We start from the raw sequence: 115,343 nt of genomic DNA, 5'->3' as shown, positions 1-115,343 counted from the left end.
TCGGCACCATGAACGCCTCCACCTGGGACATGGCGGGCGCGTACGCCACGCTCGACAACCACGGCCGGAAGGTCACCCCGCACATCGTCAAGGCCGCCGAGCACCGCGACCGCACCGTGACCCCCGAGAAGCCCAAGCGGCAGCAGGCCATCAGCCGCGCCTCGGCCGACACCGTGACCGAGGCGCTCACCGGGGTCGTCGACGCCGGGTCCGGCAGCGCTGCCAACACCCCCGCCTACGACGCGGCGGGCAAGACCGGCACCTCCGAGGACAACAAGTCGGCCTGGTTCGCCGGGTACACCCCGGAACTGACCACGGTCGTGGCCCTCTTCGGCGAGGGCGACGGCGGCCGCAAGCAGGTCTCCCTCACCGGTACGGCCAACTCCGGCCGCGCCAGCGGCGGCGGCTTCCCCGCCAGGATCTGGGCCGACTACACGCTGGGCGCCCTCGGCGGCGGGTCCGACAAGACGTTCGACCTTCAGGGCGTGGAGCGCGGCGAGGTGCCCGCACCGCCGACGCCCTCCGGCTCGCCCTCCGGGGAGCCCACCCGGACCCAGGAGCCGACCCCGTCGGACACGCCCTCCGAGACGCCGAGCGAGACGCCCACCGAGACCCCGTCGACGACGCCGCCCCCGTCCAGCAGCAGCAGCCCGCCGGTCTCCCCGCCCGTCACCAAGAGCCCGGAGCTGCCGCCCGAGCCCGGGGAGGACGACGGCCAGCCGGGTGAACGGCCCGGAGGCAACGGACTTCTCGGGCAGTGAGGCCATGACGGCATGAGTGCGGGGCGGGCCTCAGTGCCCGCCCCGCACTCATGCTCTCCCGCCGCCCCGGACAGGGCGCCTATTGCCCCCGGGGCGCCATCTCGAACCAGACGACCTTGCCCGTCGACAGACGCGTCGCCCCCCACCGCCGGGCCAGCCGGTTCACCAGGAACAGCCCCCGCCCGCCCTCGTCCGTCTCCCGCGCCCGGCGCTGCCGGGGCAGCTGCGGGGAGTCGTCGCCGACCTCGCAGCGCAGGATGTCGGTCCGCAGCAGCCGCAGCGTCACCGGCCGCTCCGCATAGCGCACGGCATTGGTGACGACCTCGCTGACCAGCAGCTCGACCTCGTCGGCCAGGTCGTCCATGCCCCAGCGGCTCAGCGCCCGCCGGGCCAGCCGGCGGGCCCGGCCCGGAGCCGCGTCCTCCGGTTCCAGATACCAGTACGCCACGTCGCTCGGCGCGATCCCGTCGAAACGGGCGGCGAGCAGCGCGATGTCGTCGTCCCGGTCACCCGGGCCCAGCATGTCCAGCACGTCGTCGCACAGGGCCTCCAGCGGCGGCGCGTGGTCCGGCCCGGTGAGCTGCGCGGTCGCCGCCAGGCGCTCCCGCAGCTGTTCGATGCCCGTCCACACGTCCCGCAGCCGCGACTCCACCAGACCATCGGTGTAGAGGAGCAGGGTGGCGCCGGCCGGGGCGTCCAGCTCGACGGCCTCGAAGTCGACGCCGCCCACCCCGATCGGGGCGCCCGGCGGCACCACCAGCACCTCGGCCCGCCCGCCCAGGTGCAGCAGCACGGGCGGCGGGTGCCCGGCGTTGGCGATGGTGATGCGGTGCGCGACCGGGTCGTACACCGCGTACAGGCAGGTCGCCATCCGGTCGCTGCCCAGGCGTTGCGCCTGCTCGTCCAGATGGTGCAGCACCTCCTGCGGCGGCAGGTCCAGCTGCGCCAGCGTCTGTGCCGTCGTCCGCAGCTGCCCCATGATCGCCGCCGAGGTCATGGAGTGGCCCATCACATCGCCGACGACCAGCGCGACCCGGCTGCCGGGGAGCGGGATCGCGTCGTACCAGTCGCCGCCGACCCGGGCCGTCTCCGCCGCCGGGAGGTAGCGCGAGGCGAGCCGGACTCCGGTGGGCTGGGGGAGCGAGTCGGGCAGCATCGTGCGCTGGAGCTCGTCGGCGATGTACGCCTCGCGCCCGTACAGCACGGCCTTGTCGATGCCGAGCGCGGTGTGCGTCGCCAGCTGCGCCGCGACCAGCAGGTCACTGGCCTCGAACGGGGCCCGCTCGGTGCCGCGTACGAAGACCGCGGCCCCGATGACCCGGCGCCGGCCGCGCAGCGGGGCGAGGATCGCCCGGTGCCCGGTGGGAACGCTCCGCCCGGGGCCGAGCAGCTCGGGCAGCGCGGCGCGCGCCGCCGCGGAGTCGCCGAAGACCGGCCGCACCCCCCGCAGCACCTCGGCCAGCGCGCCGCCCGGCGGCACCTCGCACAGCTCGGCGGCGGGCATCAGGTCGGCCTGCGGGTCCAGGATCAGCGGACGCAGCCGTTCCGTCTCCGGGCCCGCCTCGCCGCCCTCCTCGCCGGCGGCGCGCAGCCGGTCGCTGCGCCGCAGCCGCAGGACGAAGGGGCTCACCGGGCGCTCGTCGCCCACCGGGAGCGGATCGCGCAGATAGACCAGGATCGCGTCGGAGAAGGTCGGCACGCTGGCCCGGCACAGACCGAGGACGATCTCGTCCAGGTCTATGCCCCGGGCGATGCGCCGGGTGGCCGCTCCGACGAAGCGCAGCCGGTCGCCCTCGCGGCGGGTGGCGGCCTGCGCGTCCGCGACGGCCGCCGCCGCGGCACCCGGGTTCGGCGCGGCGGCCGGAGCCGGGACCGCGGCCGCGGCGGCGGCCGCCGCGGCGTCCTGTTGCCGGGGGCGGGTGCGCTCCTGCTGCCGGGCCGCGAGCGGCTGCCGGCCTTCGTGGGAGGTGGGATGCTCCGTCACGCGTGGGATTCCGTCCGTCCGGGCCGGTTGTATGAGGCAGTCGCCTCGTGGGGCGCTACTGTGCCCCGGCAAGCGCGGGAAGAACAACGGCTGTCACCGGATGCCCCCGATGAAGGGGCCGAAACCGAGCGCCGCGTAGATGGCCGACAGACGATCCCTCCGGCGGGCGCGGCGAGAGGGCGGCGGACAGCATGCACGTCTCCACCCCCTCGTGGTGGCTCCCGCGACCGAACGGATTCGTCCGGGTCCGTGGCCCGTCCCTCCGCACGACCGGTGTGGCGACTTGTGGTCAGTTCCGGTGTGGTTCCCGCTGGTTGCGGCGATCAGCCCTCCGTGCGCCCGGACCTGCCGACCGGACCGCCCGAAGGGTTCTCCCAGGGTCTCACGACGGCATACGCGCAGGGGTGCGGTCCCAGTCATCCGGCAGCGGCGGCACCTGCCACCGCGGATCGGGCCGCCAGTGCTCCCAGCCGTCCCGGAACGGCGACCCCCACCCGGTGATCACCTCGACCGCCGCCAGGCCCGCCTCCCGGACCCGCCGTGCGGTCTCCCGGTCCATCAGGCCGACGTGCTGCGCCTGGGCGAACTCGTCCTCGTCGAGCCATTTCCAGCTCCGGTCGGGGTTCACGGAGATGTCGAGAAAGTGATCCTCGGAATCCACCCCTCCGGACCACCGGGTCCGGGGCTCCTCCAGGTTCACGTACCAGTTGCGGAACATCCAGCCCCGGTCCCAGAACAGCCACACCGACCACGGGTCCCCGGGCGCGGCCAGCTTCAGCACCCCGGAGCCGAACCAGGTCGAGCGGGCCGTGGTGCGCGGTGCGGTGTAGCGAGTGGCCAGCGGCTCGGCGTGCACCTGGGTGCCGTCGGCCAGCACGGGCCGCACGCATTCGGTGCCGGGCGCCATCCAGACGGCGAGCAGTTCTTCGGTGTCCTGGACGACGGTCACCGGACGGCAGATGTGCACGGGCGGGGCGCCGGCCGTCCGGTGGGCCCGGCCGTTGTCGCGGTAGCGCCAGAGGATCCGGTCCCCCGGCGCCCAGCGTGTGCGCTCTCCCGTATCTGTCATATTTTCCTCCTGTGTGGATACCTCGTGCCTTGGCTCGGGGAGGAAGCACAGCTCCTGCGGAGCGGGGCAGCGGGCGAAGGTTTCGCCCGCTGGGGCCCGGCGTAAGGTCGCGAAGGTTCATGCCCGGATCGCCGACCGCAGGCGGGATCACCTGCACAAGCTGACCACTCGGCTCGTTCGTGAGAACCAAACGATCGTGATCGAGGATCTGACCGTACGCAACATGGTCCAGAACCATTGCCTGGTCCGCGCCGTCTCGGACGCGGCGTGGACCACGCTGCGCGGCATGCTGGAGTACAAGTGCGCCTGGTACGGAAGGGACCTGGTCACCATCGACCGCTGGTTCCCCTCCTCCAAGCTGTGCTCCGCCTGCGGAACCTTGCAGAGCAAGCTGCCGCTGAATGTCCGCACATGGACGTGCGCGTGCGGGGTCACTCACGACCGTGACGTGAACGCCGCGAAGAACGTGCTGGCCGAGGGGCTCTCGGTGACAGTCTGTGGAGCCGGTGTAAGACCTCAACGGAGCACTCCGGGCGGGCAGTCGGCGACGAAGCAGAAAACCCCACGGCGCGAGCCGTAGGACTCCCCCTCCATCCAGGAGGGGGAGGATGTCAAGGAGAGATCTTACGGAGAGGCCGCAGCGCTCCCACCGGCCCGCTGCGACTCAGGTCACCGGTCCCGATCCGGCCGGTGGCCCTGAGGCGTCACGGGGCTCCCGGGCATCACCGGGAGCCCCCACGCGTCACCGGGCGCCGGGCGGCGCGCTCACGGACGCGTCATCCGCAGCACGTCCAGCGCCGCGTCGAGCTGCTCCAGCGTCAGGTCGCCGCGCTCGACGTAGCCCGAGGCCAGGACCGTCTCGCGGATCGTGGTCCCGTCCTTGAGGGACTTCTTGGCGACCTTCGCCGCCTCCTCGTAGCCGATGTACTTGTTGAGGGGGGTCACCACGGACGGCGAGGACTCGGCGTAGGCGCGGGCCCGCTCCACGTCGGCGGTGATGCCGTCGACCGTGCGGTCCGCGAGCAGCCGGGAGGCGCCTGCCAGCAGCCGTACGGACTCCAGCAGGTTCTTCGCGATGACCGGGAGCATCACGTTCAGCTCGAAGTTGCCGGCCGCACCGGCCGTGGCGACCGTCGCGTCATTGCCGGTGACCTGGGCAGCGACCATCAGGACCGCCTCCGGGATCACCGGATTGACCTTGCCCGGCATGATCGACGAGCCGGGCTGGAGGTCGGGCAGCGCGATCTCGGCGAGACCGGTGCGCGGGCCCGACGCCATCCACCGCAGGTCGTTGCAGATCTTCGTCAGGGAGACGGCGATGGTCCGCAGCTGGCCCGAGGTCTCCACGAGCCCGTCCCGCGCGCCCTGCGCCTCGAAGTGGTCGCGGGCCTCGGTCAGCGGCAGCCCGGTGGCGTCCGCCACCTCGGCGATCACGGCCGCGGAGAAGCCGGGCGGGGTGTTGATGCCGGTGCCCACCGCCGTGCCGCCCAGGGGCAGTTCGGCGAGCCGCGGCAGGGAGGCGCGCAGCCGCTCCACGCCGTAGCGGATCTGTGCCGCGTAGCCGCCGAACTCCTGGCCGAGGGTGACGGGGGTGGCGTCCATCAGATGCGTACGGCCGGACTTCACGACCTCCGCGAATTCGGCCGATTTCCGCCCCAGGGATTCCGCCAGGTGATCCAGGGCGGGGATCAGGTCGGCGGTGACGGCGGCGGTGGCCGCGATGTGGATGGAGGACGGGAAGACGTCGTTGGACGACTGGGAGGCGTTCACATGGTCGTTGGGGTGGACCTCGCGGCCGAGGCGCTCGGTGGCGAGGGTGGCGATCACCTCGTTGGTGTTCATGTTCGACGAGGTGCCCGAACCCGTCTGGAACACGTCGACGGGGAAGTGCTCGTCCCAGCGGCCCGAGGCGACCTCGGCGGCGGCCTCCCGGATCGCGGCGGCGATGTCCGGATCCAGCACCTCCAGTTCGGCGTTGACCTTGGCCGCCGCGCCCTTGATCCGGGCCAGCGCCTCGATGTGCGCCCGCTCCAGCCGCTGCCCGGAGACGGGGAAGTTCTCCACGGCCCGCTGGGTCTGGGCGCGCCACTTGGCGTCCGCGGGGACCCTCACCTCGCCCATCGAGTCGTGCTCGATCCGGAACCCCGTGTCATCCGTCGTGTCGGCCATGGTGTTTAAACCTCCTGAAAAAGATGAGTACTTCTCTTGTTCTACGTATTCCCAAGTCGCCTACCGGCCAGTAAATACCGTGGGTAACCACTTACCGGGAGGCGCAATGAGGCGCACCAGCACCAGACTTCGAGGGCTCCGAAGCCTTCGCCTGCTCCGCTGCACGGTCGCGGCCACCGTCGCTCTCGCGGCGGCCGTCGGCGGTATGGCCGCCGCCGGACCCGCGGGCGCGACGGAGCCGGGTACCAGCTCTATCGCATCCACCCCTCTCCCGCCCGCACTGGAGGCCGTCCGGGCCGCCGAAGCCACCCAGCTCTACGGGAGCCCCGCCGAGCGGCCGCTCGGCGACCGCAAGACCGGGCTGATCTCGCTCGGCGACAGCGAGATCTCCGGCGAGGGCGTCGGCACCTACGACCCCGGCACCAACGGTCCCGACAACTGGTGCCACCGCTCACCGGACGCCGCCATCCACCGCACGGGCATCGCGGCGGACGTCACGTACAACGTCTCCTGCTCCGGCGCCCATACCGGGAACATCGAAATCGGCGGAGACAAGCAGTACGCCGACGAGCTCGTGCAGAGCGACAGCCTCGCGATCAAGGCCCGCAACACCCGGATCAAGATGATCGTCCTGGTCGCCGGGGCAAACGACGACCTCCAGTTCGGCCCGGTCATGACCGACTGCGTGGTGCGCTACATCAGCCTCCAGGGCCCCTGCGAGCCGAAGTACGCGGGCGGCTGGCAGGCCCGGGTGGACGCCCTGGTCCCCAAGGTCGAGCAGACCGTTCGCGACCTGCGCACCGTCATGACGGACGCCGGGTACGCGAACAGCGACTACAAGCTCGTCCTGATGGGCTACCCGAGCCCGATCGGCCCGGACTTCCGTGACAACCCGAAGTTCCCCGGCAAACTGATCTGCGGCGGACTCGGCTACGACTCCGACACCGTCTGGGGCCGCAACACCGCCGTGCCCGCCTTCCAGGCCGGCATGCGCGAGGCGGCCGCCGCCACCGGGGCCACCTACCTCGACAACTCCCGGCTCTTCCACGGGCACGAGGTCTGCACCGAGAGCCCCTGGGCCCGCGGCCTCTACATCGACCTGAGCAAGCCGGGCCTGCCCGACGAGAACTCGGTCCGGCAGTCCTTCCACCCCAACGCCGCCGGCCACCGGGCCTTCGCCGCCTGCCTCACCCAGCTGTACGACTCCGGGCTGCGCGAGGCGAGCTGCGCCGACCCGGCGAGCACCGGCAGTCCCGTCCTGACCGGCGCGGCCTGGGACGACCTGTTCACCCCGCTGAAGAACGAGGCCACCGGCTCCTGTGTGGACGTGCCCGCCTCGGTCACCCGCAACGGCACCGAGATCGGCGGCTGGGACTGCCACGGCGGGCGCAACCAGAACTGGTGGTACGACGCCGGTACGCAGACCGCCCGCACCGCGCTGAGCCACGACCGCTGCCTGGACGTCCCGGGCGCGAAGTACGACGCCGGCGCCACGCTCGTCGTGTGGGACTGCTCGGGCGCGGCCAACCAGACGTTCGTCCGGCAGGCGGGCACCGTCCGCCCGGCCGCCGCGACCGGCCTGTGCCTGACCCTGGCGGGGGCCAAGGACCCGCTCAGGCTCCAGACCTGCGACGGCAGCGCGCAGCAGCGCTTCGTGTAGCGAGGCGCGGACCGGGGGCGGCCGCCGCCGTGCGGCCGCCCCCTCCTCACGCCTCCCGGGCCAGCGCCTCGGACAGCGCGCCCAGCGTCGGCGTCAGATACAGCTGACGCAGCGGCACGCCGGGCAGCCCGCGCTCCCGGGCGAGCGTGCCGATCCGAATCGCGTACAGCGAATTGCCGCCCAGGTCCCAGAAGTCGTCGTCCTGGCCGATCTCCTCGACCCCGAGCACCTCGCGCCAGATGGCGGCGAGAACGGCGGCCGGCCCGGCTCCGGGGGCGGTGGCCCGGGCTGCCGGGGCGGGTTCCGGGGCCGCCGCCGCTCCTCGGGCGCGGCGGGCTCCCGGCGCGGGCAGCCGGTCCGGGTCCAGCTTGCCGTTCGCGGTGAGCGGGAGGGCCGGCAGCACGGTCACCGTCGCGGGCACCATGTGCGGGGGCAGCAGCCGGGCGGCCCGCCGCCGTACGGCCCCGGGGTCCTCGTCCGCCCCCGGGGCCGGGACCACGTAGGCGTCGATCCGCGCGGCCGCCGCGTCCCCGCCGCCGGCGCCGGTCACGGTGACCGCCGCGGCCGACACCGCCGGGTCCTCCAGGAGCACGTGCCGGATCTCGCCCGGCTCGATCCGGAAGCCCCGCACCTTCACCTGATCATCGATCCGGCCCAGGTGCTCCAGGGTCCCGTCGGGCAGCAGCCGCCCCAGGTCGCCGCTGCGGTAGAGCCGCCCGGCCGGGTCCAGGGGGTCCGGAAGGAAACGTTCGGCGGTCAGGGCGGGCCGGTTCAGATAGCCGAGCGCCACCCCCGCCCCGCCCACATGGATCTCCCCGGGCGCACCCGGCGGAACCGGCCGGCCGCGCGCGTCCAGCACCCGGACCGACCAGCCCGGCAGGGGCCGCCCCACCGACCGGGACCCGGCGAGCGCCTCCCGGCGCGTCACCGTCGCCGCCGTGACATGGACCGTGGTCTCGGTGATCCCGTACATGTTCACCAGGCGGCACCGGTCCTCCGGATGCCGGTCGAACCAGTCCAGCAGCGGACGGGCGTCCAGCGGCTCGCCGCCCAGCACCACCAGGCGCGGGGCCGGTGCTTCGTGCGCGTTCCGGTCCACCGCCGCGAGCTGGGTGAACGCCGACGGGGTCTGGCTCAGCACGCTCACCCGCTCCCGCACCAGCAGGGCGTGGAAGTCCTCCGGCGAGCGCGTGGTCCAGTGGTCCACGACCACCAGCCGCCCGCCCGTCAGCAGCGCGCCCCAGATCTCCCACACCGAGAAGTCGAAGGCCGCCGAGTGGAAGCACGTCCACGTGTCGTCGGGGGAGAGGCCGAAGTCGTCGCGGACGGCGTCGACCAGGGCCGTGACATTGGCGTGCGGGACGAGGACCCCCTTGGGGCGGCCGGTCGAGCCCGAGGTGTGGATGACGTACGCGGGCGCGGTGGCCGCGCCCGGCCGGGCGGCGGGGCGGGGCGGGTGGCCGACGAGGGCGGCCGGGTCCCGGACCGTCAGCCGGACCCCCGCGTCCCGTGCGGTGCGCTCGCGCCGGTCCGCCGGATGCTCCGGATCCAGCGGTACGTACGCCGCGTCCGCCTTGAGCACGGCGAGCATTGCCGCCACCAGGTCGGCCGAGCGGGGCAGGCAGAGGCCCACGAGGTCACCGGCACGCACGCCGTGGGCGTACAGCCCGTCCGCCAACGTCGCGGCACGGGCGTCGAGTTCGGCGTACGAGAGGGTGGTGGAGCCCGCGGTGAGTGCGGGGGCGTCCGGGCGGGCGGCGGCCCGGGCCGCGAAGACCTCGTCGATGCGGAGGGGAGCCGGGGCGTTGCGCCGCGGCCCGGCGGCCGGCCGCCCGGCGGACTCCGCGTCGCTCAGCGGATCCAGCGCGGCGAGGAGCGTGCCGGGCGGGAGTCGCCGCAACTGCCGCCGCACACACTCGACATGGCGCGCCGGTACGGGAATCGAGTCCGGGCCCGCCGGCAGCGTGGCCGGCACGTCCCCGTCGCCCGCCGCCAGCCGCAGCGCGGGCGGTTCGTCGCCCTCGGCCGGGGCGGCCGGCTCGGTGGCGAGCAGGTCCGCGACCGTACGGCCGGGTGACAGGTCCGCGGTGAAGACCGCGTACCCGTCGAGCGCCCCCAGCGCGTACGGCGGCCGGTCCCGGGCAGGTGCGGGGACGGCGACGCGCACCGCGAGAGCGCCCTCGTACCGGCCGACGGTGACCGCGAGCGCCGAGGCGAGGCGCCGGGTCTCCTCGTCGGGGCGGAGGTCCGGCGGGAGCGGCCCGGCGAGCGGCGTCACCGCGTCCGGGGGCAACTCGCCCCGCAGGACCCGGGCGACGATCCGCAGCGAGCGGGCGTCCAGGGCGGTGCCGTCGGCGGTCAGGACCAGGTCGGGGCCGGGGGCCGTGTCGAGGCCGGAGGCGGGCCCGGGGCCGGCCCCCGCGCCGTCCGCGTACCGCAGCAGCACCGCGCGCAGCCGGTGACCGGGGGCGACCGGGCGGCGGGCCTCGGCCGCGCGCCGGCGGGCGGCGGCGTCCGATCCGGCCGGCGCGGGCACGGACTGCGTCCACAGCCGGGGGTGGCGGTCCCCGGGCCACCACAACTCCGCCGCCCTCGCGAGGGCGGCGGCGAGCGCGGCGTCGGCGGCGTCCGGCGGCAGGCGGACCGTCAGGGCGTGATGGGCAGGCGGCACGTACACAACTCCTCGTCCACGGAAGGAAAACGGCTGATACGGGCTGTCAGCGGGCGGAGAAACCGCCGTCCACGGTGACCACGCTGCCGGTCACCTGCCGGGACTCGTCCGAGGCCAGCCAGAGCACCGCGTTCGCCACGTCCTCCGGCTCCACCAGCGCGTTCATCGGCTGATCCCGGACGAAGGCCGCCTCGTGCTCCGCGACCGGCACCTCCAGCGAGCGGGCGATCTCCGCCAGCATCCGGCCCTCCATCGCCGCGTCGTCCCGCACCGAGCCCGGGCACACGGCGTTGACCCGGACCTTGCGGGGCGCGTAGTCCAAGGCCACCGCCTTCGTCAGGCCGACCAGCCCGTGCTTGGCCGCGACGTACCCCGCGAAGTGCCGGTAACCCACCAGGCCCGCCGTCGAGGCGATGTTGACGATCGAACCGGATCCCTGAGCCGCCATCCGGCCGCCCACCGCGCGGATCGCCCGCCATGCGCCGCCCAGGTCCACATCGATCATCAGTTGCCACTCGGCCTCGGTGATCTCGTGTGCCGGGCGTCCCGAAGGCGCGGCGATGCCCGCGTTGTTGACCAGCACGTCGATCCGCCCGAACCGCTCCTCGGCCGCCTCCGCCGCCGCCTCCAGCGCCGCCAGGTCCCGGACGTCCGCCTGCCGCGTCAGCACGGCGGACCCGGCCTCGCGGCAGAGCCGCCCGGTGTGCGCGAGCTGCGAGGCCGAACCGAGCGGATACGGCACCCCGGGCACGGCGCCCGCCACGTCCAGCAGCACCAGGTCCGCACCCTCACGGGCCAGGGCCAGCGCGCACGCCCGGCCGAGACCGCGCGCCGCGCCCGTGATCAGCGCCGTCCGCCCGGCGAGCCGGGCCCCGCCTCCGGCCGCGGGCCCCGCGCCACCGCCCGGCACGGGCCCCGCGCCGCTCCCGGCCGTCACCGGCCCCTCGCCGCGCGCACCTCTGCCGCCACCAGCTCCAGCAGTTCGCCCGGCCGCTCGGTGAGGTACATGTGGCCGCCGGCCGGCTCGGCCACCGTCAGCTTCCCGGTCGTCGCCCGGCCCCACTCGGCCGCCTCCGCCGCCCCGACCAGGGAGTCCTCCCGCCCCCGGACGGAGATGACCGGGGTGCCCAACGGCCGGTCCGTGGACGGGACATACGTCTCGTGGAGCCGGACGTCCGCCCGGAGCACCGGCAGCAGCAGCTCCCGCATCTCCGGGTCCGCCAGTGCCGGATGGTCGTACCCGGCGAACGCCCGGACCCGGGCGGCGAACTCCTCGTCCGGCAGCCCGTCCGCCCGGTCCGTGCGGGGAGTCCAGGGACCGGGCGCGCCGCTGACGACGAGCGTCTCCACGCGCAACGCACCGCCCGACCGATCGATCAGGTGCGCCAGTTCGTAGGCGAGCACCGCGCCCATGCTGTGCCCGAACAGCGTGACCGGGCCGCCGCCCCCCGCCCCGCCGAGAGCCGCCGTCACCTGCGCGTACGCGTCGTCGACGGCCGGGGCCGCCGAGGTGTACGGCGGCTCGGGGAACCGCTTCTCCCGGCCCGGGAGGGACACCGGGAGAATCCGCATCCCCTCCGGGGCCAGCCCCTGCCAGGGTGTGAAGAAGGACGGGCCCGCCCCGGCGAAGGGCAGGCAGATGAGGACGGTCTCTTCGTCGGCCACGGTCGTTCCTGTTCTCTGGAGTCCTGCTGTTTCCCCGGGGCCGGCGCGGACGCCCGGAGTTCGGTCAGTCCCCGACCATGATCGTGGTGAGGACGGCCGCGAGATAGCCCGGGTCGCGCACCCCGCACAGCTCGCGCGCCGAGTGCATCGACAGGCCCGGCACCCCGACGTCCACCGTGGTGACGCCGAGCCGGGCCGCCGTGAGCGGGCCGATCGACGTCCCGCAGGGCATCGCGTTGTTGGAGACGAACGGCTGCCAGGGGGCCCCGGCCCGCTCGGCCGCCGCCGTGAAGACCGCGATGCCGGTGGAGTCGGTGGCGTACCGCTGGTTGACGTTCACCTTGACCGTCGGACCGCCGTTGGGGAGCGGGCGGTGGTCGGGGTCGTGCCGCTCCGCGTAGTTGGGGTGCACCGCGTGCGCCATGTCGGCGGAGACGCAGAACGCGCCCGCCAGCGCCCGCGACCAGTCCTCGTCGCCGCCGCCGCGCGCCGACACGGACCGGGAGAGGACCCGCTCCAGCAGCGGGCTCTGGGCGCCCGTCTCGGAACCGCTGCCGACCTCCTCGTGGTCGAAGGCGGCCAGCACCGGCACGAAGGAGGGTTGCGCGGCCCCCGTCGCCGCGTCGACCAGCGCGGTCACCCCGGCGTGCACCGAGACCTGGTTGTCGAGCCGGGACGCCACCACGAACTCCCGGTCCACGCCCAGGTATCCCGGCGGCTGGACGTCGTGCAGCATCAGGTCCCAGCCCAGCACGTCCGCCGGGTCCTCATCGGCGGCCGACGCGACCAGGCGCAGCAGCTCACCCTCGCGCGGGTCGCCCAGCGCCCAGACCGGTGCGATGTGCCGCTGCCGGTCCAGGGCCACGCCCTCGTTCACCGAACGATCCAGGTGAATGGCCAACTGCGGGACTCGCAGCAACGGTTCGTCGATCTGGACCAGGCGGGTGCGGGGCGCGCCGGCGGGGCCGCGCAGGGCGAGGCGGCCGGAGATGCCCAGGTCCCGGTCGAGCCAGGTGTTCAGCGGGACCCCGCCGTAGATCTCCACTCCGAGCTGCCGCCAGCCCGAGGAGCCGGTGTCCGGTGCGGGTTTGACCCGCAGGTTCGGGGAGTCGGTGTGGGTGCCGACGATCCGGAACGGGGTGTGGGCGGGCGCGCCCTCGGGGACGTACCAGGCGATCAGCGCGCCGGCGCGGCTGACGAAGCAGCCGCCGGTCGCACCCGTCCAGTCGTCCGTGCCGCGCAGTTCGCGGAACCCGGCCTTCTCCAGACGCTGGGCCGCACTGGCCACCACGTGGTAGGGGGAAGGGCTGGCGGAGATGAAGGAGAGCAGGTCGTCGGTGTGGCTGCGGTGGGGGGCCGGAGTCATACGGCGTCCGCCTTTCCGGTGTTCGGCAGTGGCTGCGAGGGTGACGGTCCGCCGGGCTGGTCGGGCCCGGCGCTGGCGTCCCCGGCGGAGCCTGCGGGGTCTTGGCCCGAGTGTTCCGCCGGGGGGCGTTCCCCGAGGAGTTCTCGCACCGGCCGGTCGGGCCGGGCGCAGAACTCCGCGAGCAGGTCGGTGTACGACGAGAGAAGGTCGTGGGCGGTCGTGTGGTCCCACAGGTCGGTGGAGAATTCCAGGAACGTTCGATAACCCTTCGCGGGGTCCCGGCGCGGCGCAAGCCCGAAGCACAGCTCGGTGCGGGAAAGCGGCGGTGCCAGATCGGCCACCTCGACCCGGAGCCCGGGGATCTCGATGTCCGTGTCGACGGAGTTCTGGAACGCCAGGACGTGCGGCACCCGGTCCGGGACGCTGACAGCGCCCGCGTCCCGCATCGCCCGCATGATGCGCGCGGTCGGCAGCACGTGCGCCATGGCACCGAGCGCACCCGCACCCGTACGGACCGCCAGCTCCGCGCAGGTCTCGTCGAGATTGGCTGAATCCAGTCGTACGCGGACCATGACCGCGGTGGACGTCATCGCCACGAGCGACTCCGAAGCGGTGCCCTCGCGGTTGGCGTACGGCACGCTGAGCAAGATGTCCGGTTCCCCCGAGAGCCGGGTCAGGAACACGCCGAGGGCCGCCGCCGCGACCGCGAACGGGGTGGTGCCCCGGGCGGCCGCCAGCTCCTCCACCGCCGCCCGCACCGCGCCCGTCGCCACGCCGCGCACCGTGTCGCCGTGCCCGCTCAGCTTGCCCGGACGCGGGCGGTCCGTCGGTACGGGCACGGCGGCCGGCGCCCCGTCCAGGTAGCGGGCGCAGAAGGCGGCCCGCTCCGCCTCGGTGCCGGGGTCGTGGTGCTCCCGCTGCCACCGGGCGTACCCGGGGGCCTGCATCGCCGGCTCGGGCAGGCCGTGCGGGACGCCCGCGGCGGCGGCCGTGTACAGCGCCGCGATCTCCGCCAGCAGGACGGACAGCGACCAGCCGTCGGCGCAGACGTGGTGCAGGACGAACATCAGCTCCCAGCGGTCCTCCTCGACCCGCAGCAGCCGTACCCGGGGCAGCAGGGGCCGCCCCAGGTCGAAGGGGGCGGCCGCGTCCGCCCGGCACAGGGCGTCCGCCCGGGGGCGCCGCTCACCGGCCGGCAGCCCGGTCAGGTCCTCCACCGGCAGGGCCACCGGCTCCGCCGCCAGCACCTCCTGCCACCACGGCCCGTCCGGCGCGCCCTCCTGCGTGAACCGGGTGCGCAGTCCGTCGTGCCGGGCGATCACCTCGGACACGGCGGACCGCAGGGCGGAGGGGTCCAGCGCCCCGGTGAACGTGATCCGCGTCGGCACGTTCCACACGGCGGGTTCCGGCAGGGCGTGGTGCCCGGCGATCATCCGGGCCTGCTGGTCGCTGACGGGGGCGCGGTCGACGACGTCCGGAGCCGCCGCACCGTCCTCTGCCGGGGCCACGGGGGTGTCTTCCGGCGGGGCAGCCGCGCCGTCTTCCGCCGGGGCCGCGAGGGCGTCCTCTGCCGGGGCCCCGGGGACGTCTTCCGGCGGGCCGCCCGTCAGCTGCTCGGTCATGGCCCGCAGCGTCGCGTCGGCGAAGAAGTCCGCCAGCGGGTAGTCGGTGCCGAGGGCGTCCCGGACCCGGTTCACCAGCCGTATCGCGCCGATGGAATTGCCGCCCAGGTCGAAGAAGTTGCCGTCCGCGGGGAAGCCGCGCAGGCCGAGGACGGACTCCCAGACCTCGCGCAGGAGCACGGCGGCGGGGGCCGCCCCGCCGTCCGGCCCCGCCCCGCCGGCGCTGCCGGCCGCGTCAGCCGGGCCGGTCACCTCCGCCGCGTCAGCCGGGCCGGTCACCTCCGCCGCGGCGAGCGGGCCCGCTCCGGCGCCCGCCTTCGGGTCCGCGCCGGCCGCGCCCTCCGGCTCCGGGGCGGTCATCGCCTCCAGTCGCGCGTCCAGGTCCGCGAGGAACCCCTCCGCCGTCGCCGCGTCGAACAGGTCCGCGTCGTAGCGCAGCCGCAGCCGCAGGCTCCCGTCCCGGCCGAGGGTGGCCATCAGCGCCAGCTCCAGCGGTGCCGACTCCGTCCCGGCCGCCACCCCCTCCGCGCGCAGCCCCGGCAGGTCGATTCCGGCCAGCGCCGCACGGTCCAGATCGACCGAAACGGTCACCAGCGGGCGCGGACTGCCCGGGTCCGGATGGACGGCGGCCAGCAGTGCGTCCAGGTCCACCCCGCTGTGCTCCTCCGCCGCGAACAGCGCCCGGCCGGTGGCCCGTACGGCCTCCCGCGCCGGGGTCGCGTCCGTGGCGGACAACGGCAGCGGCAGCAGCGCCACATGGAAGCCGACCGTGTCCGCCGTCGCGGGCGGCCGCCGGCCGAACGTCGTGCCCAGCAGGAACGCGTCCTGCCCCGACCGCCGCCGCAGCACGAGCTGCCAGGCCGTGCACAGCGTGGCGAACAGGGTCACGCCCTGCCGCCCGCTCCACTCCCGCAGCACGTCCGCCCGCTCCCGGCCCACGGTCCGGGCCACCGCCCCGCCGCGCCCCGCCACCCGGCGGCCGCGCGGCCGGTCCGTCGGCAGGGCCGGCACGAGTGGCCTCTCGCCCAGCAGCTCCCGCCACCAGGCCAGGTCCGCCGGGTCGTACGAGGGCTCGGGGGCCCCGACGGTCGTCCCGGCGGGTCGCTCGAAGACCGGCGGGCGCCCGGCGCGGGCCGCCGTGTACAGCTCCCGCAGGTCCCCGGCGATCAGCGCGGCCGAGTGCGCGTCCGTGATGATGTGGTGCATGCCGAGGACCAGGACGTGGTCGTCCTCGGCCAGCCGGAGCAGCCGGGGCGTGAACAGCGGTCCGGTGGCCAGGTCGTAGGCCCGGCCGCTCTCCTCGGCGAGCAGTGCCCCGATCGCCCGCTCGGCGTCCCGGCCCCGGGCGTCGGTCACCGTCAACGGCGTGCCGGGCCCGCTCCGGACCACCTGGACGACACCTGCCTCCTCCTCGGCCCGGAACACCGTCCGGAGTCCCGCGTGCCGCTCGACCAGACCGGCCACGGCGGCCCGCAGCGCCTCCACGTCCAGCGGCCCGCGCAGCCGTACGGCCTGGGTCTCGTTGTACGCCGCCGGGTTCTCCAGCAACTGGGCGGCCAGCCACAGCCGCCGCTGCGCCGCGGTGGCGGGCGCGACGGTGTCCTGAACCCGGGCGTCCCGCTCCCGCTCCTGTCCCCGCTCCCGTGTCCGGCGGCGCAGCAGGTCCAGGCGCTCCAGCCCCGACCGCAGCCGCTCCCGGTCCATCCCGAAGTCGACCAGCGCGGCGATCTCGTCCACCCCCGCCACGCGCAGCGCGTCGACGAACGGGGCGACGCTCGTCGGCGTGCCGATCAGCGCCCGCTGGTCGCAGTAGCGGTCGTAGGCCCGCCGGAACAGGTAGTCAAGGTCCTCCTCGCTCGCCGCCGCCACGTCCTCACGCCGCTGCCCGGACGCCGTGGCCGCCGAGCGCATCAGCAGCGAGGACCGCAGATACCGCACCATCGGCTCCAGCGCCTCGGCCCGCGCGGTGGCGTGGTCGTCGCCGAGGTACGTGTGCACCAGCACCGTCACCCGCCCGGCCGCCGGGTCCATCCCGCACTCCGCACGCGTACGCCGGAAGTGCGCGATGTTCGCGGCCAGCTCGTCCACCGTCTGGCTCATCAGGTTGGTGACGACGCCCAGCCCGCGCCGGGCCGCCTCCTCGTACGACGCCCGCTGCCCGGACGTGGCGAGGAAGAACGGCGGCTCCTCCTGCACCGGGCGCGGGCGGACCCGGATCTCCGTCTCCGCGCCCTCGCCCGTGCGCCGCCGCACCGCATCCCCGCGCCACAGCCGGCGCACCTCGTCCAGGTGGTCGAAGGCGATCCGCCGCCGGTCCGCGAACCGGTCCGGGTGCAGGGCGAAGTCCCGGGCGTGCCAGCCGGTGGCGCAGCCGATGCCGACCCGGCCGCGCGAGAGGTTGTCGACCACCGACCACTCCTCGGCGACGCGCACCGGGTCGTGCAGCGGCAGGACGACCGAGCCCGCGTTGATCCGGACGCGTTCGGTCTCCCGGGCCACGGCGGCGGCGAGGACGGCGGGGTTCGGGAAGATCCCGCCGAAGGAGTCGAAGTGCCGCTCGGGCAGCCAGACGGAGGAGAAGCCGTGCTGGTCGGCGAAGCGCGCGGTCTCCAGGACGGTGTCGTACGCCTCCGGGACGCCGGCTTCGGTGCTCTGCGGGTAGTCGCCGAAGAAGTAGACGCCGAAGTCGGGGGCCGGGCGCGGGGGTTCGGCCCGCACACGGGCCGCGGGGCGGGCGGACCGGGGGAAGAACCCGCCCTCGCGCAGTTCCCGCAGCGAGCCCTCCACCGCTTTCGCGACCCGGTCCACGTCCTCCTCCGTGTGGGCGGTGGAGAGGTAGAAGCTGCGCCACTCCCACACGTACACGCCGCGCAGTTGGAGATGGTGGTACAGCAACTCCAGGTCGGCACGGTGCCTGAACCGGAACATCGACCCGAAGTGGGCCAGCTCCAGGGGGAACTCCTCGTCCCGGAAGAACGCGTTGAGCCGGTCGGCGAGCGCCTGCGTGCGGGCGTTCAGCCCGCTCTGGAGGCCGGGGCCCCGCTCGGTGAGGTGGGTGAGCACCGCGCGGGCCGCCGCCATCGACAGCGGGTGCTGCATGTAGGTGCCGCCGATGAACGTGGTCTCGCGCGAGGGGCCGCCGGGCTCCCCGTACCGCCAGAACCCGCCGTCCACCCCGTCGAGGAGGTCCGCCCGCCCCGCCACCGCGCCGATCGGGAAGCCGGCCCCGAGCGCTTTGCCGTACGTGGCGAGGTCCGGGACCACCCCGAAGTGCTCCTGCGCGCCGCGCGGGTGAGGCCGGAGCCCCGTCAGCATCTCGTCGAAAAGCAGCACGATGCCCCGGCGTGCGGTGAGTTCGCGCAGCGAGCGGACGAACTCCACCGGCCGCAGACCGGGGTTGCGGCACTGCACGGGCTCGACGAGCACGGCCGCGATGCCGTCCCCGAGAGCGTCGATCGTCTCCAGAGCCTCCTGGGCGCCGTACTCCAGCACGATCAGCTCCGCCACCGCGCTGGCCGGAATGCCCCGGGAGACGGGCACGGCGTGCTGACCGGGACCGCCGGGGCGGCCGAGGACGGAGTCGATGTGCCCGTGGTACGAGCCCCGGAACATGACGACCTTGTCCCGCCCGGTAGCGGCACGCGCCAGCCGGATCGCCGTCGAGTTCGCCTCCGTGCCGGACGAGGCGAAGGCGACCCGCTCCATGCCGGTCAGCGAGGCGAGCAGGACCGCCGCCTCTCCGGCGTCGGGGGACCGGGGGCCGAAGCGCAGCCCGTCGGAGAGGTGGCGGCGCACGGCGTCGGTGACGGGCTCCGCCTCGTGGCCCAGGAGCAGTGCGCCGAAGCCCATGGTGATGTCGGTGTAGACGTTGCCGTCCACGTCGGTGAGCCGGGAGCCGTGCGCCGAGCGGGCCGCGAGGGGGTAGAGCATCTCCTTGGTGGCGTCCCGGAACCCCACGACGGCACGGCTGTCGGCGAGCACCGGACGGTGCCGCTGAGCGAGCTCCTTGGAGGTGCGGGTGCGCTCGGTGAACCGCCGGATCAGGGAGGCGGTGTGGGCCCGCTGGGCCTCGTCGGCCCCCGCCCCGGCCATGCCGCCCGCCGCGTCGACCACGAGCCGGGGCCCGTGGCCGGAGGGGGGCCCGGGCGCCTCGGTCACCGGTGCGGCCGGGGCCGTCGCGCGGGCTGCCGTGAGCTGGGCGGTGAGGTCGCGCGACAGCTTCGCCGCCCTGGCCACGGCGGCGTCGGTACCGGTGGCGGCGCCCGCGGCGGTCCGCGTGCCGGCCGTGCCGCCCGGGCCCGCCGGACCGCTCCCCGCGCTCATCGCGCGTCCGTTCCGGTGCGGGAGGTCAGCAGTGCGACGGCCTCGGAGAGCTGGGTGACCATCGCGGCCTGGGTCTCGGCCAGTTGGCGCAGCTGCTCGGACAGGGCGGCGACCTCGGCCCGGGTGGCGTAAACCGGCCGGCCCCCGACGGGCGCGGGCGCGGAGGCGGCCACGGGTGCGGGCTCGGAGGCGGGCGCGGGCGGCGGCTCCACGGTTTCCGCTCCGGCCCCGCGCCCGGCTATCAGCGCGGCCGTCAGCCGGGGCGTGCCGGCCTCCTCCAGGATCTCCCGCATGCTGAGCTCCGTGCCGAACTCGGCCTCCAGTTGCCGGACCATCCCGATCAGCTGGAGCGAGTCCGCGCCGAGGCCGACGAAGGTGCGGTCGGCGGCGACCTCGTCGGGCCGGTGGCCGAGATGGCGCGCGGCCAGTTCGAGCACCCTGTCCAGTACGGCCTGTTCGGTCATGCGGTCCTCCGTGGAGCGTGGGAACGGGTCGGCGGCACCGCCGGGCGGGGCGGACGGCTCCGCGCTGGGTGTGAGCGGTACCGAAGGGGTGTACGGGGCCGGGCCCCGCCAGTACGAGCGGCGCTGGAAGGGGTACGTCGGAAGCCGGACGCGCCGGCCGCCGCAGCCGTCGAGCAGCGCGGCCCAGTCCACCCCCGCTCCCGCGCAGTGCAGCGCGGCCACGGCCCGCTCCCACTGACGGGCCGGTACGCAGACCGCGTCCGGCAGCGACCGGCGGACCATGCCCGTCAGCACGGCGGACGGGCCCAGCTCCAGCAGCAGCGGGGACCCGGACAGCCGGTCCAGGACGGCGGCGAAGTCGGCCGTGCGCCGGGCCTGCGCGACGAGGTACCCGGCGTCCGGCCGCCACCCGGCGGGCCGGACCGTGCCGTCGATGCCGTCGACGAACTCCGTGCGCAGAGGCCGGAACTCCTCCTTGTCGGCCAGCACCCGGAACTCCTCCAGGGCGGGGTCCAGCAGTGCCGTGTGGAACGCTCGGTCCACCGCCAGCACCTCGTACGCCTCACCCCGCGCCGCGAGCAGCGCCCGTGCCGCGTCCACCGCCTCCGGCGGGCCGGCCAGCACGTGGTGCGCGGTCCCGTTGACCACCGCGAGCTCCAGCCCGGCGACGGCGGCCAGCAGCTCCCGCACCCGGCCCCGGGGGACGAACGCGGAGACCATCGCGCCCGGGGCCGCCCGCTCCCGCATCAGCCGCCCGCGCCCGCACACCAGCCGCATCGCGTCCTCGGTGTCCAGCGCCCCGGCCACGCACAGCGCCGCGTACGCGCCGACGCTGTGCCCGGCGACCCGGGCCGGGACGATGCCGAGCCGTTCCCACAGCCGGGCCTGGGCGACCTGGAGGGCGAACAGGGCGGGCTGTGCGAAGGAGGTGTCCCACCGCTCGGGGCCCTGTCCGCCGACGATCCGGTCCAGGAAGTCGTCCCGCCCGGACTCCTCCGCGTACACCCGGGCGCAGTCCTCCAGGACCTCGGCCACCACCGGGAAGCGCGCGGCGAGTTCCGCGCCCATGCCCGGGTGCCCGCCGCCCTGCCCGCTGAACAGGAACACCGGCCCCGGGCCCGGGGCGCCGTCGACGACTCCGGTCGTGTACGCCTCACCGGCCGGAGCCCCCGACAGGAAGGCGTCGAGACCGGCCACCGGGTCGGCGGCGGTGACGACCAGCCGGTGCGGCAGGAGCCGCCGCCCCAGCGCGGTGGTGGTCAGCAGATCGGCGCGGGAGGGGGCGGGGCCGGCCCCGCCCGCCAGGCGGTCCCGCAGGGAGATCGCGTACGCCCGCAGCGCCTCGGCGTCCGCCGCCGACAGCGGCAGCAGCGCGGGCACGGGGGCGCCGGGGGACGGCGACACCGTGTCCGGGGCCTCCGGCGCCTGTTCCAGAATCACATGTGCGTTCGTACCGCCCATGCCGATGGAGTGCACACCGGCGCGCCGAACCCCCGCCAGCGGCCAGCCGGTCGCCCGCACCGGCAGCACGAACGGACTCTCGTCCACCCCCAGCGCCGGGTTGGGCCGGGAGAAGTTCACCAGCGGCGGGACCACCCCGTGCCGCAGCACCTCGACGGCCTTGATGAGCCCCGCGAGCCCCGCCGCGCTGTCCAGGTGGCCGATGGCCGGCTTCGTCGAGCCGAGCGCGCAGAACCCGGTCCGGTCGGTGTGGGCCCGGAACGCCTCGGTCAGCGCGGCGAACTCGATCGGGTCGCCCTTCAGCGTGCCCGTGCCGTGCGCCTCCACATAGCCGATCGTCGCCGCGTCCACGTCCGCCGCGCGCAGGGCCCCGAGCACCGCGTCCCGCTGTCCGTTGACCCCGGGGGCGGCGAAACCGCCGCTCCGCGCACCGCCGTTGGCCGCCTTGTCCGAGCCGTCGTTGGTGACCGCCGAACCCAGCACCACCGCGTGCACGGTGTCGCCGTCGGCCAGTGCCCGCCGCAGCGGTTTGAGGAGGACGGCGGCGGCCCCGTTCCCGCCGACCGTGCCGTCCGCCCCCGCGTCGAAGGCCCGGACCGTGCCGGTGGGGGAGAGGGTGGAGCCCTTCACCGGGACCTGGCCGGTCACCTGCGGCAGGTGCAGGGCCGCCGAACCCACCAGCATCAGGTCCGCGTCCCCGGCGCGCAGCGCCTGGCAGGCCAGGTGCACCGAGACCAGCGCGCTGGAGCAGGCCGTCGAAACGGTCAGCGCCGGACCCGTCAGACCGAGCCGGAAGGCGGCCCGGGTGGCGGTGAAGTCGGGGTAGTTGCCGACCTGCGCCTGCTTGGCGGTCATCCAGTCGCCCGAACCGGCCTCCGCCGCCAGGTTCTCCGCCAGATAACTGTGCAGCGAGTACAGGCGGTAGCCGGAACTGCCGTACACCCCGATCCGCACGGAGCCGCCGTCGCCGCCCGCGTACCCCCCGTCCTCCAGAGCGTGGAAGCAGCACTCCAGGAACAACCGCTGCTGCGGGTCGGTGAGTTCGGCCTCCCGCCCGCTCATCCCGAAGAACCCGGCGTCGAAGCCGTCCACGTCCGCCAGCGGCGCGCTCGCCCCGCCGAAGCCCGGCCTCCCGTACTCCGGCGCCGGGACCCCCGCCGCGGCGAACTCGGCCCGGGTGAAGCGGTGTACACGGCTCGTTCCCGCCCGGATGTCGCGCCAGTACGCCTCGGGGGTGTCAGCCCCGGGAAACCTCAGCGCCGTCCCGATCACCGCGATCCGGTCGTCCCTCAACGGCTTCTTCCTTTCGCAGCCCCGCACGCCCCGCACGCTCCGCCCGCCGCAGCCCCGCCACCCTCAGCAGGAACACCACGGCGACGACGATGGCGGCGCCGTGGGACCAGCCCACCACGGCCGGCGGGGAGAACCGGTCGAGGGCCGCCGCCACCAGGATCATGCCGACGCCGAAACCGAGGTTCTCGAAAGTGGCCGAAAGTCCGAAGGCGTGACCGCGCAAGGTGGCCGGAAGTGTCTGGAGATGCGACGTGTACGCGACCTCGGTGAGGCCGTCCGCGGCTCCCGCGATCAGCGCGATCACCGCCGTCACGGCCAGCGGCAGACCGGCGAACGCCGCGATGAACGCCGCCGACATCACCACCGTGCCGTAGCCGAACCCGAGCGCCCCCACCGAGCGTCCGGTGCGCCGCGCGTACCGCTGGATCACCTGCTGGGCCCCGATGTTGCCGAGCGCCCACACACACCAGAACGCGCTGACGAACACCGCGGGATTCGACGCGTCCAGCGAGGTGGAGTAGATCGGCAGCGCCGCGTTGTGGGACGAGGAACCGAACGCGTCCACCCCGCGCAGGGCCACCATCAGCCCCAGGCCGGGCGCGGCGGCGAGCGCGAGGAAGGCCGCGGGCCGCCACCGCCGCCCGCCCTGGTCCGCCTGGGCGCCGTCCTGCCGCGCGGAGGCGTCCTTCCCGTCGGCCGCGGCCCCGGTGGAGGCGCTGCCCGCTCCCTTGCCGCCCGCGATCGGCAGCAGGGCCACCGTCACCGCGCAGACCGCGAACGTCGCCATGTCGACCAGGAAGGCGGCGGTGTACCCGACGAGGGACACCACCACGCCCGCCGAGGCGAACCCCGCCACCATGGCCAGGGAACGACCGGTGATCGACAGCGAGTTGGCCCAGGCCCTGCGGTCCTCGCCGACCATCTCCGGGATCGAGCTGCGCAGCGCCACCATGAACAGCGTCCCGCACGCGCCGATCACCACCGAGACGGTCATCAGCGCCCCGGTCACCCATCCGTCCGGAGCCAGGACGAGCACCAGCATCACGGCGGCCTGTCCGACGTTCGCCCACAGCATGATGCTCTTCGCGCTGAGACGGGCGAGCAGCCCGCCCACGACGAGACCGGCGACGAATCCGGAGGCGAGCCGCACCGCCATGAACAGCCCCATGGCCAGCGCCCGTCCCGTCGTCTCGTAGACGAAGAGATTGAGCGCCACCATATTCAGGAATGTGCCGTAGGAAGACACCGCGTATCCGGCGACAAGGAGTCGGAATCGGCGCGTCGCCACCGCGGTGTCCCGGGCCTCGCGGGCCTCACTGTCCGCGTCGTTCGCCTTCGGCCCGTCCGCGCTGTCGATTCCAGATGTCACCCGGACATACTCGTCCAGCGCGGACGCCGGACGGGGGACTCCCGATTGCACAAAGGTAATCTGCATCCTTGTGAAGGACGATCATTCCCCCTCACCGGTATGTGATTGCCGTGAATCACCCTCGGACCGGTCGATACCGGAACAACCCTGCGAGGCGGCGCTCGCGGCCTATCGCCGTGCGCTGACGGAGGGCAGCCTCCCGGCCGCCGCCGCGCCACCCTGCCTGCGGTCCCTGCACCTGGTGGTGACCGACCGGGAGTCGCCCGGCCGCCTCATCCCCGTACCGCCGGAGACCGCCTCATTCGCCGCCCTCGCCCCGATCGAGGAGGCGATCCTGGAGCAGCGCCGCACCCTGCGCTCCGCCCGCGCCACCCTCGCCGCCTTCGAGGGCCTCTACGCCGAGATGCACCGCCAGGAACGTCCCGCCCTCACCCGGCTCTCCGGCGAGGCCGTCATCAACAAGGCCCTGGACGCCGGGGTCAGCGGCTGCCGTGCCGAGGTCCGCACCGCCCACCCGGGCGGCGGACGCCCGGCCCACGTCCTGGAGCAGTCGCTCCCGCGCGACCTGGGCAACCTGCGCCGGGGCATCCGGCAGCGCACCCTCTACCAGCACACCGTCCGCTCGGACCGCACCACGCTCGCCTACATCGAGCAGGTGACCGCCGAGGGGGCCGAGATCAGAACGCTGGCCGAGGTCGCGGACCGGTTCATCGTCTTCGACCGGGACCTCGCCCTCATCCCGTTCTCGGACGAGCCGTATTCCGCCCTGCGCGTCCAGCACCCGTCCCTGGTCCGCTTCCTGGCCCGCCACTTCGACGAGGCGTGGACCCGCGCGGTCCCCGTCCGCCCCGAACGCGCGCCGCTGCGCACCCCCGTCGTCACCTCCGACCTCCAGCGCGCCATCCTCCAGGCCGTCGTCAACGGCGAGACCGACGCCGCCATCGCCCGCCGGATCGGCATGAGCCGCCGCAGCGTCGCCGAGCACATGCGCAAGGTGTCCGAGCAACTGGGCAGCAACAGCCGCGCGCAGCTGGGCTATCTGGTCGCGACGTCGGGCCTGCTGGACGGCTGAGACGCGGCAGGGGCCTGCCGGGCGGGCAGGCCCCCTGCGTACGCGTACGGGCCCGCCCCCTTCGTACGGGTCACGCGGCGCGGGCCGGCCGAGACCCCGGCCTCTTCGTACGGGTCACGCGGTGCGGGCCGGCCGTGAGATCCGGCCTCTTCGTACGCCGGTGCGGCCGGATGCGGTCAGCCGAGGCCCGGCCCGCGTACCGGGATGCTGGTGAACGTCGGAGCCGGGGCGGGCTCGGTGAAGAAGTCGTTGCCCTTGTCGTCGACGACGATGAACGCGGGGAAGTCCTCGACCTCGATGCGCCAGACCGCCTCCATGCCGAGCTCCTCGTACTCGACGACCTCGACCTTCTTGATGCAGTCCTGTGCGAGCCGGGCCGCCGGGCCGCCGATCGAGCCGAGGTAGAAGCCGCCGTGCGCGTCGCAGGCGTCGGTGACCTGCTTGCTGCGGTTGCCCTTGGCGAGCATCACCTTGGAGCCGCCCGCCGCCTGGAACTGCTCCACGTAAGAGTCCATCCGGCCGGCCGTCGTCGGACCGAAGGAACCGGAGGCGTATCCCTCGGGCGTCTTCGCCGGGCCCGCGTAGTACACCGGGTGGTCCTTCAGGTACTGCGGCATCTCCTCGCCGGCGTCCAGGCGCTCCTTGATCTTGGCGTGCGCGATGTCGCGCGCCACGACCAGCGGGCCGGTCAGCGAGAGCCGGGTCTTGACCGGGTACTTGGTCAGTTCGGCCAGCACCTCGTCCATCGGCCGGTTGAGGTCGATCTCCACGACGTCCCCGCCGGCCTCGTCGAGGTGCTCGTCGGTGGTGTCGGGCAGGAAGCGCGCCGGGTCCTTCTCCAGCTGCTCCAGGAAGACGCCCTCGGCGGTGATCTTCGCGGTGGCCTGGCGGTCCGCCGAGCAGGACACGGCGATGGCGACGGGCAGCGAGGCCCCGTGCCGGGGCAGGCGCACCACCCGCACGTCGTGGCAGAAGTACTTGCCGCCGAACTGCGCGCCGATCCCGATCCGCTGCGTCAGCTCGAAGACCTTCTCCTCCAGCTCCTTGTCCCGGAAGCCGTGCCCGGCGGGGGAGCCCTCGGCGGGCAGCTCGTCCAGGTAGTGCGCGGAGGCGTACTTGGCGGTCTTCAGCGCGAACTCCGCCGACGTGCCGCCGACCACGATCGCCAGGTGGTAAGGCGGACAGGCCGCGGTGCCGAGCGAGCGGATCTTCTCCTCCAGGAACGTCATCATGGAGGTCTCGTTCAGGACGGCCTTCGTCTCCTGGTAGAGGAACGACTTGTTGGCCGAGCCGCCGCCCTTCGCCATGAAGAGGAACTTGTACGCGCCGCCGTCGGTGGCGTACAGCTCGATCTGGGCCGGCAGGTTGGAACCCGTGTTCTTCTCGTCCCACATGGTCAGCGGGGCCATCTGCGAATAGCGCAGGTTGAGCTTGGTGTACGCGTCGTAGATCCCGTGCGACAGGGCCTGCTCGTCACCGCCCTCGGTCAGCACGTTCTGCCCGCGCTTGCCCATGACGATCGCCGTACCGGTGTCCTGGCACATCGGCAGCACGCCCGCGGCGGCGATGTTCGCGTTCTTCAGGAGGTCCAGCGCCACGAACTTGTCGTTGGAGGACGCCTCCGGGTCGTCGACGATCCGCCGCAGCTGCGCCAGGTGTGCCGGGCGCAGGTAGTGCGAGATGTCGTGCATCGCCTCGGCGGCCAGCGTGCGCAGGGCCTCCGGATCGACCTTGAGGAACGTACGCCCGTCGGCCTCGAAGGTGGAGACACCCTCGGCGGTCACCAGACGGTACGGCGTGGTGTCCTCCCCCAGGGGGAGCAGATCGGAGTACGCAAACTCTGCCATGACGGCCATTCCTCACTCGGCGACAGCGGCTGACCTCCCTCGGGCAGCGCATCCACCAGGGTAGAGCGCCCTCTCCGTGAGCATCCTGTGAGGTAAGGCTCACCTGGACGCCCCCTCGGTAACCCGGGCCGCGGCCGGGGCCCCGGCCACCGGGGCGCGGGCTCGGTCCGCCGGGGTCCGGTCCGCGGGGGTCCGGCTCGCCGTGCTCCGGCTCGCCGCGCTCCGGGAAACGGGCCGGGGTCCGGCGCCCAGCGGGGCCGGGGCGCGCCGTTGGAGGGGTAGTCGCGATCTATCGCGTCTGGGTACGCTGGGTCGGTGGACCTAGAGAAGCAGCCTCAGCAGCCCCCCGCGCCGGCCGCCCCGCCGCCCGCCGAAGTCGTGGGCGGCGATGGCATCCGCGCCTCCGACGCCGACCGCGACCGGATCGCGGACATCCTGCGGGAGGCGATGGCCGAGGGCCGTCTGACGGCGGACGAGCACGCCGAGCGGATCGACCTGGTCTACCGGGCCAAGACCGTCGGTGACCTCCAGCCACTGGTCCGGGACCTGCCCGCGGCCTCCGGCTCCACCGCCCCGCGCCCGGGCTCGCAGCCGTACGCCTACGGCCCCGCCGGTTCCGACGGTCCCGCCGACAACCTCGTCGCGGTCTTCAGCAGCGCCACCCGCAAGGGCCGTTGGCGGGTCGGCGGCCGGACGAACGCCTTCGCGCTCTTCGGCAGCGTGGAGATCGATCTGACCGAGGCGCTTTTCGGCCAACGCCTCACCGTCATCAATGCGACGTCCATCTTCGGCAGCGTCGATATCCGGGTACCGGAGAACATTTCCCTGCGCGGCAACGGCACGGGCGTCTTCGGCACCTTCGAAGTGCGGACGCTGGAATCGGCGGACCCGGAAGCCCCGGTCGTCGTGGTGAACGGCTATTCCGTGTTCGGAACCGTGGAAGCCAGGCCGAAGCGGGGCACGTTCGTCGCGGACCTCCAGCGGCGGCTGCGCAAACACCTCGGCCACTGAATACGGCGGGGCGGACGACCCCGGTAATCGGCCAGAATGCCGCAGGGGCGCATTGCGGTGCGTCGCGCGCTGGTGCCACTCAGTGCATAGGCGCACGTACAGCGGGTAGGGACTGCTGCATCGTCTTTCGCTCGCGAAGCCGTAGCCGTCGTCAGGAGTAGCCGTGCTGCAACCGCCGCATCAGCCTCTGCAGGTCGCCGCCGTACCGGCCCAGCGGACCCCCGCCCGGGGGGACGATGCGGGCCCCTGGCATTCCGACGCGGCCTGTCGCCGTGACGAGGCGGGCCTGTTCTTCGCTCCGTCGAAGGAACCGACCGCCGCCCGGCTGGCCCGCGAGGAGGCCGCCAAGCGCGTCTGCGCCCGGTGTCCGGTCATGATCGAGTGCCGGGAGCACGCGCTGATGCAGCCCGAGCCGTACGGGGTGTGGGGCGGGCTCACCGCCGCCGAGCGCCGGGTGGCGCTCGCCCGGCGGCGACGGCGGGACATCGAGCTCGCGGCCGCGACGACGGGCGAGCACATAGCCGCGGCCGGCTGAACGCATCCGCGTGCGCGAAGAGAAGCGCACCCGCGTGTGCGAAGAGAAGAGGGGGGTGTGCGAAGCGAATGCCCGCCCCGCACGCCCCCTCCCTCTCTTCTCCCTCTTCGTCTCCCGGCCGCCGGGCTACTTCGCGCGGTCGAAGTCGATGGCGCTGTAGGCGCGCAGCTTCGACAGCCGGTGGGTCGAGGAGATCGTCCGGATCGTGCCGGACTTGGAACGCATCACGATCGACTCGGTGGTCGCCTCCTCCGCGCGGTACCGCACACCGCGCATCAGCTCACCGTCGGTGATCCCCGTCGCCACGAAGAACACGTTGTCGCCGCTGACCAGGTCGTCGGTCGACAGCACCCGGTCCAGATCGTGGCCCGCGTCCAGCGCCCGCCGCCGCTCGGCCTCGTCCTTGGGCCAGAGCTTGCCCTGGATGACTCCGCCCAGGCACTTTATGGCGCACGCCGAGATGATGCCCTCCGGCGTCCCGCCGATGCCCATCAGCAGGTCGACGCCGGTGCCCTCACGGGCCGCCATGATCGACCCGGCGACGTCGCCGTCGGAGATGAACTTGATGCGCGCGCCGGTCTCCCGGATCTCCTTGACGATGTCCTCGTGCCGGGGGCGGTCGAGGATGACGACGGTGACGTCCTCGGGCGCGGAGTTCTTCGCCCGTGCCACGCGTCGGATGTTCACCGACACGGGCGCGTTGATGTCGACGAAGTCCGCCGCCTCGGGCCCCGTGACCAGCTTGTCCATGTAGAAGACCGCGGACGGGTCGAACATCGCGCCTCGGTCGGCCGCGGCCAGTACGGCGATGGCGTTCGGCATGCCCTTGGCGTTGAGGGTGGTGCCGTCGATCGGGTCGACCGCGATGTCGACCTCGGCGCCGGTGCCGTCGCCGACCCGCTCGCCGTTGAACAGCATGGGCGCTTCGTCCTTCTCGCCCTCACCGATGACGACGACGCCGTTCATCGAGACGGTCGAGACGAGGGTCCGCATGGCCTTCACGGCGGCGCCGTCGGCGCCGATCTTGTCGCCGCGGCCCACCCAGCGCCCGGCAGCCATGGCGGCGGCCTCGGTGACCCGGACCAACTCCAGGGCCAGGTTGCGGTCGGGGGCCTCCGGGGAGACCTCCAGTGGGGACGGCAGATGATGCTCGGACATCGGAGCGCACCTTTCTGTACGGCGACGACCGGATATGAGGGTGCTGTGACTCTATCGGTAGGTCGATAAAATGAGCAGGCCGGGTCACGCATGAGCGCCCTGGCGTCCTGCGTCAGGAGCAGGCCGGGTGCCGGGGGCCTGCGAGCCCGACATGATCCAGGCGAAAGGCCCTGGGGCCGCGGCCGTCACCGGCACCCTGCGGCCGGGCGTGTCAGGCCGCGTGCCACCATGGATCCCGTGGCAAGCAAGCGAGGCAAGCAGACAGTCCGGGACATGCTCCTGTCGACCTTGGTGATCGCCGCCTGCGCGGGCGTCATCTACCTCTTCATCCCGAAGGACGAGCACGCCGATCCGATCAAGGCCGTCGACTTCACCGTGGAACTGGCGACGGTGCGGACCGCGGCCCCCTATCCGGTGGCCGCGCCCGAGGGCCTGCCGAAGGAGTGGAAGGCGACGTCCGTCAGGTACGACGACGTAGCGGGTGACGCCTGGCATCTGGGCTTCCTCGACGCGGACCGCAGGTATGTCGCGGTCGAGCAGTCCACCGCCGTCGCCCGCACCTACGTCCCCGAGGTCAGCCAGAAGGCGAAGGACACCGGGCGCACCGAGACGGTGGCGGGCCGCGAGTGGCAGTACTGGGAGGGCGCGAAGTACAACGCCCTCGTCCTGCCCGGGAAGGGCCACACCACGGTGGTGACCGGCTCGGCGCCGAAGGAGAGCCTGGTCGAGATGGCCGCCGCGCTGAAGACCACGCCGCCCGCCGCGCCGGCTTCCTGAGGCGCGCCCCGCACCGGCCCGCCTGCGCGGAAGGGGCCCCGGAACACCAGGTGTCACCAGGTGTTCCGGGGCCCCTTCCGCGTATCCGCGAGCGGTGCGACGCGCGCGAGCGCGTGCCGCACGGACTCGGTCCTCGTGCGGCCTCGGTGTCCTCGTGCGGCCTCGGCCTTCGTGGACTCGGCCGTAAGGACTCAGACGGTCGTGAGGACTCAGACGGCCGTAAGGACTCAGACGGTCGTGACGACCTCGTCGAAGGAGAGGCGCGGGCTGCGCGGGAACCAGGCGTCCTCGCCCGGCTTGCCGATGTTGACGACCATCAGCGGGGTGTGGTCGTCGTCCAGGAACTCCTTCTGGATGCCCGCGGCGTCGTAGCCGGTCATCGGGCCGGCGGCCAGGCCGGCGGCGCGGACGCCGATGATGAAGTAGGCGGCCTGGAGCGCGGCGTTGAGGCCGGCGGCCGACTCGCGGACCGGGCGCTCCGCGAAGAACATGTCCTTGACCTGCGGGAAGTGCGGGAGCAGCGCCGGGAGCTCCTCGTGGAACTCGTTGTCGGCGGCCAGGATCGCGACCAGCGGGGCCGTGGAGGTCTTCGGGCGGTTGCCCTCGGCCATGTGCTGCACCAGGCGCTCGCGACCCTCGGCGGAGCGGACCAGGACGACGCGCAGCGGCGACTGGTTGAAGGCGGTCGGGCCGAACTTGACCAGGTCGTAGATCGCCTGGACCTGCTCGTCGGTCACCGGCTCGTCGGTGAAGGCGTTGGCGGTACGGGCCTCGCGGAAGAGGAGGTCCTGGGCGGCGGGGTCGAGAACGAGGGACATCTGGTGCAAACCTTCCGGACGAACGCAGTGGGGATGACCCGAACGTACGCCAGGATTAGGTTAACTTTCAACTAAAACCGGAGGGGAGTGATCCACTCCACAGCGCGGGCACCGTGCGTGACGGCGTCCGCTCTGTGCGGGAACGGGCTCGCGGGCGGCTCAGCCCTCGGTGACGCCCTCCGGGCGGGCCAGGGCCGCGTCCAGCCGGGCGCGGGCGCCCTCCAGCCAGTGCCGGCAGACCTTCGCCAGCTCCTCGCCCCGCTCCCACAGGGCCAGCGACTCCTCCAGCGTCGTGCCGCCCGCCTCCAGCCGGCGCACGACCTCGATCAGCTCGTCCCGCGCCTGCTCGTACCCGAGCGTGCCCGTGGCGGCAGCCGCCGCCGTCCCGTCGTCGTCCGTCATGTGATCCTCCCTAGATGTGAGCTGCTACGACATTGCGGGCGCTGCCGCCCGTGCGATACGGCCGGTCAGGCCGGCCCTCCCCGCTCCCCGGCGGGCGCGGCCGACCGGTCGGCCGCGCCCGCCGGCCTCACCCGTCCACCCGCACCGTGAACTCGCCCTCCGACACCCGCGCCCGCATCGGCTCACCGGGCGCCCCGGCCTCGTCGGGCGAGCGCACCACGTGCCCGTCGGGCCGCTGGAGCACCGCGTACCCCCGCTCCAGGGTCGCGGCGGGCGACAGCGAGACGACCCGGGCGAGCGTGTGCGACAACTCCGAATCGGCCCGGTCCAGCAGGTGGCCCAGCACCCGGCGGCTGCGCCCCAGGAGCGCGTCCACCTCGGCCTCGCGCTCGTCCACCAGCCGCTGGGGCCGCTCCATCGCGGGCCGGCCCAGCGCGTGCGCGAGCCCACGCTCCTCGCGGTCCAGCAGCCCCCGTACGGTCCGCAGCGCCCGGTCCCGCAGCTGCTGCACCCGCTCCAGCTCCTCGCCCACGTCCGGGACGACCTTCTTGGCCGCGTCCGTGGGCGTGGAGGCACGCAGATCGGCGACCAGATCCAGCAGCGGCGAGTCGGGTTCGTGGCCGATGGCGGAGACCACCGGGGTACGGCAGGCGGCCACGGTCCGGACCAACTGCTCGTCGGAGAACGGCAGGAGATCCTCGACGCTGCCGCCGCCCCGGGCCACCACGATCACATCGACCTCGGCCAGCGCGTCCAGCTCCTCGACCGCCTGTACGACCTGGGCGACCGCGTTCACGCCCTGCACGGCGGTGTTGCGGACCTCGAAGCGCACGGCGGGCCAGCGGCGGCGGGCGTTCTCCAGGACATCGCGCTCGGCGGCGGAGGCACGCCCGCAGACCAGCCCGATGAGCTGCGGGAGGAAGGGCAGCGGCTTCTTGCGGTCCAGGGCGAAGAGCCCTTCGGCGGCGAGCGACTTCTTCAGCTGCTCCAGCCGCACGAGCAGCTCGCCGATCCCGACCGGCCGTATGTCCGTCGCCCGCAGCGACAGCTGCCCCCGGGGCGCGTACCACTCCGGCTTGGCCAGCACGACGACGCGCGCGCCCTCCGTCACCACATCGGCGATCCGGTCGAAGACCTGACGGAAGCAGGTCACGCTCACCGAGATGTCGTGGGACGGGTCGCGCAGCGTCAGAAAGACGACCCCGGCCCCGGGCCGCCGCGAGAGCTGGGTGATCTGCCCCTCCACCCAGACGGCGCCGAGCCGGTCGATCCACCCGCCGATGAGCCGGGACACCTCACCGACGGGCAGCGGCGCTTCCGCGGACGTGTTGAGAGCCATACGGGCGAGCGTATCGGCCGCCACCGACATGACACCCGCCCCGCGCCCCGTACGGCGTCCGCGCCCGTACCGCGTCCGTACGGCCGTGCACGGCCGTACGGACTCGAAGTCTCACCTCTTCACACCGCCCCGGCCCGCCACACCACCCGGGCCCTCCGCCCCGCCCCGGCGGCCCGTCCCCTGCACCGCCAGCACGACGAGCCCCACGCCGAGCCAGCAGAGGCCCACCACCTGGGAGGACGTCGTCGCCTCCACGATGACCGCGACCAGCGCCCCCGCCCCGACCACCGGGACCAGGACGTGCCGCCACCACACCGGCGGCCCCTCCATACGGCGTACGGCGAACCAGCCGACCACCGACGCGTGGAGCAGGATGAACGCCGTCAGCGCGCCGATGTCCACCACGGACACCAGATGGTCCAGGCCGTCATCGCGACGGGCCGCCCACACGGCGGCCACCAGCGTCACGACCGCCGCGCACAGGATCGCCACCCGCGGCACCCCCGATCCCGGGTCCACCTTCGCGAGGAATCCCGGCAGGCGCCGCTCCCGGGCCATCGCGAAGACGAGCCGCCCGGCGGCGGCCTGCCCCGCCAGCGCGGCGAACGCGGCGCCGATCGCCTTGCTGACAGCCACCAGATCGTGCAGCCAGGTCCCCACCGACGCGTCCACCGCGTCGTAGAACGCCGACCCCTGCGCCGCCGGGTCCGCCGCCAGCTCCGCCGAGCTCATCGGCTCCAGCAGCGCCGCCAGGTAGGACTGGGCCACGAAGAGGACACCGGCCAGCACCAGGCAGAACAGCACCGCCCGCGCCACCTTCCGCGAGCCGCCCGTCACCTCCTCGGCGAACGAGGCGATGGCGTCGAAGCCCAGATACGACAGCACGGCGATCGACACGGCCCCCAGCACCGCCGCCATGGAGAAGCCGGTGTCCCCCGTCAGCGGCGTCAGCCAGCCGCGCTGCGCGCCGTCCCGTACGAGGACGACCACGGCCGAGACCACGAAGACCAGCAGCACCACGATCTCCATGGCCAGCACCGCGAAACCGACCCGGGCGGCCGCCCGTACGCCCCGCAGGTTGAGCAGGGTGGTCACGAGCACCGCGATCGCGGTCCACACCCACCGCGAGACCTCCGGCACCAGCGCGTTCATCGCGATCCCGGAGAAGAGATAGGCGACGGCGGGGATCAGGAGGTAGTCGAGCATGGCCATCCACCCGGCGATGAACCCCGGTCCTTCCCCGAGCCCCTTGCGGGCGTACGTGAAGACCGAACCGGCGAAGGGGGCGACCCGCACCATCTGGGCGTAGCTGAAGGCGGTGAACCCCATGACCACCGTGGCCACCACGTAGACGAGGGCGACCGCACCGTCGGACTTCGCGTCCAGGGTGCCGAACACCCCGACGGGCGCCATCGGGGCGATGAAGAGGAGCCCGTAGACGACCAGGTCCCTGAACCCCAGCGTCCGCCGCAGCCTGCCCTCTTCCGTGCTGCTCCCCGAACCGCTCCCCGAACCGCTCCCCGGACCGCCCCCGGGTCCGCTCCCCGAGCCACTGTCCGAACCGCTGCCCGGTCCGCTCCCCGCTCCGCCGCCCGAACCGCTGCCCGGCCCGCTCTCCGACCCTGAGGACATCGTCCCTCCATCACCGTCCGTCGTTACCGCACACGCACCGCGACCAGTCTCCCGATCCGGCCGTCCCCGCGCTTGTTCGCCACGGCCTTACGATGGGTCGCATGACTGCAACTCCTGCCCGCCGTGTCCTGCTCGCCGCACCCCGTGGCTACTGCGCGGGCGTGGACCGCGCCGTGATCGCCGTCGAGAAGGCCCTGGAGCAGTACGGGGCCCCGATCTACGTGCGCCACGAGATCGTGCACAACAAGTACGTCGTGCAGACCCTGGAGAAGAAGGGCGCGATCTTCGTGGACGTCACCGCGGAGGTGCCCGAGGGCTCCATCGTGATGTTCTCCGCGCACGGGGTCGCCCCCACGGTCCACGCGGAGGCGGCCGAGCGAAAGCTCGCCACCATCGACGCGACCTGTCCGCTGGTCACCAAGGTCCACAAGGAAGCCGTCCGGTACGCCAAGGAGGACTACGACATCCTCCTGATCGGCCATGAGGGGCACGAGGAGGTCATCGGCACCTCCGGCGAGGCTCCCGACCACATCACCCTGGTCGACGGCCCCGAGGACGTCGCGAACGTCGAGGTCCGCGACGAGTCGAAGGTCGTCTGGCTCTCCCAGACCACCCTGTCCGTCGACGAGACGATGGAGACGGTCGACGCCATCAAGGCGAAGTTCCCCAACCTCCTCTCGCCGCCCAGCGACGACATCTGCTACGCCACCCAGAACCGCCAGATCGCGGTGAAGAAGCTCGCCGAGGACGCCGAGCTGGTCATCGTGGTCGGCTCCAAGAACTCCTCGAACTCCATCCGCATGGTCGAGGTCGCCCTGGACGCCGGAGCCCCCGCCGCCCACCTGGTCGACTTCGCCGACGAGATCGACGAGGCGTGGCTGGAGGGCGTGACCACGGTCGGCCTGACCTCGGGGGCCTCCGTCCCCGACGTCCTCGTCGACGGCGTTCTGGAATGGCTCGGACAGCGCGGTTACGCCGACGTGGAGACGGTGAAGACGGCCGACGAGTCGATCACCTTCTCCCTCCCCAAGGAGCTGCGCCGCGACCTGCGCGCCGAGGCCGCCGCCCTTTCCGCCGAGTAGCCGCGCAAGGGGCCCGGCCGCCCCGTACCGTGGGTTCCATGGAGATCTTCGGCGTGGACATCGGCGGATCCGGGATCAAGGGCGCCCCCGTGGACCTTGACCGCGGAGACCTGGCGCGGGAGCGCCACAAAGTGCTGACACCGCATCCGGCCACGCCCACGCGCGTGGCCGATTGCGTGGCCGAGGTCGTCGGCCATTTCGACTGGTCGGGCCCCATCGGCATCACGTACCCGGGGGTCGTCACGGACGGGGTCACCCGTACCGCGGCCAATGTCGACAAGGGCTGGATCGACACGGACGCCCGGGCCCTGCTGGGCGAGCGGATCGGCCGGCCCGTCACCGTCCTGAACGACGCGGACGCGGCCGGGATCGCCGAGATGACCTTCGGCGCGGGCAAGGGCCGCACGGGCACGGTCATCATGCTGACGTTCGGCACGGGCATCGGCAGCGCGGTCTTCACCGACGGCCGGCTCGTCCCCAACACCGAGCTGGGCCACCTGGAGCTGCACGGCCGCGAAGCCGAGAAGCACGCCTCCACGAAAGCCAAGGAGGACGAGGACCTCAGCTGGCAGCACTGGGCGCACCGGGTCCAGAAGTACCTGCTGCACGTGGAGATGCTGTTCTCGCCCGAGCTGTTCGTCATCGGCGGCGGCGTGAGCCGCAAGGCGGAGAAGTTCCTGCCGCTGATCGAAAAGGTCCGGGCCGAGGTGGTCCCGGCGCAGTTGCAGAACAACGCGGGCATCGTGGGAGCGGCGATGGCGGCGTCGGCCGGCACGGCACACGGCACGGGCTGAGCGGCCCCGACGGCCTCAAGGCATGGAGCGGGGACACCGCGACCGGGAGACAGCATCACCAGCGCCGCACACACAGCGGCGCGAGGCGACAACCGCTTTACAACGGCGTCGGAAACCGCTTTACAGCGGCGTCGGACGACAGCGGTACGAGAGCCGAAGCAGCGCAGGAGTACGTCGCCAGGGCGCAACGCCACCCGGGTACACGGGGCCACGCTGGGGGCGGCGGGCCCCCTGGGGTACCGCGGTTCATCGGGGAACAGTGGTGCACCCGGGGACAGGGAACCGGGGCGGCGGAGGTGAGGCCGCCCCGACGCGGGCTCAGGGCCGGGGCGTACGCCGGGCCGCCGCGCCCGTCCCGGCTCGTACGGAATCCGCGGCGTCGGCTGCTGCGGCGGCTGTTCGGGGCGCCCGCTCGGGAGCGGCGTCGCGCCCCTGTGCCAGCACGTATCGCCGCCGGGCCCGCATGTGGCGGACCTTGCGTACGGAGGCGATGAGGCCCGCGACCAGCGTCCCGCCGTACAGCCAGCCGGCGTGCACGGCGAGGGCGGTGACCAGGCCCATGACCTGCCCGCCGAAGCCGTCCGAGCCGCCGGAGACCGGGAGCACCCCCACCGCGAAGGCGATCGGCACGCTGATCGGCGCGGTGACCAGGTCGGCGGGGCGGACCCAGAGCGCCGTCAGCGCGCTGACGGGCAGGAAGAGCACCCCGTAGACGATCTCCGAGCTGTCGAACAGCAGCCGGTCGACGCAGGCGAGCACGAACATGGTCAGGGCGGCGAACAGCCCGGCCCCGACCCCGGTCAGCCGGGGGTTGGGGAACCGCCGCAGAGCGAGGACCACGGGCGGCACGCTGCGCACCCGCACCCGGTACACGGCGGAACTCTCACCGGCCGGACCACCTGGGACGGGCGGGACGGTCGGCGCGGGCGCGGCCTGCCGGGGCTGCCTGCGCTGCGGGGGACGTGTCCTGTGCTGCTCCACTTGCACAACGTAGGTCGCGGGGAGCCGGGAATCAGGCGTTGGACACGCGCTTTGGCCGAGCTTGGGGATGCGTTCGATGTCACACGGCCGAAAGCCGCACTGTTCGGGCCGGGGGAGTGGGCGGGGCGCCGCCCCGGTTCGGCCCGGGGGAGGGGCCGGGGTGCCGCACTGTTCGGGCCGGGGGAACCAGGGAAGGGGGCCCGGGTGCCGCCCGCTCCGGACCGGTGGGAGAGGGACGGGCACGCCGTACGGTCCGGGCCGGTGGCAGCGGCCCGCAAACCGCACTGTCCGGGCCCATCAGCCCGGCCCGTAAACTGGAGAATCGGTCCACTCCGGGACTCGGCCCGAACACCCGGTCCGGACCCGGACGCCCCTGACCCCCTCCTCACTCCAGGAAGTCGCCAAAGTGTCGCTCACGATCGGAATCGTCGGTCTGCCGAATGTCGGCAAGTCGACCCTGTTCAACGCCCTGACCAAGAACGACGTGCTGGCGGCCAACTACCCGTTCGCCACGATCGAGCCGAACGTCGGCGTGGTCGGCGTCCCGGACCCGCGCCTGAACAAGCTCGCGGAGATCTTCAGCTCGCAGCGGCTCCTGCCGGCGACGGTGGACTTCGTCGACATCGCCGGCATCGTCCGGGGTGCCTCGGAGGGTGAGGGCCTGGGCAACAAGTTCCTCGCGAACATCCGCGAGTCCGACGCGATCTGCCAGGTCATCCGGGCCTTCAAGGACGACAACGTCGTCCACGTCGACGGCAAGGTCTCGCCGAAGGACGACATCGAGACGATCAACACCGAGCTGATCCTCGCCGACCTCCAGTCCGTCGAGAAGGCCGTGCCGCGCCTGACGAAGGAATCGCGCCTCCAGAAGGAGAAGGTCGCGGTCCTCGCCGCCGTCGAGGAGGCCCAGAAGGTCCTGGAGTCCGGCCAGACGCTGTTCGCCGCAGGCATCACGGCGGCCACCGAGAAGGGCCGGCTCCTCCACGAGCTGCACCTGCTCACGGTCAAGCCGTTCCTGTACGTCTTCAACGTCGACGAGGACGAACTGGTCGACGAGGACTTCAAGAACGAGCAGCGCGCCCTGGTCGCCCCCGCCGAGGCGATCTTCCTGAACGCCAAGATCGAGTCCGAGCTGATCGAACTCGACGACGACGAGGCCCTCGAACTGCTCCAGTCCATGGGCCAGGAAGAGCCCGGCCTCGCCACCCTCGGCCGCGTCGGCTTCGAGACCCTGGGCCTCCAGACCTACCTCACGGCAGGCCCGAAGGAAGCCCGCGCCTGGACCATCAAGAAGGGCGCCACGGCCCCGGAGGCGGCCGGTGTGATCCACACCGACTTCCAGAAGGGCTTCATCAAGGCGGAGATCATCTCCTTCGACGACCTGGTCGAGACCGGCTCGGTCGCCGAAGCCCGCGCCAAGGGCAAGGCCCGCATGGAGGGCAAGGAGTACGTCATGCAGGACGGGGACGTGGTGGAGTTCCGCTTCAACGTCTAATACGTTCGGCGAAAGGCCGTCTGACCTGCGGCGGAGCGGGTTGGGCGGCCTTTGTGGTCCGCACGGAGTCCGCAGCGTGGTGGATGAGTCCGGCACGCGGGGGGCGGTTACGCCGCTTCGTCGACCTACGGCTGGGACTCGGCGGACTGGTCCGCGTACGCCTTGTCGACGGCGGCCCGGGTCCGCTCCTCCCCCTGGGCTCTACAGCGAGCGGTCAGGGCAGCCTTCGGGGCAGAGCATGGCGCAGCTCATTCGGATGCCGAGGCTATCCCGTGGCGCCATTGCGTCTTCCAGGCTAGCGCGGGCAGCGAGCGATCTTCGGAAGTCGTGACGAGCTTAGGAGCCGATCAAGAGCCGGCACTCCATCGTGGTAGAGCGCTGGGCCAGAAGAACCCGGCAAAAGTCTGCGCAGGGCACAGGTTGCGACATCGGTCAGTTTCGCGCCGATCTCCGGCCCGAGCGCGAGGTCGAGACTTCCAGCCAGATGCACTTGCCGATCGTCCCACTCATTGATGTGCTCGGTGAGGAAGTCCACAACCACAGATTGCCGTCGCCCTAGAAGGAGCACCTCGCAGGCATGTACGACGTCGCGAAGGTCGAAGATGAGCCGGGCGGCTGTCCACGAAGGTCCGAGGCCGGGTTCCTCACAGCTGATGACGAGTTCCTCGGCGTCGGGACTTGCGGTGTGGACACCCAGTTGGAGGCCGCCGCGTTTCAGGAAGTCCTCAACTGCCCGCTGTTCTTGTTTACTGTGAACGACTAGGGACCACCAGGGAATTGCAGCCCACGTGCCATGGTTCATCTTATGTTCTTCGAAGGGCGTGAAGAATTGAGAGCGCTTCAGGAGGTGCTTGCTGAAGGTGGCAAGGCAGCCGTCTTGGAAGTGCTCGTCCGCTGTGCGCTCGCGTAGCAAGTCGTACTCGATGTCGCTCATACTTTCGATAGCTAGTTCGATGTCCTTCAACTGCTCGTCGATGATCTCTGCTGCCCGTACAAAGACTGCACGGGAGTTATGGTCCGCTGGTGTTAGATGGACGTACTGAGCGAGGGTCTGCTGAGCTTCCTTGCACCGGACGAGATCGCCGCCAAGCTGAACCAAATGGCGTGCCTTAAGTGTGCTCCATGGGCGTGTGGACATCCAGTGTTCCCATGCGCGATCGCTCCCACCGCGCTCACCGAGCATCGTTGCTGTGATGGTGCCGACTCGAAGATCCGGCTCGGCCTTCATCTTCTTCCAAAGGTCGGGATAAGTGGCCAATGGCAGGGGCGGTAGCGAGGAGATCGCGCTCAGGACACGGGTGTCCGCGGTGTCCCAAAGCTCGCTGAGTTCCCGCTCCACGCGCGGACGAGGCATCGAGCGGCCTCGCTGGGCGGCCCAGTATTCGATCAGTAGGATGTACGTACTCTCTGGCGCCCAAGGGGAAAGTCCCAGACCTCCGAGGGATGAGACGCTGTTGGCCAGCCCGTCTGTTTCATATGCGAATTGGACCTCGGTGATGAGTTCGCAGAGTTCGTCAGCGTTGGGGTGAGGAGTAGCGAAGACCCCGCTGGACGCGAGCATGCCGCTGATGACCGTCGTGCTTTTGCCCTGGGCGAGTTGGGTCGCGATTCGCGCTACCAGCAGGGAGCGGATGAGTGTCGAATCGCCGAACTCAGGACGGAGCTTGCCTTGCGCAAATGCCGATACATCCCTCAAGCGCCCGAGCAGTTCATGATGGATCTCGCGGAACCATTCCTCGCGCTTTGTCGAAAGTGTCGGTTTCTCTGTGGGTTGGCGCCATTTGTTGTGGAACAGTGCGATGTCGTGCCCCAGGCCGCTGGCTCGTTGCTGGGGCAGTGGCATTCCCTGCGATTTCAGTTGACCATGCACGTGCCTGTACAGGGAGCTCATGTCCAGCGGGTCCGGCACTCCAGCTATGCCCTTGGCAATCGCTTTGACGAGTTCGCCGGTGAACGCTGTAAGCGGGGCATGCGGGGGAGCCATGGCCGCTTGTGTCGCTGCTGAGGCGGTCATGACGTAGGTGCCTTCGATGATGGTCCCGTCCGCGACCTCATCGGTGCTCCCCATGAACCCCTGCAGCGCAGCACCGCTGTAGCAACAGTCCAGGATCACTACCTTGTTGGCAGCCATGCTGTCCAACACTTCGGCACGGAGGTCGTCGAAGGCCACGGACGCGTACTGTTTCCTGCCCCGTTCTGAGTTGCGCACGGCGAGACGGAGGGAGCCATCGGACATCGGCATACCGTGGCCGGCGAAGTACACCACCAGGGTGTCCGACGCTTCACTCGCCGCCCGGTGTACGGGGTCGAGTGCACTGACGATGTCAGTGGGGTTGAGTACGGTTGTGCAATGCCTGTCCGGAAGGCCCCCACCGAGGGGGGACCTGAAGAGCTTGGCCAGCTTGGTGAGGTTGTTGCGGACCGCCGGCAAAGGCGGGAAGTGCTGGTATTCGGCCACCCCAATCAGCACTACACGAGTTGCGTCAGGATCAGGCAGACGCATTACTGATCTTCGGAGATGGAGGGCGCCGACGTCTGGCTCGTGACGATGGTCCCTGGCGCTTCTTCGGGAGGTGCGGATGTCAGCAGGGCCGCGACGCGACGCAGAGTGTCCTCTGATGTGTCGTGGACTGTCACGGTCATTCCATCGTGACCGAAGACGACCGGACCGGATGGCGATGGGCGGGAGGTTCGCCAGGCAACCACGACGTTCACCAACAGGCTCGCGGCGGCAAGACCGTTGCTGACGAACATGTTGATGGTCTCTCCCGCGTTCATGCGGCCAGAAGTGCTAGTGTCCTGCGCCGGAAATTCTGGCGATATATTTCGATAACGAGTTGAGGATTTGGTCGGCGCTCTTGGTCCATGTGAACGGCTTGGGGTCCTCGTTCCAGGTCTGGATCCAGGCGCGGATGTCGGCCTCGAGCGCTTGGACCGATCGGTGGGTCCCGCGGCGGATGAGCTTGTCGGTGAGGTGCCCGAACCACCGCTCGACCTGGTTGATCCAGCTGGAACCAGTCGGTGTGAAGTGGACGTGGAATCGAGGGTGCCGTCCGATCCAGGCTCTGATCGCGGGCGTTTTGTGAGTGGCGTAGTTGTCACAGATCAGGTGGACGTCGAGTTCAGCCGGCACAGCCTTGTCTATCTTGACCAGGAACTTCTTGAACTCCACGGCCCGATGACGGCGGTGAAGGGAGCTGATGACGCTTCCGTCTTCGATGTCAAACGCGGCGAACAGGCTGGTCACGCCGTGCCGTTGGTAGTCGTGGGTGCGCCGTTCGGGCATGCCGGGCATCATCGGCAGGACCGGCTGCGTGCGGTCCAGGGCCTGCACCTGGGATTTCTCGTCCACACACAGCACCACCGCCTTCTCCGGCGGATGGTGGTAGAGGCCGACGACATCAACGACCTTCTCCACGAACTGCGGATCCGCGGACAGCTTGAACGTGTCCTGGACGTGCGGCTTCAGATCGAACTGCCGCCAGATCCGTCCGATCGTCGACTTCGACAGGCCGGTCCGCTCGGCCATCGACGCCCGCGACCAGTGCGTGGCATCACGCGGCGACGTCTCCAGCGTGGCAACGACGACCTCCTCGACCCGGTCGAGGAGGATCGACGGTGGCCGGCCCGGACGCAGTTCGTCGGCCAGACCTTCCAGCCGCAGCTCAACGAACCGACGCCGCCACCGGGCCACCGTGGACACCGAGGTCCCCAGCCGGTCGGCGACCCGTTTGTTCGACGTGTCCTCGGCGCACGCCAGCACGATCCTCGACCGCAACGCCAATGCCTGCGAGGACTTCGCCCGACGGGCCCAACGCGTCAGCTGTTCACGTTCAAGATCGCTCAGAGACAGGCCGGCTTTCGGCCGCCCCGGCCGGTCGGTGTCCGCCAGGCCCTCCAGCCGTGACTCCGAAAACCGCTTACGCCACTTGCCGACCGTCATGGCCGACACACCCAAGTCATCGGCGACCCGTGCGTACACAACGTCCGGCTCGGCACACCGCAGCACAATGCGCGCCCGGACAGCCAACCTCGACGCCCCCTGTGACCAGCGCACCAGCTGGTCACGCTCGTCAGCGGTCAACACGAACTCGACGGAAGAACGTCCCGGAAACGACATCCTGAAACCGTAGCAACTTAACGCCAGGATTTCCGGCGCAGGACACTAGCAGGTAGCGCTAGCTCGACCTGTGCGTGACGTCGGAGTTCGCGATCCTGCCGGAGCCAGTAGTACAGATCGTGGGCCGCTGTGTCGTCGCCGTGTGTATCGACGGTGATTTGGAGCTCCATGCCGTCTCCCCCTATCGCCTACGGTGCTCGATGCGCATGGCAGAGAACGACTGCACCTTCGTGGCTCCTGCCCTAGCCTTCAACCTGAGTGGAAGGATACGTATCCCAACGGGCTTGGCTCTTCGCGAAGTTCGTTGACCACCGGTATCGGTGCCTCATGGATGAGGCTGATCGGTCAGCTGTCGAGAGCGGGGATCTGCTGGCCGGCGATGGCCTCTCTCAGGAGGCTCTGTGTGCTGGGGTGTCGTTTGTACATCGCGTCGATCTCACGCGATGCGGCCTCATGGTCGTAGGGCAGCGCGACCTGACGGGCGATGCCGTACCGGAGCGCGTCCGCGATGTCCTTGCTTATCTCGGCCGTGCGCAGACCCTCGATGATGCCGGTCGAGGCATCGACGAGCACCATGTGCGCGGTGAAGGGCTCACCCTGCCGCCCGGGCACGCCGACAGTGCGGTCGCGTTGGCGATACACCTCCCATGGCGAGTCACCCCAGCCGAGACTCGCCTTCGGCGCTCCGGGCCTTGTCGGGGCCTCGAAGCGATAGCACCACATCAAGTGTCTGTCCCCGACGGTGACCGCGAGTGCCGCTGAGCCGGTCGTGAAAGCGGCCTGCTCGCCCGGCGTGAGACCGTCGAACGAGTAGATGACCTCGACGTAGCTCGTGTGGAGCACCAGGTTAGCTCCGGACTGCGGCCAGTCGACCTGTCTCGGGTACGGCTCACCGACGACCAGTGAGTACGACATGGTGCTTCCTCTCTTGCCGGTCTCGAACCAGCTCTATTTATCTGCCAAGTATTTCAGAGTAGTTGAGTTGCAGTAGACAAAAACGGTGCCCGAGGTGCCGTGGTCGGGCCATCGCATTCGGTGTGGGGTCAAGAGCGGGACCAGCCGTTGGCGACGTCGCATTGGAGGTCCGTCCCGCGGCGAAGCTCGGCAGGGGCGTAGGCGGGGTGGTCGCGGAGGTGGGCCAGCGCGTTGACCCACTGGTCCCAGAGGCCGTCAGGCTGGGTGAAGCGGTCTGCATGGTGGGCGTCGAGGCGGAGGAGGGCACCGAGGGCCGCGGGCTGGTCGTAGCGGAGGTCGGTGCGGGGGAGGTAGCGGTGAGGATCTCGGCGTCCGCGTGGGTGCCGAAGCGGGCCAGGGCGAAGCAGTAGGTGCCGCCGGAGAAGCAGAACCTGCCAGCAGGACTTCGTGCAGGCGTGGCCAGACTCCGGCCTCGGTCCAGTCCCGCAGACGGCGCCAGGCCGTCACCCCGCTGCACCCGACGAGCTCTGCCGGCACGTCCCGCCAGCTCACACTCTTGCGCAGCACGTAAACGATGCCCCGCAGAGCAGCCCGGTCATCGGCCCGCAACCGCCCTGGGTAGCGGCGCCGACGCGGCGCACGAACCGGCAGCAGCGGAGCCACACGTTCCCACAGGTCATCAGACACAAGATCAGCAGACACCCAGCAGATCCTGCCGACATGTGAACCACCTGCCAAGGGTTGCAACAAACTTCATTCTGAAACGATCAGTTAGTGGCCACTGAAACCGGTATATCAGCGGCTCCGTTGCGTTGCCCCCCTGGCCCTTCCCGCCAGGGCGCTGGGGTCTGCTGCAGGCTAGGGACGGTTGACTTGCCCCCTGCCCTGGGTTTCAGTTCTGGTGGCTAACTGATAGACCTTCACGGAAGGCTGGCTGTCATTCCTCGCCCCCATCTCCGGAGTTCCGGGCGTGTGCCGTCGCAGGCGGAATCCGCGCTAGCCCTCACGGAATTCCTGATCCCGCGGACAGGCCAAGGGCCCGCTGGGTACCCTGCACTCACCACGGACACCCCAGCGAGGCGCGATGCAGGAGTCTTGGAACAGTGACCGCCGCCGCACAGCGATCGGCCGAGCCGCCCTTTCCGCCCCTGCCCGCCAAGCACTGGCGGACAGACAACTCGCTCCGGACCGAACAGTCCTTGACTACGGATGCGGGCGCGGCGGAGACGTCAGATCACTGAAACGGCTCAACTGCCGCATCACTGGCTGGGACCCGTACTACAGTCCCGACTCACCCACCGCTCCATCCGACGTCGTCCTGCTCACCTACGTACTCAACGTCATCGAGGATCTGGATGAGCGTCGCCAGACGCTGCTACGCGCCTGGGAGCTGGCGACCACTGTCCTGATCGTCTCCACTCGCCTCACCTGGGAGAAGTCCAAGGTCCGGGGTGAGGAGTTCGGGGACGGCCTCCTCACCAGCCGCCGCACCTTCCAGCACCTTTTCGGCTCCAGCGAGATCCGCAATTACGTTGAGGAGGCCACGGGCACACGCTGCGTCTCCGCGGCCCCCGGCATCGTTTACGCGTTCAAGAATGACAGCGCTCGCCTGAGCTACCTCGCCAACCGCATCGTGCCGAACGCTGAATGGCTCGCCTCCGAGGACACCACCACGGCCATCGCGTCACTCATCGACTACGTCGAGCGACGTGGCCGGCCACCCCACGTCGAGGAGATGCCACGCTCCGTGGCAGAGCTGCTCGCCCCCCTCAAACCCGGCGAGCTCAAGCGCCTCACCCGCGACTCTGCCGACGCGGACAAGATCAACGAGGCTGGAAAGCGCACCACCCTCAACACCTTGCTCTTCCTGGCTGTCGAGCTCTTCAACGGGCGCGGCCCCTTCAGTAGCTTGCCGCTCAGCATCCGACTCGACGTCCGCGCATTCTTCTCCTCGTACAAGGAGGCGTGCCAACGGGCGGACCGCCTCCTCCTGAAACTCCGGGACGACAGCTACGTACGCAGCGCCATGCACGGATCCGCTGTCGGCAAGCTCACTCAGACCGCGCTCTACGTGCACCGCCGAGCGGTCGATCGTATGCCGACCATCCTGCGTCTGTACGAGTACTGCGCCTCGATCGCCGCCGGACGCCCTCAGCAGTGGGCTGTCGCCAAACTCAAGCACCAGGGTCGCGCAGTGAGCTGGCTCGACTACCCAGAGTTCGACACGGACCCTCATCCCCGGATCGCGTCGTCGTACCTCGTAGACCTGCAGACGCTCGAGACTTCACACATCTCCTACGCCGACTCGACCAATCGCCCTCTGCTCCACAGGAAGCACGAGTTCTTGCCGTCTGATGACCCGGACTCCCAGAAGTACCGCCGTCTCACCGACTCGGAAATCAAGGCCGGCCTTTACGAGCACCCTCACCTCATCGGCACTGAGCACGGCTGGGAAGCCGAGCTGATTCGCTGCGGACGCGTACTGCGCGGCCACCGTCTGGTGCGCCGCGCAGTCGGCTGATCTAGGGGAGGCCCGCCCCCTTCAGGAGGAGGCGTCCGGCTGCATCCGTGCCACGGCCTCCGCAAGCTCCTCCGGATCGAAGTCGAGAACCTGACTGGGGAACCAGGAGAAGCGCAGCCCATTTGCGGCGACGTCCTCGGGAAGCCCCATCGCAGTCAGGACGTGACTCGGCGTGTACGAAGCGCTGGTGCACGCCGACCCGGTAGCGACCGCGACCTGGCTCTTCAGCCTCACGATCAGCGCTTCCGCGTTCAGCCCCTCGAAGGTCACGTTCAGGATGTGTGGCACCGAGTGTTCTGCATCGCCGTTGATCCTGAACCGCGTCTTGGCCAGTGCCACCAGGATGCGCTCGCGCATCTCGCGTGCCTCCCGCTCCCAGTTCCCTCGCGTCTCCTGGAAGATCTTGGCGGCCTCGTAGAACCCCATGATGAGCGGTACAGGCAGCGTCCCCGGGCGAAGCTTTCTCTCCTGCCCGCCGCCAAACATGATCGGTTCCAGCGGCACCTTGTCCCAGCCTCGTCGGCGTGTGATCAGCGCTCCCACCCCCTTCGGTGCCCCTACCTTGTGGCCGCTGATGCTGATCAAATCGATGGGGGCCTTCAGATCCTCGGGAAGCTTCCCGTACCCCTGGGCAGCATCCACATGGAAGTACGTTGGCGTCTCCCGCAGCTTCCGCGCGAGCTCAGCTACCGGTTGGATGACACCGGTCTCGTTATTCACATGCATGAGCGAGACCAGGAGGGTGTCCGGACGCAGCTTCTCCAGCACGGACTCCGTAGTGATGCGGCCCGAAGGCCCGGGCTCCAGGAAGTCGACCTCGAACCCCTTGCTCTGGAGATGCAGCAGGGGCTCAACGACTGCTTTGTGCTCGATAGCGGACGTGATGATGTGGCGGCGCTGATGCGTCTCGCCGTACGGGGCGATACCCAGGAGTGCGATGTTGTTGGACTCGGTGGCCCCGCTAGTGAAGATGACCTCCTCCACCTTGGCGCCGACTGTTCCTGCCAGGAACGTCCGCGCCTCCTTGACCGCCCTCTTCGCCCTGGTTCCGTATTCATGAGTACGGCTGCCGGCATTCCCGAAGTCTTCGGTCATCCAGTGGAGCACCACGTCCGCGACCCGGGGGTCGACGCGTGTCGTTGCTGCCACATCCAGGTACGCCACCAAATCAGCCACCCACTTCTTGGTCATCCATCTGTTGCCGTGTACGTCAACCCGTTAACGTACACACGTTACCTGCTGACTCGCGGCAGGATGTCTCTCTGCACGTCAACAACAAAAGCAGCTCACGTCATCCCGCGGGTGGCAATGCGCCAAGACGGGTGCACCCGCCCGCTGATCGCCTCCACTGCTCCTGCTGTGCCCTCCACGCACAGGGGGATGCCTTGATGCATCGAACGAGGGACGCCAGCGACCACGAGTACGTTAAAGTTGCCGAAGTGGAGAACGAAACCGTGGCACCTGCGACCCGAGTCGTCGCCCCACGCGCATCTACCGGGTTTGAGTACACCTTCCCGGCGATTCGCGGCATCCAGGCTGGTCGCGAGTTCTATGTCTCGATGTGCCCGCTACGCCTGATCCCCAAGATTTTCATCTTCGACGAGGAGGAGCTGTCCCCCGAGCTGCGCGCCCAGCGCATCCTCAACAAGGGACGCCTACCCGCCCTGTCCAAGTACATCCTGGACAACCCGGACGACTACATCTTCAGTGCCCTCACTGCCTCCGTCGACGGGGACATGGATTTCGAGAGCCACAGCCCTGACGGTGTCGGCTTCCGTACAGGGCAGCTCCGGATCCCCATGGACGCTCGGTTCTTGATCAACGACGGTCAGCACCGTCGCGCCGCCATCGAGCTCGCACTCAGGGAGAACCCCGATCTCGGCGAGGAAACAATCGCCGTCGTCTTCTTTCAGGACGCCGGGCTTGCCCGCTCCCAGCAGATGTTCGCCGACCTCAACCGGCACGCGGTGCGACCGGCGCGCTCCATTGGCGTCCTCTACGACCATCGGGACACGTCGTCCCTAGTGGTCCGCACGATGATCAGCCAGTCGACCACCTTCAAGGGCTACGTCGAGATGGAGAAGAGTAACCTCTCGCCTCGGTCCCGGAAGATGTTCACGCTCAGCGCGCTCTACTTCGGAACCCAAGCCCTGTTGCAGGGACTGGAGATCGAGGGCGCCAAGGCCACCGATCTCGCGCAGTCGTACTGGGAGGCGATCGACAGGTCGCTCCCGGAGTGGGCACAGGTCCGTGCCAAAGAACTTTCCGCGACGGAGATGCGCCGGGACTTCATTCACAGCCACGGCATCGCGCTCCACGCCTTGGGCCGTATCGGGAACTCCCTGTTGCGGGAGTCCACCGCACCGTCCAAGTGGAAGGAGCAACTGGAACCGTTGACGACTGTGAACTGGACCCGGGTGAATCCCCACTGGGAAGGACGCGCGATCGTGGGAGGCCGCGTCTCTAAGAGTCACCAGAACGTAACCCTGACCGTGAACTACCTGCGTACCCACCTTGACCTGGACCTCAGCCCAGAGGAACAGCGTGTGGAAGACGCCTATCTGCGAGGCGAAGCATGAGTACTCCGCTACCTCTTGGGATCCCCGCCGTTCGTCGGCTGCCGTTCGACGGGCGGTCGCTCGACGAGGTCACCACAGAGCTGACCGAGGAGATCCGCGAGCTGTATACCGCGGACGAGGTTCCTTGGGTCATCGGTTACAGCGGTGGCAAGGACTCCACTGCTGTCCTCCAGCTGGTCTGGACTGCTCTCAAGGAACTTCCAGCCGATAAGCGGACCAAGACAGTTCACGTCATCAGCACGGACACCCTGGTCGAGAACCCTGTAGTGGCTGCCTGGGTCACCACGTCGCTGGAAACTATGGAGAAGGCCGCTGCTGAGCAGGGTCTCCCCGTCGAGCCGCACAAGCTGACCCCGGAGATCAAGGACACCTTCTGGGTCAACCTCATCGGCCGCGGCTACCCGGCACCGCGTCCGAAGTTCCGCTGGTGCACCGAGCGACTCAAAATCAAGCCGTCGAACTCCTTCATCCGCAACGTCGTGGCGGCCCACGGCGAGGCCATCATGGTCCTCGGTATCCGGAAGACGGAGAGCCAGGCCCGCGCTCGTGCGATGGAGAAGCACGAGAAGCGGCGCGTCCGCGACCGTCTCTCTCCCAACGCGAATCTTCCCAACTCGCTCGTCTACAGCCCGGTCGAGGACTGGACTAACGACGACGTCTGGGAATACCTGATGCAGAAGCCCAATCCCTGGGGCTACAACAATCACGACTTGTTGACCATGTACCAGGGCGCTTCGGAAGACGGTGAGTGCCCGCTGGTCGTGGACTCGACCACGCCCTCCTGCGGATCCAGCCGCTTCGGCTGCTGGACCTGCACCCTGGTCGAGCAGGACAAGTCCATGACAGCCATGATCAGCAACGACGAGGAAAAGGAGTGGATGCAGCCACTCCTGGATCTGCGGGACAAGCTCGACTCCCCCTTCGGTTTCGTCGAGGACAAGGACGACCCCGACTACAACCCGGTCAAGAAGCTGCCCCACGCCCGCCCCGACCGGCCGGCCCGCGACTTCCGCCGGATGAACGGTCAGGTGAATCTTTTCACCCGTCGCAGCGACGGTGAAGACGTGGTCGTACACGGCCCGTACCTGCAGAGCTTCCGGGAGAAATGGCTCAAGGACCTCCTCGACGCCCAAACCTGGATCAGGGCCCACGCTCCCGAGCATGTTCGCAATATCGAGCTGATCACGCCTGCCGAACTCCACGAAATCCGCCGTATCTGGGTCTTCGACAAGCACGAGGTCGAAGACACCGTGCCGCGAATCTACACGGAGGCAACAGGCGAGGAGTTCCCCGGCGGTGCCCTCGACGAGCAACTAGTGATGGGCGCTGACGAAATGGAGCTCCTCAAGGAGGTCTGTGAGGGCGACGATCTGCACTACGACATGGTGCGAGAGCTGCTCTCCGTCGAGCGTAAGTACCGGACCATGTCCCGGCGCTCCGGCCTCTTCCAGGCCCTTGAGTCGGCTGTCCAGAAGGGCTTCTACGAGGACCGCGACGACGCGTTCGCATTCGCTCAGCGCAAGAAGCAGTGGCGCAAGGATGCAGAGACCACCCTGACTTTCGACGAAGAGACTGGCATCGATGCTCCTGCGTAAGATCACCCTCGAAGAGTTCGGGGCGTACCGAGGTAAGCAGTCTCTTGACCTCACCGTGAAGAAGAACAAGCCAATCATCCTGATCGGCGGTCTCAACGGCTGCGGCAAGACAACCCTCCTCGACGCCATCCAGCTCGTGCTCTACGGCCCCCGAGCCCGGTGCAGCAGCCGCGGCAACAAGTCGTACGAGACCTTCCTTCGCGAGAGCATCAACCGACAGCACGACCCGACCCGCGGCGCGTCGATCACCCTGGAGTTCACCGTCACGGTGGACGCCAAGGTGCACTACTACAAGGTCGACCGGAGCTGGCACACCAGCAGCAAGTCCTTGAAGGAGTTCCTCAACGTCCAAGTGGACGAGAACTACGGCGACAAGGGCCAGGAGACGTGCCGTGCACAGCCCGGGCTCAAGTACAGCCGACATCTCAGCCAGGGGTGGGCTGACCATGTCGAGGACCTGCTCCCGCTGGAAGTCGCGTCGCTGTCCTTCTTCGACGGGGAGAAGATCGAGTCGCTCGCCGATCCCGAGCGCGCAGCGACCGTCATCGAGTCAGCTATTCACTCGCTGCTCGGTGTAAGCACGGTGGAGCAACTTCGCACCGACCTCCTCGCGCTTCAGCGCCGTCAGAAGCTTTCCGACGAAGAGCAACATCTGATGGACAACATCCACGCTCAGGAACAAGAGCTTGCCTCTGTTCAGGCGGAGTTGGATGTAGCAGCGCAAGAGCGTGCTGATCGCGCGAGGACCTTTCGCAAGGCTGAACGTGATCTCGGCTCCCTGGAGGATGAGTTCAAGAAGGAGGGAGGCGGGCTCTTCGAGCGCCGCGTTGAGCTGGACGCCGAGCGTAGGCGCGCAGCTGGCCAGCTGGCCGACCTCCGTACCTCGCTGATCCAATTGGCAGCAGGACCGCTTCCCTTCCTCCTCATGGGGACGCAGCTCAAGGAACTGCGTAAGCAGGCCAAGCATGAACACTCTGCGGCAGAGGCCGGGCAGGTGCTCGATGTCCTCACCGAACGCGATGAGTGGCTGCTCAAGCTCCTGCCTGAGAGCGCCCGCAACGAAGTGATGGAGAAGCTGGACCAAGACAGGGCGAAGCGCTCGGAGTCCACTGCTCTGAAGGTCGACCTTGGTCTGCCTCACGACGCGCTGGCGCAGATCTCCGTGCTGGACGAGGGGCTGGTCCGCGATAGAGCCCGAGCGGCACAACTCCTGGAACAGGCCGCCAGCGCCTCCGAGGAGGTGGACCAGCTGGACCGTCAGCTGGCCGGTGTCCCTGAGCAGAGCAAGGTGGAAGCTCTCCAGGACGCCCGGGACGAGCAGATTCAGAAGGTCGCCCGGATCCAGGAGGGTATCGCCCGCGACGATCAGCGGATCCTTGAGCTGAAGCGGCGCCGAGAGAACGTCACGGCCGCTCTGGAGCGAGCTCACAAGAGTTTCGTCCAAACCAAGGTCAAGGCCGAAGAGGTCGAGCGAATCATCAAGTATTCGGAGAAGGCCCGCAGCACTCTCGAACGATTCGGAGAGGCTCTGCTCCAGCGCCACATCAACCGCCTGGAAGTCGCCGTGCTGCAGAGCTTCAAGGAGCTCATGCGGAAACAGGGACTGGTCCATGACCTGAGGATCGATACCGACAAGTTCACGCTCACTCTGTGCGATGGAGAAGGCGAAGCCCTCGACCCCGGACGGCTCAGCGCCGGCGAGCGGCAGCTCCTGGCAGTGTCTCTCCTGTGGGGGTTGATGAAGGTGGCCGGCAACCGCCTGCCCAGCGTCATCGACACGCCTCTCGGCCGCCTCGACAGCCGTCACCGGGAGCACCTGGTAGACCGCTACTTCCCGCACGCCAGCGAACAGGTCCTCCTTCTTTCCACGGACGAGGAGATCGATGAGTATCTGCTGGGGCGCCTGAAGAAGTCTGTCGCCCACACGTACACCCTGGTCCACGACGATTCGAACTTCACCACCCGCGTCGTCGACGGCTACTGGTGGAATGTAGGAGCCCAGAATGTCGCTTGAGAACATCCGCCTCGCCACACCGAGCAAGGACCGCCTGGTGCGTCTCAAGCGCACCACCGGCATCACTCAGTGGAACGTCCTGTGCCGCTGGGCCCTCGCTCTCTCTCTGGCAGATGCCTCTACGCCGCTGGTCAAGGACGTCGTTACCGACTCCAACGTCGAGATGTCCTGGAAGACCTTCGCTGGCCAGCACGGGGACCTCTACCTCGCTCTGCTGAAGCAGCGCTGCGTCGCTGACGGTCTGGAGCCGACGGACGAGAACGTCTCCAAGACGCTCACGATTCACCTTGCTCGGGGGATCGGGTACCTAGGTGCGCACAAGGAGATGACGACGGTCGAGGGATTGATCGGTTCTGTCGCAGCTGCCTAGCGACAACTCCGTCTGCCGAGTGGGCCCGCCACCTGCTACGAAAGGCTGGCCCTCTCGGATTCCCGCCGCCGCAACCGCGTGGTGACAACCTTCAGGTTGGTAGATCACTTAACTGTCGCGACCTAGGATGTCCCTCATGGCATCGGGTCACGGCAGTACCTCTCTCCAGCTCAACCTCCTCGGCATTGGGGAGATCCTCCGCAACAACCGGCTAGTAGTCCCTCAGTTCCAGCGTTCGTACTGCTGGAAGGTGGACCAGGAGGTGCGGGACTACTGGACCGACCTGAGCCGCGCGATCGAGACGGGGACCGACGAGGACTACTTCCTCGGGACCGTCGTCCTGACGCAGGACGGCCCCGACGACCGTAAGAAGATCATCGATGGTCAGCAGCGCCTCGTCACCTCCTCTTTGTTGATTGCAGCCATCCGGGAGACCCTGGAGGAGCTCGGCCATACACAGGCTCGACGGATCGAGGACGACTTCCTGGCCAGTCAGGCATGGGATGCCGAAGATACGGAACCGCACCTCAAGCTCAACGAGGAAGACCATCCCCCGTACCACGGGATCGTTACCAGGGGCGGGCTGCCGCTCGCGGCCCCAAAGCGTAACGACTCCGACATCTTCAAGGCGTACCGCTTCTTTTGTGCGCGGCTCAAGGACCTCGCCAGTTTGCACGGCGAGTCGGCCACGAGTGAACTCAAGAGGTGGGTCAAGTACATCCAGCACAGGGCCCAACTCGCCGTCGTGGAGACCCCCTCGGAGGCCGATGCGTACGTAATCTTCGAGACGCTTAACAACCGAGGCGCCGACCTGACGACAGCGGACCTCCTGAAGAACCATCTCTTCGGGGCAGCAAAGGTTCACCTGGACTCAGTGCGGAATAATTGGCACAAGAGCATCGGCGCCCTGTCATTGGCCACCGCTGACGACAAGTTCACCAAGTTCCTGCGACACTACTGGAGTTCAAGGGAAGGAAAGGTCACCGAGCGCGACCTGTACGCCAAGATGCGGAAGGAGGTGGTCCGGAGCCAAGATGCTCTGTCGTTCTCTCAGCAACTTCTGACAGGTGCCCGCATCTACGCCGCTCTGTCCGACCCGAACGACGAGCTCTGGCACGAAAAGTGCGCCGGCCGGAAGCCGGCCCTCAACACTCTGGTTATGTTTAACCTGGTCCCGAACAAGATTCTTCTCCTCGCCGCGGTCGAGCACCTTCCGTCTGGCCAGATCGAGAAGTTGCTCAAGGTCCTGATCAGCTGGTCCGTGCGCGGAATGGTCATGGGGACGATCAGCCGAGGCCGCTACGAGGACGTTTACTCCCAGATCGCGGTGGATATCCGCAACGGGATCATCACGAACATTTCCGAGATTCGCGCCCGCGTAAACGAACTCATCGCTTCCGATATCGACTTCAAAGCTCAGTTCGCCCTTCATACCGTCGGCCGAAACGAAGCGAACAAGAATGCTCGGTACTTCCTGGGTGCGTTGGAGAGAACGCACAAGAACGAAGCCGAGCCCGAGTTCATCCCGAATGACAATCCGGCCGAGGTCAACCTTGAGCACGTGTACCCTCAGGGCGCGGTCGCTGGCGATTGGTCGGAGTTCATTGCAGTAAGCGGAACGCAGGAGGATGCAGACAAGTGGATCTATCGCATCGGCAACATGGTGCTCCTGCAGGCCAGCGTTAACTCGCATATCGGAAATAAGCCGTTCAAGGAAAAATCCGAGGTGCTCAAGGGATCCCAGTTTGCACTGACGAAGGCAGTAGGGGAGTGCACCGCGTGGACGCCGGAAGCTATCCAGTCCCGGCAGGAAATACTGGCCGGTCTGGCAGTCCGAACCTGGCCGCGCTGACGCCCCTGGCCAGCCCTCGCAACCAAGATTAAAGGTGGCGCTGGCCCAAAATAGACCGGCGCCACCTACAAAACAACCTCGTTACCAATCCAGCGAAGCGCTGGCCAAGATCTCGCCGACGTCGTCCTTCTTCTCCTCTGGAGGGTTCCGAAGCCCCTCGAGGACCAAGTTGGAAATGATGAACTCGAGTTCCTGGTGCGGCTGACGGCTTATCAGTGTCTGCAGGTGCGCAAGGCCACCGTTCGCATACTCCTCGAAGATCAGGACTCGCTCATCCTGTCGGTCATTCCCGAGGATCTTCGGGTCGTCCTCATGCTCTACTGCTGCGAGCATATCGAGGAGGACGTCACCGTAGAGGCGGCCCTCCATCAGTGCCAGACGAATCGGTTCGTCGGACTTCTCGAAGGCGATGCGTTCACCCTTGCGGCGCCCAAGCACTGCGGCGAACATCATAGCTTCGACCATGGTCGCGAATGGTCCGGTCTTTTTGTCTGCGAGCTTTTCCAGCAGGGGTTCGTGAGAATGCGGGCGGCGGAAGCGATCCGTGGTAGCCATCAGACGGTCACCTCCTCCAGGACAGTGTGCTCGAATTCGCCGTAGGAAACGTACGGAACTGCACGGTTGTTGATCTCCATGGTCTCTTCTTCAGCTGCCCTGTTCGGCGTGAAGGATCGCAAGACATACATTCGGTTGGCCGCATGCTGCAGATTCTCCATAACGTGGCCACGAGCCTGTGACTGCGACAGCAGGGTAACGATTTGCGACGTCAAAGCCGGAAGCGCCTTCGAGATCTCTTCCTGATAGGTGAGATCAAGGCTTCCGAAGGGTGCATCCATCACGACTGGGTAGACGCCACTTCCATTGCTTTCAATCGTCGCCTCATCTGCGTGGCTCTTTCGGGCATTGATACTCCGGGCTACTTCGGAAACGGCTCCTACGAAACTCAGCCCGAGAATCTGGTTCTCGCCGGTGGAACGGATGGCCACACCGCTCGGCGCGCGCAACTCCAACTCGAAAGAATCATTGAGTTCGGGGATGTAACTCTTGATGAAAATCCGGGAGAAGACTTCCTTAACCTTCTTGTCGAGCTGATCCCGAACCTCTTCCGTTTTGATCGCCAGAATTTCGATCAGTGCGTTTCGAACCGACTCAACCAAACCGACCTGAGTCTGAATCCTGCGAGACTCCTCGTTCTTAGCCGCCGCAGACTTGTATTGGCGAGCAACACTCGCCAATTCCTGCTCGATCAAGGCGATACGGTTCTCGGATTCCCTGTGCGCAACGCGGGCCTCCGTCTCCTTCTCGCCACACTCCTTACGGCGCTCGACCAGGCGTTTCACGTTCTGAACGTTCACGCCTTCCAGCTGACGGTCCACATCTGACCGCTCCGCTTCCAGCTGGCTGATCGCAGCGTCCGCCTTCTGGATGTCAGAAGCGTTCAGGGTGAGCTGGTCCAGGAGTTCCTGTCGCTTGTCGCTCATGCTGCGCATCTCGCCGCTGACGTGCATCCAACGGTGCTGTACATCCTCAAGACCAGCGTTGTACTTCCGCTTGTTGAGCTCCTCGTACTCGGGAGTCCCCTCCTCGACGGAGCGGCCGCACATGCACAGCTGTTCTTCGATGATGTCCTCGATGAAGCTGCGTTGGATGCCAGCTGGCAGCTGCCTGCGCTCACGCATCCGGTCCGCAAGTTCGACGACCTTGTCGTCGAGCCCGCCAGTGAGGGCCAGGAACCCATGTTTGGAGAGCAGTTCACGCTTGCGGCTCTTATGGTCCGCAAGGCGTTCCTTCTCCTGGTTGATACGGCGAGTGAGTCGCTCGCGCTCCTTCTGTAGCGGTTCGGCCTGCTCATTTTGACGCAGGGCGCGCCCAATCGACTCAATTTCTTTCTGAAAGGTGCTGATTGCAGCGGAGTGGCGGAGCTTGTCCTCTTCCTCAGTCTTCGCCTGTGCCGCCAGTTCCTCCTGGCGATCCGTGAGCTGCTTCAGCCGGGTATCGCCCTTAGAGTCGATCGCACGGGCAAGCTGACGAGAAGCCTTGGGGAGATCACCGATGGCCCGCTCAATGGCCTCCAAGTTGAGGAGCGTCTTGATGGCCTTTTTGACCTCTTCGTTGTTGTCGTCGCCGGAGAACATCTTCTCCATACGCTCGCCATTGAAGAAGAAGAACTGTCGCAGCCCTTTGGGAAGGATCTTCTCGATTCGGTCTTGGCCGTTCGGCACAGACTTGGCTTCGCCGTCGAGCCCAACCTCAGTTACGGTCAGCGACGGGCTGGCCGCCTGCTGTTCGCCCGTCTGCTTGTTGACCGTGACGCTCCGAGCCGTGGAGAAGCGGATGCCCTCGTGCTCGAAGTCGAGCCGGACCGATGCCGTCGCCTCCTCCCCGAAGGAGGTCTCTTCCCACTTCTGGTCGTGGATTACCCGGTGCTGCTGTTCGACGTCGTCCGAGAAGGTGCCGTACAGCACCCATCCGAACGCGTTGAGCAACGTAGTCTTGCCTGCGCCGTTGTTGCCGAAGATGAGAACGGCCGGCTTGTCTTCTTTGACGGATAGGTCGAGGACCTGCTCGCCATAGAAGGCGCGGAAGTCCTTGAGGGTCAGTTTGAGTAGCTTCACTTCGTCAACTCCCTCACGGCATCCACAATGCTGGGGACCACCTTCGTCGATTCCCTGATGTGGATGTTCTGGTTCTCCAGGTCTATGACCTTCTGCACGAGGGTCCTAGCAGCCGGCGACAGCTCGCTCAGCACCTCGCGAACTGTCCGCGCTGAGGGCGGGCCGGCTGTTTCTTCGCTCACGGTTTACTCCTGATTCGAGTCGAGGATGCGGGGTAGTTGAGGGGGGCTTGGTATGGGGTCTCAGGTGTCGTACAGGCCGTAGCGCTCGCGCACGGGACGTAGGACGTCCAGGGTCACCGCTTCGTTCTCAGCGAGGTAGGCGAACTCTTCGACCCGAGCGAACTCGCGGCGGAGCAAACTGCGCTCGGTCTCGTACTGAATCGCGTCTCCTCCCGCAGGCGGTACGACGACGAAGTCGACGATGTCAGCCTGGTCCTTGCCAGGGGCTTTCCGCAGTACACGGCCGCGGCGCTGGATGAACTGGCGGGGGTTGGACGAACTCGCCATGAGGTAAGCAGTGCGTGACGCGGGCACGTCCACTCCCTCGTCGAGGCAGCGCATGGACGAGATGATCTGCAGTTCGCTACCTTCGAAGCGGCGAAGGATGTCCTGCCGTGCCGGTCGTTTCGTTTCGGAGGTGTAGCGGGCAGCAGCCAACTGGAGTTCGTTGCCTACGATGTCCATGACCTGGTCGATCTGACGCGGCCCTTCGGCGCCCTGCTCGTACAGGAGCGGGTGCTTGCCCTCCGCACAGTAGATCAACTGATGGCTGCTCTCCCGGCGCTTCTCAAGCTCCGTAAGCAGCACCTCCAGCTTGCCTCGGGCGTGGCCGATGATGTCTGCACGCTTCTTCAGGAGCCGGCCGAGCGGGGTATCTCGGTCGACCGTCTCCTTCAAATCCGTACCGGATGCGATAAGTCGGGCGATCTTCGCACTGGTCTCGGCATAGAGTTCGGCTTCTTCGGCATCCAGCTCTACAAGAACAGGCGTATAGGTGTAGCGACACAGAGCTCCGCGACGGATGGCCTCGCCAATGCCCATCTCGAAGACGATCTTGCCGAAGTAGCGGGTGAGGGCGTCAGTCCCCTCATCGTCGAAATAGCGTCCCGGCGTCGCTGACAGGCCGAGTCGGTACTGAGCCTTTTCGGGCAGTTGAGTGCGAAGGTGTCGAGCGCCGAGGTTATGTGCCTCGTCCGCAATAACGAGAAGTTGGCCCCCGTATTCATCAAGCAAGTTCTGGAAGGTGTCGCCGCCGAAGGTGGCGTTGGTGGTCACGATGACTCCGCCGCTCGTGCCTCCCAGAGCGAGATTCTGCAGGAGGGCATGGGTACGTGGAGACCACTTGCTGGACGACTCGTACGCGCGAAGCGGGCTCACACCGAACCATTCAATGTCCTTTGCCCACTGATCAACCAGATGCTGGAACGGGACCACGACGATGACGAGCAGCGGGGCGTTGTCATCGTTCTTGCGCAAGAACGATCCGAGTTGAGCTGCTGCAGAGAGCGCGGTCAGGGTCTTCCCCGTGCCAGTGGCCATGCGCAAGATGCCGCGACACTGATTGTGGAACCAGTTCTGCACAGCTTCCTTCTGATAATCGCGCACCGCCAGGCTCTGCGGGATCGCGAGCGCTCCGGTCGGCGGCTGCGGAGGCGTCACGACGGGCACACCGCCAGTCGGAAGATCATCCAGCTCGTCGCGGCCAGCAGTCGCCAATGCGCTGCGCTCGACAACCACTTTGGCTGCTTCGGCGAAAGGCACGACGCGCAGCGTCGGAGTCCGGTCGTGCCACAAGTCTTCGAAGTCTTTGCTTATCCGTGCAGCACGATCGGTGTCACGAGGGTCCCAGCTGCGGTAGACCTCGATTGCTTCGAAGTTGCCGATGAGACCCGAGCGGGTCTCGTTCGCGCTCCCCTTGAAGGCGACGATGTCCTGACCGTCCCGGAAGACACCGATCTTCTCGTGGTACATCCCGACACGACCACGCTCTTCGACGTACGCCAGCTTGAAATCGACCCGCCCCTCGGCGACCAGACGCCCAAGCTTGCCGAGCCCTCGCGCAGCGCGCTGGTCTTCCACCGCCTGCTCAAGGTCGCGTAGGGCCGCTCGGTGAAGGACTTCGCGCAGCTCGTAGCCCTCTTCGATGTCCTTGATGTCCGCCGACTCAAGGTAAGGGGACGCGATGATTCGCATTGTGCCGCCGCGCTCGGTGAAGTCGTCGACGCCTTGCCCGAGCGCGGCAATCACTGAGGCCGCGAAGTAGCCCACGGCCCGGTCGTACGTGGTGGAGGCCGCCAGGGCGGGCAGATAGAAATCTTCGACCAGGTGACTGCGATCGCTTCTGTAGTCAGGCTCCACGTTGCACCAACGCAGTCGATGTTCCCCACCCATCAAAGCAGCCCCATCTTGCCCATGAGGTCGTCTACGTCGGGCGCTCCATCGACCGGGCGTCCGGGGCCCTCGGTCGAGGCAGGTCGGCTAGCCGGAATAGACACCTCGCTCTCACGGACGTCCTCCCCGAGGCGACGGACCGTCCCCCCGCGCGTAGCGAAGGGAGGGGAGGACATGGTCTGCCTCAGGCTCGACTCCTTGATCTCAAAGTCACGCCGGAGAAGCCGGATGACCTCGTCAGCAGCGACCGTACCGCCGTGGGCGTCGACCAAGTCCGAGACCAACTCCTTGATCGGCTTGTAGACAGGCATATCCCATTCGACCAGAGCCCACATCGTCTTCTGGCTCCGGCTGAAGCGTCCATCCGCCTCGATCTGCTGTCTCAGGTAGTTGTTGCCGAGCGTGATGCCAGCCTGCGCCTTCAGCTCATCGATGCTCAGTGGACGGTCTACCTCGCGAAGCGCAGCCTCGATCTTGTCGAGCCTCTCGTTTCCACGCTGTGCTGGACCGCGCGCCCCTGCTCCAGCAGAGGGGGCTCCACTCGCTGAGAAGTTAGCGCCGGCGAGGTCTTCAGTGATAGTGAAGAGGGATTGCTCTGGTGCTTCGGCAGCTGTGGAAGCAATCTCAGATGCGTTCTGCAGGTACCAGGACCCCTGATGTGTGATAGAGAAACGGTCGTCCCCGAAGAGCGCCTTTATCACCTGCTCCTGGGAAACCGCCGCGCCAAGAGCTTCCTTGATGAGTGAACTGCTCAACCCTTCGGGCCTACCTTCGAGCAAGCCTGCGATCCGGTCGGCGGGAGACGAGTACTCTCCAACGTCGCCCAGGGGTGACTCTCGGGCCAAATCTCCCGCGTCCACCTGCTCGCGCCCGACTGAGTCATCGGGATGGCCAGAAACGGGAGAGTCGTTACTCTCCGCAATAGATGTATTGGATCCGGTCGTTCCAGAAATTGCGATCAAGTTAGATTCTGCAACGGGAGCTGGGCGTAGGTCATCGTCCGATGCATCTGCCTCGTAGTGCCTCCTTGTGGGCGTTTTGTCAGGAATCACCCATATTCCACCCCCCAGGAACGTCGCATCTCGAAGCCGGCAAACCACCTCATCCAGCTCACCGCCATACGTCCCTGCCTTCTGTATGACTTCACCGAGGGTTACGTTCGCAACGGGATTTTTGTTTACTTGGAGGAGCTCGGAAAGGCGCTGCATGAGCTGAGGCAGGTCCTCAGTCGCTTCGATGGTCGGAGTCGCCGTGACGTCGGGTTCCTGAAAGGACCGCGAGAGCTGATGACCGTCGCTCTCGAATCCGCAGTAGGCCAGCCAAGTACCCAGGGCGTCAAGGTCCTCAGGTACTGGCACCGCGCTCGTCTCGAGGAGGCGAGCCGCCGTCGACAGGCTGATGACTTCGGCAGGGCTGAGATCAAGCGCCTGTACGGTCGCAGCCTGGCATTCGCGCAAATCGGAACCGTAGATCCACTGTCCGCTCGTGCTCGTGGTCGCATCGTGCCAGTACATGCCTGTGAGGAGACGCAGGACCGTCAGTCCACCCCCGACGCTCTCGCCGAGCCAGGGGTAGCGGTACAGGAGTCCGCTGGTGACGCGCGGCTTCTGCAGCTCAAGTTCAACCTGGGCCATCCAGCCACGCGGAACCGAACTGTCGGCCACGCACTGGTTGAAGCTGTAGCTGAGATAGCTCCAGCGCTGCCGTACCGCCTCAGTGGAGATTGCATGCTTTTGAGCCAGTTGCTCCAGGGGCACCGAACCATCTACGCAGAGATGCTGCAAGACGATGTCCCGGCTGAGGCTGCTGAGCTCCTCGTACCAGCTGCGGATTGTGTTCATGGCCCTCAGAAAGATCGATGTGAGTCCGGTGATCTCCATACCGGAGGCAGCCACCCACAGCGTGCGGCTGGGAACAACCGATGGCCACACGCTGAAGATGCCACTACGTTCTGCCCCGCGTACCCCACCCCCTGCGCCGAGTTGCTTCCTAGTACCTCAGCGACAGCGCGGTCATATCGACGGTACAGGGGACGCCACAAAGGCACCTTGGGTTCCCTGATCTTGCATGGCCGCGATCTGCCGTTCAACTACCTTCTCGTCTTCCGTGCTGTTCGCCGTCGTGCCCCCGGACAGTGAGACAAACCCCTTGCCCTGAACGCCCGTTTTCACCGCGCGCTGTCGTTGGCCGATGTTCTCATCGCGGCATCCCCCGAGCGGCACCGAGCCACGGCCCTGCACTACGACGGCGACTTCGACATGATTGCTTCGGTGAGCGGGCTGCAGGCCGAGTTGGTCGTGGGGCCAGGTGCCGCCGACTGGAACTCACCTACTGCGCACCAGCGTCTCCTTCATGACGTTCGCGATCGGGGTGCCGGCCGCCCCGGTTACCATCTGCTCGTCGATGAGGCGGTTGATGTCGCGCCTCTGGTACTTGCGGTCAGGGAAACCCGGGTATGGAGGTTTCCCACCATGCGGTGTCCGGGCAGGCCCGGGGGCCCTACTCGGTGCGCAGGGCCGTGGCGGTCCGGGCCCCGGCGGCCCAGCCCGCGGGCAGGAGCGCGCCCAGGGCGGCGATGAGCAGGCCGCCGAGGGCGAGGGAGACCAGTTCGGCCCCGTGGTAGACGGCGAGGACGGGGTCGGGGAGGCGGAGTCCCACGCTCTCACCCATCGCGGGGAAGACCCAGCCGTGCAGGGTCACGCCGAGAGGCACTCCCAGGGCCCCCGCGACCAGGCCGGTGACGACGACGGAGGTGAGGACCATCGCGACGGTCTGCCGAGGGGTCATGCCGAGCGCCTTGTGGACGCCGAGCTCCCTCACGCGCTCGCGCGTGTCGAGCAGTACGCCGTTGAGTACGCCGAGCGCGGCGACGGCGACGAGCATCAGCGTGAGGATCGCGGACAGCGAGTTGAGCGTGACGACCATGTCGCTGCCGCCGTCGAGCCCGCCCACCTGAGCGGTGGCGCCCAGCGGGGCCAGGTCCTTGTTCAGCGCGTCGACGTAACGGGTGACGTCGGTACCGGACGCGACCGCGATGTGATGGCTCGTCTCCGTCAGGTCGGGGTGCGCTGCCGCGAGGGTCCTCGCGTCGGTGAAGACCTGCATGCCGTCGTTACGGGGGTCGAGGACCTCGCCGACGATCCGGACCGTGACGGGCCGGTCCAGGCCGTTCACCGTGACGGTGTCGCCGACGCGAGTGCCGGTGGCGGCCAGGAAGGGGGTCGGGACCACGGCCTCGTCGGGCTTGTCGGCCCAGCGGCCCGAGACCATCGTGTAGCCGCCCCAGGAGGCGTCGCCGGTGAAGGCGATCACGTCCACGGTGCCGGTCACGCCGGACACGGTCGCCCGTACCGTCGCGGCGCTGTAGTGCTTCGCGGTTCCGGCGCCCGCCTCGATCGCCGCGGCGATCTCGGCGGGATCGGCCCGGGGCTTCTTCGCGGAGGCAGGGTCCCGGGGGCCGAAGTCGGGCAGGGGCGCGGGCACCGCGGCATCGGCGGCGTCGTGGGCCTTGGCCTTCATCACCTCGCTGAGCGATGCCGCCATCCCCACGGTGAACGTGACGGCGACGGTGCCGAAAAGGACGGCCGTTCCCATGGCCAGCGCGCGGGCGGGCCGTGCGAAGGGCCGGGCCAGGCCGAGCGCGACCGGCTGCGGCAGCGGAAGCCTGCCGGCCAGGCGGGCCGCCCACCGGCCGCGCCGTGTCGACGTGCCCCGTCCGACGGCGAGCGCGTCGACCGTACGCAGCCGGCCGGCCCGCCAGGCACTCGCCCACGCGGTCGCCGCGACCAGGCCGAGCACACCGGCGATGACCGACGCGTCGACCCAGGGGGCGACGGTCAGGGAGGAGGAGCCGTAGACCTCCTCGGTCTCGGCCAGCACGGGGACGGCCAGCAGGTGGCCGACGAGGACACCGAGTGCCGTGCCGGCCGCGGCCGGGATCAGCGCCTGGCCGACGTAGGCCCGTACGACCTGGGCCGGGGTGCAGCCGATGGCTTTGAGGACGCCGATGCGGCGGGTTCCCGCGCCGACGGCCGCCGCGACGGTGTTGCCCACGATGAGCACCGACATGACCAGGCCGAGGGCCCCGAACGCGATGAGGAACGGGACGTAGAGGGCGGTGTCGCGCTCGGCGTTCTTCTTGACGGTGAGCCAGGACTGCTGACCGACGGCGGCTCCCCGCGGCAGGTTCCGCGTCACGGCTTCGCCGCCCGCGCCGATCTGTGCGGCGGTGTCCGCGTCGGCGAAGCGGTAGAGCATCTGGTAGCCGCCGCTGCCGGGCGCGGTGAGCGCCGGCATCTGGGACGGCGCCACCCACGCGTCGGCGGTCTGCGTCACCGACCGGGCCACGCCGACCACCGTCAGCGCCGGGCTGCCGGGCAGTTCGGCGAAGGTGAGCTTCATGCCTGGGGCCGGGATGAGCGCGGAGCCGACGGACAGCACGATCTCGCCGGGGCCGGTGGGCCACCGTCCCTCCAGCAGGGCCACTTCGTCCACGTCCCGGCCGGGATCACCCCGCCCGACCACGGTCATCGGCCACCCGGAGCCCGCCCCGTCGGACGTCGGGACGACCGTCGCCGTACGGAACGGTCCCGCCGCACCGCTGACCCCTTCGGCGTCCGCGGACTTCGACAGCGGCCCGGCGCTCACCCGTTCCGCGTCGAACGCGACGGACAGGTGGGCGCCGCGCTGCTCGGCGAAGGCGTCGGTGAAGGGCGCGCCGGAGACCACGAGCAGCGATCCGCCGAGGACGGACGCGGCCACCGCCATCATCGTGGCGAGCCCGATCACCAGCGTCTGCACGCGCCGCCGCCCCACCCCCGCGCGCACGACCTTGCCGAGGGCGCTCATCGGACGCCCTCGGAGGCGGTGGCGGGCGTCTTGAGGTCCTCGGTGATCCGGCCGTCGGTGATCCGGACCGTGCGGTTCGTGCAGGAACGGGCCAGAGCCAGGTCGTGGGTGACCACGACGACGGTCTGGCCCTCGGCGTTGAGCTCGGTGAGCAGCTTGCTGACGTCCTGTCCGGCGGCCGTGTCCAGGGCCCCGGTCGGCTCGTCGGCCAGGAGCAGCGGCGGCCGGTTCATCAGCGCCCGTGCCACCGCCACACGCTGCCGTTCGCCGCCGGACAGCCGCCCCGGGTAGGCACGGGCGTGCCGGTCGATGCGGAGCGTTTCCAGGAGTCGCGCCGCCCGGCGGCCCGCCTCGCCCCGTGCCATGCCCGCGAGCCGTGCGGGCAGGACGACGTTGTCGGTGACGGTCAGGTCGTCCAGGAGGTTGAAGAACTGGAAGACCATGCCGATCTTCGACCGCCGGTAGCGCGCCGCTCCGGCCTCGCCGAGGCGGTCCACCCGTACCCCGTCCACGGTGACGGACCCCGCGTCGGGCCGGTCCAGCCCCGCGACCAGATTGAGCAGTGTGGACTTGCCGCTGCCGGAGGGGCCGAGGACCGCGACGGCCTCGCCGGGCCGCACGGTCAGCGACGCCTCGTGCAGGGCGGGCGGGCCGTCGTGGTAGCGGCGGCTCACCTCGCGCAGTTCGATCACCGGCGTGGTCATGAACGGGCTCCTTCGATACGGGCTTCGAGCGAGGATGACGGGCTCCCGGAACGCTAGGAGCGCGCCCCGCCGCCGCGCGTCGCCCGCCCGGACTCTTTGCCGTACCGCAGCGGGACCACCTGCCGGAACGTCATCCTCGGGATGTAGACGCCCGGTGTACGCGGATGCCGGCGACGGCCGTTGAGACGGATTCCCCGGGTCGGGGCGGCGGTGACAATGAACCGGTGATGTACGTACGTACGCTGCTGGAGCGGCTGTGGTCCGAGGTCCGTGAAACCGTCCCCGGGGCCCTTCGCGACGCCAGGCTCCCGACCGGGCCGCCGCTGCGGCTCAGCCGTCGTGCCTGGCAGTTCGACGTGCTGGTGGCGCTGGTACTGGGCGTCACCACGGTCTATTACGGCATCGACAACACGGACAACGTCGTGGTGCGGGAGATCGCACCCGGCGTGGAGCACGTCGTGCCGCGCCCGGCCGGACCGGGCGGCATGGCCCTCATGGTGACCCTCGCGGCCGTCGCCTCGGGCGCCCTGGCGCTCCGCCGCCGCTTCCCGCTCGCCGTGCTGTGCGTCGTGACCGTCGCGGTACTGGCGACACCGCAGAGCGTCATGCGGCTGACCTTCTACGCGTTCGTGATCGCCGTGTACAGCGCCGCGGTCCACAGCCCCTACCGGGTGGCGACGCTGGCGGCGCTGCCGGTGTCCGTCCTCCTGGTCGGCACCTCAGGCAACTCGGTGACGCCGATCATCCCCAACGAGTACATCGCCCTGCTGGTCCTGGTCCCGATGGCAGGAGCCGCCCTCGGGCTGCGTACCTGGAAACTCCGGACCGACGAGGGCCGCACCCGGCTCTTCGGCCTGGAGCGCGAACAGGCCGAGGCGCTGCGCCGGGCGGTCGAGCACGAACGCGCGAGGATCGCACGCGAACTGCACGACGTCGTCACCCACAACGTCAGCGTGATGGTCATCCAGGCGGGTGCCGCCCGCAAGATCATGAAGACGGCTCCCGAGCAGGCCGGCGAGGCGCTGCTCGCCGTCGAGGCGGGTGGGCGTGCGGCCATGACCGAACTGCGTCATGTGATGGGACTGCTGACGATGGCCGACGACGGTGAGGGGACGGGATCCGGTCCGGACGCGACCGGGACGGCTGCGGAGCTGGCCCCGCAGCCCGGCCTGGACCAGTTGGAAGCGCTGGTCGGACGGGTCCGGGACGCCGGTCTCACCGTCGGCCTGACCGTGACGGGACGGCCCCGTCCCCTTCCGCCGGGCCTCGAACTCGCCGCCTACCGCGTGGTCCAGGAAGCGCTGACCAACGCGGTGAAGCACGCGTCCGGCTCCACCGCCGCCGTCACCGTCGAATACGGCCGGGACCGGCTCCTGGTGGAGGTCACCGACACCGGCGGGCAGCCCGGCGCCGACGCGGCCCCCGGGAACGGCCGGGGGCTGATCGGCCTGCGTGAGCGCCTGGCCGTCTACGGCGGATCACTGAACAACGGCCGGCGCCTGACCGGCGGGTACCGTGTGGAGGCTCTCATCCCCCTGGAGGCGCCGTGACCGAGCAGCCGCCGCGTGTGCTCCTGGCCGACGACCAGACCCTGGTCCGTACCGGATTCCGCATGATCCTCGGCGCCGACGGCATCGACGTCGTCGCCGAGGCGGCCAACGGGGCCGAAGCCGTCGAAGCGGTCCGCCGCACACGCCCCGACGTGGTCCTGATGGACGTCCGGATGCCCGAGATGGACGGCCTGGAGGCCACCCGCCGCATCCTGACGGGCGCCCCCGGCGAACCCCGTGTCGTGATCCTGACGACCTTCGACCTGGACCGGTACGTGTACGCGGCGTTGTCCGCGGGGGCCAGCGGCTTCCTCCTCAAGGACGTCACCCCCGAGCATCTGACGGCGGCCGTCCGCACCGTTCGCACCGGCGACGCCCTGCTCGCGCCCGCCATCACCCGCCGCCTCGTGCAGAGGTTCGCCCGGCCGGGCGGCGAATCCGCCGCTCTCCACCGCGAGCTCTCCTCGCTCACCCCGCGCGAACGGGAAGTCCTCGGCCTCCTGGCCCGGGGACTGAGCAACGCCGAACTCGCCGCCCGCCTCCACCTGGCCGAGACGACCGTCAAGACGCACGTCGCCCGCATCCTGGCCAAGCTCGGACTCCGGGACCGTGTGCAGGCCGTCATCGTCGCCTACGAGACGGGCCTGGTGAGTGTCGGAGCAGGCGAGGCCGCCCGGCAGCCCACCGAGCTGACGTAGACCCCGGGCCGGAGGCCGCGCAGCCGGTGCGACCGCGGCGGCCCTGCCCCGGTCCGTGGCCGTCCGCCGGCCACGGCTGCTCTCCGGCTCGGGTGCGGAGGGCTCACGGTACGGGGAGGACTCACGGTACGGGGAGGGCTCAAGGTGCGGAGGGCGCTGATGAGGCGGAGGGTGTTGAGGGGCGCGGAGTGGGGCGGGTCTCCGGGAGCGACCGGCCCGGTCGGCCGACCCGCGGGCCGCGTCCCCCGGGAGATCAGGCGGGCGAAACGGTTCCGCCCGGGGCCCGAAGGGGTAGAAAACGGGTAGGTCCCCATGGGGAGGCTGATTCGATGCCGTGGTTCGCTTGGCTTCTCGCCGCCGCGGCGCTCGGCGCTGCGGAGTTCTTCACCCTCACGCTGGTCTTCGGCTTGCTCGCCGGCGCGGCGGTGGTCGCCGCCGTCGTGGCCGGCGTCGGCGTCGGCCTGCTCGGTCAGCTCGTGGCGCTCGGCCTGGCGGCGGTCGCGGGTCTCGCTCTCGTCCGTCCCGTCGCGCTGCGGCACATGGCGCAGGGACCCCTGACCCACGAGGGCAGCGACGCGCTGATCGGGAAGCGGGCCGAGGTCATCCAGGAGGTCACCGCCACCCACGGCCTGGTCAAGGTCTCCGGTGAGGAATGGACCGCTCGCGCTCTCGACGAAAGCCACGTGATCCCGGTGGGTGCGCTGGTGGACGTCATGGAGATCGAAGGCGCTACAGCTGTCGTGTATCCCCGCGAGCTCCTTCCGTGAACGCCTGAACACACAGCGAAGGAGGAAGCATGGAGCCGGTCGTCATCCCCATCCTCGTGGCGGCGTTGGTCGTCGTCTTTCTCGTGGCCGCCACCGTACGCATCGTCCCGCAGGCGCGCCGCTACAACATCGAGCGGTTCGGCCGGTACCGGCGGACGCTGCAACCAGGTCTGAACTTCGTCCTGCCGGTGGCGGACCGGGTCAACACCAAACTCGACGTACGCGAGCAGGTCTATTCGTCGGACCCCAAGCCGGTGATCACCGAGGACAACCTCGTGGTCAACATCGACACCGTGCTCTACTACCAGATCACCGATCCACGGGCGGCGGCCTACGAGGTCGCCGACTACTTGCAGGCCATCGACCAGCTCACGGTGACCACCCTGCGGAACGTCATCGGCAGCATGGACCTGGAAGGGACACTCACCTCGCGCGAGGAGATCAACGCCCGGCTCCGCGCCGTCCTCGACGAAGCGACCGGGAAGTGGGGAATCCGGGTCAACCGGGTGGAGATCAAGGCCATCGATCCTCCGAACACCATCAAAGAGGCGATGGAGAAGCAGATGCGGGCCGAGCGTGACAAGCGCGCGGCCATCCTGCACGCCGAAGGTGAGCGGCAGGCCAAGATCCTCACCGCGGAGGGCACGAAGCAGAAGGACATCCTGGAGGCCCAGGGCACGCAGCAGGCCATGATCCTGCGGGCGGACGGCGAGTCGAAGGCGGTGGAACTGGTCTTCCAGGCCGTCCACCGCAACAACGCCGATGCGAAGGTCCTGGCGTACAAGTATCTGGAGACGCTGCCGAATCTGGCACAGAGCGACAACAACACGTTCTGGGTCATCCCGGGCGAGCTGACCGAGGCGATCCGCACCGTCACCAGCGCGTTCGGCGACCAGACGCCGGCAACGGCGCCGGGGGAGCAGTCGACGTCCGCGCGGCGCGAGGACGCCACCACAGCCGAGGCCCCGGACAAGGACCACGTCGGGGCGCCCGAGGTCGAGCCGAACTCGACGCTCGCGCTGGACGCCGTCGCCGCCGCCGACGAGGCCGCGAAGCAGGCGGCCGTCGCGGTGAGCGACGCGAAGGCCGAGGCGGAGGCCGCGGGGGAGACGCGGCTGCCGGGCCGGGAGCGGTCGTCCGGCCGTTGAGCCGGACGCCGCGGACGCACGGGTCCGCGCACCCGCCCTGAGCGCCCGGCCGGGGGACCGCTCTCCCGGACGGGCGGGCCCTGCGTACGCGGACCCGCCCCGAGCGCCCGGCCCGGGGCCCACGCTCCCGGACGGGCGCTTTCCGCCGCTTCCGCCGTCGGCTTCTACCGCCCCTCCGCCTCCACCCGCAGCTCCGCCAGGCCGACCGGCTTCTCGGGGTCCTCCGAGCGGACCGTCACCCGGACCTTGCGGGCCGTGTCGCCCGCCAGGTAGGGGCGCCAGAAACGGCCGTCGAGGGACGTCTCCACGGTGTGCGAGGCGGGGGCGGTGTCGCTCCAGGCCGGGGACACGGAGGACAGCCGCAGCGGGCGGGGGCCCAAATCCACCGTCAGCGAGCCCTCCGCGCCGTCCGGGGACCAGGGCGTCGCGGGGCTCCCGTCCACCGCCGCCTCCGCGTACAGGCCCGGGGCCTCGGAGACCGCCGTCACCGGGCGGCAGCGCGCCGCGTCGGCCGTCGGGACTAGGTCGGGGCGGCGGGTGGGCAGGTCCAGCGTCGAGGAGAGCCGGCGCGGCCCTTCCTGCGTGTGGACCGTGAACGGGGCGCCCGAGGTCAGGCGGACCGTGGTCGTCCGGGGGCCGATCTCCACCTCGTACACGGCATCCCGGTAACGCAGGCCCTTCAGGGCGACGCCCTCCTCCAGCTGGGGAGGCAGCGTCGGGGCCAGGCGCACGCCGTCCTCGCGGAGCCTGAGCCCCGTCAGGCCGTGGGTGAACACCTGGAGGAAGCCGCCCTTCCCGGTCAGGAAGTCGTCGGCCGGGAAGCCCGACAGCGGGTCCTGGCTTCCGGCCTTGTCGCCGCGCGCCTCGGAGAACAGCTCGTACGGGCCCCGCATGAAGGGGCGCACCGCACGCTGGAGGTACGTGTACGCCGAGCAGCCCGGCTCCCCGATCGCCGCCGCGTCGATCGCGTGCACCGAGTCGGTCATCGCCGGGCCGTCCGGGTCGGTGCGGGCCGCGTAGTAGTCCAGGGTGGCCGCCGCGGCCCCGGGCTCCATCGGCCACTCCAGCGGGTAGGTCAGCAGGACCGTGTCCGCCTGCTTGATCGTGGAGCCGTTGTAGCCCGCGTACTGGAGGTAGACCTTCTTCTCCGCGTCGTACGGGATGCGCAGGCCGTCCGCCACCTTGTTCCAGGCGGCGGGCGGAGTCCGGCCGAGGAGGCGGGCGGCGCGGGTCGCGTTGCGGAGGGCGGTGGCGGCGACCGCGTTGGTGAAGACGCCGTCGTCGACGCCGTTGCTGTACTCGTCGGGGCCCGCCACGTTCTTCACCGAATAGCTGCCGTCGGTGTTCGCCGTGGCGCGTGACCGCCAGAAGTCGGCGATGCCCCGGAGCAGGGGCCAGCCCCTCGACGCCAGCCACTCGCGGTCGCCGGTGGCGAGGTAGTACTGCCAGACGGCCAGCGAGACGTCGCCCTGGAGGTGGTTCTGGGTCAGGCAGTGCGGCGGGTCCCAGCTCTGGCACTCGGAGTCGAGGCGGCCCCGGCTCGCACTGGTCCAGGGGTAGAACAGGCCCCGGTGGCCCAGTTCCTCGGCGTTGGCACGGGCCGCGTCCCTGGTGCGGTAGCGGTATTCGACGACCGAGCGCGCCAGCTCCGGGCGGGTCGCGAGCAGCCCGGGAAACATCCACGTCTCGGCGTCCCAGAAGACCATGCCCGCGTAGTTGTCACTGGTCAGACCGGCCGGGGCGATGCTGTCGGAGGACCCGCGCCGGGTGTTCGCCAGCAGTCCGTACTGCGCCGAGCGCAGCCAGCCCTGGAGCCGGCGGTCGCCCGGGACCAGCACATCGGCGGACCACGCCTCGCGCCAGGCGGCCTCGTTCGCGGCGAAGACCCGGTCCCAGCCGCGCCGCGCCGCCCGCTGCGCCGCCTCGCGGGCGTCCTCCGCCGGGGCGCGGGAGGTGAGGGCGGTGTCGACGCCGACGTACTTCTCGAAGGTGTACGTCCGGCCCGCACGGACGCCGGTCGCCCCCGGGGACGTACGGGCCCCTGTCCGCAGCGTCTCCACCGCGCCCGAACCGCGCCGCATCGTCTGGGCGACGGCCCCCTCGATGCTTGTGCCGAGCGTGCGGAACGTGCCGTCCTCACGGAGCGTGATCCGGCGCGCGCCGCGGGCGTCGAGGCGTCCGGTGACGGTCGCCGTTCCGCTCCAGCGCGGGGTCATCCGCAGGCGTACGGCTCCGGTGTGGACGTCGGACCGGTCGGCCAGCACGTCGTACACGAGGTCGGTGGCGCGGCCGTCCGCGGTCGTCCACCGCAGCGAGGTGCGGACGAGGCCGCAGCTGAGGAAGACCGTCTGGCGGTAGTGCGAGATCCGGCCGGCCGGGGTGTCGGCGCCGAGGGTCTCCCCGCCGACGCCCACGTCGACGGTGGTCCAGCTCGGCAGCGCGGCGATCACCTCGCGGCCCTCGGAGACGGCCTTGTCCCGGGCGTAGAGCCCGGAGACGAACGCGCCGTCGTAGCGGGGGGTGTAGAGCGGCCAGCCGGTCTTCTCGCCGGTGGCCGCGTAGCCGGCGCCGACGGCGGGGACCCGGTGGCCGAGATAGCCGTTGCCGACGTAGGGGTCGTAGCCGTCGGCCTCGCCGAAGCGGGTGGACGTCGGGGACCAGGAGGTTCCGGGGGCTCCCTGACCGTCCGTACGGCCGCAGGCGGGCACGGCCGGCGGCGGCTTCACGGGCGGGCCGGGCGGCTCGGGGGAGCGGGGCCGGCCGGCCGCTCCCGGCGGCGGTACGGGGCCGGGGGACTCGGCCGCGCCGGCGAGGGGCGGCAGGGGGGCGATCAGGGCGGCGGCGACCAGGGGCGCGAGGACGGAGGTACGCGAGAGGCTCACGGTACGAAGGTAGGGAGGCGGCGGTGCGGTCGGCGCTCACGCCGCGCGCGGTCCCCGCACGGTCCCCGCACCGGGCGTCCGCCCGACCGCCGGATGGAGCAGATGCCGACGGCGGGGAGAGACAGGTTCCGGCCCGGGAGGGACCGGTTCGGGCCGTCGGAGCGAGTGGTTCCGACCGCTGAGGGAAGCGCGTTCCCGCCCTCAGGCGGAGAAGTTCCGGCCGCCGGACGGAGCGGTTCCGGCCCGGACGGGGAAGGTTCCGGCCGCCGGACGGATTGGTTCCGGCCCCGGACGGGGAAGGTTCTGGCCGCCGGACGGAGCGGTTCCGGCCTCGGGAGGGGCAGGTTCCGACCGCAGGGCGGGGAAGACGTCCGGTCCGAGGCCGGTGAATCGACCTTCCCCGATCGCGCGTTCGACCCTCGGCCCCGTACGGGCGGAGGCCGAGGTCCCAAGGGCCCCGGCAGCCCGCGCAGCACCAGGTCGGAGCAGTGGTTTCGTACCGGGACCGGCCCATCGGACGGTGACGGACCGGCGTGTCCGAGGGCCCGTCAGGCGTATGGCGGGTGAATGGCGCGCGTATGGCGAACCGCGACGCACCCTTGTGGGTTTGCCATGCATCGGTCAATGTTTCGCTGGGCAGCAGGGCATGCCGGTCGCGAACGGCGCAGAAAATGTGGCGCCGGACGTTTGATTTGTCATGCCCCTGCCTGGAGCCTGCGCGGCTCCGCGCCACTTCCCACCAGCGCACCGCCTATGAGGAGGACCCCTCACATGTCAGTGATGCGTCAGACCCCCCACGCCCGGCGAAGACTCGCCACGGCGAGCGTCATCGCAGCAGCCGCCGTCGCGCTCTCCACGGCCGCCGCGCTTCCGGCGACCGCGAGCGAGCGGGCGCCCGAAGGCGTGATCGCCAACGAAGGCGCGCCGGACGCCATCAGCGGCAGCTACATCGTGACGCTCAACGACGATGCCGCCAGGTCTCACACCGCGAAGGGCAAGGCCCTCGCGAAGAAGTACGGCGCCAGCATCGAGCGGACCTACCGGTCGGCCCTCAACGGCTACGCGGTCGAGCTCTCCGCCGCGCAGGCCCGCAAGTTCGCCGCCGACCCGGCCGTGGCATCCGTCTCCCAGAACCGCACCTTCACGGTCTCCGCCACCCAGAACAACCCGCCCTCCTGGGGTCTGGACCGGATCGACCAGAAGAACCTCCCGCTGGACCAGCGCTACACCTACCCGGACTCCGCCGGCCAGGGTGTCACCGCGTACGTCATCGACACCGGCGTCCGGATCAGCCACAGCGACTTCGGCGGGCGGGCCTTCAACGGCTACGACGCCGTCGACAACGACAACGTCGCGCAGGACGGCCACGGCCACGGCACGCACGTGGCGGGCACCGTCGCGGGCACCGCCTACGGCGTCGCCAAGAAGGCGAAGATCGTCGGCGTCCGGGTGCTGGACAACAACGGTTCCGGCACCACCGCGGGAGTCGTCGCCGGCATCGACTGGGTCACGGCCAACGCCGTCAAGCCCGCGGTCGCCAACATGAGCCTCGGCGGCGGTGCGGACTCGGTGCTCGACGCCGCCGTGCGCCGGTCCATCGCCTCCGGCGTCACCTACGCCGTCGCGGCGGGCAACGAGTCGACCAACGCCTCCACCAAGTCCCCGGCGCGCGTCGGCGAGGCCATCACGGTGGGCTCGACGACCAGCAGCGACGCCCGCTCCAGCTTCTCCAACTACGGCTCGGTCGTGGACATCTTCGCGCCCGGTTCCTCGATCACCTCGGCGTGGAACTCCAGCGACAGCGCGACGAACACCATCTCCGGTACGTCGATGGCCAGCCCGCACGTCGCCGGCGCGGCCGCCCTCTACCTCGCCGAGAACCCGGGCTCGACCCCGGCGCAGGTCTCCTCCGGCCTCGTCGCGGCCGCCAGCACCGGTGTCGTGGGCAACCCGGGCAGTGGCTCGCCCAACCGCCTGCTCAACGTGGGCGGGGGCGGCACCACCCCGCCGCCCGGTGACCGGTTCGAGAACAACACCGACTACCCGGTCAACGACAACTCCACCGTCGAGTCGCCGGTCACCGTCACCGGAGTCTCCGGCAACGCCCCGTCCGCGCTGAGCGTCCCGGTCGACATCTCGCACACCTACATCGGTGACCTGAGGATCGACCTGGTCGCGCCCGACGGTTCGGTCTACAACCTGAAGGGCTACGGGACCGGCGGCAGCGCCAACGACATCGTCACCACGTACACCGTCAACGCCTCCTCCGAGGTCGCCAACGGCACCTGGAAGCTTCGCGTCAGCGACAACGCGAGCTACGACACCGGGCGGATCAACGGCTGGGCGCTCCAGTTCTGAGCCCACGCCCGGACCCGGTCCCCGAAGCGCAAAGCCACAAAAGCGCAGGGGCGCCGGACCTCTGAAGCGCGGAACCACCGAGACACGGAAGCAGGCCGGGGCGGTCGCACCACGCGACCGCCCCGGCCCCTTCGGTATCAGCGGCGGTTGAGCGCGCGGTCCACCGCGGTGATCAGCTCGCCGTTCTCCGTGTCCCCGTCCAGCGACCAGAACATGGCCCCGCCGAGGCCCTTGTCACGGATGTACGTGGCCTTGGTGCGCAGCACCCGCGGGTCGTCGTACGTCCACAGCGTGGTTCCGTCGAACAGCCACGCGTGACCGTTCTTCACGTCGCGGTGGACCGTGTACGCCCCCGACGCGGCCAGCTTCTTCAGGACCTTGTAGTCCTCGTAGCCGGCCGCCCAGGTGGCCGGAGCCGGGGCCGTGGCCGGCTGTCCCATGCCCGTACCGCCGCCGCTCACCCCGGTCCAGCCCTGACCGTAGGTCGGCATGCCCATCACGAGCTTGTGCTTGGGCGCGCCGCGGCGGACCCAGTCGCGCACCGTCCGGTCGACGCTGAAGTCGTCCTTCGCGTACAGGGCCGACTGCTGGGCCGTCTTCTTCTCGCCGAAGACGTGGTAGTCGTACCCCTGGAGATTGACGAAGTCGAAGTCCTTCATGAGGCGCTTCACGTCGAAGCCGGCGTCGATCGCGGCCGGGTTGGCCGGAACGTACGCCGACAGGTCGTAGTGCTTGGGCTTCGGCTTCCCGTGCCCCTTCCCCCTGCCTCGGCCCCTGTCCTCGCCCTCGTTCCCGGCGGCCTTCGCCTGGCTCTTCGCGTAGGCGTCGAGCTGGGTGCGGAACTCGTGGATCAGGGCGGTGAAGTTCTTCTTGTCCTCCGGGCGGTAGACGGTGCCCTCATTGGCCGCCGAGCCCGGCCACTCCCAGTCCACGTCGATGCCGTCGAAGAGTCCGGCCGCCGCCCCGTCGCCGCCGCGCGCTCCGTCCACCGGCAGGTTGCCCTTGATGTACAGATCGACGCAGGAGGCGACGAGCGCCTTGCGGGAGGCCGCGGTGCGGACCGCGTCGGAGAAGTGGGTGGACCAGCTCCAGCCGCCGAGCGAGATCATGACCTTCAGACCCGGGTGCTTGGCCTTCAGCTCGCGCAGTTGGTTGAAGTTGCCGGCGAGCCGCTGGGTGTCGGTGTCGGCTACGCCGTCCACCGAACCCGCCGCGTCGAGGGGGCGGCCGTAGTCCGCCCAGGCGTCGGCCTGGCCGGGGATGTTGCCGGTGAAGCACTTGCCCTCGGCGCTGACGTTGCCGAAGGCGTAGTTGATGTGGGTCAGCCTGGCGGCGGCCCCGCTCGTGTCCAGGTCCTTGACCTGGAAGTCGCGTCCGTAGACGCCCCATTGGGTGAAGTATCCGACGCTCTTGTACGCGGGGCGGTGGTGGCCCTGGCCGCGGTCACCGCCGTCGGGCCGGTCGTGGCCGGCGCTGGCCGAGGCCACGGGCGCGACGCCCGCCAGCAGGGCCAGGGAGACGCCGGCGATGGTCATTCGGGACAGGCTGCTTCGGAGCATGAGGGCTCGTTCCTGTGCGTGATGCGGTGCGGAGGAAAGCAGAGGGGAGGCGGGGGGAGCGGGACAGCTGTGCCGTGCGTTGCCGTGCACAGGAAGGTATTGGTCTGGACCAAAAATGGTCAAGAGTACGGGAGTTGTGAAACTTCGCGGCGGCGGCGGCGTCGTCGTTGTCGGCGTGGCGGCGCCCGTACGGCCGTGCCGGCCGGCGCGGTACGGGCGGGGTCGCGGTGGGGCGCGCGTGACGTCGGGCGCCTCGGTGGGGTCAGGTTTTCCCGCGTACGGGGTATGCGTGGACCGTCACAAGATCATCACAATGGGTGAATCTGTGGCCTATGCTTGCGGAGGACAACCCAGGGTTGCCACGCTGTTGCAGACTGTCAACCTGTTGGGAGTGGCCTGTGACTTTTGGTGAGCAGCCCGCCTATCTGCGCGTGGCGGGCGATCTCAGGGAGAAGATCGTCAACGGCGCGCTGCCGCCCCATACCCGTCTGCCGTCGCAGGCTCGCATCCGGGAGGAGTACGGGGTCTCGGACACCGTCGCTCTGGAGGCGCGGAAGGTTCTGATGGCGGAGGGGCTGGTCGAGGGGCGCTCCGGCTCCGGCACGTATGTGCGCGAGCGTCCGGTCCCCCGCATGATCGCCCGCTCCGGCTACCGGCCGGACAAGGGGGCCAGCCCGTTCCGGCAGGAGCAGACGGCCGAGGGGGCGCACGGGACCTGGGAGTCCCGCAGCGAGCAGGAGGGGGCGAGCCCCGAGGTCGCCGGGCGGCTGGGCATCGAGCCGGGCGACCGGGTGATGCGCACGCACTACGTCTTCCGGGAGGCGGGCGAGCCGATCATGCTCTCCACCTCCTGGGAACCGCTCGCCGTCACTGGCCGGACGCCCGTGATGCTGCCCGAGGAGGGCCCGTTGGGCGGCTGCGGGGTGGTTGACCGGATGGCCGCGATCGACGTCGTCGTGGACAACGTCGCCGAGGAGGTCGGCGCGCGCCCGGGGCTGGCGGAGGAGCTCCTGGCGCTCGGCGGCGTGCCCGGCCATGTGGTCATCGTCATCGGGCGCACGTACTACGCCTCGGGCCGGGCCGTGGAGACGGCTGACGTGGTGGTGCCCGCGGACCGGTACCGGATCGCCTATCACCTGCCGGTCAGGTGACGTGAGGAGGCGTCCCGGGCTTTCGGGGGCGCCGGCCGGGGCCGACGGGCCACGAGGGGGCGCATTCTGCGGATGCGCCCCTTTCGCGTTGGCCGGATGTGTATCTCTTTGTGCAAAGGCGCCTGCGGTGAGTGAAGGTCAGGCGTACGCTCGGGCATATGCGTACTGCGGTTTCCTGGGGATCCTTAGAGACGTGCACGCCGGTGGGGAGAGGGGCGATATGCGGGGGAGCGACACGATGAGCGACAGCGGTGCCGTGCTCCCCTGGCAGGTGATACGGCAGGACGACGGCGGTAACCGCTACCGCGTGGGCAGGTACGCCACGCAGGCCGAGGCCCAGAAGGTCGCCGACGGCCTCGACGACCGCCACCGCCACCAGGTCTACCGGGTGGAGCGCGTGAGCCGGGGTGCCGGCCCCTGACGGGACGACGGAGGGGCGGGACGGCTTCGTGGGCCTCGGGGAGGCCCGGGGGGCCCGGAGGTGGACTCCCCGGGCCCCGTGCCTCCGTGAGCGAATCCGCGCGGGTCCGCGCGGGCGGGCCTGCGGGCCGGTCCGGGCGGGCCGCGCCGGGGGTCCGGGTGGGCCCGCGTTCCGGCTCCGGCTCCCGAGCCCGCCCTGCGTCCCCCCTTCTCCCGCCCCCGCGTTCCGTACGGCCGGGGCCGGGGCGGTAGGGTCCCGCCCGACCGGGGCGCGGAAGCCGCCGGAAGCGCGGCGAGCGGGGTGGAGTGATGACGGTGCTGATCGACACGGTGGCGTGGGTGCGGATCGAGGGCGGCAGAATCCTCTGCGCGCGCCCCCGGGGCAAGGACGTCTTCTACATCCCGGGCGGCAAGCGCGAGGGCGGCGAGACCGATCTGCAGACCCTCCTGCGGGAGATCGAGGAGGAACTGACGGTCGGCCTGATCCCGGAGACCGTCGTCCACACCGGGACGTACGAGGCCCCGGTGGACGACCGGCCCGACGCCGCCGTCGTACGGATGAGCTGCTACTACGGCGACTACCGCGGCACGCTCGCGGCGAGCGGCGAGATCGAGGAGACGGCGTGGTTCTCCTTCGCCGACCGGGCCCTCGTGCCGCCCGTGGACCAATTGCTCTTCGACGACCTCAGGGCGGCGGGCGCGCTGCTCTGACCCGCTCGGGCCGCGGCGCGGGTTACCCCGTCCGCACCAAACGCCGCGTTGCACGGTAGTGAGTAATAAATGGTGGGTATGGGCTGTTTAGTCCCCATTTGACAAGGGGTGCGCCCGTGGTCGTCCCTGGGAAGTGATCGGCGTGATCGAGACCGAAGGCGATTGCGCCGAGTGGGCCTTCCCTGCCGAGCCCGGTTCCGTGCGCAGCGCCCGGCACGCCGTCCGGGGCGCGCTGGGCACCTGGGGTCTCGACGCGGCCGTGGGCGACCTGGCGGTCCTGCTCGTCAGCGAGCTGGTGACCAACTCCCTCCGGTACGCCTCCGGGCCCATCGGTGTGCGCCTGGCCCGTTCGCGCCCCGAGGGCGACCCGCGGCCCACCGACCCCCTTCCCGCCGCCCCGGGACTGCTGGTGGAAGTCTCCGATCCGCTTCCGGATCCACCCACCGCACGCAGTGCCGGACCCGACGACGAGGGAGGCCGGGGACTCCAGCTCGTGGCCTGTTCCGCACGTCGCTGGGGGACCCGTCGGGGAAAGAGCGGCAAGACCGTGTGGTTCGAGCTGGCTCTGCCTGGTTAGGAGAGTGGAGGGAAGCACAGCGATCACCAGAGGTCGGGCAGAACCTGGCTGAAAGGTACTGAGACCGTGCTGTGATCGTGAACGCCGTGTCGGTCGGGGCCGTAGTGCTGAATACTGCGGGCAGGACCGGTCCGGTGCGTGAGCTGGAGGGGACGGTCGCGTGAGCGAAATACCTGGGACAACGGGCGACGTCGTGTGGCAGAGCAGCCCGCCCGGTTCGATCTATGACTACATCAGGGTCGCCTCCTTCTCGATCGGCCCCGACGGTCTGATCGAGCAGTGGAGCAGCCGGGCCGCCGGCCTCTTCGGCATGACCTCGACCGAGGCGGTCGGCCGCGACCCGGTGGAGGCGTTCATGCCCGCCGAGCTGCGCTGCGGCGGACATCGGCGGGTCGGCGAGATCCTCGACGGCAAGGAGTGGACGGGCCTCGTCCCCTTCCGGATTCCCGGCGAGGGCGGGGCGCACGGCGTCGCCGAGGTCTATGTGATGCCGAGCCTCACGGGCCGGGGGGAGCGGGCCGCGCTCTGCATCGTCGTGGACGTCCGGGCCCTCCGCCGCATCGAGACGGACCTCGCCGCATCACAGGCTATATTCGGACAATCCCCTTTCGGCTTCGTGCTGTTCGGTACGGACTTCGCCGTCGTCCGGGCCAACCAGCGCTTCGCCACGGTCTTCGGCGGCGCGGCCGAGGACCACCGGGGCCGCACGGTGGACGACTATCTGCCCCGGGCCGAGGCCGACCGGCTGTCCGCCACTCTGAAGCGGGTCCTGGAGACCGGGGAGTCCGTCACCGACCTCCAGCTCGTCGGCACCGCCCCCGGCGACACCGGCCGCCGCCACTGGTCCATGAACCTCTACCGGGTGCACAGCGGCGCCGGCCGCCCCGTCGGCGTCGCCGGCCTCGCCACCGACGTCACCCGCCGGCACATCGCCGCCCGCGAGGCGGCCAGCGCCCGCCGCAACCTCGCCCTCCTCAACGAGGCCAGCGCCCGCATCGGCAATTCCCTGGACCTGGAGACCACCGCCCGCGAACTGCTCGACGTGGCCGTCCCGGGCTTCTGCGACCTCGCCGCCGTCGACCTCTACCAGGGGCTGCTCACCGGCGAGGAGGCCGCTCCCGGCAGCTGGGCGCCCGCGCACCGCGAGTCCGCCGGAGGCTCGGCGGAGCTGCGCCGGGTGGCCCACGCCAGCGCGGTCGCCGACGCCCTGCCCACCGCCGTGGCCGGCAGCGGCCCTCCGGGCCCGGACGACCTGCCGCCCGCGCTCGGCTCCGTCCACCGCTTCGCCTTCGGCTCGCCCTGCGCCATGGCGCTGCGCTCCGGCCGGGTCGAGGACGTCCCCGGCGACGAGATGGGCTTCGTGCAGTCGACGCTCGCCGTGCCGATGGTCGCGCACGACACCGTCGTCGGCCTCGTCCAGTTCTCCCGTACGAAGGGCAGCGAGCCGTTCGGGGAGCGCGACCGGGCGCTGGCCACCGAGCTGGCCGCCCGCGCCGCCGTCTGCATCGACAACGCCCGCCTCTACCGCCGCGAGCACGAACGCGCCCTGATCCTCCAGCGCAGCCTGCTGCCGCCCGGCGACCCGGAGGCCGCCGGTCTCGACATCGCCTGCCGCTATCTGCCGGGCAACACGGCCACCGAGGTCGGCGGCGACTGGTTCGACGTGATCGAGCTGCCCGGCCACCGCACCGCCCTCGTCGTCGGCGACGTCATGGGACGCGGCCTGCGCGCCGCCGTCGCCATGGGCGAACTGCGCACCGCCGTGCGGACCCTGGCCCTCCTCGACCTGGAGCCGGCCGAGGTGCTCTCGGCCCTCGACGAGGTCGCCCGCGGCCTCGGCTCCCCGGGCGGCGGCGAGCGCAGCGAGGGCCTCGGCGGCAGCGGGGGAGCCCAATGGCCCTCCCGCGCCGCGCAGAAGTCCCGCGAGACGGACCTCTCCGAGGTCTATCTCGCGACCTGCGTGTACGCGGTCTACGACCCGGTCACCCGGCGCTGTACGTTCGCCAACGCCGGGCACCTCCCCCCGGCCGTCGTCGAGCCCGGCCGGCCCGCCCGGCTCATCGACGTACCGCCGGGGATGCCGCTGGGCGTCGGCGGCGAGCCGTTCGAGGAGGTCGAGGTCGAGCTGGCCGAGAACGCCCTGCTCACCCTCTACACCGACGGCCTGGTCGAGTCCCGCGACCAGCCGCTGGACGAGGGCCTGGACGCACTGCGGGCCGTGCTCACCGGTCCGCAGATGGAGCTGGAGGACGCCTGCGACCACGTGCTGAGCACCCTCGACACCCGGCACGGCGAGGACGACATCGCCCTGCTGATGGCCCGTATCCAGGGGCTCCCCGTCGAGGCGGTGGGGGACTGGACGCTGCCGCGCGAACCCCGCTCGGTCGGCCGAGCCCGGGAGCTGGCCCGTGACCAACTGCTCTCCTGGGGCCTCGACGACCTGGTCGACACCACCGAACTCCTCGTCAGTGAACTGGTCACCAACGCCCTGCGCTACGGCGAGGGCGAGATCCGGCTCCGGCTGCTGCGCGACCGCACCCTGGTCTGCGAGGTGTGGGACGCCGGTCTCGTCCAGCCGCGCCGCCGCCGCGCCCGCGACACCGACGAGGGCGGCCGCGGCCTCCAGCTGGTCGGCCTGCTCAGCGCAGCCTGGGGCTCGCGCCGTACCCCGCGCGGCAAGACCGTCTGGTTCGAACTGGCCCTGCCGGACGGGGCCCCGGCCGCCGAACTCTCCGTGGAGCAGCTGCTGAGCATGTACTGAGCCCTGCCCGGCCCGCGAGGGTGCTGACGAAAACCCCCGGTCCGCGAGGGCGCGCTTCCCGCCCCGCGCACCAGGCGTTACGCGCCCGTCTTCAGGGCCGCCAGCCGGGCCTCGACCTCCGCGCTGTCACCCAGGCTGTCCAGCTCCTCGAACTGGGCGTCCAGCGAGGAGGCCGCCAGCTCCTGCTTGCCCAGCGCCTTCGCCTCCTCGCGCCGCACCTTGTCCTCGAAGCGGCTCAGCTCGCTCGTGGGGTCCAGGACGTCGATGTCCTTCACGGCGTCCATCATCCGGTTCTGCGCCTGCGCGGACTTCGAACGCGCCACCAGCTCGTCGCGCTTGGCCTTCAGCTGGGAGAGCCTGGTCCTCATCTGGTCGAGCCCCGACTTCAGCTTGTCCACGACCTCGCTCTGCGAGGCGATCGTGGGCCCGGCCGTCTTCGCCTCCTGCTCCGACTGGAGCTGGCGGCCCAGCGCCACCTTCGCCAGGTTGTCGAACTTGTCGGCCTCCGCCACCGACCCGGCCCCGCGGAGCTCGTCGGCCTTCCGGCTGGCGGCCAGCGCCTTGCCGCCCCACTCGGCCGCCGCCTCGACGTCCTCCTTGTGGTCCTGCTCCATCAGCCGGAGGTTGCCGATGGTGGTCGCGACCGCCTGCTCGGCCTCCGCGATGTTGTTCGTGTAGTCCCTGATCAGCTGGTCCAGCATCTTCTGCGGATCCTCGGCCTGGTCGAGGAGGGCGTTGATGTTGGCCTTCGCGAGCTGGGTGACGCGGCCGAGTACGGTCTGCTTGGACATGGGGTGGCTCCTTGGAAAACGAGACGGGTCATGTGCTGCGGTCCTGTCCTGCCGGTCGTTCAGAAGCGGCCGCCACCGCCCCGGCGGCCGCGTGTTCCGCCCCCTCCGAAGCTGCCGGGCCCGCCGCCGAAGCCGCCGGACCGGCCGCCGCCGAACCCGCCGCCGAAGCCGCCGCCCATGCCCCCGCGCCGGCCGCCGCCGAACAGCCCGCCGAGGATGATGCCGCCGAGCACCGCCCCGCCCATGCCGCCCTGCGGGGAGCCGGGGCCCCGCATGTCGCCGAAGCCGCGGACGTCCTGCTCCGCCAGGGCCATCGCCTGTCCGGCCAGCGCGTCCGCCTGCCGCGCCTCCGCCAGCGCCTCCCGCGCGTCCGTGGCCGACAGCTCCCCGGCCCGCTCCCACCGCCGCCGCGCCTCCGCGAGCCGGGTACGGGCCCGGCTGCCGACCGCACCCCGGTGGGTCGTGACGTAGTCGGCCGCCGCCCCGATCGCGGACCGCGCGGTCAGCAGCGCCTGATCGAGGAGGGACCGGGCCTTCGCCTCGCCCCGCTCCCGGTCCCGGGCCCCGGCCAGCGCCTCGTCCAGGGCCGCGTCCGCCTCCTCCACCCGGCGCAGCGCGTCGACCGGGTCGTACGGTCCGGCGGCCATCGCACCCCGCACATCGGTGAGCACGGCCTCGGCCCGGGCGATCCGGCCGCGCAGGTCCGCGGTGGACGCGCCCCCGGCGGCCCCTTCGAGCAGCCCGCCCGCGTCCGCGAGGTCGGCCTCCGTCTCGGCCAGCGCGCCTGGCAGCCCCCGCGCGGCCTCGCCCAGCTCCGCCGCCCGCCGGTCCACCGCGTCCAGCAGCGTTCCCGCCTGGCCCACCGCGCCCTCGGCCGCCCGGATGTACACGGCGGCTTCGGAGTTCTCGTCGTTCCCGACCGCCGTGCGCGCCCGGTCCACGGCCGAGGCGGCGAAGACGAGCCGGTCCTCCGCCTGCTCGACGCCGGCCGCCACGGGCCCGGCGGCGCCCTCCCCGTACCGCTCGCGCAGCCCGGCCACGCCCGACTCGGCCGCCGCGACCCGGGCGGCGAGGCCACGGTGCGTGGCCTCCACGGTGGCCAGGGCCTGCGGTGCGGTGCGTTCCAGGGCGCGCAGCCGGTCGAAGTCCTCCGAGACGGTGTCGAGCCCGTCGTTCGCGGCCGCGCACCGGCGCAGGATCTCCTCCAGCATCCGGCGGCGGGTCGCGTCGTCCTCGGGGAAGGCGTCGTCGAGCTGCTGGCGCAACCGGAACGACCGCGTCAGCTCGTCCTTCGCCCGCGCGACCGCCTCGGTGAAGGGCTTCGCCGCCTCCTCGCCGAACTGGGCGGTGGCGAACCCGAGTTCCTCCTCGCTGGTGCGCACCGCGTCATCGGTTTCCACCAGCACCTCCTTGGCCCGCGCGTCCAGCTCCGGCAGCGGCGTCGGCGGCTCCGGCGCACTCCCCGTACCCGCGGCGCGGCCCCAGCCGGTGGCCGCCGGGGTGGTGCGGCCCGCCGTGCGCCGTCTGCGCCGGGTGTACGCGTAGGCGGCGACCGCGCCCACGCCCGCGACGACGGCCACCGCCAGGACGGCGCCGCCGGCGCCGGTGGAGCCGGAGTCGCCCGTTCCGGGGTCGGCGGGTCCGGGAGTGATGGCGGGGGCGGCCACCGGGCGTCCGGCCAGTACGGCGGCGTAGCCGTCGGCCGCTCCGATCGCGGCCCCCGCCCAGTCGTTCTCCCGCAGCGCGGGTTCGATCGCGGTGCCCGCCACCTCCCGCAGTTGCCCGTCGGTGAGCGGGGAGCGGGCGTCGACGGAGTAGGCGTACTGCCGGTCGTGGGTGGCGACGGAGAGCAGCACGTCGTCCTGGCCCAGGCCGTTGCGGCGGGCGGTCTCGTCGCTCCAGGTCTGTCCGGACCGGCCGGAGAAATCACGTACGTACACCACGAAGAGCTGGACGCGCTCCTCGTCGTACAGCCGGTCGAGAGCGTCCTCCGCCTGCCCCTTCCGGTCGCCCAGCGCCCCCACCCGGTCGGTGGTCTGCCCGTCCCGGGACAGCTCCACGGGGTCGTCGGCGCGGGCGCTCGCGGCGGGGAGCACCAGCCAGCACACGGCTGACAGCACGGCGAGCAGGCCGATGAGGGCGACCGTGGGCGGACCGGCGAACGGGGAGCCGGCCGGCCGGTCCCCTCCGGGCGCGGCGCTCCGGGTCCGTGGCAGTCGGTGGGATATCACTTTTGTGAGGTTATGTGCGCTCTACCGCCCCCGCGACCCGGCGTTCCACCGCCCCGCGTCGGCTGTTCGCATGAAAGGGCGCGGGAAAGGAGCACTCCCGCGCGTGTACGGAGATGCGGGGGGCCGCCGCCCGTCGTCAGATGGGGCGGACGTGGAGTGTCCCGGGAACCGGCGCCGAAGGCCGGCGGCGCCGTGCCGGTCAGGCCCGGTCCTCACGAGAGGCCGGAAGTCCGGAGGTGGCGAGTGACTGCCCTTCAGCTGTCGGTCGTCGTGCCGTGCTTCGACGAGGCGGAGGTGATCGATGCCTTCCACGCCGCCCTCGTCGCCGTCCTGGACCCCCTCGGGGACAGCTTCGAGATCTGTTACGTGGACGACGGCAGCCGGGACCGCACCCGCCTGCTGCTGAGCGCCATCGCCGCCCGCGACACCCGGGCCCACTACACCGCTTTCAGCCGCAACTTCGGCAAGGAGGCCGCCATGCTCGCCGGCCTCCGCATGTCGCGGGGGGCGGCCGTGGTGATCATGGACGCCGACCTCCAGCACCCGCCCGAACTGATCCCCCGCATGCTGGAACTGCACCGGCACGGCTACGACCAGGTCATCCCGCGCCGCGACCGCACCGGCGAGGGCGTGCTCCGCAGCACCCTCAGCCACACCTACTACGCACTCGTCCGCCGCTGCATGGACGTGGAGCTCATCGACGGATCGGGAGACTTCCGGCTGCTGTCCCGGCGGGCGGTGGAGAGCGTCCTGTCCCTCCCCGAGAGCAACCGCTTCTCCAAGGGGATCTTCTCCTGGATCGGCTTCGACACGGTCACCTTCCGCTACCGCAACAGCGAGCGGGTGGCGGGCCGGTCGAAGTGGGGCAGCAAGCGGCTGCTGAACTACGGCATCGACGGACTGCTCTCCTTCAACAACCGGCCGCTCCGCCTCGCCATCTACACCGGCTTCTGGGTCTTCGTCTCGGCCCTGGTCTACGCCGTGTGGACGGTCGTGGGAGTCGTCCTGCACGGCACGGAAACCCCCGGCTACGCCACCCTCCTCACCGCCGTCGTCGCCCTCAGCGGCATCCAGCTGGTGACGCTCGGCGTCATCGGCGAGTACGTGGGCCGCATCTACCACGAGGCGAAACACCGCCCGCCCTACGTGGTGCGGGAGACCGACGCCACCCGCCGAACCCTGCCGGACGGCCCGCCGCCGCGCCCCCAGCTCACCAAGGGCCCGGCCGAACGCGCCGCGGCGGCCACCACGCCCGAGCCCACGCCCGTCACCACGCCTACGCCCGCGCCCGCCACCACGCCCGCGCCCGCGTCGGCCCCAGCCCCCGGCCGGTCCCGCACCGTCCGCCAGTTCGGCAGCTTCGTCCTCATCGGATGCGTGAACACCGCCGTCTACCTCGGCGTCTACGCCTCGCTGAACCGCTTCATCCCTTATCTGACCGCCCATGTCATCGGCTACACGGTCAGCATCGTGTGCTCGTTCCTGCTCAACTCCTACGTCACCTGCCGGACCAGGCCGACCTGGCACGCGTTCGTCCGCTATCCCCTCTCCAGCCTGGTCAACCTGGTGGCGTCCGGAGCGCTGCTCTACGGGGCGGTCAGCGGCCTGGGCATGGACGAGAACCTCGCCGCGCTGGCGGCCGGCGTCCTCGTCACGCCCGTCTCGTTCCTGCTGGCCCGGTGGGCGATCACCTCCGGGCAGACCAGGGCCGCCTCCGTACTGGAGGCGGTGGAGGGCCCGGCCGGTGCGGAGGGCGTGGGAGCAGAGGGCAGCCCGTCCCCGGTGGAGCGCCCGCCCCGGGCGGAGAATCCGTCCGCGCCGGGGACCGGCCGGCCGGCCCCGGCGACGCTGCCCACCCGCTCCTCCCAGGACCGGTGACTCCCGCCATGCCCGACGACGCTCCCGTGACCGCCGCGGCCCCGGGAGGCCCGCGGGGCGCGGCCGGGACGGACCGGTCCCCACACCCCGCGGACCGCCCCTGGACCAGCCTCTGGACCAGCCTCTGGGTGAGCGCCCTCGCGCTCCCGCCCCTGGCGCTGCTCGCCGCCGCGGCCTGGTTCGGGCGGTGGGTGAGGCCCGGCGCGGACGACTGGTGCTTCCTGCCCGCCGTACGGGACGACGGCGTCACCGGCCTCGTGGGCAAGTTCTACTTCGACGACAACGGCCGGGTCGCCAACGCGCTCCTGGTCGGTGCGTACGCGAAGTTCCAGGTCGCGGGGCACCAGTGGTCCCCCCTCGTCAGCGGGGTCCTCGTGTTCGCGGTCCTGTGGACGGTGGCCGCCCTGGCGCTGCGCCGGGCCCCGCTGCGCACCCCGCGCGGGCTGCCGCTCCTGCTCGCGGCCATGGCCACGGCGCTCTTCCTGTTCGTCACACCGAACACGTACAAGACGTTCTACTGGCCCGCCGCGTCCGTCTCGCACACCCTTCCGCCCGTCCTGGCCTGCGCCGCCCTGATCCCGCTCCTGCTCGCCCGGTCCCGCCGGGGGCGGATCCTCGCGATCGCCGTCGCGGCCCTCACGGGGGCCTTCCTCGCGACGCTGTCGGAGGAGACGGCGGTCGTCGTCGTGACGGTGCTCGGAACCGCGCTCCTCCTGTCCGGCCGGGTCGTCCCCGCCCCTGACCGGGGGTTCGTCCGCCGGTGGTGCGCCGCGGGCATCGCCGGGACGGCGGCCGGGGCCGTCGTCCTCATCACCTCACCCGGCTCCATGCGCCGCAGGGAGCGGTTCGGGGCCGAGACCACCTCCCTGCTCGCCCCCGACTCCCTCGCCGCGTCGCTGCGCGCGTTCGCCGAGGTCGCCGTCACCGTGGGCAGCACCTGGCAGTACGCGGGCGCGGTCGCGGCGGGCGTACTGCTGGGGCTGCTGGTCCGGCGGGCGGACGGGACGCCGCCCCGGCCGCCCGCGCACTGGCCGCTGCTCACCGCCGCGGGGGTACTCGCCCTCCTCGTCGCCGGCTACCTCTGCACGGTCATCGCCTACCCCGTCTTCGGCGACCGGGTGAGCGACCCGGGCGCCAACCGGCTGTGGAACGACTACCTCCTGCTGTACGTGGTCCTGCTCGTCGGCGTGGGAGCGCTGCTGGGCCTGGCCCTCCGCCGGCAGACCCGCCGCACCGCCCCGGCGAAGGCCGTGTGCGCCGCGCTCTGCGTCCTGGTCTGCGTCGGCCCGGCCGTGGCGCTGGGCAACCTGGACGGCGCGATGCGGGCCCGGGCCGAGAAATGGGACGCCCAGGACCGCCGGCTCCGCGAGGGGGCGGCGGCCGGCGAACGCGTCCTGCCGTACGAGCGCCTGGTGATCAGCAACATGCTGGAGCCGTTCAGCCAGGGCGGGCGTTCGTACTGGCCCGGCGGCTGCGTCGCCGACCTCTACGGACTCGACCGGGTCACGGACGGGTCCCGCGACGGTCCGTGACGGGAGCTCAGGCGTACGCGCGGAGCGGCGTGCGGCTCGGGGGAGGGCTCCCGCCCGCCTGCCCGAGCGGGTCGGCGAGGCGGAGCCGGCCGGGCCCGTTCCGTCCGTCGGGTGACGGTTCTGTGCGGTTCGAGCCTCTGCTCGGTGCTCATGTCCTCGTTCTGTGACAGCGCGGTCCTGGAACCGCACACGGGGACCCCTTCGGCCCTCGGCCCCCTCATAGTGATCAAGGAACACCCGGGCGGTCGGACTCGCTTCGGTGCCTCGACCACGACCACGCTCCACGACCCCCAAGGGGATCTCATGTTCGGCGACCATCGCAAGGCATTCCTCGTCTCCGCGGCCCTCGTGGGAGGCACCCTGCTGATGACGGCGTGCCAGGACACGGAGGACGGCGCCGCGCCGAGTGCCTCCGCCAGCACGCCCGCCGCGGACGTGGCCGGGGCGGACACGGCCGGGGCCGACGCCTCGAAGGGCGCCGACGAGGGCACGGAGCAGGGCGCCGACAAGGGCGCCGACGCGAAGGGCGGGGGCGGCGCGGAGGGGTCCGGCGCCGACGCCGGCGACGGGACGCGGGTGCCGGTGCAGCAGACGTGCGGCGCCAACGACATCTCCTGGAGCACCCGGTCCGAGAGCCGGGCCGGCGGCTACATCCTGGTCATGGCGAAGGCCAAGCAGGGGATCACCTGCATCCTGCCGGCCGCGCTCCCGACGGTGGCGTTCGGCTCCGACGGCACGCAGGCCGGCCCCGCCGAGCAGGCGGTCGGCGAGGCGGTCACGCTGAGCGGCGCCACCACCGCCTACGCCGGGGTGAACCCGAAGACCAACGACACGGACGGCGGCAAGGAGCTGGACTCCATCATCGTCGGCGTCGGCGACGAGGACCCCGACCCGGTCTCCCTGAAGGTCGGCGCCATCACGGTCGACAAGCCGGTCGTCACCAACTGGCACACCGCCCCGGCGGACGCCGTTCCCTTCGGCTGAGGGGACCGACGCCGGGCCGGGGGGCTTCGAACCGGCCGTACCCGGGTCGTCTGCCGCTGCGACCTGCTGATGGTGGACGCCGAAGGGGTCGAAACCCTCTGCGCGGTGGCCCAGGGCACGGTCTCCGTCGCCGGAGAACCCGAACGCTGACCGCCGCCGTCGGCAACGGCCGCACGCGCGCCCGGAAGCCGCCCGTGCGGGGGCTCGGCGCGAGGGGCCGGCGGTCGTCAGGTTCCGCCCGCCCCCGGCCCGCCCGGGGGAGCCGCCGGGCGGCTCCCCGTACAGGGGTCGGCCTCGAAGGCCGATCAGGCTGCCGTGCGCGGGAGTTCACGCGTGCGGCCGAGCGAGCCCAGCCACCTCGCCGAGTCGCGGGGGGTGCGCTCGAAGGTCTCCCAGTCGATGGCGATCAGGCCGAACGTGGCCTTGTAGGTGCCCCACTCGTAGTTGTCCAGGGCGCTCCACGCCAGGTAGCCCCGGATGTCGATGCCGTCGGCCAGCGCGGCGGCGACCTCGTCCAGCGCGCCCGCGTAGTAGTCGACGCGCCGGCTGTCGTCGGCGGTGGCGATGCCGTTCTCCGTGACGATCAGCGGGACGTCGCCCACCACCTCGGCCGTGTGGCGCAGCGCCTCGCCGACCGCTCCCGGGTAGTACTCCCACGTCGTCAGCGTCCGCTCGACGTCGTCGGCCGTCGGGATCGGGCCGTCGGGGCCGATCCGCGTACGGGTGTAGGACTGCACGCCGATCCAGTCGTCGCCGCGCGCCGCCTCGATGAAGACGTCCTCGCGCGGGTGGCGGTAGGCGGCGGTGACGTCCTCCGCGCCGGGCAGGGCCTGGTAGACCTGGTTGGCGATGGTCCAGCCGACCCGGATGCCCGCGTCCAGGGCCCGGACCTCCTTGACGGCCGCGCGGTGGGCGGCGATGAGGGCCTCGGTCGTCTCGTCGTCGGGGGTGGGCAGTCCGGCGGGCGGGAAGCTGTTGTCGCCGCGCTTGGCCTGGCCCGCCATCACGGCGACCATGTTCGGCTCGTTGATCGTGCAGACGTGACCGACGCCTTCGGAGATGACGGGCGCGCACGCCGCGACGTACCGGGCGAACAGCTCCACCGCGCCCTCGGCCGTCCAGCCGCCGCGCGCCTCGAACCACTGCGGGACGGTGAAGTGGTGCAGGGTCACCATCGGGCGCAGGCCGCGCTCGATGGCGCCCTCCACCATCCGCCGGTAGTGGGCCAGTTCGGCACGGGAGAAGTGGCCTTCGACCGGCTCGACGCGGGCCCATTCGAGGGAGAACCGGTAGTCGGTGAAGCCGAGCGAGGCCAGCAGGTCCATGTCCTCGGGCCAGCGGTGGTAGCTGTCGCAGGCGTCCAGGCTCGGTTCCTGGATGTGGGTGCCCGGAGCGTGCTCCTTGACCCACCAGTCGCTGTTGGTGTTGTTGCCCTCGATCTGGAAGGCGGCCGTGGAGGCCCCCCAGAGGAAGCCCTCGGGGAACGGGACGGGGGTCTTCTGGTTCGGGGCGGGGGCGTGTGTCATCGCGACATGTCCTTCTGGTGGTGGTGAGGGGTGTGGCCGCGCTCGGTTACGGGGCGGGGTGCGGCCTCGTACGTGAAGTGGGCTGGCCCGAGGGCTACTTCATGCCCGCCGTGGCGATGCCCTGCGTGAAGTGCCGTTGCAGCGCGATGAAGACGACCAGCACCGGCAGCACGATCAGGAAGGCCCCGGCCATCAGCATCCCGTTGGAGCCGCCGGCCTTGTTGGGGTCGGTGGCGAAGGTCGCCAGGGCCACCGGGAGGGTGTACTTGTCGGGGTCGTTGGTGGCGATCAGCGGCCAGACGAAGTTGTTCCAGGAACCCAGGAACGTGAAGATCGACAGGGTCGCGAGGGCGGGCTTCACCAGCGGCATCACGATCCGCCAGAAGATGTACCACTCGCTCGCGCCGTCCATCCGGGCCGCTTCCAGCAGCTCGTCCGGGATCGACTGCATGAACTGGCGCATCAGGAAGACCCCGAAGGCCCCGGCGGCGAACGGCAGCACCAGACCCGCGTAGCTGTCGATCAGCCGGAGCTTGCTCATCAGCACGAACAGCGGCAGCAGCATCAGGTTGCCGGGCACCATCAGCGCGCCGAGCACCAGGCCGAAGACCTTGTTGCGGCCGACGAAGTTCAGCTTGGCCAGGGCGTAGCCGAGCATCGAGCAGAAGACCAGGTTCGAGACGGTCACCAGGACCGCCACGATCACCGAGTTCATGAAGTACAGCGGCAGGTCCAGCTTGTCGAGCAGCTGCCGGAAGTTCGCGAGGGTCCACTCGGTGGGTATCCACACCGGCGGGCTGGCCGACAGCTCGCTCTGCGTCTTGAAGGCGGACAGCCCCATCCAGAGGAAGGGCGCCGACATGATCAGCAGGCCGAGCGAGAGCAGGACGTAGACCAGGGGGCGCGCGGTGTCCCGCTTCCCGGCGACCTTGGCGGGTGCCGGGGCGTTGCCGCTGTTGGCGCTCATTTCGTGTTGTCCTTCAGCAGTCGGAGCTGGAGCACCGTGATGCCCATGATCACCACGAAGAGGACGTACGCCATGGCGCTCGCGTAGCCCATGTGGAAGAAGTTGAACCCTTCGCGGTACATGTTCAGCGAGACCGTGAGGGTCGAGTCGGACGGGCCGCCCTGGGTCATCACGAACGGCTCCTCGAACACGTTGAGGTAGCCGATCGTCGTGATCACCGTGGCGTAGAGGAGGGTCGGCCGCAGGAGCGGGACCGTGATGCCCCGGAACTCCTTCCAGACGCTCGCGCCGTCGAGCTTCGCGGCCTCCCGTACCTCGGTGGGGATCGCCTGGAGGCCCGCGATGAACAGCACCATCACCGTGCCGACGTTCCGCCAGACCGCCATGACGATCAGCGACGGCATCGCCAGCGCCTCGGAGCCGAGGAAGTCCGGTGCCGTCCAGCCCACTTCGGAGAAGAGGCCGGCGATCAGCCCGTCGCTCGGATGGAGGACGAACCGCCAGACGACGGCCACCGCGACGATGGTGGTGACCACCGGGGCGTAGAAGCCGACCCGGAAGAAGGTCCGCGCCCGGTCGATGCCGTTGTTCAGCAGAACGGCGACGACCAGCCCGATCCCGATGGTCAGCGGCACGCCGACGACGACGAAGTACCCCGTGTTGAAGAGGGACGTGAGGAACTTCTCGTCGCCGAAGAGACGGACGTAGTTCTCGAACCCGATGAAGTCCGCTTCCCACGGCCGCGTCACGTTGCGCAGCCCGAAGTCCGTGAAGCTCATCACCAGCGTGGCGAGGATCGGGAATGCCATGAAGACGGTGAACAGGACGAGGAACGGGGTGGAGAACAGCCAGCCCGCCGCGTTCTGCACGCCCATCGAGGGCTTGCGGTCCCGGCTGTCCCGGCCGGCCGGGGACGGTGCGGCCCCGGGCTTCCGGGGGCCGCGGGCCTTCTCGGTCGTGGTGCTCATGGCTACTGCTTCACGAGACCTTCGATCTCGGACTGCGCGGTCTTCAGCGCGTCCTCGGCGGAAGCCTTGCCCTGCGTCACCTTGGCGATGGCCTGGTCCACCTTGTCGGTGATCTCGGTCCAGTTGGCCAGGGACGGCGAGGACTTGGCGGTGTCCATCTGCTGCTTGAAGGTCTGGAGGACGGCGTCCTCGGCGAGGGCTCCGGACTCCCACGCGGAGGTGTTGGCGGGCAGGTCCTTCGTCCGCTCGTACCAGTCCGACTGGCCCTTCGTGTCGGTCAGGTACTCGATGAACTCGGTGGCCGCGGCCTTGTGCTCGCTGTCCTTGGAGACGACCAGCGAGGAACCGCCGGCCATGGAGGTGGAGGAGGCGTCCGCCGGGACCTGACCGATGGCCCACTTGCCCTTGATCTGCGGCTGGCCCTCGTCGAGGAGCGTCACGTGCCAGGGGCCGCCGAAGAACATCGGGACCCGGCCGTTGCCGAAGTCCTTCACCACGTCGTAGCCGGGCTGCACGGACTTGTCGGAGAGGCCCTTGTCGAAGTACGAGCCGTACTCCTCCAGCGCCCTGACGGCCGCCGGGCTGTCGATGACCGCCTCGCCCTCGCCGTTGACGATCTCGCCGCCCGCCGAGTACAGGAAGGGGTAGAAGTTCTGCACGGTGTCCAGGCCGCTGGGCTGGATGGACAGCCCCCACTTCGTGCCGGCCTTCTCCCGGTAGGCGGTGGCCAGGTCCTTCAGCCCCTTCCAGTCGGTCGGAGCCTTCGTCACGCCCGCCTTCTCGGCCAGGTCCGTGCGGTAGTAGAGGACCCTGGTGTCGACGTACCACGGCACGCCGTAGGCGGTGCCGTCGACCTCGCCCTGCTCCCAGCCCGCCGGGAAGAAGTCCTTCTTGTCGAAGACCTTGGTGTCCACCGGCTCCAGCACGCCGAGTTCGGAGAACTCGCCCAGGTAACTGCCGCCCATCTGCGCCACGTCGGGCAGGGTGCCGGCCGCCGCCGCCGAGACCAGCTTCTGGTGGGCGACGTCCCAGCCGATCGGGGTCACCTTCACGGTGATGTTCGGGTGGGCCTTCTCGTAGACCTCCGCCACGTCGGCGAGCTTCTCGCCCTCGGCCCCCATGGCCCACACGGTGAGCGTCTGCTTCTCGTCCGCCGCGACGTCGCCGCCGGAGGAGCCGCAGGCGGAAAGGGTCACGGCGAGCGCGAGCGCTATGCCGGCGGGAGCGGTTCTGGCGATGCGGGACATGGGAGGGCTCCTCCTTGAGCAATCCGGAAGCTGCGCGATGTATGCGCTGCCTGTAAGCGCATACATCACTCTGCTCCAGACCTTCGGGAATCCGCAAGAGGGTGCTGGGTCACACTCGTGCAACGTGCTCGACGCCCCGGCGCCTTGTTGTCGAACGCCTCGCTGTCGAACCGTAAACGCACTGTTTGTTGAACAACAGGCGATGTGACCGATACGTCGTTCCATGCCCGGAGCGGGGAGCTTCCGGGCCGGAGTCGGAGTCGGAGTCGAAGTCGGAGCCGCCCGGGCGGGGCAGGCGGGGGCGGTCCGACGTCGGGGCCCGGGCCGGGACCGGGCCTGCGTCGGGGGCGGGTCCCGGCCGGGCGAGGGTCCGCACGGCGGGGCCGCGTCCGGCGTCTACGCTCGCGGCATGGCCTCATCCGTCGCGCTCTCCCACGGCTTCCCCTTCGACCCGGCCTACGGGTACGGCACGCCGGAGGCCCTGCTGACCGTCCCCGCCCCGCCCGCCCCCGACGGCTTCGACGCGTTCTGGCGCGAGCGGTACGCGCGGGCCCGGGCGGTCGACACCCGGCCGGTACTCGGCCCCGTGGAGGGCGAGCGCGACGGCGTACGCCTCCACGGCGTGACCTACACCTCCGTGGGCGGCGTCCGCCTCGGCGGCTGGCTCGCCCTGCCCGCCGAGGGGCTCGTGCGGTACGGATTCGTCATCGGGCACGGCTACGGCGGCCGGCCGGGACCCGGCCGGGACCTCCCGCCGCCGCTGCCCGGGGCCGCCGTGATCCTGCCGTGCGTACGGGGCATGGGGGAGCGGGGCCGGGTCGAGGGCATCCCCGGCCTGGCCGACCGGCACGTCCTGCACGGCATCGGCTCCCGCGACACCTACGTCATCGGCGACTGCGCGGCCGACCTGTGGTGCGCCGCCACCGCCCTCACGGCACTCGTCCCGGAACTGGCGGGCGCCGGCCTCCCGGACGGGCCCCGCCTCGGCTACCTGGGCGAGAGCTTCGGCGGCGGCCTCGGGGCCCTCGCGCTGCCGTGGGACGACCGCTTCGGCGCGGCCCAGCTCACGGTCCCCACGTTCGGCAACCACCCGCTGCGCCTGACCCTGCCCTGTGCCGGCAGCGGCGAGGCGGTACGGGCCCACCACCGCGAACACCCCGGTGTCACCGACGTCCTCGGCTACTTCGACGCGGCGACGGCGGCGACCCGGCTGACGCTGCCCACGCTGGTCGCGGCCGCGCTGTTCGACCCGTCCGTGCCGCCGCCGGGGCAGTTCGCGGTGCACAACGCGCTGGCGGGCGAGCGCGAGCTCCAGGTGCTGACGGCGGGGCACTTCGCGTACCGGGGGATGTCGGCCGAGGCGGCGGAACTGGACGCGAACCGGACGCGCTTCTTCGGGGAGCGGCTGCGGCCCGCCGGACCCCGCCGGTGACCGACGGGCGGTCGGCCGAGAGGCGCTTCGCCGCGGGCGTACGTCGCGGGCGGGCGCGGCAGCGCTGACTCGCGGCCGCGCCGCCCCGGGGGACCCGGTGATCCCGGGCCCGGCCGACGCGGCCCCGGCTCAGCCGCAGCCGCAGCTCTCGCGGCGGGTCACGGAGACCGGAAGCTCCAGCGAGACCGGGGCGCGCCCCGGGTCCGCCAGGCGCTGTACCAGCAGCTCCACCGCCTGCTCGCCCAGCCGTCTGATCGGCTGCCGGACGGTCGTCAGGGACGGGCGGACGATCCGGCTCAACGGGATCCCGTCGAACCCGGTGACGGCGATGTCCTCGGGCACCCGCACGCCGCGCCGCTCCAGCGCCTGGAGCGCGCCGACCGCCAGCTGGTCGTTGGCGAACAGCATCGCCTCCGGCCGCTCCACGCCCGTACCCTCCGACCGGTCCAGCAGGGCGCCGGCCGCCAGTGCGCCCTCGGCCTGCGTCATCATCCCGGCGCGCAGCTCCGGCCGGGGCGGCACGGGGAGGCCCGCGTCCCGGCACCCCTCCTGGAAGCCCCGGAACCGGGCCTGGGCGTCCGGTGCTTGCTCCTCGCCGCCGATGAACGCGAGCCGGCGCAGCCCGTGGTCCTCGATCAGGTGGCGGGTCAGTTCGCGCTCGCCCTCCGCGTTGGCCACCACGATGTGGTCCAGGTGGTCGATCTCGCGCGGCCCGGCGAGCATCACCACGGGCAGCCGGCGCGATATCACTTCCAGGTCCTCGGTCGGCACGGTCCGGGCCAGCACGGCGAACCCGTCCACCCGCCCCGCGACCTTCGCCACCAGGCTCTCCGGCCCGCCGTCCAGCGAGGCGGCGATCAGCAGGGCGTAGCCGTGCCGACGGGCCGCCCGCTCCATGCCCCGGATGATCTGGTCGGAGTAGAGCATGACGGCCTGGTCGTCGTCCGCGTCACTCGCGGCCGCCGCGGTCTCGGCGTCCGGGTCCGCGTAGTCGGGGAAGCAGAGGCCGAGCACGCCCGTGGTCCGGCTGGCCAGGCCCCGGGCGCTCCCGCTCGGCACGTACCCCAGCTCGCGGGCCGCCTCCATGACCTTCTCGCGGGTCCGGGCGCGTACGGAATCGGGGTTCCGGTAGACCCGGGAGACCGTGGCAATGGAGACGCCCGACCGCTCGGCGACGTCGTACACCGTGGGGGCACTCACTCGACCGACCGTCCGCTTCTTCTTCCGCGGCGCCGCGCCTGGCGCGTGCGCTGATACCGGGCCGGCGGCGTGCTCGCCGGCCGATGCGATCACGGGGGTCGTGAAAGCGCATTCACCCTAAATCCCAGGCCGCGAAGGGGGCAAGGCGGCCGGGGCGGGGCGGGTCGCGCGCGGCCGTGTGCGTGGGGGAGCCCTGCGGCCGTGTGATCCCGGGCCACCTGCGGCCTCTGCGCCGGGAGTCCCGCCGACACCGGCGCGTACACGCCCTGCCGGGCAGCCGCGTCCTCTCCGACCTCTTCCCACAGCCGCCACGGCGGTCCAGTGGGCCGGGGCTCGACGGCGTACGTCGCGGGCTCCATCAGCGGAGGATGAAGCGGGGCGTCCCGCCACCGTGCGCCGCCGGGAGTGGCGCGGATCGCGGGAAAACGTTCCTCCGGCCGGGTGAGGTTGCGGCTCCCTCCGCCGTGTCTGCGCCCCCTCGCGCGAGGGGGCGTTTTCAGTGGGCGGAAGGAATCAGTGTGATCAACTGCAAATGCCACCACACACGCACTATCCGGTCCATTCCGGTACGGGGTGGTCCGGGCCGGCCCCGGAGGTATCAGCCATGTCCCACGTCGGCGTCCCGCGCGGGACGGTTCGAAAGCGCCGATCGCTCGCGCTCCTCACGACGGGAGTGCTCACGATCCCGGTGCTGGCGGGGTGCAGCTCCGGCGGCGAGGAGACCTCCCGGGGCGTGCCCCAGGACATCGCGCCCGCGGCCCGCGAGGCGGTCGCCGACGGTTCGACGGTGTCTTGGGCGGTCGACGCGGTGCCCGCCACCTTCAACGCCTTCCAGGCCGACGCGGACAGCGCCACCACCCGGATCACCGGGGCCCTGCTCCCGACCCTCTTCCCGATGGACGCCTCCGGGCAGCCGAAGCTCAACCCGGACTACCTGGAGTCCGCGAAGATCATCGAGCGGGAGCCGAAGCAGGTCGTGCTCTACAAGCTCAACCAGCAGGCGGTATGGAGCGACGGGCGGGAGATCGGGGCCCCCGACTTCGTCGCCCAGTGGCGTGCCCTGCGGGGCAAGGACTCCGCGTTCTGGACCGCCCGCAACGCCGGTTACGAGCGGATCGAGAAGATCGAGCGAGGCGCGGACGACCTTCAGGTGAGGGTCACGTTCTCCAAGCCGTACGCGGACTGGCGCGCGCTGTTCTCGCCGCTCTACCCGAAGGAGATCACCGGCTCGCCGGACGCCTTCAACGACGGCGCGCGCACCACCCTGAAGAACACCGCCGGACCCTTCGTCCTGCGCAGCGTCAGCAAGGCCAAGGGAACGGTCACCCTGGCCCGCAATCCGCGCTGGTGGGGCGACAAGGCCAAGCTGGACGCCCTCGTCTTCCGGGCGGTCGCCGCCAAGGACCGTACCCGGGCGCTCGCCGACGGCACGGTGGACGTCGCCGACATCGACGCCGCCACCGCCGACCGCATCGCCCTCGCCCACCGCGACCGGGGCAACAACGGCCAGCCGCTCGCCCACGGTCCGGGCTCGCAGACCTCGCCCGCCGCGGCCCTGCGCTCCTGGGCCCTGGCGCACGGCTCCGACGAGGACGCGGCGGAGATCGCGCAGGCGGCCCGGGAGAAGAACCGCAAGGCCGTCATCGCGTACACCGCGGAACAGAAGGCCCTGCGCGACTACGTCGTGCGCAAGTCCCTGGAGCCCGCCTACACCCAGCTCGCGCTGAACGGGGAGTCGGGTCCGCTCGCCGACGACCGGGTCCGCCGGGCGGTGGCCCGCGCCCTGGACCGCCAGGAGCTGGCCCAGACGGTGCTGGGCCCCCTGGGCCTTCCGGCGAAGCCGCTCGGCAGCCACCTCGCTCTCGTGGGCCAGCCCGGCTACAAGGACGGCAGCGGGGCGCTCGGCGAGCAGAACACCAAGGAGGCCCAGGCCCTGCTGGCGGACGCCGGCTGGACGCGGGGCGGCGCGGCCCAGCCGCCCAAGGACACCAAGGCGGGCAGCGAGGCGGAGAAGAAGGGCGACGAGGACTCGAAGGAGGCCAAGGAGGCCAAGGAGGCCAAGGAGGCCAAGGAGGCCAAGGACGAGAAGACGGCCAAGGAGGCCGAGGAGGAGAAGGCAGCCGCCGAGGAGAAGGCGGCCGAGAAGGACGGCGAGAAGGCCGAGGACGGCGAGAAGGCCGCGGCCGGGAGCGAGAGGGCCGACCGGGCCGCGGAGGACAGCGCCGCCTCCCGCGAGGAGGGCCTCTACATCGTCGGCCAGGACAACAAGCCCGGCGCCCTCGCCCCCGCGCAGGCCCTCTCCACCGGCGGCGGCTCCGCCGTCCACGTCCTGGCTCCCGCCCGGACGGCCGCCGCCCAGGGCGCCGCCCTGCTCCGGCAGGCCGGCGCGCTCGGCGAGGACGACGCCGTCGCCGCGCGGGACAAGCGTCCCGGGGGAGCCGCCGGAGCGTACGCCCCCGTCGGCACCGCCGCTCCGGCGCCCGCCGCGGCCAAGGGGCAGCTCGGCAAGGACGGCAAGGCGCTGACCCTGCGCTTCGTACTCCCCTCCGGGCCCGGATCGCAGTCGCTGCGCAGCGTCGGCGACAAGATCGCGGCGATGCTGGAGAAGATCGGCATCGGCACGGAGATCACCAAGGTCCCCGACGAGAGCTACTTCAAGGACCACATCGCCTCCGGCGCGTACGACCTGGCGCTCTACTCCTGGCCCGCCACCGCCTACCCGGCCACCGACGGACGGCCCATCTACGCCAAGCCGGAGCCCGCCACCGACGGATCGCTCCTCGTGGAGCAGAACTACACCCGGGTCGGCACCGACCACATCGACCAGCTCTTCGACCGGGCCGCCGCCGAACTCGACGAGAAGGCCGCACGCGAGCTGATGAAGCAGGCGGACGCCCGGATCTGGGCCGCCGCCGGATCGATTCCGCTGTTCCAGCGCCCGCAGCTCGTCGCGGTCGACAAGAAGCTGGCGAACGTCGGGGCGTTCGGTTTCGCGGCCCCCCGTTACCAGGACATCGGGTTCAAGAACCGGCAAGCGGCAGGATCCTCCGCAGACCGGAAGAAGTAGCGAGGAAGCACCACCGGCCTCCGCCGCCAAGCTCAGATACACCTCAAAACCCTTGCCCGCCGGTTCCGCCGGCGGGCAATGTGGTGTCTGCCCTGACCCGGGCCGTTCATCGCTTCGCCGCTCCTCACCACCCCCACAGCCCGCCCGCATTCCGGCCTTCGACGGGCCCGGCAGTACCTTGACACCGGCTGAATATCGCCTGAATCACACGGGAAGACCGCCTCTGCGGATCGGCCTGGGAAGCCCTGCGGGCCCGAGGCCCGTACGATGGTACGAGCCGTGGCGTGCCGCCCGGCGGGCGTACGAGGACTCGAAGACCGACTGAGACGCCTGATCCCACGATCCGAGAGAAGCGCAAGCCACCCATGCCCACGCGCCACGACATCCGTAACGTAGCCATTGTCGCCCACGTCGACCACGGCAAGACCACGCTGGTCGACGCCATGCTCAAGCAGGCCGGAGCGTTCGCCGCCCACGCCGCCGAGCACCTCGACGACCGCATGATGGACTCGAACGACCTGGAGCGTGAGAAGGGCATCACGATCCTCGCCAAGAACACGGCGGTGAAGTATCACCCCAAGGACGGCGGGGACCCGATCACGATCAACATCATCGACACCCCCGGCCACGCCGACTTCGGTGGCGAGGTCGAGCGCGGCCTGTCGATGGTGGACGCGGTCGTGCTGCTCGTCGACGCCTCCGAGGGCCCGCTGCCCCAGACCCGCTTCGTGCTGCGCAAGGCGCTGGCCGCGAGGATGCCGGTCATCCTGTGCATCAACAAGACGGACCGCCCCGACTCCCGGATCGCCGAGGTCGTCGACGAGACGTACGACCTGTTCCTGGACCTGGACGCGGACGAGGACCAGATCGAGTTCCCGATCGTCTACGCCTGCGCCCGTGACGGCGTCGCCTCGCTGACCAAGCCCGAGGACGGCACCGTCCCGCCGGACAGCGAGAACCTGGAGCCGTTCTTCAACACCATCCTGTCGCACGTCCCCGCCCCGGAGTTCGACGCGGAGGCGCCGCTCCAGGCGCACGTCACCAACCTGGACGCCGACAACTTCCTCGGCCGTATCGCGCTCTGCCGCGTCGAGCAAGGCGAGCTGCGCAAGGGCCAGACCGTCACCTGGATCAAGCGTGACGGCACCATGTCCAACGTCCGCATCACCGAGCTGATGATGACCGAGGCGCTCACCCGCAAGCCGGCCGAGAAGGCCGGCCCGGGCGACATCTGCGCCGTCGCCGGATTCCCGGACATCATGATCGGCGAGACCCTGGCCGACCCCGAGAACCCGGTCGCGCTCCCGCTGATCACGGTCGACGAGCCCGCCATCTCGATGACCATCGGCACCAACACCTCGCCGCTCGTCGGCAAGGGCGGCAAGGGCCACAAGGTCACCGCCCGTCAGGTGAAGGACCGCCTGGACCGCGAGCTGATCGGTAACGTCTCGCTCCGCGTCCTGGACACCGAGCGCCCCGACGCCTGGGAGGTCCAGGGCCGCGGTGAGCTCGCGCTCGCCATCCTGGTCGAGCAGATGCGCCGCGAGGGCTTCGAGCTGACCGTCGGGAAGCCCGAGGTCGTCACCAAGCAGATCGACGGCAAGACGCACGAGCCGATCGAGCGCATGACGATCGACTCGCCCGAGGAGCACCTCGGCGCCATCACCCAGCTCATGGCGACCCGCAAGGGCCGTATGGAGACCATGACGAACCACGGTTCGGGCTGGGTCCGCATGGAGTGGATCGTTCCGTCCCGCGGCCTCATCGGCTTCCGTACGGAGTTCCTGACCCAGACCCGCGGCACCGGTATCGCGCACTCGATCTTCGAGGGTCACGAGCCGTGGTTCGGCGACCTGCGCACCCGTCACAACGGCTCGCTGGTGGCCGACCGTTCGGGCTCCGTCACGCCGTTCGCGATGGTCAACCTCCAGGAGCGCGGTGTCATCTTCACGGAGGCCGGCACCGAGGTCTACGAGGGCATGATCGTCGGCGAGAACTCCCGCGCCGACGACATGGACGTGAACATCACCAAGGAGAAGAAGCTCACCAACATGCGTGCGGCCTCCGCGGACACCACGGAGAACGTGGTCCCGGCCCGCAAGCTGTCGCTGGAGCAGTCCCTGGAGTTCTGCCGCGAGGACGAGTGCATCGAGGTGACCCCGGAGACCGTGCGTATCCGCAAGGTCGTCCTGGACGCCAAGCAGCGCGGCCGCACGGCCTCGCGCGCCAAGCACGGCTGACCCCCGGTCGGCCCCGGCCGGGACGGCCCGGCGTCCTGGCCGTACGGCTGACGTCCAGGGCGGGTAGCGCTGACGTCCCGACGTGAGGGCCGTACCGCCGGCGGCTCCCGATCCGTACGGGCGGCATGCGTCCCGTACGGCCGCCATGGCTTACGCCGCGGCCCCATCGGCCCCTAGAATCGCCCGGTCGCCCCCTGAGGGCTTCCGGGCGGTCCTGTATGCGGCCCCGGGCGGACTCGGAGCCCCGTATGCGGCCCCGGGCGGACTCGGAGCCACACGCTCCGTATGCGGAGACCCTCCGCGCCCTTCCGGGTCTGCCGGACGGCGCGTCAGCACAGCCATGGACACAGGGCCCGGCCCGCCACGGACACGGTGGCGGGCCGGGCCTTCGTCAATCGCTTTTTCTGACCGCGGTGTCCGGATATCGGGGGTCGCTCTCCGGAACATGTGTTAACAGTCCGTTTCGGGCGTGTCTGTCTGGGATCAGTTTGTCCGGATTTCGGTCACACAAGGCGGGCTGATGTTGTCAAACCGAGACCCTTTAAGTGTGGTTTACAGCCCGGCCGTACTCAATAGTTGGCTCCATTGAGCTCGGGTCAATGGGTCACGCACTGTGGGGAGTGCCGACTCACGAGCACACTCGGGGCACTGAACGATCACCGTCAGGGGTGTCGGTGAATCTCTCCAGTGCCCCTCTTGTAGTCAAAAGTGGACTCATGAGGAGGAAACCCATGCGCGGTGCCAAGAGCGCCAAGTGGGTCGCGGGAGCGGCCGTCATCGCCCTGGCCGCGACTGCCTGTGGCGGAAGCGACAGCAGCGACGAAGGCAAGAAGAACACGTCGGGCCAGCCCGCCGGTTACGTCTCGATCGACGTCGGTGAGCCTCAGAAGCCTCTGATGCCGGCCGACACGAACGAGAGCAACGGCTCCTACGTCATCCAGTCGCTGTTCACCCAGCTGCTGGACTTCGACGACAAGGGCGAGATCGTTCTCACGAACGCCGAGTCCGTCGAGACCGAGGACTCCAAGACGTGGACCGTCAAGCTCAAGAAGGGCTGGAAGTTCCACAACGGTGAGGCCGTCACCGCGCAGTCGTACATCGACGCGTGGAACTGGTACGCCAACGTCGAGAACAAGCAGCAGAACGCCTTCTGGTTCTCGGACATCGCGGGCTACGCGGACGTCCACCCCGAGAAGGGTGCGCCGAAGGCCGACAAGATGTCGGGTCTGAAGGCCGTGGACGACACCACGTTCACGATCGAGCTGACCAACAAGGTCCCGTACTTCAACTACAAGCTCGGCTACGCGACGTTCGCGCCGCTGCCCAAGGTCTTCTACGACGACCCGAAGGCGTTCGGCCAGAAGCCGATCGGCAACGGCCCGTACACGTTCGAGAAGTGGACCCACAAGAAGCTCATCCAGGTCAAGGCTTGGGACGAGTACCAGGGCCCGAACAAGGCTGCCAACAAGGGCATCCAGTTCAAGAACTACTCGACCGTCGAGGCCGCGTACCAGGACGTCATCTCCGGCAACCTGGACATGATCCGTCAGGTCGGCCCGCGTGACCTCCCGAAGTACAAGTCGGACCTCGGTGACGGCGCCATCGACCAGCCGTACGCGGCGATCCAGTCGCTGAACCCGGCGTTCTACTCGAAGACGTTCAAGGACATCGACCCCAAGGTCCTCCAGGGTCTGTCCATGGCGATCGACCGTGACACCATCACGAAGACCGTCCTGAACGGCACCCGCATCCCGGCGACGAGCTTCACGCCCCCGCAGGTCAAGGGCAACCAGACGCTCGACTCCGACATCCTCAAGTTCAACCCGGCCAAGGCCAAGGAGCTCATCGAGGAGGGTGGCGGCGTTCCGGGGAACAAGTTCACCATCCAGTACAACGCCGACGGTGGGCACAAGGAGTGGGTGACCGCTGTCTGCGAGTCCATCCGCAACGCCACCGGGGTCGACTGCGTGGGCGACGCCAAGCCGGACTTCCCGACCGACCTCGAAGCGCGTGACAACAACGAGGTCAAGGGCTTCTACCGCGGTGGCTGGGTGGCCGACTACCCCGTCAACGTGAACTTCCTCAAGGAGCTCTACCACTCCAAGGCGGAGTCGAACAACGGTCGCTTCGCCGACAAGGAGATCGACGAGCTGATGGCGAAGGGCGACAAGGCCGACTCGCTGGAAGAGTCGGTCGCCGCCTACCAGGAGGTCGAGAAGGCCCTGGTGGACAAGATGCCCGCCATCCCGCTCTGGTACTACGCCATCAACGGCGGCCACGGCAAGAACGTCGACAACGTCAAGGTCGACTTCCACGGTGACCTCGAACTGACCGGCGTCACCGTCAAGTAAACGCCTGCGGGTCATTCCCCAACTGGCCGTCATCCGCCCGTGCTGCCCCTCAGCACGGTCGGTGGCGCGGGGGTCGTCTCTGCGAAGAGGCGGCCCCCGCGCCGCAGTTATCCCCACACGGAGGCACCCATGGGGCGCTATGTCGCACGACGACTGCTCCAGATGATCCCGGTCTTCATCGGGTCGACCCTGCTGGTCTTCCTGATGATGTACGCACTGCCCGGCGACCCCGTCAGAGCGCTTGCCGGTGAACAGCACGTAGATCCCTCGCAGATCGCTGCGATGAAGGCCGAGTACGGACTCGACCAGCCGATCTGGCAGCAGTATTTGAACTACCTGGGCAAGTTGTTGTTCCAGGGAGACCTCGGCACGCAGATCGGGACGCAGCGTCCGGTCGCCGAAGTCATCTCCGAGGCTTACCCGATCACCGTCAGGCTCGCGATCTTCGCCTTCGTCTTCACGGTCGTCGCCGGAATCTCGCTCGGCATCATCGCGGGTCTCAAGGCCGAGTCCCTCCGGGACCGCGGTCTGCTCGGACTGACGCTGGTGCTGATCTCCATGCCGTCCTTCGTGCTGGGCTTCCTCGTGCAGTACTTCTTCGCGTTCCAGCTGGGCATCGCCAAGCCGAACGTGAGTCTCGAACCGACCAGCACCGAGTTGATCATGCCGGCCATCGTGCTGGCGTCCCTGTCACTCGCCTACGTGGCCCGCCTCACCCGTACCTCGGTCGCCGAGAACCTGCGCGCCGACTACATGCGTACGGCTGTCGCCAAGGGGCTGCCGCGCCGCCGCATCATCGGGGTCCACCTGATGCGCAACTCGCTCATCCCGGTCGTCACCTTCCTCGGCACCGACATCGGCGCCCTGATGGGCGGCGCGATCGTGACCGAGGGCATCTTCAACATCAAGGGTGTCGGCTCGCTGGTGTTCGAGGCGCTTCGCAAACGTGAGGGCGCCACGGTCGTCGGCGTCGTGACCCTGCTCGTCATCGTCTATCTCGTCTGCAGCCTGCTCGTCGACCTGCTCTACGCGGTCCTGGACCCGAGGATCCGGTATGCCTGACTCCACCGCACTCAAGAGCACCGACGTTTCGGACACCGCCGTCGAAGCGGCCGCCCCGGACGCCGGGCCCGCGCCCGGCAAGCCGCGCAGTCTCTGGTCGGACGCCTGGCACGACCTGCGCCGCAACCCGCTCTTCATCATCTCGATGGTGCTGATCCTGCTGCTCGTCGTCATGGCGATCTTCCCGGGGCTGTTCACCAGCGCTTCGCCGCGCGACGCCAACCTGGCCGAGCACTACCTCCAGCACCCGAACTGGGGGCACTTCTTCGCTCCCGACTGGCTCGGGTACGACGGCCAGGGACGCTCCATCTACGCGCGCGTCGTCCACGGGGCCCGCGCCTCCATCATGGTCGGTGTCGTCGTGACCATCGCGGTCACCATCACCGGACTGGTGATCGGCATGCTCGCCGGCTACTTCGGCGGCTGGATCGACACGATCCTGTCCCGTGTCACCGACGTCTTCTTCGGCGTTCCCTTCATCGTCGGCGCCATGGTCATCCTGACCACCTTCGAGGAGCGCTCCGTCTGGGTCGTGATCCTGTCGCTGGCCTTCCTCGGCTGGACGTCGATCGCCCGTGTCGCCCGCGGCTCGGTCATCACGATCAAGCAGGCCGACTACGTCGTCGCCGCCCGGGCGCTCGGCGCCTCCACCACCCGGATCCTGACGCGGCACATCCTGCCGAACGCCATCGCTCCGGTGATCGTGGTCGCCACCATCGCGCTCGGCGGTTACATCGCCGCCGAGGCCACCCTGTCGTTCCTCGGCATCGGCCTCGCCGAGCCGACGGTCTCGTGGGGCATCGACGTGTCCGCCGCGGCGGCCCAGCTGCGCAACGCCCCGTACGTCCTGATCATCCCCTCGGTGATGGTCTCGATCACGGTGCTGTCCTTCCTGATGTTCGGCGATGCGGTCCGCAACGCCCTCGACCCCAAGATGCGCTGAGGGAGGCGTTCGTGACCACCATCGACAAGACGGCTCACGTCCCCGCACCGCGGGAGTCCGTGAGCGGCGACGGTCCCCTGCTCGACGTCCGTGACCTGCACGTGGAGTTCCACACCCGCGACGGTGTGGCCAAGGCGGTCAACGGTGTGAACTACACCGTCAGCGCCGGCGAGACGCTCGCCGTGCTCGGCGAGTCCGGCTCCGGCAAGTCCGTGACCGCGCAGACCATCATGGGCATCCTCGACATGCCGCCCGGGAAGATCACGCAGGGCGAGATCCTCTTCCGCGGCCAGGACATGCTGAAGATGTCCAACGAGGAGCGCCGGCAGATCCGCGGCCAGAAGATCGCGATGATCTTCCAGGACGCGCTGTCCTCGCTGAACCCGGTGCTCTCCGTGGGCTACCAGCTCGGCGAGATGTTCCGCGTGCACCAGGGCCTGTCGCGGAAGGAGGCCCGGGCCAAGTCCATCGAGCTGATGGACCAGGTCAAGATCCCGGCCGCGGCGGCCCGCATCGCGGACTACCCGCACCAGTTCTCCGGCGGTATGCGCCAGCGCATCATGATCGCCATGGCGCTGGCCCTGGAGCCGGACCTGATCATCGCGGACGAGCCGACCACCGCGCTCGACGTGACGGTGCAGGCCCAGGTCATGGACCTGCTGGCCGAGCTCCAGCGCGAGTACAACATGGGTCTGATCCTGATCACCCACGACCTCGGCGTCGTCGCCGACGTCGCGGACAAGATCGCCGTGATGTACGCGGGCCGGATCGTGGAGACGGCCCCGGTCGGCGAGCTGTACAGCCGCCCGGCCCACCCGTACACCAAGGGCCTGCTGGACTCGATCCCGCGTCTGGACCAGAAGGGCCAGGAGCTCTACGCGATCAAGGGCCTGCCGCCCAACCTCACGCGCATCCCGGCGGGCTGTGCCTTCAGCCCGCGCTGCCCCAAGGCACAGGACATCTGCCGCACCGACGTCCCGCCGCTCGCCCCGGTGACCGAGCAGGACGGCCTTGAGCTGGTCGGCCGCGGCAGCGCGTGCCACTTCTGGAAGGAGACGATCCATGGCTGAGCTCAAGAAGGGGCCCGTGGACGCCACCCCGAACGTCTCCGACGTGGAGGCCGCGGACGCCGCGACCGAGGCGGAGGCCGTATCCGCCGTCGGCGCGCCCGTCAGCCAGGGCGAGCCGATCCTCCAGGTGCGGAACCTGGTCAAGCACTTCCCGCTGACCCAGGGCATCCTCTTCAAGAAGAAGATCGGCGCGGTCAAGGCCGTCGACGGCATCTCCTTCGACCTGTACGCCGGCGAGACCCTCGGCATCGTGGGGGAGTCCGGCTGTGGCAAGTCCACGGTCGCCAAGCTCCTGATGACGCTGGAGCAGGCCACGTCCGGGGAGGTCTTCTACAAGGGCCAGGACATCACCAAGCTGTCCGGCCGGGCGCTGAAGGCCGTGCGCCGCAACATCCAGATGGTGTTCCAGGACCCGTACACCTCGCTGAACCCGCGGATGACGGTCGGCGACATCATCGGGGAGACCTTCGAGATCCACCCCGAGGTGGCCCCGAAGGGCGACCGGCAGCGACGCGTCCAGGACCTGCTGGACGTCGTCGGGCTGAACCCGGAGTACATCAACCGCTATCCGCACCAGTTCTCCGGCGGCCAGCGCCAGCGCATCGGCATCGCCCGCGGCCTCGCGCTCAACCCGGAGATCATCATCTGCGACGAGCCGGTCTCCGCGCTCGACGTGTCGGTGCAGGCGCAGGTCATCAACCTGATGGCGCAGCTCCAGGACGAGTTCAACCTGTCCTACCTGTTCATCGCGCACGACCTGTCCATCGTCCGGCACATCTCCGACCGGGTCGGCGTGATGTACCTCGGCAAGATGGCCGAGATCGGCACGGACACGCAGATCTACGACCACCCGACGCACCCCTACACCCAGGCGCTGCTGTCGGCGGTCCCGGTCCCCGACCCGTCGGTCCGCGAGGGACGCGACCGGATCATCCTGAGCGGTGACGTCCCGTCACCGGCGAACCCGCCCTCGGGCTGCCGCTTCCGCACCCGGTGCTGGAAGGCGGAGGAGCGCTGCGCGACGGAGGAGCCCCTGCTGGCTATCCCCGAGCGCTTCGTCGCGGGCACCACGCCCGCCACGCACGAGTCGGCGTGCCACTTCGCCGACGAGCGGTCCGTTCTCGTCAGCTGAGGAAGTGCACGCGGCGTGACCGTTTCCGGTACCTGAACGGCAGATGCCCGGTCCCCCGCGGGGGACCGGGCATCGTCGCGTTTCCCTCCGCGCCCGCCCGTACGGGGGAAGCCCGCATGCGGTACATCGCGTTATGGGGTGATATGAGGCATTGAGCTACTCGATGACTCTAGGAGGCACTTCATGCGCGGAGCCACACAGGTCAGGTGGGCCGCATGTGCGGTGGCCGTCGCCCTGGCAGCGTCGGCCTGCGGCGGTGGCGGTGGCGGTGACGGCGGCGGCAGCGGCGCCGACGGCATCGTCAGCTCCTCCTGGGGCGACCCGCAGAACCCGCTGGAGCCCGCCAACACCAACGAGGTCCAGGGTGGCAAGGTCCTCGACATGGTCTTCCGCGGACTGATCCGCTACGACCCGAAGACCGGCGAGGCCGAGAACATGGTCGCCGAGTCCATCGACACGAAGGACTCCCAGAACTTCACGATCAAGCTCAAGGACGGCTGGACGTTCTCCAACGGCGAGAAGGTCACCGCCAAGTCCTTCGTCGACGCCTGGAACTACGGCGCCGCGCTGAAGAACAACCAGAAGAACGCCTACTTCTTCCAGTACATCGAGGGCTACGACAAGGTCCACCCGGAGTCCGGATCCGCCTCCGCCGAGACCCTGTCCGGCCTGAAGGTCGTCGACGACCTGACCTTCACCGCCAAGCTCACCCAGAAGTTCTCCCTGTGGCCGGACACCCTCGGCTACTCCGCCTTCGTCCCGCTGCCCAGGGCGTTCTACGAGGACCACGACGCCTGGCTCTCCAAGCCCGTCGGGAACGGCCCGTACACCATCGAGTCGTACGCCAAGGGCTCCTCGATGAGCCTGCGCAAGTGGGACGACTACCCGGGCGACGACAAGGCGAAGAACGGCGGCGTCGACCTCAAGGTCTTCACCGACAACAACACCGCCTACACCGACCTGACGTCGGGCAACCTCGACCTCGTCGACGACGTGCCGGCCTCCCAGCTCCGCAACGTCGAGGCGGACCTCGGCGACCGGTACATCAACACCCCCGCCGGCATCATCCAGACCCTGGCCTTCCCCTTCTACGAGGAGGAGTGGGCCACCGATGACGCCCGAAAGGTCCGCCAGGGCCTCTCCATGGCGATCAACCGGCCGCAGATCACCGACCAGATCTTCCAGAAGACCCGCACCCCCGCGTCCGACTGGACCTCCCCGGTCCTCGGCGAGGAGGGCGGCTTCAAGAAGGGGCTCTGCGGCAAGGAGTGCACGTACGACAAGGCCGCGGCCAAGAAGCTGATCGACGAGGGCGGCGGCATCCCCGGCGGCCAGCTGAAGATCGCGTACAACGCGGACACCGGCTCCCACAAGGAATGGGTCGACGCCGTCTGCAACAGCATCAACAACGTCATGGGCGACAACAGGGCCTGCGTCGGCAACCCGGTCGGCACTTTCGCCGACTTCCGCAGCCAGGTCTCCACGCAGAAGCTGACCGGTCCCTGGCGGGCGGGCTGGCAGATGGACTACCCGCTGATCCAGAACTTCCTCCAGCCGCTCTACTACACCAACGCCCCGTCCAACGACGGCAAGTGGAGCAACCAGCAGTTCGACGACCTGATCGACAAGGCCAACGCCGAGAGCGACAAGGCCAAGGCCGTCAGCACCTTCCAGGACGCGGAGAAGATCCTCGTCGAGGAGATGCCGGTCATCCCGCTCTGGTACCAGAACGGCAGCGCCGGCTACTCGGACCGGGTCGAGAACGTGTCCCTGAACCCGTTCAGCGTCCCGGTCTACGAAGAGATCACCGTCAAGTGACGCGCTGAGCCGCGGCCGGCCGGGACGCCCGAAACGCGGCCCGGCCGTTCGCGCTTGCCGCACACCCCGGCGCCGGGCCTCGCCACCGAGGCCCCGCCCCGCCGTACGCTCTCGCCCGCCCCGACCCCCGGAGCCCCTCATGGGACGTTACGTGATCCGGCGGCTGCTGCAGATGATCCCCGTCTTCTTCGGCACCACGCTGTTGATCTTCCTCATGGTGAACGTGATGGGCGACCCCATCGCGGGCCTCTGCGGCGACCGCCAGTGCGACCCGGCCACCGCCGCCCGGCTGCGCTCCGACTTCGGCCTCGACAAGCCCGTCTGGCAGCAGTACCTCACCTACATGGGCAACGTGTTCACCGGAGACTTCGGCACCGCCTTCAACGGGCAGAAGGTCACCGAGCTGATGGGCACGGCCTTCCCCATCACGATCCGGCTCACCATCGTCGCGATCGTCTTCGAGGTCGTCATCGGCATCAGCCTCGGCGTCGTCACCGGCCTGCGGCGCGGACGCCCCGTCGACACCACCGTCCTCATCCTGACGCTGGTCGTCATCGCCGTGCCCACCTTCGTCACCGGCCTGCTGCTCCAGCTCCTCCTGGGCGTCAAATGGGGCATCATCAAGCCCTCGGTCTCCCCGGACCCCGCCTTCGACGAACTACTCGTCCCCGGGCTGGTCCTCGCCTCGGTCTCGCTCGCCTACGTCACCCGGCTCACCCGCACCTCGATCGCGGAGAACGCCCGCGCCGACTACGTGCGCACCGCCGTCGCCAAGGGCCTGCCCCGCCGCCGGGTCGTCGTACGGCACCTGCTGCGCAACTCCCTCATCCCCGTCGTCACCTTCATCGGCACCGACGTGGGAGCCCTGATGGGCGGGGCCATCGTCACCGAGCGGATCTTCAACATCCACGGGGTCGGCTACCAGCTCTACCAGGGCATCCTGCGCCAGAACTCCCAGACCGTCGTCGGTTTCGTCACGATCCTCGTCCTCGTCTTCCTGGCCGCCAACCTGATCGTCGACCTCCTGTACGCCGTACTCGACCCGAGGATCCGCTATGCCTGAGCCGCAGTCATCGGACGGAGCGATCTCCCCGGCGGGGGCCGGCGGCCCCACGGACCTCGCCATGGCGGAGGGCGCCAGCCTGGAGAAGAACCCGGGTGGGCCCGACGGCGCCGGACCGGCCGGGAAGCCGCGCAGCCTGTGGTCGGACGCCTGGCGCGACCTGCGGCGCAACCCGGTCTTCATCATCTCCGCGCTGGTCATCCTCTTCCTGGTGATCATCTCGGTCTGGCCCTCGCTCATCGCGAGCGGCGACCCCCTCCAGGCCGACCTGGCCGACGCCCAGAAGGGCTCCGAGCCCGGCCACCCCTTCGGCTTCGACCCGCAGGGCCGCGATGTCTACACCCGGGTCGTCCACGGCACCCGCACCTCGGTGACGGTCGGCATCTGCTCCACCCTCGGCGTCGCGATCCTGGGCAGCGTGCTCGGCGGGCTCGCGGGCTTCTTCGGCGGCTGGTGGGACTCGGTCCTCTCCCGCCTCACCGACGTCTTCTTCGGCATCCCCGTCATCCTCGGCGGCCTGGTCTTCCTCTCCGTCGTCACCAGCTCCACCGTCTGGCCCGTCGTCGGCTTCATCGTCCTGCTCGGCTGGCCCCAGATCGCCCGCATCGCCCGCGGCTCGGTCATCACCGCCAAGCAGAACGACTACGTCCAGGCGGCCCGCGCGCTCGGCGCCTCCAACTCCCGCATGATGCTGCGCCACATCACCCCGAACGCCATCGCCCCCGTCATCGTCGTGGCGACCATCGCGCTCGGCACGTACATCTCGCTGGAGGCGACCCTCTCGTTCCTCGGCGTCGGACTGAAGGACCCGGCCGTCTCCTGGGGCATCGACATCTCCGCCGCGGCCAACTACGTCCGCAACGCCCCGCACATGCTGCTCTGGCCCGCCGGAGCGCTGGCGGTCACCGTGCTCGCGTTCATCATGCTCGGCGACGCGGTGCGCGACGCCCTCGACCCCAAGCTGCGCTGAGGAGCCGGTTGCCATGTTGCTCGAAGTGCGCGATCTGCACGTGGAGTTCCACACCCGCGAGGGCGTGGCCAAGGCCGTCAACGGGGTCGACTACTCGGTGGCCGAGGGGGAGACGCTCGCCGTCCTCGGCGAGTCCGGCTCCGGCAAGTCCGTCACCGCCCAGGCGGTCATGGGCATCCTCGACATGCCGCCCGGGAAGATCACCGGCGGGGAGATCCTCTTCAAGGACCAGGACCTGCTGAAGCTCAAGCCGGAGGAGCGGCGCAAGGTCCGCGGCCAGGAGATGGCCATGATCTTCCAGGACGCCCTGTCCTCCCTCAACCCCGTCCTCACCGTGGGCGAGCAGCTCGGCGAGATGTTCGTCGTGCACCGCGGCATGTCCCGCAAGGACGCCAGGGCCAGGTCGGTCGAGCTGATGGACCGGGTCCGCATCCCGGCCGCCAAGGAACGGGTCGGCAACTATCCGCACCAGTTCTCCGGCGGGATGCGCCAGCGCATCATGATCGCCATGGCGATGGCCCTGGAACCGTCCCTGATCATCGCCGACGAGCCGACCACCGCCCTCGACGTCACCGTCCAGGCCCAGGTCATGGAACTGCTCGCCGAACTCCAGCGCGAGCTGAACATGGGCCTCATCCTGATCACCCACGACCTCGGCGTGGTCGCCGACGTCGCCGACAAGATCGCCGTCATGTACGCGGGCCGCATCGTCGAGACCGCCCCCGTGCACGACATCTACCGGGCCCCCGCCCACCCGTACACCAAGGGCCTCCTCCGGTCGATCCCGCGCCTGGACCAGAAGGGCCAGGAGCTCTACGCGATCAAGGGCCTGCCGCCCAACCTCACCCGCATTCCGCCCGGCTGCGCCTTCAACCCCCGCTGCCCGCAGGCGAGGGACGTGTGCCGCAGCGACGTGCCGCCGCTCTACGAGGTGGACGAGCGGCGCCGGAGCGCCTGCCACTTCTGGAAGGAGACGCTCGATGCACGCTGACCGCGACGAGAGTGCGGGGGCCGGCGGTGGCGCGGCCGGCTCCACCCTGCTGTCCACGGCGCGGGAGGACGCCGTCACTCCGTACGCGGAAGGCGACCCGATCCTCCAGGTACGCGGCCTCGCCAAGCACTACCCGCTGACCCAGGGCATCCTCTTCAAGCGGCAGATCGGCGCGGTCAGGGCCGTCGACGGCGTCGACTTCGACCTGCACGCGGGCGAGACGCTGGGCATCGTGGGGGAGTCCGGCTGCGGCAAGTCGACCGTCGCCAGGATGCTCGTCCACCTGGAGCGCCCCACCGCCGGGGCGATCCGCTACAAGGGCGAGGACATCGCGAAGCTGTCCGGCCGGGCGCTGAAGGCCGTGCGCCGCAACATCCAGATGGTGTTCCAGGACCCGTACACCTCGCTGAACCCGCGGATGACGGTCGGCGACATCATCGGGGAGCCGTACGAGATCCACCCCGAGGTCGCCCCCAAGGGCAGCCGCCGCCAGAAGGTGCAGGACCTGCTGGACGTCGTCGGGCTGAACCCGGAGTACATCAACCGCTATCCGCACCAGTTCTCCGGCGGCCAGCGCCAGCGCATCGGCATCGCCCGCGGCCTCGCCCTCAACCCCGAGATCATCGTCGCCGACGAACCGGTCTCCGCGCTCGACGTCTCCGTCCAGGCCCAGGTGGTCAACCTGCTGGACCGGCTCCAGGCGGAGTTCCGCCTCAGCTTCGTCTTCATCGCCCACGACCTCTCGATCGTCCGGCACATCTCCGACCGGGTCGGCGTGATGTACCTCGGCCGGATCGTCGAGATCGGCTCGGACGCGGAGATCTACGACCACCCCACCCACCCCTACACCCAGGCCCTGCTGTCCGCCGTCCCCGTGCCGGACCCCACGGCCCGCGCCCACCGGGAACGGATCATCCTGCACGGCGACGTCCCCTCGCCCGCCAACATCCCCTCGGGCTGCCGCTTCCGCACCCGGTGCTGGAAGGCGCAGGAGCGGTGCGCCCTGGAGGTCCCGCTGCTGGCGGTCCCCGCGGAGTTCCGGCTCGTCGACACCCCGGCCCGCCACGACTCCGCGTGCCACTTCGCGGAGGAGAAGCGCGTGGTGCCGCCGGAGGCGGAGCGGGAGGATGCCGCGCCGGACGTGGAGCCCCCGGGCACGACGACCCGCGGCCGGCCGGCCGAGGACGTGCCGGGGGCCAAGGAGCCGGGGGCCGAGGAGCCGGGGCGCGCGGAGGAGCCGGGGGCCGAGGGGCCCGGGCGCGCGGAGGGCCGAACGCCGTGAGCGGTCGTCCCCTTCGTTGACAGCCGGGCAACTCCACCGTCGCCGCGCCGAAACGCGGACGCGCCAAGCTGAGTGCGTACGGCCGTGCGGGTGCCGTGGAACGGCCGGAGCGCCGCGTTGTCGCTCCGGCCGGTCGCCCGCCGCCCGCACCCTTCGAACGAACTTGTTCATCCGTTCGGGGCAACGGAGTGCTCGTCCTGGCCTTCGTGGCGGCGGCCGTCGGCGCGGTCTCCGGGGCGCCCCACGCCCGACCGCTCGGACTGATCGCCGGCGGGTTCGTGCTGTCCTCCGGCGTGCTGGGCGTGGCGCGCTTCGTGCACCACGAGATGTACGAGCGGTTCGCGGACCTCGGCATCGAGCAGCAGCTGAACCTGCTGAGCTTCGTCTCCTCGCTCCTCATGGGGCCGGTCGTGATCGCCGTCCTCGCCCGCAAGGGCGTCGAACGGTCCTCCGGCGGCCTCCCGGGCCCGTGGGGCGGCGACGGCCCCTGGGGCGTCCGGACGCCCGGCCACCAGCCTCCCGGAGCCCCCGGCTTCGCGCCCGGGGCTCCCGGGGCGCCGCCGGCCCACGCCCCGGCCCCGGCGCCCGGCTTCGGGCCCCCGCCGGCCTCACCGCCGCCCGGCCGGTGAGGCCGTTCACCGGAAGCGGGGCGGGCGGTGGTGCTGTGGTG

At 70.3% G+C, this 115,343-nt stretch carries 81 protein-coding genes and 5 pseudogenes (1 of these 86 only partly in view); 45 read left to right on the top strand and 41 right to left on the bottom strand.

Going from position 1 to position 115,343, the window contains the following annotated elements:
• On the top strand, positions 1–761 hold the final stretch of the coding sequence (locus tag ACIQMU_RS03370) for a transglycosylase domain-containing protein (protein ID WP_402688130.1). The gene continues 1,477 nt to the left of window position 1, outside the view; 761 of the gene's 2,238 nt are visible here — the last part of the coding sequence; the start codon falls outside the window, past its left edge; it ends in the stop codon at positions 759–761.
• A gap of 79 nt (positions 762–840) precedes the next feature.
• On the opposite strand, the gene ACIQMU_RS03365 is transcribed toward ACIQMU_RS03370, so the two are convergent.
• A complete protein-coding gene (locus ACIQMU_RS03365; protein ID WP_352240491.1) occupies positions 841–2,745 on the bottom strand; it encodes a SpoIIE family protein phosphatase in 1,905 nt (634 codons plus the stop codon).
• Positions 2,746–3,127: 382 nt separating this feature from the next.
• A complete protein-coding gene (locus ACIQMU_RS03360) occupies positions 3,128–3,814 on the bottom strand; it encodes a DUF402 domain-containing protein (protein WP_402688129.1) in 687 nt (228 codons plus the stop codon).
• An 88-nt stretch (positions 3,815–3,902) separates the two neighbouring features.
• On the opposite strand from ACIQMU_RS03360, the pseudogene ACIQMU_RS03355 reads away from it, so the two are divergent.
• Positions 3,903–4,394, top strand: a pseudogene (locus ACIQMU_RS03355) (RNA-guided endonuclease TnpB family protein); the annotation flags it as partial.
• A 185-nt stretch (positions 4,395–4,579) separates the two neighbouring features.
• On the opposite strand, the gene ACIQMU_RS03350 reads toward ACIQMU_RS03355, so the two are convergent.
• A complete protein-coding gene (locus ACIQMU_RS03350) occupies positions 4,580–5,983 on the bottom strand; it encodes a class II fumarate hydratase (protein ID WP_402688128.1) in 1,404 nt (467 codons plus the stop codon).
• A gap of 106 nt (positions 5,984–6,089) precedes the next feature.
• Here ACIQMU_RS03350 and ACIQMU_RS03345 point away from each other — a divergent pair, with 106 nt between their 5' ends.
• On the top strand, positions 6,090–7,643 hold the full coding sequence (locus tag ACIQMU_RS03345; protein ID WP_402688127.1) for a ricin-type beta-trefoil lectin domain protein: 1,554 nt from the start codon (positions 6,090–6,092) through the stop codon (positions 7,641–7,643).
• A 46-nt stretch (positions 7,644–7,689) separates the two neighbouring features.
• Here ACIQMU_RS03345 and ACIQMU_RS03340 read toward each other — a convergent pair whose 3' ends face one another.
• The 7 genes from ACIQMU_RS03340 to ACIQMU_RS03310 all read right to left on the bottom strand — a co-directional run bounded on the left by ACIQMU_RS03340 (position 7,690) and on the right by ACIQMU_RS03310 (position 23,865).
• Positions 7,690–10,314, bottom strand: coding sequence for an amino acid adenylation domain-containing protein (locus ACIQMU_RS03340; RefSeq protein WP_402688126.1), 2,625 nt, complete (start codon positions 10,312–10,314; stop codon positions 7,690–7,692).
• Between the two features lie 46 nt (positions 10,315–10,360).
• Complete coding sequence (locus ACIQMU_RS03335; RefSeq protein WP_352240527.1) at positions 10,361–11,224, bottom strand: SDR family oxidoreductase; 864 nt, start codon at positions 11,222–11,224, stop codon at positions 10,361–10,363.
• 23 nt (positions 11,225–11,247) lie between these two features.
• Complete coding sequence (locus ACIQMU_RS03330) at positions 11,248–11,979, bottom strand: alpha/beta fold hydrolase (protein WP_352240496.1); 732 nt, start codon at positions 11,977–11,979, stop codon at positions 11,248–11,250.
• Between the two features lie 64 nt (positions 11,980–12,043).
• Positions 12,044–13,345, bottom strand: a complete 1,302-nt coding sequence (locus ACIQMU_RS03325) for a M18 family aminopeptidase (protein ID WP_352240497.1) — start codon at positions 13,343–13,345, stop codon at positions 12,044–12,046.
• Positions 13,342–19,290, bottom strand: a complete 5,949-nt coding sequence (locus tag ACIQMU_RS03320) for a MupA/Atu3671 family FMN-dependent luciferase-like monooxygenase (protein ID WP_402688125.1) — start codon at positions 19,288–19,290, stop codon at positions 13,342–13,344. The genes ACIQMU_RS03325 and ACIQMU_RS03320 overlap by 4 nt, the downstream gene beginning before the upstream one ends.
• The gene (locus ACIQMU_RS03315) at positions 19,287–22,508 is read right to left on the bottom strand and encodes a type I polyketide synthase (RefSeq protein ID WP_402688124.1); all 3,222 of its coding nucleotides are present in this window, start codon (positions 22,506–22,508) and stop codon (positions 19,287–19,289) included. Before ACIQMU_RS03315 ends, ACIQMU_RS03320 begins: the two co-directional genes overlap by 4 nt.
• Positions 22,453–23,865, bottom strand: a complete 1,413-nt coding sequence (locus ACIQMU_RS03310) for an MFS transporter (RefSeq protein ID WP_352240528.1) — start codon at positions 23,863–23,865, stop codon at positions 22,453–22,455. Before ACIQMU_RS03310 ends, ACIQMU_RS03315 begins: the two co-directional genes overlap by 56 nt.
• An 82-nt stretch (positions 23,866–23,947) precedes the next feature.
• On the opposite strand from ACIQMU_RS03310, the gene ACIQMU_RS03305 reads away from it, so the two are divergent.
• Complete coding sequence (locus ACIQMU_RS03305) at positions 23,948–24,949, top strand: LuxR C-terminal-related transcriptional regulator (protein ID WP_352240500.1); 1,002 nt, start codon at positions 23,948–23,950, stop codon at positions 24,947–24,949.
• Positions 24,950–25,125: 176 nt separating this feature from the next.
• Here ACIQMU_RS03305 and ACIQMU_RS03300 read toward each other — a convergent pair whose 3' ends face one another.
• Positions 25,126–26,796 carry a fumarate hydratase gene (locus ACIQMU_RS03300; protein ID WP_352240501.1) on the bottom strand — a complete coding sequence of 557 codons (1,671 nt, stop codon included), beginning with the start codon at positions 26,794–26,796 and terminating at the stop codon, positions 25,126–25,128.
• 315 nt (positions 26,797–27,111) lie between these two features.
• Here ACIQMU_RS03300 and ACIQMU_RS03295 point away from each other — a divergent pair, with 315 nt between their 5' ends.
• A complete protein-coding gene (locus tag ACIQMU_RS03295; RefSeq protein ID WP_402688123.1) occupies positions 27,112–27,807 on the top strand; it encodes a DUF1707 domain-containing protein in 696 nt (231 codons plus the stop codon).
• A 163-nt stretch (positions 27,808–27,970) separates the two neighbouring features.
• A complete protein-coding gene (locus ACIQMU_RS03290) occupies positions 27,971–28,342 on the top strand; it encodes a WhiB family transcriptional regulator (RefSeq protein WP_352240503.1) in 372 nt (123 codons plus the stop codon).
• Between the two features lie 126 nt (positions 28,343–28,468).
• Here the strand turns inward: ACIQMU_RS03290 and glpX are convergent, their stop codons facing one another.
• Complete coding sequence (gene glpX / locus ACIQMU_RS03285; protein WP_352240504.1) at positions 28,469–29,500, bottom strand: class II fructose-bisphosphatase; 1,032 nt, start codon at positions 29,498–29,500, stop codon at positions 28,469–28,471.
• Between the two features lie 228 nt (positions 29,501–29,728).
• Between glpX and ACIQMU_RS03280 the strand changes: the two genes are divergently transcribed.
• The gene (locus tag ACIQMU_RS03280) at positions 29,729–30,277 is read left to right on the top strand and encodes a DUF4245 domain-containing protein (protein WP_352240505.1); all 549 of its coding nucleotides are present in this window, start codon (positions 29,729–29,731) and stop codon (positions 30,275–30,277) included.
• Positions 30,278–30,504: 227 nt separating this feature from the next.
• On the opposite strand, the gene ACIQMU_RS03275 is transcribed toward ACIQMU_RS03280, so the two are convergent.
• From ACIQMU_RS03275 to ACIQMU_RS03260, 4 genes are all read right to left on the bottom strand, one after another.
• Complete coding sequence (locus ACIQMU_RS03275) at positions 30,505–31,095, bottom strand: malonic semialdehyde reductase (RefSeq protein ID WP_402688122.1); 591 nt, start codon at positions 31,093–31,095, stop codon at positions 30,505–30,507.
• Positions 31,096–31,254: 159 nt separating this feature from the next.
• A complete protein-coding gene (locus tag ACIQMU_RS03270; protein ID WP_352244118.1) occupies positions 31,255–31,497 on the bottom strand; it encodes an exodeoxyribonuclease VII small subunit in 243 nt (80 codons plus the stop codon).
• A 127-nt stretch (positions 31,498–31,624) separates the two neighbouring features.
• On the bottom strand, positions 31,625–32,836 hold the full coding sequence (gene xseA / locus ACIQMU_RS03265; RefSeq protein WP_402688121.1) for an exodeoxyribonuclease VII large subunit: 1,212 nt from the start codon (positions 32,834–32,836) through the stop codon (positions 31,625–31,627).
• Positions 32,837–32,947: 111 nt separating this feature from the next.
• Positions 32,948–34,249 (bottom strand): APC family permease, encoded by a 1,302-nt coding sequence (locus ACIQMU_RS03260; RefSeq protein ID WP_352238543.1) that lies wholly within the window; start codon positions 34,247–34,249, stop codon positions 32,948–32,950.
• Positions 34,250–34,560: 311 nt separating this feature from the next.
• On the opposite strand from ACIQMU_RS03260, the gene ACIQMU_RS03255 reads away from it, so the two are divergent.
• Both ACIQMU_RS03255 and ppgK read left to right on the top strand, forming a co-directional pair.
• Positions 34,561–35,550 (top strand): 4-hydroxy-3-methylbut-2-enyl diphosphate reductase, encoded by a 990-nt coding sequence (locus ACIQMU_RS03255; RefSeq protein ID WP_352237989.1) that lies wholly within the window; start codon positions 34,561–34,563, stop codon positions 35,548–35,550.
• Positions 35,551–35,588: 38 nt separating this feature from the next.
• A complete protein-coding gene (ppgK, locus tag ACIQMU_RS03250; RefSeq protein ID WP_352237990.1) occupies positions 35,589–36,344 on the top strand; it encodes a polyphosphate--glucose phosphotransferase in 756 nt (251 codons plus the stop codon).
• 318 nt (positions 36,345–36,662) lie between these two features.
• On the opposite strand, the gene ACIQMU_RS03245 is transcribed toward ppgK, so the two are convergent.
• The gene (locus tag ACIQMU_RS03245) at positions 36,663–37,217 is read right to left on the bottom strand and encodes a DUF6542 domain-containing protein (protein WP_352238544.1); all 555 of its coding nucleotides are present in this window, start codon (positions 37,215–37,217) and stop codon (positions 36,663–36,665) included.
• 514 nt (positions 37,218–37,731) lie between these two features.
• Between ACIQMU_RS03245 and ychF the strand changes: the two genes are divergently transcribed.
• Positions 37,732–38,820 carry a redox-regulated ATPase YchF gene (ychF, locus tag ACIQMU_RS03240; protein WP_352237991.1) on the top strand — a complete coding sequence of 363 codons (1,089 nt, stop codon included), beginning with the start codon at positions 37,732–37,734 and terminating at the stop codon, positions 38,818–38,820.
• 295 nt (positions 38,821–39,115) lie between these two features.
• Here ychF and ACIQMU_RS03235 read toward each other — a convergent pair whose 3' ends face one another.
• From ACIQMU_RS03235 to ACIQMU_RS03205, 7 genes and pseudogenes are all read right to left on the bottom strand, one after another.
• On the bottom strand, positions 39,116–41,323 hold the full coding sequence (locus tag ACIQMU_RS03235; protein ID WP_402688120.1) for a caspase domain-containing protein: 2,208 nt from the start codon (positions 41,321–41,323) through the stop codon (positions 39,116–39,118).
• A complete protein-coding gene (locus ACIQMU_RS03230; protein WP_402688242.1) occupies positions 41,323–41,574 on the bottom strand; it encodes a hypothetical protein in 252 nt (83 codons plus the stop codon). The genes ACIQMU_RS03235 and ACIQMU_RS03230 overlap by 1 nt, the downstream gene beginning before the upstream one ends.
• Positions 41,575–41,611: 37 nt before the next feature.
• Positions 41,612–42,940 carry an IS630 family transposase gene (locus ACIQMU_RS03225; protein ID WP_402688119.1) on the bottom strand — a complete coding sequence of 443 codons (1,329 nt, stop codon included), beginning with the start codon at positions 42,938–42,940 and terminating at the stop codon, positions 41,612–41,614.
• Positions 42,941–42,957: 17 nt separating this feature from the next.
• Entirely contained in the window at positions 42,958–43,110 is a 153-nt protein-coding gene (locus tag ACIQMU_RS03220; protein ID WP_402688118.1) for a hypothetical protein, read from the bottom strand.
• A 175-nt stretch (positions 43,111–43,285) separates the two neighbouring features.
• Entirely contained in the window at positions 43,286–43,855 is a 570-nt protein-coding gene (locus ACIQMU_RS03215; protein ID WP_402688117.1) for a hypothetical protein, read from the bottom strand.
• A gap of 128 nt (positions 43,856–43,983) precedes the next feature.
• Positions 43,984–44,372 (bottom strand): annotated as a pseudogene (locus tag ACIQMU_RS03210) (DUF6000 family protein).
• A pseudogene (locus ACIQMU_RS03205) lies at positions 44,288–44,557 on the bottom strand (transposase); the annotation flags it as partial. The pseudogenes ACIQMU_RS03210 and ACIQMU_RS03205, both read right to left, overlap by 85 nt.
• Positions 44,558–44,939: 382 nt before the next feature.
• Between ACIQMU_RS03205 and ACIQMU_RS03200 the strand changes: the two are divergent.
• Entirely contained in the window at positions 44,940–46,376 is a 1,437-nt protein-coding gene (locus ACIQMU_RS03200; protein ID WP_402688116.1) for a DNA phosphorothioation-associated putative methyltransferase, read from the top strand.
• 21 nt (positions 46,377–46,397) lie between these two features.
• Here the strand turns inward: ACIQMU_RS03200 and dndA are convergent, their stop codons facing one another.
• Positions 46,398–47,567 (bottom strand): cysteine desulfurase DndA, encoded by a 1,170-nt coding sequence (gene dndA / locus ACIQMU_RS03195; protein ID WP_402688115.1) that lies wholly within the window; start codon positions 47,565–47,567, stop codon positions 46,398–46,400.
• 248 nt (positions 47,568–47,815) lie between these two features.
• Here dndA and dndB point away from each other — a divergent pair, with 248 nt between their 5' ends.
• From dndB to ACIQMU_RS03170, 5 genes are all read left to right on the top strand, one after another.
• Entirely contained in the window at positions 47,816–48,955 is a 1,140-nt protein-coding gene (gene dndB, locus ACIQMU_RS03190) for a DNA sulfur modification protein DndB (RefSeq protein WP_402688114.1), read from the top strand.
• Positions 48,952–50,550 carry a DNA phosphorothioation system sulfurtransferase DndC gene (dndC, locus tag ACIQMU_RS03185; protein WP_402688113.1) on the top strand — a complete coding sequence of 533 codons (1,599 nt, stop codon included), beginning with the start codon at positions 48,952–48,954 and terminating at the stop codon, positions 50,548–50,550. The genes dndB and dndC overlap by 4 nt, the downstream gene beginning before the upstream one ends.
• On the top strand, positions 50,537–52,564 hold the full coding sequence (gene dndD / locus ACIQMU_RS03180) for a DNA sulfur modification protein DndD (protein WP_402688112.1): 2,028 nt from the start codon (positions 50,537–50,539) through the stop codon (positions 52,562–52,564). Before dndC ends, dndD begins: the two co-directional genes overlap by 14 nt.
• Positions 52,554–52,934, top strand: a complete 381-nt coding sequence (gene dndE / locus ACIQMU_RS03175; protein ID WP_355756416.1) for a DNA sulfur modification protein DndE — start codon at positions 52,554–52,556, stop codon at positions 52,932–52,934. The genes dndD and dndE overlap by 11 nt, the downstream gene beginning before the upstream one ends.
• Positions 52,935–53,070: 136 nt before the next feature.
• On the top strand, positions 53,071–54,786 hold the full coding sequence (locus ACIQMU_RS03170; protein ID WP_402688111.1) for a DUF262 domain-containing protein: 1,716 nt from the start codon (positions 53,071–53,073) through the stop codon (positions 54,784–54,786).
• Between the two features lie 81 nt (positions 54,787–54,867).
• On the opposite strand, the gene ACIQMU_RS03165 is transcribed toward ACIQMU_RS03170, so the two are convergent.
• Genes ACIQMU_RS03165 through ACIQMU_RS03145 form a run of 5 tightly spaced genes read right to left on the bottom strand, consistent with a single transcriptional unit; the run spans position 54,868 to position 61,674 of the window.
• The gene (locus tag ACIQMU_RS03165) at positions 54,868–55,341 is read right to left on the bottom strand and encodes a DNA phosphorothioation-associated protein 4 (RefSeq protein ID WP_402688110.1); all 474 of its coding nucleotides are present in this window, start codon (positions 55,339–55,341) and stop codon (positions 54,868–54,870) included.
• Positions 55,341–57,401, bottom strand: a complete 2,061-nt coding sequence (locus ACIQMU_RS03160; protein WP_402688109.1) for an AAA family ATPase — start codon at positions 57,399–57,401, stop codon at positions 55,341–55,343. Before ACIQMU_RS03160 ends, ACIQMU_RS03165 begins: the two co-directional genes overlap by 1 nt.
• Positions 57,398–57,583, bottom strand: coding sequence for a hypothetical protein (locus tag ACIQMU_RS03155; protein ID WP_402688108.1), 186 nt, complete (start codon positions 57,581–57,583; stop codon positions 57,398–57,400). Before ACIQMU_RS03155 ends, ACIQMU_RS03160 begins: the two co-directional genes overlap by 4 nt.
• 60 nt (positions 57,584–57,643) lie before the next feature.
• Positions 57,644–59,761, bottom strand: a complete 2,118-nt coding sequence (locus ACIQMU_RS03150) for a DEAD/DEAH box helicase family protein (RefSeq protein WP_402688107.1) — start codon at positions 59,759–59,761, stop codon at positions 57,644–57,646.
• Between the two features lie 32 nt (positions 59,762–59,793).
• Positions 59,794–61,674, bottom strand: coding sequence for a hypothetical protein (locus ACIQMU_RS03145; RefSeq protein ID WP_402688106.1), 1,881 nt, complete (start codon positions 61,672–61,674; stop codon positions 59,794–59,796).
• Positions 61,675–61,944: 270 nt separating this feature from the next.
• On the opposite strand from ACIQMU_RS03145, the pseudogene ACIQMU_RS03140 reads away from it, so the two are divergent.
• A pseudogene (locus tag ACIQMU_RS03140) lies at positions 61,945–62,112 on the top strand (VapC toxin family PIN domain ribonuclease); the annotation flags it as partial.
• A 181-nt stretch (positions 62,113–62,293) separates the two neighbouring features.
• On the opposite strand, the gene ACIQMU_RS03135 reads toward ACIQMU_RS03140, so the two are convergent.
• Both ACIQMU_RS03135 and ACIQMU_RS03130 read right to left on the bottom strand, forming a co-directional pair.
• Complete coding sequence (locus ACIQMU_RS03135) at positions 62,294–64,642, bottom strand: ABC transporter permease (protein WP_402688105.1); 2,349 nt, start codon at positions 64,640–64,642, stop codon at positions 62,294–62,296.
• The gene (locus ACIQMU_RS03130) at positions 64,639–65,346 is read right to left on the bottom strand and encodes an ABC transporter ATP-binding protein (protein WP_352238000.1); all 708 of its coding nucleotides are present in this window, start codon (positions 65,344–65,346) and stop codon (positions 64,639–64,641) included. The genes ACIQMU_RS03135 and ACIQMU_RS03130 overlap by 4 nt, the downstream gene beginning before the upstream one ends.
• Positions 65,347–65,573: 227 nt before the next feature.
• Here ACIQMU_RS03130 and ACIQMU_RS03125 point away from each other — a divergent pair, with 227 nt between their 5' ends.
• The 4 genes from ACIQMU_RS03125 (at position 65,574) to ACIQMU_RS03110 (ending at position 69,509) form a co-directional block, all read left to right on the top strand.
• Complete coding sequence (locus tag ACIQMU_RS03125; RefSeq protein ID WP_352238001.1) at positions 65,574–66,896, top strand: histidine kinase; 1,323 nt, start codon at positions 65,574–65,576, stop codon at positions 66,894–66,896.
• Positions 66,893–67,594, top strand: coding sequence for a response regulator transcription factor (locus ACIQMU_RS03120; RefSeq protein WP_352238002.1), 702 nt, complete (start codon positions 66,893–66,895; stop codon positions 67,592–67,594). Before ACIQMU_RS03125 ends, ACIQMU_RS03120 begins: the two co-directional genes overlap by 4 nt.
• A 329-nt stretch (positions 67,595–67,923) precedes the next feature.
• Positions 67,924–68,361, top strand: coding sequence for an NfeD family protein (locus ACIQMU_RS03115; protein WP_352238003.1), 438 nt, complete (start codon positions 67,924–67,926; stop codon positions 68,359–68,361).
• A 29-nt stretch (positions 68,362–68,390) separates the two neighbouring features.
• Entirely contained in the window at positions 68,391–69,509 is a 1,119-nt protein-coding gene (locus ACIQMU_RS03110) for an SPFH domain-containing protein (protein ID WP_352238004.1), read from the top strand.
• A gap of 164 nt (positions 69,510–69,673) precedes the next feature.
• On the opposite strand, the gene ACIQMU_RS03105 is transcribed toward ACIQMU_RS03110, so the two are convergent.
• Positions 69,674–72,391, bottom strand: coding sequence for a glycosyl hydrolase family 65 protein (locus ACIQMU_RS03105; RefSeq protein WP_402688104.1), 2,718 nt, complete (start codon positions 72,389–72,391; stop codon positions 69,674–69,676).
• Between the two features lie 771 nt (positions 72,392–73,162).
• Here ACIQMU_RS03105 and ACIQMU_RS03100 point away from each other — a divergent pair.
• Positions 73,163–74,749, top strand: a complete 1,587-nt coding sequence (locus ACIQMU_RS03100) for a S8 family serine peptidase (protein WP_352238006.1) — start codon at positions 73,163–73,165, stop codon at positions 74,747–74,749.
• 137 nt (positions 74,750–74,886) lie between these two features.
• Here ACIQMU_RS03100 and ACIQMU_RS03095 read toward each other — a convergent pair whose 3' ends face one another.
• Entirely contained in the window at positions 74,887–76,308 is a 1,422-nt protein-coding gene (locus ACIQMU_RS03095; protein ID WP_402688103.1) for a glycoside hydrolase family 18 protein, read from the bottom strand.
• Positions 76,309–76,706: 398 nt separating this feature from the next.
• Between ACIQMU_RS03095 and ACIQMU_RS03090 the strand changes: the two genes are divergently transcribed.
• The 5 genes from ACIQMU_RS03090 to ACIQMU_RS03070 all read left to right on the top strand — a co-directional run bounded on the left by ACIQMU_RS03090 (position 76,707) and on the right by ACIQMU_RS03070 (position 81,928).
• Positions 76,707–77,459, top strand: a complete 753-nt coding sequence (locus tag ACIQMU_RS03090; RefSeq protein WP_356723256.1) for a GntR family transcriptional regulator — start codon at positions 76,707–76,709, stop codon at positions 77,457–77,459.
• A gap of 220 nt (positions 77,460–77,679) precedes the next feature.
• Positions 77,680–77,880, top strand: coding sequence for an SPOR domain-containing protein (locus ACIQMU_RS03085; protein WP_352238009.1), 201 nt, complete (start codon positions 77,680–77,682; stop codon positions 77,878–77,880).
• A 305-nt stretch (positions 77,881–78,185) separates the two neighbouring features.
• Positions 78,186–78,590 carry an NUDIX domain-containing protein gene (locus tag ACIQMU_RS03080; RefSeq protein WP_352238010.1) on the top strand — a complete coding sequence of 135 codons (405 nt, stop codon included), beginning with the start codon at positions 78,186–78,188 and terminating at the stop codon, positions 78,588–78,590.
• A 133-nt stretch (positions 78,591–78,723) separates the two neighbouring features.
• Positions 78,724–79,167 (top strand): ATP-binding protein, encoded by a 444-nt coding sequence (locus tag ACIQMU_RS03075; protein WP_352238011.1) that lies wholly within the window; start codon positions 78,724–78,726, stop codon positions 79,165–79,167.
• Positions 79,168–79,360: 193 nt separating this feature from the next.
• Positions 79,361–81,928: a SpoIIE family protein phosphatase gene (locus tag ACIQMU_RS03070; protein WP_352238546.1), complete on the top strand. Its 2,568-nt coding sequence runs from the start codon at positions 79,361–79,363 to the stop codon at positions 81,926–81,928.
• Between the two features lie 77 nt (positions 81,929–82,005).
• On the opposite strand, the gene ACIQMU_RS03065 is transcribed toward ACIQMU_RS03070, so the two are convergent.
• Both ACIQMU_RS03065 and ACIQMU_RS03060 read right to left on the bottom strand, forming a co-directional pair.
• Positions 82,006–82,719, bottom strand: a complete 714-nt coding sequence (locus ACIQMU_RS03065) for a PspA/IM30 family protein (protein WP_352238012.1) — start codon at positions 82,717–82,719, stop codon at positions 82,006–82,008.
• Between the two features lie 59 nt (positions 82,720–82,778).
• Positions 82,779–84,815 carry a TPM domain-containing protein gene (locus ACIQMU_RS03060; protein WP_402688241.1) on the bottom strand — a complete coding sequence of 679 codons (2,037 nt, stop codon included), beginning with the start codon at positions 84,813–84,815 and terminating at the stop codon, positions 82,779–82,781.
• Positions 84,816–85,193: 378 nt separating this feature from the next.
• Here ACIQMU_RS03060 and ACIQMU_RS03055 point away from each other — a divergent pair, with 378 nt between their 5' ends.
• The 4 genes and pseudogenes from ACIQMU_RS03055 to ACIQMU_RS03040 form a co-directional block, all read left to right on the top strand.
• Positions 85,194–86,828, top strand: a complete 1,635-nt coding sequence (locus tag ACIQMU_RS03055; protein WP_402688102.1) for a glycosyltransferase — start codon at positions 85,194–85,196, stop codon at positions 86,826–86,828.
• A gap of 8 nt (positions 86,829–86,836) precedes the next feature.
• Positions 86,837–88,360: a DUF6056 family protein gene (locus ACIQMU_RS03050; protein WP_402688101.1), complete on the top strand. Its 1,524-nt coding sequence runs from the start codon at positions 86,837–86,839 to the stop codon at positions 88,358–88,360.
• 303 nt (positions 88,361–88,663) lie between these two features.
• Positions 88,664–89,344 (top strand): DUF4232 domain-containing protein, encoded by a 681-nt coding sequence (locus ACIQMU_RS03045; RefSeq protein WP_352238015.1) that lies wholly within the window; start codon positions 88,664–88,666, stop codon positions 89,342–89,344.
• A 24-nt stretch (positions 89,345–89,368) separates the two neighbouring features.
• Positions 89,369–89,494, top strand: a pseudogene (locus ACIQMU_RS03040) (thioesterase); the annotation flags it as partial.
• Positions 89,495–89,649: 155 nt separating this feature from the next.
• Here ACIQMU_RS03040 and ACIQMU_RS03035 read toward each other — a convergent pair.
• The 4 genes from ACIQMU_RS03035 to ACIQMU_RS03020 all read right to left on the bottom strand — a co-directional run bounded on the left by ACIQMU_RS03035 (position 89,650) and on the right by ACIQMU_RS03020 (position 94,052).
• Positions 89,650–90,870, bottom strand: a complete 1,221-nt coding sequence (locus tag ACIQMU_RS03035; protein ID WP_352238016.1) for a family 1 glycosylhydrolase — start codon at positions 90,868–90,870, stop codon at positions 89,650–89,652.
• Positions 90,871–90,964: 94 nt separating this feature from the next.
• On the bottom strand, positions 90,965–91,837 hold the full coding sequence (locus ACIQMU_RS03030; protein ID WP_402688100.1) for a carbohydrate ABC transporter permease: 873 nt from the start codon (positions 91,835–91,837) through the stop codon (positions 90,965–90,967).
• Entirely contained in the window at positions 91,834–92,805 is a 972-nt protein-coding gene (locus ACIQMU_RS03025) for a carbohydrate ABC transporter permease (RefSeq protein ID WP_402688099.1), read from the bottom strand. The genes ACIQMU_RS03030 and ACIQMU_RS03025 overlap by 4 nt, the downstream gene beginning before the upstream one ends.
• 2 nt (positions 92,806–92,807) lie before the next feature.
• On the bottom strand, positions 92,808–94,052 hold the full coding sequence (locus ACIQMU_RS03020) for a sugar ABC transporter substrate-binding protein (RefSeq protein WP_402688098.1): 1,245 nt from the start codon (positions 94,050–94,052) through the stop codon (positions 92,808–92,810).
• 409 nt (positions 94,053–94,461) lie between these two features.
• Here ACIQMU_RS03020 and ACIQMU_RS03015 point away from each other — a divergent pair, with 409 nt between their 5' ends.
• Positions 94,462–95,484, top strand: a complete 1,023-nt coding sequence (locus tag ACIQMU_RS03015; protein WP_402688097.1) for an acetylxylan esterase — start codon at positions 94,462–94,464, stop codon at positions 95,482–95,484.
• Positions 95,485–95,613: 129 nt separating this feature from the next.
• Here the strand turns inward: ACIQMU_RS03015 and ACIQMU_RS03010 are convergent, their stop codons facing one another.
• On the bottom strand, positions 95,614–96,684 hold the full coding sequence (locus ACIQMU_RS03010; RefSeq protein WP_402688096.1) for a LacI family DNA-binding transcriptional regulator: 1,071 nt from the start codon (positions 96,682–96,684) through the stop codon (positions 95,614–95,616).
• Positions 96,685–97,288: 604 nt separating this feature from the next.
• On the opposite strand from ACIQMU_RS03010, the gene ACIQMU_RS03005 reads away from it, so the two are divergent.
• The 13 genes from ACIQMU_RS03005 to ACIQMU_RS02945 all read left to right on the top strand — a co-directional run bounded on the left by ACIQMU_RS03005 (position 97,289) and on the right by ACIQMU_RS02945 (position 115,302).
• Positions 97,289–99,751, top strand: coding sequence for an ABC transporter family substrate-binding protein (locus ACIQMU_RS03005; protein ID WP_402688095.1), 2,463 nt, complete (start codon positions 97,289–97,291; stop codon positions 99,749–99,751).
• Positions 99,752–100,116: 365 nt separating this feature from the next.
• Positions 100,117–101,991, top strand: coding sequence for a translational GTPase TypA (gene typA, locus ACIQMU_RS03000; RefSeq protein ID WP_352238022.1), 1,875 nt, complete (start codon positions 100,117–100,119; stop codon positions 101,989–101,991).
• Between the two features lie 731 nt (positions 101,992–102,722).
• A complete protein-coding gene (locus ACIQMU_RS02995) occupies positions 102,723–104,342 on the top strand; it encodes an ABC transporter substrate-binding protein (protein WP_352238023.1) in 1,620 nt (539 codons plus the stop codon).
• A gap of 129 nt (positions 104,343–104,471) precedes the next feature.
• Positions 104,472–105,404, top strand: coding sequence for an ABC transporter permease (locus tag ACIQMU_RS02990; protein ID WP_352238024.1), 933 nt, complete (start codon positions 104,472–104,474; stop codon positions 105,402–105,404).
• Positions 105,397–106,347: an ABC transporter permease gene (locus tag ACIQMU_RS02985; protein WP_352238025.1), complete on the top strand. Its 951-nt coding sequence runs from the start codon at positions 105,397–105,399 to the stop codon at positions 106,345–106,347. The genes ACIQMU_RS02990 and ACIQMU_RS02985 overlap by 8 nt, the downstream gene beginning before the upstream one ends.
• A gap of 11 nt (positions 106,348–106,358) precedes the next feature.
• On the top strand, positions 106,359–107,417 hold the full coding sequence (locus ACIQMU_RS02980; protein WP_352238026.1) for an ABC transporter ATP-binding protein: 1,059 nt from the start codon (positions 106,359–106,361) through the stop codon (positions 107,415–107,417).
• Positions 107,410–108,549, top strand: a complete 1,140-nt coding sequence (locus tag ACIQMU_RS02975; RefSeq protein WP_352238027.1) for a dipeptide ABC transporter ATP-binding protein — start codon at positions 107,410–107,412, stop codon at positions 108,547–108,549. The genes ACIQMU_RS02980 and ACIQMU_RS02975 overlap by 8 nt, the downstream gene beginning before the upstream one ends.
• A 183-nt stretch (positions 108,550–108,732) precedes the next feature.
• Complete coding sequence (locus ACIQMU_RS02970; RefSeq protein WP_352238028.1) at positions 108,733–110,367, top strand: ABC transporter substrate-binding protein; 1,635 nt, start codon at positions 108,733–108,735, stop codon at positions 110,365–110,367.
• A gap of 139 nt (positions 110,368–110,506) precedes the next feature.
• Entirely contained in the window at positions 110,507–111,430 is a 924-nt protein-coding gene (locus tag ACIQMU_RS02965) for an ABC transporter permease (RefSeq protein WP_352238029.1), read from the top strand.
• Positions 111,423–112,400: an ABC transporter permease gene (locus ACIQMU_RS02960; protein ID WP_352238030.1), complete on the top strand. Its 978-nt coding sequence runs from the start codon at positions 111,423–111,425 to the stop codon at positions 112,398–112,400. The genes ACIQMU_RS02965 and ACIQMU_RS02960 overlap by 8 nt, the downstream gene beginning before the upstream one ends.
• Positions 112,401–112,413: 13 nt before the next feature.
• Positions 112,414–113,391, top strand: coding sequence for an ABC transporter ATP-binding protein (locus tag ACIQMU_RS02955; RefSeq protein ID WP_352238031.1), 978 nt, complete (start codon positions 112,414–112,416; stop codon positions 113,389–113,391).
• Positions 113,381–114,673 carry a dipeptide ABC transporter ATP-binding protein gene (locus ACIQMU_RS02950; protein ID WP_352238032.1) on the top strand — a complete coding sequence of 431 codons (1,293 nt, stop codon included), beginning with the start codon at positions 113,381–113,383 and terminating at the stop codon, positions 114,671–114,673. Before ACIQMU_RS02955 ends, ACIQMU_RS02950 begins: the two co-directional genes overlap by 11 nt.
• A gap of 188 nt (positions 114,674–114,861) precedes the next feature.
• Complete coding sequence (locus ACIQMU_RS02945) at positions 114,862–115,302, top strand: hypothetical protein (protein WP_352238033.1); 441 nt, start codon at positions 114,862–114,864, stop codon at positions 115,300–115,302.
• Positions 115,303–115,343 lie beyond the last annotated feature (41 nt).

Source organism: Streptomyces sp. NPDC091649 (genome assembly GCF_044756785.1).
GTDB lineage: Bacteria > Actinomycetota > Actinomycetes > Streptomycetales > Streptomycetaceae > Streptomyces.
The sequence above is the reverse complement of the archived record's forward strand: the minus strand, read 5'-3'. Positions and strand labels throughout refer to the sequence as shown.

Coding starts and splice junctions, on each gene's coding strand:
- ACIQMU_RS03360 (WP_402688129.1), bottom strand. CDS start 3,814: ATGACAGATACGGGAGAGCGCACACGCTGGGCGCCGGGGGACCGGATC.
- ACIQMU_RS03350 (WP_402688128.1), bottom strand. CDS start 5,983: ATGGCCGACACGACGGATGACACGGGGTTCCGGATCGAGCACGACTCG.
- ACIQMU_RS03345 (WP_402688127.1), top strand. CDS start 6,090: ATGAGGCGCACCAGCACCAGACTTCGAGGGCTCCGAAGCCTTCGCCTG.
- ACIQMU_RS03325 (WP_352240497.1), bottom strand. CDS start 13,345: ATGACTCCGGCCCCCCACCGCAGCCACACCGACGACCTGCTCTCCTTC.
- ACIQMU_RS03320 (WP_402688125.1), bottom strand. CDS start 19,290: ATGAGCGCGGGGAGCGGTCCGGCGGGCCCGGGCGGCACGGCCGGCACG.
- ACIQMU_RS03300 (WP_352240501.1), bottom strand. CDS start 26,796: ATGGCAGAGTTTGCGTACTCCGATCTGCTCCCCCTGGGGGAGGACACC.
- glpX (WP_352240504.1), bottom strand. CDS start 29,500: ATGTCCGAGCATCATCTGCCGTCCCCACTGGAGGTCTCCCCGGAGGCC.
- ACIQMU_RS03280 (WP_352240505.1), top strand. CDS start 29,729: ATGGATCCCGTGGCAAGCAAGCGAGGCAAGCAGACAGTCCGGGACATG.
- ACIQMU_RS03275 (WP_402688122.1), bottom strand. CDS start 31,095: ATGTCCCTCGTTCTCGACCCCGCCGCCCAGGACCTCCTCTTCCGCGAG.
- ACIQMU_RS03270 (WP_352244118.1), bottom strand. CDS start 31,497: ATGACGGACGACGACGGGACGGCGGCGGCTGCCGCCACGGGCACGCTC.
- xseA (WP_402688121.1), bottom strand. CDS start 32,836: ATGGCTCTCAACACGTCCGCGGAAGCGCCGCTGCCCGTCGGTGAGGTG.
- ACIQMU_RS03260 (WP_352238543.1), bottom strand. CDS start 34,249: ATGGCGCCCGTCGGGGTGTTCGGCACCCTGGACGCGAAGTCCGACGGT.
- ACIQMU_RS03255 (WP_352237989.1), top strand. CDS start 34,561: ATGGGTCGCATGACTGCAACTCCTGCCCGCCGTGTCCTGCTCGCCGCA.
- ppgK (WP_352237990.1), top strand. CDS start 35,589: ATGGAGATCTTCGGCGTGGACATCGGCGGATCCGGGATCAAGGGCGCC.
- ACIQMU_RS03235 (WP_402688120.1), bottom strand. CDS start 41,323: ATGCGTCTGCCTGATCCTGACGCAACTCGTGTAGTGCTGATTGGGGTG.
- ACIQMU_RS03230 (WP_402688242.1), bottom strand. CDS start 41,574: ATGTTCGTCAGCAACGGTCTTGCCGCCGCGAGCCTGTTGGTGAACGTC.
- ACIQMU_RS03225 (WP_402688119.1), bottom strand. CDS start 42,940: ATGTCGTTTCCGGGACGTTCTTCCGTCGAGTTCGTGTTGACCGCTGAC.
- ACIQMU_RS03220 (WP_402688118.1), bottom strand. CDS start 43,110: ATGGAGCTCCAAATCACCGTCGATACACACGGCGACGACACAGCGGCC.
- ACIQMU_RS03215 (WP_402688117.1), bottom strand. CDS start 43,855: ATGTCGTACTCACTGGTCGTCGGTGAGCCGTACCCGAGACAGGTCGAC.
- ACIQMU_RS03200 (WP_402688116.1), top strand. CDS start 44,940: ATGCAGGAGTCTTGGAACAGTGACCGCCGCCGCACAGCGATCGGCCGA.
- dndA (WP_402688115.1), bottom strand. CDS start 47,567: ATGACCAAGAAGTGGGTGGCTGATTTGGTGGCGTACCTGGATGTGGCA.
- dndC (WP_402688113.1), top strand. CDS start 48,952: ATGAGTACTCCGCTACCTCTTGGGATCCCCGCCGTTCGTCGGCTGCCG.
- dndD (WP_402688112.1), top strand. CDS start 50,537: ATGCTCCTGCGTAAGATCACCCTCGAAGAGTTCGGGGCGTACCGAGGT.
- dndE (WP_355756416.1), top strand. CDS start 52,554: ATGTCGCTTGAGAACATCCGCCTCGCCACACCGAGCAAGGACCGCCTG.
- ACIQMU_RS03170 (WP_402688111.1), top strand. CDS start 53,071: ATGGCATCGGGTCACGGCAGTACCTCTCTCCAGCTCAACCTCCTCGGC.
- ACIQMU_RS03165 (WP_402688110.1), bottom strand. CDS start 55,341: ATGGCTACCACGGATCGCTTCCGCCGCCCGCATTCTCACGAACCCCTG.
- ACIQMU_RS03145 (WP_402688106.1), bottom strand. CDS start 61,674: ATGGAGATCACCGGACTCACATCGATCTTTCTGAGGGCCATGAACACA.
- ACIQMU_RS03135 (WP_402688105.1), bottom strand. CDS start 64,642: ATGAGCGCCCTCGGCAAGGTCGTGCGCGCGGGGGTGGGGCGGCGGCGC.
- ACIQMU_RS03130 (WP_352238000.1), bottom strand. CDS start 65,346: ATGACCACGCCGGTGATCGAACTGCGCGAGGTGAGCCGCCGCTACCAC.
- ACIQMU_RS03125 (WP_352238001.1), top strand. CDS start 65,574: ATGTACGTACGTACGCTGCTGGAGCGGCTGTGGTCCGAGGTCCGTGAA.
- ACIQMU_RS03115 (WP_352238003.1), top strand. CDS start 67,924: ATGCCGTGGTTCGCTTGGCTTCTCGCCGCCGCGGCGCTCGGCGCTGCG.
- ACIQMU_RS03110 (WP_352238004.1), top strand. CDS start 68,391: ATGGAGCCGGTCGTCATCCCCATCCTCGTGGCGGCGTTGGTCGTCGTC.
- ACIQMU_RS03100 (WP_352238006.1), top strand. CDS start 73,163: ATGTCAGTGATGCGTCAGACCCCCCACGCCCGGCGAAGACTCGCCACG.
- ACIQMU_RS03095 (WP_402688103.1), bottom strand. CDS start 76,308: ATGCTCCGAAGCAGCCTGTCCCGAATGACCATCGCCGGCGTCTCCCTG.
- ACIQMU_RS03085 (WP_352238009.1), top strand. CDS start 77,680: ATGCGGGGGAGCGACACGATGAGCGACAGCGGTGCCGTGCTCCCCTGG.
- ACIQMU_RS03065 (WP_352238012.1), bottom strand. CDS start 82,719: ATGTCCAAGCAGACCGTACTCGGCCGCGTCACCCAGCTCGCGAAGGCC.
- ACIQMU_RS03050 (WP_402688101.1), top strand. CDS start 86,837: ATGCCCGACGACGCTCCCGTGACCGCCGCGGCCCCGGGAGGCCCGCGG.
- ACIQMU_RS03045 (WP_352238015.1), top strand. CDS start 88,664: ATGTTCGGCGACCATCGCAAGGCATTCCTCGTCTCCGCGGCCCTCGTG.
- ACIQMU_RS03035 (WP_352238016.1), bottom strand. CDS start 90,870: ATGACACACGCCCCCGCCCCGAACCAGAAGACCCCCGTCCCGTTCCCC.
- ACIQMU_RS03030 (WP_402688100.1), bottom strand. CDS start 91,837: ATGAGCGCCAACAGCGGCAACGCCCCGGCACCCGCCAAGGTCGCCGGG.
- ACIQMU_RS03025 (WP_402688099.1), bottom strand. CDS start 92,805: ATGAGCACCACGACCGAGAAGGCCCGCGGCCCCCGGAAGCCCGGGGCC.
- ACIQMU_RS03020 (WP_402688098.1), bottom strand. CDS start 94,052: ATGTCCCGCATCGCCAGAACCGCTCCCGCCGGCATAGCGCTCGCGCTC.
- ACIQMU_RS03015 (WP_402688097.1), top strand. CDS start 94,462: ATGGCCTCATCCGTCGCGCTCTCCCACGGCTTCCCCTTCGACCCGGCC.
- ACIQMU_RS03005 (WP_402688095.1), top strand. CDS start 97,289: ATGTCCCACGTCGGCGTCCCGCGCGGGACGGTTCGAAAGCGCCGATCG.
- typA (WP_352238022.1), top strand. CDS start 100,117: ATGCCCACGCGCCACGACATCCGTAACGTAGCCATTGTCGCCCACGTC.
- ACIQMU_RS02995 (WP_352238023.1), top strand. CDS start 102,723: ATGCGCGGTGCCAAGAGCGCCAAGTGGGTCGCGGGAGCGGCCGTCATC.
- ACIQMU_RS02990 (WP_352238024.1), top strand. CDS start 104,472: ATGGGGCGCTATGTCGCACGACGACTGCTCCAGATGATCCCGGTCTTC.
- ACIQMU_RS02985 (WP_352238025.1), top strand. CDS start 105,397: ATGCCTGACTCCACCGCACTCAAGAGCACCGACGTTTCGGACACCGCC.
- ACIQMU_RS02975 (WP_352238027.1), top strand. CDS start 107,410: ATGGCTGAGCTCAAGAAGGGGCCCGTGGACGCCACCCCGAACGTCTCC.
- ACIQMU_RS02970 (WP_352238028.1), top strand. CDS start 108,733: ATGCGCGGAGCCACACAGGTCAGGTGGGCCGCATGTGCGGTGGCCGTC.
- ACIQMU_RS02965 (WP_352238029.1), top strand. CDS start 110,507: ATGGGACGTTACGTGATCCGGCGGCTGCTGCAGATGATCCCCGTCTTC.
- ACIQMU_RS02960 (WP_352238030.1), top strand. CDS start 111,423: ATGCCTGAGCCGCAGTCATCGGACGGAGCGATCTCCCCGGCGGGGGCC.
- ACIQMU_RS02955 (WP_352238031.1), top strand. CDS start 112,414: ATGTTGCTCGAAGTGCGCGATCTGCACGTGGAGTTCCACACCCGCGAG.
- ACIQMU_RS02950 (WP_352238032.1), top strand. CDS start 113,381: ATGCACGCTGACCGCGACGAGAGTGCGGGGGCCGGCGGTGGCGCGGCC.